This window comes from Methylobacterium nigriterrae (assembly GCF_037106235.1).
GTDB lineage: Bacteria > Pseudomonadota > Alphaproteobacteria > Rhizobiales > Beijerinckiaceae > Methylobacterium > Methylobacterium nigriterrae.
The window spans coordinates 1-99,400 of the sequence record NZ_JBAWTG010000013.1 but is presented as its reverse complement, the minus strand read 5'-3'; the positions used below and the strand labels follow the sequence as shown (position 1 = coordinate 99,400).

Below are 99,400 nucleotides of genomic sequence, written 5' to 3'. Positions count from 1 at the left end.
GAGGGCGCCCCTGTAGGGCTGAGTTGCGAGCGCAGGCTGCCCAATCACAGAGCGTGGGGCAACCTCGGCCGGTCCTGAGGCGAATTCGCCAACAGCGTCCGATCAGTTGCGGGACTTGTCGACGAGCGCCTTCTCGGAGATCCACGGCATCATGCCGCGCAGCTTCGCGCCGACTTCCTCGATCGGGTGGGCGGCGAGCTTGGCGCGGGTGGCCTTGAACGAGGTCTGGCCGACCTTGTTCTCCAGCATCCAGTTGCGGGTGAAGATGCCCGACTGGATGTCGTTGAGGACGCGCTTCATCTCGGCCTTGGTCTCCGGCGTCACGATGCGCGGGCCGGTGACGTACTCGCCGTACTCGGCGGTGTTCGAGATCGAGTAGTTCATGTTGGCGATGCCGCCCTCGTAGATGAGGTCGACGATCAGCTTCACCTCGTGCAGGCACTCGAAATAGGCCATCTCGGGCGCGTAGCCCGCCTCGACGAGCGTCTCGAAGCCGGCCTTGATCAGCTCGACGAGGCCGCCGCAGAGCACGGCCTGCTCGCCGAAGAGATCCGTCTCGCACTCCTCCTTGAAGGTCGTCTCGATGATGCCGGCGCGGCCGCCGCCATTGGCCGAGGCATAGGACAGACCGAGGTCGTGCGCGTTGCCGGACGCGTCCTGCGCGATGGCGATCAGGGTCGGCACGCCGCCGCCCTTGAGATACTCGCCGCGCACGGTGTGGCCCGGGCCCTTCGGGGCGACCATGAGCACGTCGAGATCCTTGCGCGGCTCGATCAGGTTGAAGTGCACGTTGAGGCCGTGCGCGAACAGGAGGGCGGCGCCCTGCTTCATGTTGCCCTCAAGCGAATCCCGGTAGATGTCGCCCTGCAGTTCATCGGGGGTGAGCATCATCACCACGTCGCCCCACTTGGCGGCCTCGGCGACCGACATCACCTTGAAGCCCTCGCCTTGGGCCTTCTTGGCGGTAGCCGAGCCCTCGCGCAGCGCGATGACGATGTCCTTCACGCCCGAATCGCGAAGATTCAGCGCGTGGGCGTGGCCCTGGCTGCCGTAGCCGACGATGACGACCTTCTTACCCTTGATGAGGTTCAGGTCTGCGTCGCGATCGTAATAGACCCGCATGGCGGCTTGTCCCTTTTCCGGTGTCGATGAGTGCGCTCCGGCGCCCTCGTTCGCGCGGCCGTGCGATGGCGGCGCTTTTAGCGAGGCGATCCCCTTGACGAAAGGGGAAATCGCCGCATGGCAGCGCTCCCGCGCCGACACTCCCCGCCCGTCGTCACGCCGGAAGCGGAAGTCCTTCCCGCTCGAAGACCCGCTGCACCGCCGGGCGCTCGGCCATGGCCCGCGCATGCCGCGTCCAGGACGGGAAGCGCCCGGCCATGTCGAACTCCAGCGCCGGGCTGCGCCCCCAGATCCAGAACAGGAGAAGGTAGGGGTCGACGACGCTGTAGCGGCCGCCGACCGCCCAGCCGCCATCGGCGAGACGCACCTCGGTCATCGTGCAGAGGTCGCCGAAGGTGTCGGCCCCCTTGGCGCGGATTCCGGGATAGGCCGCCTCGTCGGCGCTGTAGCGCTCGGCCCTGCGGATATGAGCGTAGGCCGGGTGATGGTTGGTGGAGAGCCAGCCGAGCCACTCGTCGGCGACGGCTTGATCGCGCAGGCTTTCCGGCCAGAGCTTCGCATCGGGGTGCGAGCGGGCGATGTGGCGCAGGAGCGCCGTGTTCTCGGTGAGAACCCAGCCGTCCTCGTAGAGCGCGGGCACCCGGCCGCGCTCGTTGACCGCGAGATATGCGGGCGCGCGCTGGTCCCCGGCCTGCAGGTTGAGGCGGACGGTCTCGAAGGGCGCACCGGTCTCCTCCAGCGCGATGTGCGAGGCGAGCGAGCAGGCGCCGGGTGCGTAGTAGAGCGTGCGGGCGGTCATCCGATCTTCCATTTGCGGCGGCTGGCTTCGGAACACGGTCTACAGCGGCTCCGCCCCGCGTCCCATCGCGGCGATGCCCGTGCGGCAGATCTCGACGAGGCCAATCACCGTCATCAGGCGGATGAAGCGGTCGACCTCCTCGGTCGAGCCGGTGAGCTCGAACACGAAGGAATTGAGCGTCGCGTCGAGGGTCTTGGCGTCGAAGGCGGCCGCGAGCCGCAGGGCTTCGCTGCGGTGATCCCCCTGCCCCACGACCTTCACGAGGCAGATCTCGCGCTCCAGCGAGTTGCCCTGGAGGGTGAGGTCGACGACCCGGTGCACCGGCACGAGGCGGTCGAGCTGCGCCTTGATCTGCTCGATCACCGCGTTGGTGCCGGTCGTCACGATGGTGATGCGGGAGAGGTGCCGGGCCTCCTCGGATTCCGACACCGTGAGGCTCTCGATGTTGTAGCCCCGGCCCGAGAACATCCCGGAGATCCGGGCGAGGACGCCCGGCTCGTTGTCCACGATCACCGCGAGCGTGTGCCGGTTGACGGCCTCGACCCGGACCGGCTCGGGATAATGCGTGTTCATGGCGTTCATGGTCCTGCTCCTCCCCGGCCGCCTCAGACCAGCATCTTGCCTTCCTCGGAGATCACGTCCCCGAGATCGACGCCGGTCTCGCCGAGATAATCGGAGAGCAGCATCTCGTTATGCGCCTTGCCCGACGGGATCATCGGGAAGCAGTTCTCGGTCTTGTCGACGACGCAGTCGAAGATGACCGGCCCGTCATAGTCGAGCATGTCCTTGATCGCGGCGTCGAGATCGCCCGGCTTCTCGCAGCGGATGCCCTTGGCGCCGTAGGCTTCCGCCAGCTTCACGAAGTCCGGCAGGCTCTCCGAGTAGCTCTGCGAGTAACGCGAGCCGTGCAGCAATTCCTGCCACTGGCGAACCATGCCCATGTACTCGTTGTTCAGGATGAAGATCTTGACCGGCAGGCGGTACTGCACGGCCGTCGACAACTCCTGGATATTCATCAGGATCGAGGCCTCGCCCGCGATGTCGATGACGAGCGCGTCCCGGTGGGCGAGCTGAACGCCGATCGCGGCGGGCAGGCCGTAGCCCATCGTGCCGAGGCCCCCGCTTGTCATCCAGCGGTTCGGCTCCTCGAACTTGAAGTACTGGGCCGCCCACATCTGGTGCTGGCCGACCTCCGTGGTGATGTAGGTCTCGCGCGCCTTGCAGGCCTCGTAGAGCCGCTGCACCGCGTGTTGCGGCTTGATGATCGTGCCCGACGGCCAGTAGGCGAGGCACTCGCGCGCGCGCCACGTGGTGATCTTGGCAAGCCATCCCTCCAGGCGGTCCTTGTCGGGCTGGGCCGGCAGCGCGCGCCAAGCGGCCAGCATGTCCTCCAGCACCGCGGCGCAATCGCCGACGATGCCGACATCGACCTTGACGACCTTGTTGATCGAGGAGGCATCGACGTCGACGTGGATCTTCTTCGAGTAGGGCGCGAAGGCGTCGAGCCGGCCGGTGATGCGATCGTCGAAGCGCGCGCCGATGCAGATCATCACGTCGCAATCGTGCATCGCGAGGTTGGCCTCGTAGGTCCCGTGCATGCCGAGCATGCCCAGGAATCTGTCGTCGGAGGCGGGGAAGGCCCCGAGGCCCATCAGGGTCGAGGTGACGGGGAAGCCCGTCTCCGCGACGAGCTCGCGCAGGAGGCGCGAGGCCTCGGGTCCGGAGTTGATGACGCCGCCGCCGGTGTAGAAGACCGGCCGGCGCGCGGAGGCCATCAGCTCGACGGCCGCGCGGATCCTGTCCGGATCGCCCTTGACGGCTGGCCGGTAGGTCTTGTGGCCCTCGAAGGTCGGGCGCTCGTAGAGCCCGCTTGCGAACTGGATGTCCTTCGGCAGGTCGACGACGACCGGGCCAGGGCGCCCGTGGCTCGCGACGTAGAACGCTTCGTGCAGGATGCGCGGCAGGTCGTCGATCGACTTGACGAGGTAATTGTGCTTCGTGCAGTGGCGCGTGATGCCGACCGTGTCGCATTCCTGGAACGCGTCGGTGCCGATCAGGTGCGTCGGGACCTGGCCGGTGATGCAGACGAGCGGGATCGAGTCCATCATCGCGTCGGTGAGGCCCGTGATGATGTTCGTGGCGCCGGGTCCCGAGGTCACGAGGACGCAGCCGACCTTGCCGGAGGAGCGGGCATAGCCTTCCGCCGCGTGGACGGCGCCCTGCTCGTGGCGCACGAGCACATGCTGGATCGCATCCTGGTGGAAGAGCGCATCGTAGATCGGCAGCACCGCGCCGCCGGGATACCCGAACAGCGTATCGACACCCTGATCCTGGAACGCCCGGATGACCATTTCGGCCCCGGTCATGACCTCGCCGCTCATCGCCTTGCTCCTTGAACCCGTTCTCGAACTCCGTTGCGCTTCAACCCGGCCGCGGGCAACAAAAAAGGGCCCCGACTGGGACCCCGCATGCGCCACCGCCCGGATCGCGGCCCCGTCTCAGGGCCGCCCCGTCAGTGGCGCTTCCGTTACGATAAGGATGTGACGCATCGGGGTAACGTCCGGACCTGTCTCGCCCGCCCGAAACAGGCGAGTCGCGAAAAGTGTCGCGTCTCATAGCGGAGAGGTCATCGAGGGTCAACGGGGCTTCGCGGACCGGCGGGCTCGAAACCGTGATGGTGGACGCGATTGCCCCGGGCACGCGCCCGACCTATCAGGGGCCTTCAGCAATTCTCCAGGCAGCAATTCTCCAGGAAGGCAACGTCACCGGTGGTCACCTCCGAGGCGGCACGGGCCGAGACCGCGGCTTTTCTCCTGCTCGACGTGGCGGGGGTGCCCTGCGCGCTGCCCCGCGCGGCGGTGAGCGAGATCCTGCCGCTCCCGACCCTGTTCCGGCCGCCTGCCGTCGGACCGCTCCTGGCCGGATTTCTCAACCTCGGCGGCGCGGCCGTTCCGGTGGTCGACCTCGCGCGCCTGTTCGGCCTGCGCGAGGAGCCGGTGGAGCCGGGACCCTATGCTCATCTCGTTCTCGGCGCCGACCGCACGACCGCCTACCTCGTCGACCGGGTCAGCGACCTCGTCACCGTGGAGGCGCGGGCGATCGGTCCCGTCTCCGGCGCCGAGACCCTGAACGGCTGCGTCGAGGCCGAGATAAGCCTGGGCGAGCGCCTCGTTCATGCCCTCTCGCCGGCCCGAATCCTGACGGCGGAGGAGCGCGGGCGCCTCGATGCCCTCGCCCGCGCCGCGCAGGAGCGCCTGGCCGCCCTGCCGGTCGCCTGACCGGGGCGTCCCGTGGCGAGAACGGTGCGGCAGGGCCCGCACGATGATCCGGGCTACGCAGCGCTGAAGGCGCAGATCATCGCACGCACCGGGCACCACTACTACGTCGACAAGGACGACCTCCTGTTCGACCGTCTCCGCCGCCGCTTCAAGGCCAGCGGCGCGGCGGATGCCGGCGCCTATCAGGCCCTCTTGAATGCCGGCCAGCCTGGCGCCCAGGAATGGGCGGCGCTCGAGGCCGAGATCACCATCGGTGAGACCTTCTTCTTCCGCTACGCCGAGCAGTTCGATGCGCTGCGCGGCACTATCCTGCCCGGCCTGATCGCCGAGCGCGGGAGCGCGCGGACCCTGAAGGTCTGGAGCGCGGGCTGCTCAACGGGAGCCGAGCCCTACTCGGTGGCGATCCTCCTGCACGAGCTCCTCGGCGAGGCGTTGCCCGACTGGCATCTGACCATTCTCGGGACCGACATCAGCATCGCGGCGCTCGCAACGGCCCGGGCCGCCGAGTACGGCCGCTGGGCCCTGCGAACGCTGCCGGCAGAGGAGCGGGCGCGCTACTTCCGGCGCCTGCCCGCGCGGCCCGGGCCCGCCCGCGAGGGCACCTACCTCCTGCGGCCTGAATTCCGCCGCATGGTCCGCTTCGAGCGGGGGAACCTGATGAGCCTCGTCGAGGGGACGGGTTCGGCGCCCGCTCCCGAACACGACCTCATCCTGTGCCGCAACGTGCTCATCTACTTCCACGCCGACACGGTCGCGGCGATCGTGCGGGCGCTGGCGCGACGGCTGCGGCCGGGCGGGTGGCTGCTGATCGGCCATGCTGAGCCGAACCCGGCCTTCGCGGGCTGGCTGACGCCGGTCAATCTCCCGGGCACGGTCGCCTATCGGCGCCCGGAGGACGGCGCGCTCCCGATCCTGCCGGTCCCGGTCGCGTCGGCGCCCGCTGCGCAGGTCGCGTCTGCGCCGCCTCTCGTATTTCCCCCGGCCGCCGCGGCGCGGACAGAGGCGCTGCCGCCGCGCGCGCTGTCCCCCGTCCCGCTGCCGGTTCTGCCGGCGAGCGCCGCCCTCCCGTCCGAGGCGGCGCCCGACCTGCTGCCCGACGAGAGCCTGGCCCGCATCCGGGCGCTCGCCGACGCGGGCGAGACCGCCGCGGCGTGGCGCGGTATCCGCGAGGCCCTTGCTGCGACGCCGACCGATTCGCGTCTTCGCTTCTTCGAGGGGCTGCTGGCGCACAGCCTCGGGCGTGACGCGGAGGCGGAGCGCAGCCTGCGCGCGGCGCTCTACCTCGACCGGGACTTCGTGATGGCCCATTACCATCTCGGCCTTTTACTCGCCGCGACCGGGCGGCGGCCGGCCGCGCGCCGGGCCCTCGACAATGCGGCCCGCTTGGCGCAAGCGCTCAAGCCAGACGCGGCCGTCCCGGAAGGCGACGGGGCGAGCGCCCGGGAGATTGCCGAGAGCGCGCGCCTCGCGCGGACCGGCTTGGGATGAGGATGCCGGTGGGGGGAACGAAGGCGAGAGCGGACGAGGCCGCGCGGACGCGGGGCCTGCGGGAGGCACGGACCATCGCGCTCGCCCGGCGGGGTCGCGAGCGCGCCTCCGGATCCCTTCGCGGCGACCCGGCGGGTTCGGTCCTTGTCTGCGCCTGCGGCTCCGAGCGCTACGGCCTGCCCCTCGCGGCCGTGGCGCAGATCCTGCCGGCCAAGCCCTGCACGTCGATTCCCGAAGCGCCCCCGGCGCTCCTCGGGATCGTGGCGCTGTCCGGCGCCATCGTCAGCGTGCTGAGCCTCGCCCGCGCCCTCGGCCGCGAGGGCGTGAGCCGTGGCGAGGATGGCCATCTCGTTGTTCTGCGCGCCACCGCCGCCCCGATCGCGCTCGCCGTCGACCGGGCTCTCGGCGTCGCTCGCCTGGCGGCTGACGGGGCGGATTCGGCGTCCGCCGATGCCCGGATCCTCGACGGGTTGGGCAGCGAGGCCGTTTCGGGCTATGCCCCGGCTGAACTCGGCGCGGCCGGCGTCGGGGACTTCGTCGTCGTCGACCTGCCGCGCCTCCTGCGGCGCTTCCTGCCGTGACCCTCTGACTGGAATGACGCGGCCCTGCGGGTTTCGATGCCCGTGAGGCTGCCGGTTGCCGGAGCCTGACGCGTGTCGATCTCGATCGGAAAACGGATCCTCCTCGGCTTCGTCGCCGTTACCCTGGTGATCATCGCGCTCGGCATCTACGCGCTGGGCCAGATCGGGACTGTGCGCGACACGACCGACGCCATTATCAGCCGCGACCTCGCGATCGCCCGCAGGCTCGACGACCTCGGCAACCGTTCCCGCGACATGGGCATCCTGCGGCGCAACGCCGTGATCGGCGTCCTCTCGGACCGCCGTCCGGCCACCGATCAGGAAGAGCCAGCCGCGGCGTGGCGGCGCGCCGCCAACGACACCGAATCCGCCCTCTCGGTCCTGGCCCGCACGACGGACGAGTTCCGGGCATCCTCGGTCTCGCCCGAGCGGGCCGCCGTCTGGAAGCGGCTCAGCGACGCGGCCAATGATTCGATGGCGTCGTTCCGTCAGCTGCGCGCATCGAGCGAGGCGCAGCTCGCCGCCGTCGCAGCGAAGGACATGGCGGCGGTCGAGGCCCGCAACGACGAGCTCAACCGCAGTCAGGAATCCTTCCTGCGCGGCATCGACCGGAACCGCGACCTCCTCGACGAGGGCATCGCGGTCGGCCAGCGCCGCGTCCGCGAGGTCTACGAGCAGAGCCGGATCTCGATCATCCTGACGCTCGTCGCCTGCGTGCTGCTGGCGATCCTCGTGACGGTCCTAATCAGCCGGGCTGTCGTGCGCCCTCTGGAGAAGGTCATGGAATTCGCCGAGCGCGTCGGCTCGGGCGACCTGTCCGGCACCCTCGAGGCGCGCAGCGACGACGAGATCGGGCGGCTCGGGCGAACCCTCAACGGCATGGTGGCGGGACTCGCGGACCTCGCCCGCACCAACCGTGCCGCTACCGCCGACCTCAACGCCGCTGCCGCCGAGATCCGCGCCTCGGCTCAGGAGCAGGCGGCCTCCGTCGAGGAGCAGTTCGCCGCCGTCCAGGAGACGGCCGCCACGGTCGACGAGATCACCCATTCGGGCGCCCAGATCACCAAGCGCGCGGGCGAGGTGATCGCTACCGCGCAGGCGACCGCCCAGACCTCGAAGGCCGGCCTGCGCGCCGTGGCCGACACCGCGCGCGCCATGGACGCGATCCGCGAGCAGGCCGAGGCCGTCGCGGGCAATATCGTGACGCTCTCCGAGAAGACGCAGACCATCGGCGAGATCATCACCACGGTGAACGACATCTCGGAGCGCACGCACCTCCTGGCGCTCAACGCCGCCATCGAGGCGGCCGCTGCCGGCGAGGGCGGGCGCAGCTTCGCGGTAGTGGCCGCCGAGATGAAGCTCCTGGCCGATCAGGCCAAGGGCGCGACAGGGCAGGTCCGGGCGATCCTCGGCGAGATCCAACGGGGCATCAACACCTCGGTGATGCTCACCGAGGAGGCCGTGAAGCGCGCCGCCACCGGAAAGGCGCGCTCGGACACCACCCAGAAGACCATCGAGGAGATCACCGCCCGCGTCGAGGAGAGCGTTCAGACCTTCCAGCAGATCGTGGCCTCGACGAACCAACAGCAGCTCGGCATCGAGCAGGTGATGGGGGCCCTCCAGAACATCCGGCAGGCGAGCCAGCAGACGGCGGCGGGGACGCGCGAGGTGGAGGCGGCCTCGGCGAACCTCACCGAGCTCGCCCAGGCGCTGATGACGCTGGCCGAGCGCTACCGGCACTAGGCGCGCCGCACCCGCCCGATGGACATTCGCCAGCAGCTCCTCGCGGCCTTCGAGGTCGAGCATCGCGAGCACATCGACGCGATCCGGGCGGCTTTGGCCGGCGGCCAGGAGGGCCGCCAGCCTGACTGGAACGACATCTTCCGCCGCGCCCACAGTCTGAAGGGGGCGGCACGGGCCGTCGACCTGCCCGCGGTCGAGGCGGTGGCGCATCGCCTTGAGACCCTGTTCGAGCGGATCGTGAGCGGCGACACGGGTCTCGACCGCGAGGCTACGAGCGCGACGCATCTCGCCCTCGACCGGGTCGAGGCGTACGTCGCCGAGCTGAAGGTGGCTGCTGCGCCCGAGATGCCGGACGACGCGCTCGCCGCCCTCGACCATCGCCTCGCTCCGGACTCCGGATCGTCGCCGCGCGAGCCGCCGGCATCTGCCGTGATCGAGGCCCCGGTGCCCGCCGCCCCGCCCGCCGATGCGGCGGTCGATCCCACGCTGGCTCTCCTGCGGGTGCCGGCCGACGCGGTCGAGGCCCTGACGCGGGCGGCCCACGAGCTGACGAGCACGCTCGGAGGCGAGGCGCAGGTCGCCGACGGCCTCGCGCGCCTCGCCCGAGCGGCCGGCGACCTGCGCCGCCGTGCGGAAGTCGCTCGGGGACGCGGATCGCTTCCCGTCCTTGTCCAGATCCTACGCGATCGGGGCGACGAGGAGGCGAACACGGCCCTTGAGGGCATCCGTTCGGATCTGCGCGCCTTCGAGGCGAGTCTCGCGGCGCTCGCCCGCGAGACCATCGAGCTCGCCCGTCGGCAGGCCGGCGTGGCGAGCGCCATCGAGGGCGCCTCGGCTCGCGTCCGTACTCAGGCCGAGCGCCTCGCTCTCGTCCCGGCCGAGACGGTCTTCGGCGGCTTTGCCCGCTCCTTGCGCGAGACGGCCCGCGAGCAGGGCCGCGAGGTCGAGATCAGCGTGCGCGGGCTCGACTTGCCGGTCGACCGGGCCATGCTTCAGGCTCTGAAGGATCCGGTCCTGCACGCGCTGCGCAACGCGCTCAGCCACGGCGCCGAGACCCCCGAGATCCGGCGGCGGGCCGGCAAGCCGCCGGCCCTCGCCATTCACTTCGAGGCCGCCGCGCGCGGCGGGCGCCTCGTCGTCAGCGTGGCGGATGACGGCCGGGGACCGGATCTCGCCGCCATCGAGGCGACGGCCCGGGCGCGCGGCCTGCTGCGGCCCGGAGACCAGCCGGATGCCGAGGCCCTTCTGGGGCTCGTCTTCGAGCCGGGCTTCTCGACTTCGACCGCGGTGGACACCCTCTCGGGCCGCGGTTTCGGGCTCTCGGTGGTGGCCGACGCCGTCCGTTCGCTCCGGGGCAGCGTGCGGCTCCAACCCCGCGACCCCTGGGGCACGGTGCTGACCATGAGCCTGCCCCTCTCGGCCTCCCGACGCAGCGTGCTCCTCGTGGAGTCGGGCGGCACCACCTTCGCGCTCCCGGGTATCGCCGTCGAACGCCTTCTCCGCCTTGACCGGGCGAGCCTCGGCCACGCCCTGGGCCGTCCGGTCGCGCGCATCGAGGGCGCGGACGCGGAGATGAACCTGCCGATCGTTCCTCTCGGCGATCTCGTCGGCCTGCCCGCGCGCGAGGCGGCGCCCGATGCGCCGACGCTCACCGCGCTCCTGCTGCGGGCGGCCGGCCGCCGGTTTCTCCTCGGGGTCGATCGCCTCGTCGACGTGCGCACGCTCCTCGTCCTGCCAGCGCCGCCGATCGGGGCCGATACGCGGGTCGTGTCGGGCACGGTGATCCTGTCCGGCGACGTGCCCGCCCTGGTTCTTGATCCCGAGGGGCTTGTCGCGCGCGTCGGCGAGACCAGATCGGCGGCAGGGCCGGCCAGCGCGTCCGAACAGCGCGGGGACGCGCGCGGAACGATGCCGGAGACGCGACGTTCGACGATTCTTGTCGTCGACGATTCCATCACCACGCGCACACTGGAGAAGGGCATCTTGGAAGCGGCCGGCTACCGCGTAGTCGTCTGCGTCGACGGGCAGGACGCTCTCGATCGTCTGCGCGCGGACATCGAGACGATTGATCTCGTGGTGGCCGACGTGGAGATGCCGCGCCTCGACGGGTTCGGCCTGCTGCGGGCCCTGCGGGCGGAGGAGAGCTTCGCGCGCCTGCCGGTCATCCTGATGACGTCGCGGGGCGATGCCGATGACGTGGCGCGCGGTCTCGATCTCGGTGCGGACGCTTATCTCACCAAGCAGAAATTCGACCAGCGTCAGCTGCTCGACACGATCGGCCAGTTGCTGTGACCGGACGTGTCCGCGTGATGCTCGTCGAGGACAGCCTCGTCGTGCGCCAACTCCTGATGCACATTATCGGGCGCGATCCGCGCCTCGAACTCGTGGCCGCCGTGGCCTCGGGGGAGGAAGCATTGGAGACGATCGCGGCGAACCGTCCCGACGTGGTCTCCATGGACATCAGGCTGCCCGGCATCGACGGCCTCGAAACGACCCGCCGGATCATGGCCGAGCACCCGACGCCGATCGTGGTGGTGGCGGATGCGGTCGAAGATTCCTCGCTGCGCATCTCGATGAATGCCCTGCGGGCGGGCGCCCTCTCGGTGGTTGAGAAGCCCGTCGCCACGACCCATGCCGGCTACGACGCGGTGGCGGGAGAGATCTGCACCCAGCTGCGCATCATGGCGCAGGTGCCGGTGATCCGCCGCCGCCCGATCGGCACGGAATGGGCGGGCCGCGTCAGCGCGGGGGCCCCCGCGCCCGTGCGGGCGCCGGCGCCGTCCGACCAGCCGAGCGTGCTCGCCATCGCCGCCTCGACCGGCGGACCGCCCGCCCTCGCCCGGGTCGTCGGCAGCTTGCCCGAGAACTTCCCGCTGCCGGTCCTCCTGGTCCAGCACATGGGCGCGGCCTTCATGGAGGGCTTCGCCGCCTGGCTGAACGGCGTCGTGCCCCTGCCCGTATCGGTCGCCCGGGACGGCGAGCGCGCCGAGGGGGGACGGGTCTATGTGGCGCCGGGCGACCGGCACCTCGAGCTCGGCACGAACGACGTCCTGCGCATCCTCGATTCCGCACCGGTCGGCGGGCAGCGGCCGGCCGCGACGGTCCTGTTCCGTTCGGTCGCCCGGCAGGCCGGCTCCCGCGGCATCGGTGTGCTTCTGACCGGGATGGGCGAGGACGGGGCACTCGGCCTCCTCGACATGCGCCGGGCTGGCGCGACGACCGTGGCCGAGCACGAGAGCACGGCCGTGGTCTACGGGATGCCCGCAGCGGCGGTGCGCCTCGCGGCCGCCCGCAGCGTCCTGCCGCTCGACAGGATCGCCGGACATGTTCTGCGCAGCATCAATCCGGAACCTGCGCCGTGAGCATGGAAACCACGCGCGCGACCGAGGCCGATAAGGCCCGCATCCTCCTCGTCGAGGATTCGGAGACGCAGGCCCTCGAACTGCGTCTCCTCCTCGAGAGACAGGGCTTCTCCGTCGAGCGCTGCGCCACCGCCGAGGCGGCTCTCGACCACCTGAACACACGCCTGCCCGATCTCGTCGTCGCGGATTACCACCTGCCCGGCATGAACGGCGACGAGTTCACGCGCCAGATGCGACTGTCGCTGCGCACCCGCGCCCTCCCCCTCCTGATGCTCACGGGTGCCCGCGACGGCGAGCGTCAGGGGCTGGAGAGCGGGGCGGACGCCTACGTGGCAAAATCCGCCGACCGCGATCTGCTGATCCTGCGCATCCGCGCGCTCCTGCGCGAGCGCAAGGGCGTGCCCGCCGCGGAGGGGCCGGGCGTCGCCGCGTTCCGGCGCGGACGCGTCCTCGTGGTCGACGGCAGCACCACCTACCGCACCTTCCTTTCGGGGCTCCTCACGCAGGAGGGCCACGCGGTCACGGCCGCGGATGGGCAGGAGGCGGCGCTCGCCGCCCTCGACGCAGCGGGGGCGAGCTTCGACTGCGTGACCGTTGACCTCCTCGGCCCGGCCTATGACGGCCTCGGCCTCTGCCGGGCGATCCACCAGCGCCGCACCGGCGCGGAGGCCGCACCGTTCCAGCTCGTGGGCATCGCGGGCAGCGCCCCAGCGAAGGATTTTCTTGTCGATGCCTTCGCGGCGGGGGCCGACGACGTCGTCTCGAAGGCCGAAGCCGAGATTCTGGTCATGCGGGTACGCGGCCTCGTCCGCCGTCGCCTCCTGGAGGAGGACGATCGCCGCATCGCCGGCGAGTTCGGCGACCGCGAGCGGGCACTGGAGCGGGCGCGCGCCGAGGCCGAGGCCGCCGAGGCCCGCGCCCAGCTCGCGGGCGCCCTGGAGCGGGCGAACCGCGACCTCGCCGACGCCAATCGCAAGCTCACCGAGACTCAGGCCAAGCTCGTCCAGGCCGCCAAGATGGCCTCCCTCGGCGAGCTCGTCGCCGGCATCGCCCACGAGATCAACAACCCGCTGGCCTTCATCCTGGCGCATCAGGGTACCGTCGAGCGTCTGCTCGGCGAGCTGCCTGCAACCCCGAGTGGCGGGCCCGCGCGCGATTTGGAGGCCGAGCGTGCCCTCGCCAAGGCGCGCGCCCGGGTCGGCTCCATGCGCATGGGGCTCACCCGCATCCAGGATCTCGTGCTCAACCTGCGCAAGTTCTCGCGCCTCGACGAGGGCGAGCGCTCCCTCGTCAACGTGCCCGAGGCGATCGAGACCGTGCTGGCGCTGATCCAGCACAAGCTCGGTACCCGGATCACGGTAGAGCGCGACTTCTCCGGACGCGCGGAGATCCATTGCACGCCCGCACTCCTCAATCAGGTGGTGATGAACATTCTCGGCAACGCCGCCGACGCCATGCCGGAGGGCGGCACGATCCGGGTGGTTACCGAGAGCCAGGACGATGTCGACCTGATCCGGATCAGCGATTCCGGCCCCGGCATCCCGGAAGCGCTCCGCGAAAAGATCTTCGAACCGTTCTTCACCACCAAGCCGGTCGGCTCGGGAACCGGGCTCGGGCTCGCGATTGCATACAGCGTCGTTCAGGCGCATAGCGGCTCGCTCACCGTCGAGTCGGCCCCAGGAGGTGGAGCCTGCTTCGTGATCGGCATCCCGCGGCAGGCGGCTTGAGCATGAACAAAGGCACGATCCTGGCCGTCGACGACGAGCCGGATATCCTGATAGCCCTCGAGGATCTGTTCGAGGACGAGTACGGGGTCGTCGCCACGACGAAGCCGGCCGAGGCCCTGTCCATCCTGGCCGCCGATCCCGACATCGCCGTGATCATCTCGGACCAGCGCATGCCCGGCATGACGGGCGACGCGCTTCTGGCCGAGGCGCGGGCCTTCCACGAGGCGCAGGCGATCCTGCTCACGGGCTATGCCGACATAACGGCCGTGATCGCGGCTCTCAATCGGGGCGGGATCACCGGCTATGTCACGAAGCCGTGGGATGCGGTGCTCCTGCGCAGCACCGTGCGCAACGCCTTCGAGCGTCATCGTCTCGGGCGCGATCTCGCCACGGAACGCGCCCTCCTCCTTGGCCTCCTCGATCATTCCGAGGACGCGATCTCGTTCAAGGATGCCGAGGGCCGCTTCATCCGCCTCAACGCCCGCAAGGCGGCGCTGCTCGGCCGGGATGTCGGTGCCTGCCTGGGGCGCAGCGAGGCGGACCTCGTCGGCGCGCGCGCGGCCGCGACGACGCAGGCCGATGCCGCCGCGATCGCCTCGGGCGAGGCCATGAACAGCCTGACGGCCGAAGGGCCGAACGGGGCCGAGCGCTGGAGCCACGTGGTACGGGTGCCGATCCGCGCGCCTTCCGGCGATGTCGCCCATCTCGCCACGATCGAGCGCGACGTGACCGAGCAGCGCAGCCTCGAGGCGCGCCTGCGCCAGTCCGACAAGATGCAGGCGCTCGGCACGCTGGCGGGCGGCATCGCCCACGACTTCAACAATCTCCTGACGGCGATCCTCGGCAGCCTGGAACTCGTCGGCCCGAAGGTGCAGGACCAGCCGCGCGTCCGCCGCCTCATCGAGAACGCGACGGGGGCCGCGCAACGCGGCGCTTCGCTGACGAAACGGCTCCTCAGCTTCAGCCGCTCACACGATCTCCAGGCGCGCGCCACCGACGTGAACGGGCTGATCGACGGGATGGGCGATCTGTTCCAGCGCAGCCTCGGCGGCCTCGTCACCGTCACGACGGCGCTCGCACCGGACCTGCCTCCGGTGCAGGTCGATTCCGACCAGCTCGAGCTCGCGATCCTCAACCTCTGCATCAACGCGCGCGATGCGAGTTCCGAGGGCGGCACGATCACGATCACCACCGCCCCGGAGTGGGTGAGCGACGACCCTGAGCTTGAGCCCGGCGAGTACGTCCGCATCACCGTCGCGGATTCCGGCACCGGCATTCCCCCCGAGATTCTGCAACGGGTCTGCGAGCCGTTCTTCACCACCAAGGCGGTCGGCCAGGGCACGGGCCTCGGCCTCGCGATGGTGTTCGGTCTCGCGCAGCAATCGAAGGGCCGGCTCCGCATCGAGAGCGTGGTCGGTCGCGGCACGCGGGTCGAGCTCGTGCTCCCTCGGACGGAGGCGGCGGTGGATGCCGAGCAACCGGCGATCGCCGAGGCGCCCGTGGCGACGCGCTCGGCCAGTATCCTCGTCGTCGACGACGACGCCGAAGTCCGCCACGTCACCGCATCCTTCCTCAACGATTTCGGCTATCGCGAGACGGAGGCGGCGGACGGTGCTGCGGCGCTGGAGCTTCTCGAGCGCGGCGCCTTCGACCTCGTCGTGGCCGACCTCGCGATGCCGGGCATGTCCGGCGCCGAACTCGCCGCCACCGTGCGTCGGCGCTGGTCGAACCTGCCGGTGCTGATCCTGACGGGGCATGCCGACGCGATGCAGATCCCGGACGATGTCCCGGTCCTGACGAAGCCGTTCGGATCGGCCGAGCTTGCCGCGCGGGTCTCGGCACTCCTGGAAGGGCCAGCGGATTGATGCACCCCTCCCGACGCTCGGTGCGGCGAGCCGACGCTCCAGGAAGCAGGAACGAAAAAAGGCGGCCTCTCGGCCGCCTTTCTCGTCTCCATGCCCTGAGCCGAGCTCAGGCCGCCGCGGTCTCGCCGCCCTGGGCCGGGCCGGAATCCTGGCCGCGGGCATCGACGTCGCGATCCACGAATTCGATGACCGCCATCGGGGCGTTGTCGCCGTAGCGGAAGCCGGCCTTCATGATGCGGCAATAGCCGCCCGGGCGAGCATCGTAGCGCGGGCCCAGCACCGTGAAGAGCTTCTTGACCATCGCCTCGTCGCGCAGCTGCGCCATCGCGAGGCGGCGGGTGTGGACGCTGTCGGTCTTGCCGAGCGTGATCAGCTTCTCGACGACCGGGCGCAGATCCTTGGCCTTCGGCAGGGTGGTGATGATCTGCTCGTGCTTGATCAGCGCGGCGGACATGTTGGCAAACATCGCCTTGCGATGCTCGGTGGTGCGGTTGAAGCGGCGACCGCGGAAACCGTGACGCATGATCGGCTGTCCTTCATTCTATGGCCGCCGTGCCACGGTACGGCCAAGCGCCTCAGGATCGAGGCTTCTCATTCCGCTTGACCCCGCGGCGGGTTTCTCCCGGATCCGGCTAAGATGCGCCGGGTCCGGATCGGTCGGAACGGGCCGCGAGTCCCGGCCCGGTCCCGGCCGACGCGCCCTCAGTAATGCTCCTCGAAGCGCTTGGCGAGATCCTCGATGTTCTCCGGCGGCCAGCCGGGAACGTCCATGCCGAGGTGCAGGCCCATGCCGGCGAGGACTTCCTTGATCTCGTTGAGCGACTTGCGACCGAAGTTCGGCGTGCGCAGCATCTCGCCCTCTGACTTCTGGATGAGGTCGCCGATATAGACGATGTTGTCGTTCTTCAGGCAGTTCGCCGAACGGACCGAGAGCTCCAGCTCGTCCACCTTCTTGAGGAGTGCCGGGTTGAAGGGGAGCTGCGGCGCGAGCGGCGCGGCCTCTTCCTTGCGGGGCTCCTCGAAGTTGACGAAGACCTGCAGCTGGTCCTGGATGATGCGGGCCGCGTAGGCCAGGGCATCCTCCGGCGAGACCGCGCCGTTGGTCTCGATCGTCATGGTCAGCTTGTCCTTGTCGAGATCCTGGCCCTCGCGGGTGTTCTCGACGCGGTAGGAGACCTTGGTGACGGGCGAGAACAGGGCGTCGACCGGGATCAGGCCGATCGGGGCATCCTCGGGGCGGTTGCGCTCGGCCGGGACATAGCCCTTCCCGGTGGCGACCGTGAACTCCATCCGGATCTCGGCGCCGTCGTCGAGGGTGCAGATCACGAGATCTGGGTTGAGGATCTGGATGTCTCCGACCGCGCCGATATCGCCGGCGGTGACGAGACCAGGACCAGTCTTGCGCAGGGTCATGCGCTTGGGCTGATCCGTCTGCGAGCGGATCGCGATGGTCTTGATGTTCAGGACGATGTCGGTGACGTCCTCGCGCACGCCCGGAATCGACGAGAACTCATGCAGCACGCCGTCGATCTGGATCGAGGTAACGGCCGCACCCTGCAGCGACGACAGGAGCACGCGGCGCAGCGAATTGCCGAGCGTGGTGCCGAAGCCGCGCTCCAGGGGCTCGGCCACGACGGTGGCGACGCGCTTCGGGTCGTCCCCGGTCGTCACCTGCAGCTTGTTCGGCTTGATGAGCTCTTGCCAGTTCTTCTGAATGACCACGGTCCTACCTCTCGCAATACGGGCGCGGGCCGTACTCCTGATCCGCGCCGGATGCCGCGCCGCCTCGCTCCCAAGCGCCGGCCGGCCTCCGAATGGTTCGTTACTGTGCCGCGACCCAGAGTTCGGGCACGAAGCTGTAGCCGGCGCCGTCGCGCACGACGAAGCCGAGGGCCGGAAATTCGAGATGCGAGCCCGCGACGAAGCTGCGCTCGCTCGCCACCTCGTCGAGGACGCGCTTGCGGGTTGCGCGCGCCTGATCCCCGTCGACGTCGAAGACGAGTCCCGCCTCCGGCTGCTTGAACTGGATCGCCGGCAGGTGCACCACGTCGGTCCACATCATCAGCGACTTCGCGCCCGAGACGATGCGAAACCCGGTGTGCCCCGGCGTGTGCCCCGGCAGCGGAACCGCCGTCACGCCCGGCAAGACTTCGCCGCCCCTGATCGTGCGGATGCGGTCCCTGTAGGGAGCGACCGCCTTCCGAGCGCCCTCGAAATAGGGCTTGGCCTCCTCAGGCGCCCGTGTGAGGGCCTCGTCGCCGAGCCAGTGCGCCGCCTCGTCGGCGTGCAGGAGGATCTCTGCGTTCGGATAGGCCGCCCTGCCCGCATCCGCGAGCAGGCCACCCGCATGGTCCGGATGGAGATGCGTCAGGAGGATCGTCTCGATCTCCTCGGGCCGCACCCCGGTGAGTGCCAGTGCCGCCGGCACCCGGCCGAGCGTCTCGCCGCCGAACCCGCCCATCCCGGTATCGATCAGGACCGGCTTGCGGCCCGGCCCGGTGATCAGGAAGGCGTTGAGCGTGATGCGGGGCGCCTCAGCACGAAAGCCGGCAGCCTGAAGCTTGCCGGCCTCTGCCTTCGGAATGCCCGTCACCAGGTCGAGGGACCCCTGCAGGTAGCCGTCATTGAGAACCGTGACCGTGAGGTCACCCAAGCTCCAACGCAATGCCCCCGGGAGTGCCTTCGAACCTTCCGCCACGCATACCTCCGTGTCTCGTTCGTCCGCCGGTGAGATGCCTCCGCTTCAGACGCGGCGGCGCTTCCGCGGGCGGCAGCCGTTGTGCGGGATCGAGGTCACGTCGCGGATCGAGGTCACGGTGAAGCCCGCAGCCTGCAATGCGCGCAGGGCCGATTCGCGGCCTGACCCGGGACCCGACACCTCGACCTCAAGGGTGCGCATGCCGTGCTCGGCGGCCTTGCGGCCCGCATCCTCGGCCGCGACCTGGGCGGCGTAGGGCGTCGACTTGCGCGAGCCCTTGAAGCCCATCGCCCCGGCGGACGACCACGAGATCGTGTTGCCCTGCGCGTCGGTGATGGTGATCATCGTGTTGTTGAACGACGCGTTCACGTGCGCGACGCCCGAGACGATGTTCTTGCGTTCGCGCCGGCGGACGCGGGTCGGTTCCTTGGCCATTTGTCTCGCTCTCTTCCTTCAGGCACGCCCGTAACTCCAGGCGCTCGGGATTTTCTGGGACTTGGCGGCGCTGCCGTGCAGGAGCGTTCCGCTTCGACTGCCGATGCCGATGGGCACCCGGCGCGACGGGACGAAGGCTGCGCGAAGCACGGCCTCCGATGCGAAAATACTACTTCTTCTTGCCTGCGATCGGCTTCGCCTTGCCCTTGCGCGTACGGGCATTGGTGTGGGTGCGCTGGCCGCGGACCGGCAGGTTGCGGCGATGACGCAGACCGCGGTAGCAGCCGAGATCCATCAGGCGCTTGATGTTCATCGAAACTTCGCGCCGCAGGTCGCCCTCGACGAGATAGTCGCGGTCGATCGTCTCGCGGATCTGCAGCACCTCGGCGTCGGTGAGCTGGTTCACGCGGCGCTCGGCCGGGATGCCGACCTTGGAGGTGATCTCCTCGGCCTTCTTCGAGCCGATGCCGTGGATGTACTGGAGCGCGATGACGACGCGCTTGTTCGTCGGGATGTTGACGCCTGCGATACGGGCCAAGGTCTTGCTCCATGTGGCACGCGGGCGCTCCCGGCCCGGGCCTGCTTCTCGTTACACGCGCGTCCGGTGGAGGCCGGCCCCTGCGCGCCGCCCTAACGACAAATCGGCCCGCGGCCGCCCCTAACGAGGCGCCCCGGACCAACTTCCGTCTGGACGAAGACCGGCCTGCTAGCGCGGGGCCGGCGCGATGTCAACTCCCTGCGCCTGTCAGGAATGCGCCGCCTCGGCATGGGGCTCCAGCACCGACATCACCTCCAGCGTCACCGCGTCGATGGGCTTCATCCCGTCGACCGTCCGCAGCATGCCGGTCTTCTCGTAATAGGCGGAGAGCGGAGCTGTCTGCCGCCGATAGGCGGCCAGGCGCGTCTTGAAGACCTCCGGCGTATCGTCCTTGCGCACGGCCTGACCGCGAGCCGCCGTCTCCTCGGCGCGCTTGGCGATACGGCCGACGAGGGCGTCTTCGTCCACCTTGAACTCGACCACCGTCGAGAGCGACAGGCCTTTCTCGGTGAGCATTCTATCGAGGGCGATCGCCTGATCGACCGTGCGAGGGAAGCCGTCGAGGATGAAGCCGCGCTTGGCGTCCGGCTCCTCGATGCGGTCCGCGACGATGCCCACCACGACCGCGTCGGGCACGAGGCCGCCGCTCTCCATCACGGATTTCGCCTGCAGGCCCACGGGCGTGCCAGCCGCGACCGCCGCGCGGAGCATGTCGCCGGTGGAGAGCTGTGGGATCCTGAACCGCTCGACAATCCGCTCGGACTGGGTGCCCTTACCAGCTCCGGGTGGTCCGAGCAGAATGATCCGCATGGCGTCTGTCCTCGTCCGTTGCCCGTCTTCGGGCTTGAAGGGCGTCGGCGACGCCTCCCTGGCGTCACTGCGTCGCAAGTCGTTCTACCGATTTTCCGCCCGTGGGCGAGTCGGAGAAAAGACCAACTCTATCCTGTCCGGGCGATTTGTTGCGGAGATGCCGCGAGGCCGCCCCGCCAGCGGATCAGCGGCGACGCGCCGTCGTCGAGGCGCCGCGCAGCTTGGCCTTCTTGACGAGGCCCTCGTACTGATGCGCCATCAGGTGCCCATGGATCTGCGCCACGGTATCCATCGTGACGGAAACGACGATGAGGAGCGAGGTGCCGCCGAAGCCCAGGCTCGCCGAGGCGTAGGAGGCCAAGATCTCGGGCACCAGACAGACGAACGTGAGATAGAGCGCTCCGATCAAGGTGATGCGGGTCAGAACCCTATCGATGAAGGCGGCGGTGCGCTCGCCGGGGCGGATGCCCGGGATGAAGCCGCCATGCTTCTTCAGGTTGTCCGCTGTCTCCTGCGGGTTGAACACCACCGCTGTGTAGAAGAAGGCGAAGAAGATGATCAGTGCCGCGTAGAGCGCCATGTAGAGCGGCCGGCCATGGCCGAGGTAGGTGGTGATGGTGGCGAGGACCCCGGTGCCGCCCTGGTTCGCCGAGAAGCTCGCGACGGTGGCCGGGAGGAGCAGGAGCGAGGAGGCGAAGATCGGCGGGATGACGCCCGAAGTGTTGAGCTTCAGAGGCAGAAACGAGGTCTGGCCCTCGTACATGCGGTTGCCGACCTGCCGCTTCGGATAGTTGATGAGGAGGCGGCGCTGGGCCCGCTCCATGAACACGATGAAGTAGACCAGCGCGATCGCCGCGACGCCGACGCCAAGGATGACGGCCGAGGAAAGAGCGCCCGTGCGGCCGAGCTCCAGCGCACCCACGATGGCGGTCGGGAGGTGGGCCACGATGCCCGCGAAGATGATGAGCGATGAGCCGTTGCCGATCCCGCGCGAGGTGATCTGCTCGCCGATCCACATCAGGAACAGCGTGCCGCCGGTCAAGGTGATCACGGTCGAGAGCAGGAAGAACGGGCCCGGATCGATCGCGGCGCTCGAGCTCTGCAGGCCGACGGCGATGCCCCAGGACTGCACGAGCGCGAGCAGCACCGTGAGGTAGCGGGTATACTGGTTGATGACCTTGCGGCCGGACTCACCCTCCTTCTTCAGCGCCTCCAGGCTCGGGATCACCGAGGTCAGGAGCTGGATGATGATGGAGGCCGAGATGTAGGGCATGATGTTGAGCGCGAAGATCGCCATGCGCTCCACCGCCCCGCCCGAGAACATGTTGAACAGGCCGAGCACGCCGCCCGCCTGTTGCTGGAAGTTCCGGGCGAACTGCTCCGGGTCGATGCCGGGGATCGGAATGTAGGTCCCGAGGCGGAACACCACGAGAGCGCCCAGCGTGAACCAGATGCGCTTCTTCAGCTCATCGGCCTTGGCGATCGCCCCGAAATTGAGGTTGGCGGCAAGCTGCTCGGCGGCTGAGGCCATGGCCTGGATTCCTGAGAAGGATGGTGCGGGGCCTCGAAGGCACCCGTGTAAAACGAAGCGGCGGCCACGCGCGAGGTCGCACGGGCCGCCGCTCAGCGCTTCGACTTAAGGGCTGCGAGAACCCTGCGCAACCGCGTTACGCGGTCGCCTCGGCCGTACCGCGGGTCGACACGCCGGAGGCGTAGACGACGTTGACGGTGCCACCGGCCTTCTCGACAGCCTCGACCGCCGACTTCGAGGCGCGCGTCACCTCGAAGGTGAGCTTCGTGCTGAATTCGCCGACGCCGAGCAGCTTCACGCCGTCGCGGGCGCGGCTGATGATGCCAGCGGCGACGAGCGCGTCGACCGTCACGGTCGCGCCCTTGTCGAGCTTGCCCGCCTCGATCGCTTCCTGCACGCGGCCGAGATTGACTTCGTTGAGGTCGGCAGCGTGGATGTTGTTGAAGCCGCGCTTCGGCAGGCGACGATGCAGCGGCATCTGGCCGCCTTCGAAGCCCTTGATGGACACGCCGGTCCGGGCCTTCTGACCCTTCACGCCGCGGCCCGCGGTCTTACCCTTGCCGGAGCCGATGCCCCGTCCGACGCGCATCCGGTTCTTGGTCGCGCCTTCGTTGTCGCGGATCTCGTTGAGCTTCATGATGCCCTCCTCAAGCCGCGCCGTCGATGACGCGCACGAGGTGCCGCACCTTGTTGATCATGCCGCGCACGGAGGGCGTATCCTCCAGCTCGGCGACCCGGTGCAGCTTGTTGAGCTTGAGGCCGATCAGCGTCGCGCGCTGGGAGGCCTCGCGGCGGATCGGCGAGCCGATCTGCTCGACGCGAAGTGTCTTGGTAGCCGTCTTTGCCATCTCGCCACCCTCCCCTTACGCCACGGCCGCTTCGGACGTGTCGGACGGGTCGGCGTCGCGGCGGCGGGCCTGCAGGCTCGACACCTTGAGGCCGCGGCGGGCCGCGACGGCGCGGGGGCTGTCCTCGTTCTTGAGCGCCTCGAAGGTGGCGCGCACGAGGTTGTAGGGGTTCGACGAGCCGAGCGACTTCGCCACCACGTCCTGCATGCCGAGCGTCTCGAAGACGGCGCGCATCGGGCCGCCCGCGATGATGCCGGTGCCCTGGGGCGCGGCGCGCAGGATGACCTTGCCGGCGCCGTGACGGCCCTGCACGTCGTGGTGCAGTGTCCGGCCCTCGCGGAGCGAGACGCGCACGAGGCCGCGCTTGGCCGCTTCCGTCGCCTTGCGGATCGCCTCTGGGACCTCGCGGGCCTTGCCGTGGCCGAAGCCGACGCGGCCCTTCTGGTCGCCGACGACGACGAGGGCCGCGAAGCCGAAGCGACGGCCGCCCTTCACCACCTTGGCGACGCGATTGATGTGGACGAGCTTGTCCACGAACTCGCTGTCGCGCTCTTCGCGCTCCTCGCGGCGGCCGCGGCCTCCGCCTTCCCGTTCACGTGCCATCTGTACCTTATCCGTCTCACTGACGCGGGCGGCGGGCCCGCTCGCTTGATGTTGTCGTCTCAGAGGCGGCGCACCGCCCCTTGCCGCCGATCAGAAATCGAGACCACCCTCGCGGGCGGCATCCGCGAGCGCCTTGACGCGCCCGTGATAGAGGTAACCCGAGCGATCGAAGATCACCTGGGTGACCCCGGCCGCCTTGGCGCGCTCGGCCACGAGCTTGCCGACGGCGGTCGCCGCAGCGACATCCGCGCCGGTCTTCAGGCTGCCCTTGAGATCCTTCTCCAGGGAAGAGGCCGCGGCCAGGGTGCGGCCCTGCGCGTCGTCGATGACCTGGACGTAGATCTGCTTCGACGAGCGGAACACCGAGAGCCGGGGCCGCCCGTTGGCCGCCGCCCGCAGCGCGCGGCGCACACGCGCCTTGCGGCGGTCGAGTGCTTCGTTCTTGCGTGACATGTCGGCCGGTCCTTACTTCTTCTTGCCTTCCTTGCGGAAGATGAACTCGCCCGCGTACTTCACGCCCTTGCCCTTGTAGGGCTCGGGACCGCGGTAGTCGCGGATCTCGGCGGCGACCTGACCGACGCGCTGGCGGTCGATGCCCGCGACCACGATCTCCGTGGGCTTGGGCGTCGTGATCGTGATGCCGGCCGGGATCTCGTACTCGATGTCGTGGCTGTAGCCGAGCGACAGCTTGAGCGCCTTGCCGGCCATGGCGGCGCGATAGCCGACGCCGGTGATCTCGAGGCGCTTCTCGAACCCCTTCGAGACGCCCTCGACGAGGTTGGCGACCTGCGCCCGCGAGGTCCCCCACAGCGAGCGGGCCTCCTTCGACTGATTCTTCGGCTCGACCGTGATCGCGCCGTTATCCAGGGCGACGTTGACGAGGCTCGGCACGACGAACTGCAGCTCGCCCTTCGAACCCTTCATCTTGACCGTCTGGCCGTTCACCGTGGCCGTCACGCCGGACGGGACGGAAACGGGCTTCTTGCCTACGCGAGACATAGCCTTCTCCTCTCGCCTGCGATCAGAACACCTTGCAGAGCACTTCGCCGCCGACGTTGCGCTCGCGCGCCTCGTGGTCGGCCATAACGCCCTGCGGGGTGGACACGATGGTGATGCCGAGACCGTCGGCGACGCGCGGCAGCTCGCCCACCGACGAGTAGACCCGGCGGCCCGGCTTCGAGACGCGCTGGATCGAGCGGATGACGGGCTTTCCGTCATAGTACTTCAGCTCGATCGCGAACTCGGTCCGGCCATTGCCGTGATCGGTCGTGGCGTAGTCGCGGATGTAGCCCTCGGACTTGAGGACGTCGAGCACGCTGGCGCGCAGGCGCGAGCCCGGCGTCTGCACGACGTTGCGGCGGCGCTGCTGACCGTTGCGGATGCGGGTGAGCATATCACCCACGGGATCGTTGACCATGGTGATTGCCTCCTTACCAGCTCGACTTGACGAGACCCGGGATCATGCCCCGGTTGCCGAGCTCGCGCAGCGCGACGCGCGAGATGCCCATCTTGCGATAGTAGGCGCGCGGGCGCCCCGTGATCTCGCACCGGTTGCGGATGCGGGTCGCCGAGGAGTTGCGGGGCAGTTCCGCGAGCTTGAGGCGCGCCTCGAAGCGCTCCTCCATCTCGAGGGACTCGTTGTTCGCGACCGCGAGCAGCGCCTTGCGCTTCTCGGCGTACCGCTTCACCAGGTCCTTGCGGTGATTGTTCTTCTCGACTGAGCTTTTCTTAGCCATGTCTCTTCTCTCCAGTGTCCGCGTCTAAGAGCGAGCTCTTACTGCCGGAACGGGAAACGGAAATGCTTGAGGAGCGCGCGGGCCTCCTCGTCGGTCTTGGCCGTCGTGGCGACCACGATGTCCATGCCCCACATCTGCTCGGCCTTGTCGTACGAGATCTCGGGGAACACGAGGTGCTCCTTGAGGCCGAGCGCGTAGTTGCCGCGCCCGTCGAAGGATTTCGGATTCAGGCCGCGGAAGTCACGCACGCGCGGAAGCGCGATGGTGATCAGGCGGTCCATGAACTCGTACATGCGCTGCTTGCGCAGGGTGACCTTGCAGCCGATCGGCATGCCTTCGCGAACCTTGAAGGTCGCGATGGCCTTGCGCGCCCGGGTGATCACCGGCTTCTGCCCGGCGATCAGCGCGAGGTCGGCCGCCGCCACGGACGCCTTCTTCGAGTCCGCAGTGGACTCGCCGACACCCATGTTGATGACGATCTTCTCGATCTGCGGAACCTGCATGGGGTTCTTGTAGCCGAATTCCTCGATCAGCTTCTGCCGCACCACCTCGTCGTAGTGCTTGCGGAGCCGCGGCGTGTAGCCGTCCGTCTTTGCCTCAGCCATCGATCAGATCCCCCGAGCGCTTGGCGAACCGAACCTTGCGGCCGTCCTCGAGAATGCGGAAACCCACGCGCGTCGCCTTGCCGTCTTTCGGGTCGGCGATCGCAATGTTGGACAGGTGAATGGCGGCCTCCTTGGAGATGATGCCGCCTTCCTGGCTCTGCGTCTGGCGCTGGTGGCGCTTGACGAGGTTGATGCCGCGCACGAGCGCCCGGCTCTCCTTCGGCAGGACCTGGATGACCTCGCCGGAACGACCCGCGTCGCGGCCGGTGAGAACGACGACGGTGTCGCCCTTCTTGATCTTGGCAGCCATCACAGCACCTCAGGCGCGAGCGAGATGATCTTCATGTGGTTCCGAGCGCGGAGTTCGCGCGGCACGGGCCCGAAGATACGGGTGCCGATCGGCTCCTTCTGATTGTTGATCAGGACCGCGGCGTTCTTGTCGAAGCGGATGACCGAGCCGTCCGGACGCTTCACGTCCTTGGCCGTGCGCACGACGATCGCCTTCATGACGTCGCCCTTCTTCACGCGTCCGCGCGGGATCGCCTCCTTGACGGAGACCACGATGATGTCGCCGACGCCGGCATACTTGCGCTTCGACCCGCCGAGCACCTTGATGCACATCACGCGGCGCGCACCAGAATTGTCGGCGACGTCCAGATTCGTCTGCATCTGGATCACGGGAGTGACCTTTCCTTGTTTCAGGCGGGTTTCCGCACGCGGGCGGTATTGCCCGGCGGACGACGCCTGATGGGGATCTGATGTCCCCGGCTCATGTAACAGACCGCGCTATCGGCGCTTCACAGCGCCGGCGCGGTCACCGCAATCGATCGAGGACGGCCAGCGCCCCCGCTGAACTTTCGCGAAGGCCGGTCGCTTACACCGCGCCGGCGATTCGCGCAAGGGTATGAGAGCGAGCGCGGCCTACGCGCTCGCCGCGACCTCGGCCCCGCCCTCGACGAGCTTCCAGGTCTTGGTCTTCGAGAAGGGGCGGCACTCCTCGATGAACACCGTCTGCCCGACCTTGGCGACGTTCGCCTCGTCGTGAGCATGGTAGTTCTTCGAGCGGCGGACGGTCTTCTTCATCACCGGGTGGGTGAAGCGGCGCTCCACCTTCACGACGATGGTCTTCTCGCCCTTGTCGCTGACGACGACGCCCTGCAATACGCGCTTCGGCATGGTTGACTCCTCAGGCCTGCGTCGCCTGCAGCGTCTTCTGACGCTGCAGGGTGCGGACGCGGGCGATGTCGCGCCGGACCTCACGGACGCGGGCGACGTTCTCGAGCTGGCCGGTGGCCCCCTGGAAGCGCAGGTTGAACTGCTCCTTCTTGAGGTTCAGCAACTCGTCGTTCAGCTGATCCGCCGACAGGGCCTTCAGATCAGACAGTCTCTGGGACGACTTCATGATCTCCCTCCTCAGTCTGCGATGCGGGCGACGATACGGGTGCGCACGGGGAGCTTCGCCGCGCCGAGGCGAAGGGCCTCGCGGGCGATGTCCTCGGCGACGCCGTCGACCTCGAACATGATGCGGCCGGGATGGATGCGCGCGGCCCAGTAATCCGGAGCACCCTTACCGGAGCCCATGCGGACCTCGGTCGGCTTGGCGGAGACCGGGACGTCCGGGAACACGCGGATCCACACGCGGCCCTGGCGCTTCATCTCGCGCGTGATCGCGCGGCGGGCCGCCTCGATCTGCCGCGCCGTGATGCGCTCAGGCTCGACGGCCTTCAGGCCGAACTGTCCGAAGTTCAGGTCGAAACCGCCCTTCGCCGTACCGTGGATACGGCCCTTGAACTGCTTGCGGAACTTCGTCTTCTTGGGTTGCAGCATGGCAGCCTCTCAATGCCTCTCGCGGCCTCAGGCGTGCAAGGGCTCGCGGCGACCGCGCTCGCGGCCACCCTCGCCATCCCGCTCGCGACGACCGCCCGAACGGCCACCCTCTTCCTGCGCGCGCTTGTCCTGCGCCATCGGGTCGTGTTCCAGGATCTCGCCCTTGAACACCCACACCTTGATCCCGCACGTCCCGTAGGTCGTGAACGCGGTGGCCGTGCCGTAATCGACGTCGGCGCGCAGCGTGTGCAGCGGAACGCGGCCCTCGCGATACCACTCGGTCCGGGCGATCTCGGCGCCGCCGAGGCGGCCCGAGCAGGTGATCCGGATGCCCTCCGCACCGAGACGCATGGCCGACTGCACCGCGCGCTTCATGGCGCGACGGAAGGCGACCCGGCGCTCGAGCTGCTGGGCGATCGAGTCGGCCACGAGGGTGGCGTCGATCTCCGGCTTGCGCACCTCGACGATGTTGATCGTCACGTCGGCCTTGGTCATCGTGCCGACGAGCTTGCGCAGCTTCTCGATATCCGCGCCCTTCTTGCCGATCACCACGCCCGGGCGGCCCGAGTGGATGGTGACGCGGCACTTCCGGTGCGGACGCTCGATGACGATCTTCGAGACCGCGGCCTGCTTGAGCTGCTTCATGAGCGCGGCCCGGATCGCCACGTCCTCATGCATCAGCTTGGCGTACTCGCCCTTGCCGGCGAACCAGCGGGAGTCCCAGGTCCGGTTGATGCCGAGCCGCAGACCGATCGGATTGACTTTCTGGCCCATCAGATCCTCCTCACGCCGCTTCGGCGGACGGGACTTCGCGAACCACGATGGTCAGGTTCGAGAAGGGCTTCAGGATACGGGCGCCGCGGCCACGCGCGCGGGCGTGGAACCGCTTCAGCACGAGCGCCTTGCCGACGAAGGCCTGGGAGACGACGAGGTCGTCGACGTCCAGGTCGTGGTTGTTCTCGGCATTGGCGATCGCGCTCTCGAGGCACTTCTTGACCTCGCGGGCGATCCGCTTGCGGGAGAATTCGAGATCGGCAAGGGCGGTCTCGACCTTCTTGCCGCGAATGAGCGCCGCAACGAGATTGAGCTTCTGGGGGCTGACGCGCAGCATGCGCGCCACCGCCTTGGCCTCGTTCTCGGGGAGCGCGCGGGGGGTTGCGGGCTTGCCCATGATCAGCGCCTCTTCGCCTTCTTGTCGGCCGCGTGACCGTGGAAGGTGCGGGTCGGCGAGAACTCGCCGAACTTGTGACCGACCATCTCCTCGGACACGTAGACCGGGATGTGCTTCTGCCCGTTGTGCACACCGAAGGTGAGCCCGACGAACTGCGGCAGGATCGTGGAGCGGCGGCTCCAGATCTTGATGACTTCGTTGCGGCTGGACCCGCGCGCGGTGTCAGCCTTCTTGAGGAGGTAGCCGTCGACGAACGGCCCCTTCCAGAGGGAGCGTGCCATGGTGATTACTTCTTGCGGTTGTGGCGGCTGGACAGGATGAAGACGTCGGTCCGCTTGTTAGAGCGGGTCTTCTTCCCCTTCGTGGGCACGCCCCAAGGAGTGACCGGGTTACGGCCGCCCGAGGTGCGACCCTCGCCACCGCCGTGCGGGTGATCGACCGGGTTCATCGCGACGCCGCGGTTATGCGGGCGCTTGCCGAGCCAGCGGTTGCGGCCGGCCTTGCCGAGCGAGATGTTCATGTGGTCGGGGTTGGAGACCGCGCCCACGCTCGCGAAGCACTGGCCGTGCACGAGCCGCTGCTCGCCGGAGTTGAGGCGCAGCGTCACGTAGCCCTGGTCGCGACCGACGATCTGGGCGTAGTTGCCCGCCGAGCGGGCGAGCGCGCCGCCCTTGCCGATCTTGAGCTCGACATTGTGCACGATGGTGCCCACCGGCATGTTGCCGATCGGACCGGCATTGCCCGGCTTGATGTCGACCTGCTCGGCCGCCACGACCTTGTCCCCGGCCTGCAGGCGCTGGGGAGCGAGGATGTAGCTCTGCTTGCCGTCCGGGTAGTTGATCAGCGCGATGAACGCCGTGCGGTTCGGATCGTACTCGATCCGCTCCACGGTCGCCGCGACGCCGAGCTGCTCGCGGCGCTTGAAGTCGACGTTGCGCAGCGTGCGCTTGTGTCCGCCGCCGCGGAACCGGACGGTCACGCGGCCGAGATTGTTGCGGCCGCCCGTCGAGGACTTGCCCTCGGTCAGCGCCTTCACCGGCTTGCCCTTGTAGAGCTCACGGCGGTCAACCAGCACGAGCTGGCGCAGGCTCGGCGTGACCGGTTTGAATGTCTTCAAGGCCATCGGCTTGTATCCCTACCCGGTCTGCTGTCAGAGGCCGGTCGTGACGTCGATCGTATGACCCTCGGCGAGGGTGACGATCGCTTTCTTCACGTCCGAACGCTGTCCGCGGAGGCCGCGGAAGATCTTCTTCTTTCCCTTGGTCACGAGGGTGTTTACCGCCGTGACCTTGACGTCGAAGAGCTTCTCCACCGCTTCCTTGATCTGCGGCTTCGTCGCCTTCGGGGCAACGCGGAACACGACCTTGTTCTGCTCGGTCAGGTTCGTCGCCTTCTCGGTGATGACCGGAGAGACGATCACGTCGTAATGGCGCGGATCGGCACTCATTTGAAACGCGCCTCCAGCGCATCGACGGCCGCGCGGGTGAGAACGAGCTTCTCGCGACGCAGGATGTCGTAGACGTTGATGCCCTGCACCGGCAGGACGTCGATCTGCGGCAGGTTGCGGGCGGCGCGACCGAAGTTCACGTCCACCTCCTCACCGCCGATGATGAGGGCGCTCGACAGGCCGAGCTTGCCGAAGCGCTCAGCGAGCGCCTTGGTCTTGCCGTCGGCGAGCTTCACGTCGTCGACCACGATCAGGGTCGAGGACTTCGCCTTCGACGAGAGGGCGTGCTTGAGGGCCAGCGCGCGGACCTTCTTGGGAAGGTCGTGGCTGTGGTCGCGCACCACCGGTCCGAAGGCCCGGCCGCCGCCGCGGAACTGCGGAGCGGAGGCGGCGCCGTGGCGAGCGTTGCCGGTGCCCTTCTGCTTGTAGAGCTTCTTGCGCGTCCGATTCACGTCCGAGCGGTTCTGCACGGCATGTGTGCCGGCGCGGCGCTTGGCGAGCTGCCAGCGGACCATGCGCTGCAGCAGGTCGGCGCGGGGCTCCAGGCCGAAGATGGCCTCGTCGAGCTCAACCGAACCGGCGCCGTCGCCGTCGAGCGTGGTGATATCGAGCTTCATCACGCGTTCTCCCCAGAAGCGGCTTCCTGAGCGGGAGCCTCGGGAGCCGGAGCAGCGGCACCGTTCTCACGGAACTTGCCCGGCAGCGGAACATCGGCGGGAAGCTTGCGCTTCACCGCATCGCGGATCTGGATCCAGCCACCAGCGACGCCGGGGACCGCACCCTCAACGAGAATGAGGCCGCGCTCCGGATCGGTGCGCACGACGCGCAGGTTCTGGGTGGTCACGCGCTCGACGCCGAGGTGACCCGGCATCTTCTTGTTCTTGAAAGTCTTGCCCGGGTCCTGGCGGCCGCCGGTCGAGCCGATCGAGCGGTGCGAGATCGACACGCCGTGGGTGGCGCGCAGGCCGCCGAAGTTCCAGCGCTTGATGCCGCCCGCGAAGCCCTTACCCGTGGTGGTGCCGGTCACGTCCACGAACTGGCCCGGGATGAAGTGGTCGGCCGTGATCTCGGCGCCGACCGGGATCAGCGAATCCTCGGAGACGCGGAACTCGGCGAGCTTGCGCTTCGGCTCGACCTTGGCGACCGCGAAGCGGCCACGCTCGGCGGCGGACACGTTCTTGACCTTGGCCTTGCCGACGCCGACCTGCAGCGCGACATAGCCGTTCTTCTCGACGGTGCGGTGGGCCACCACCTGGCATTGATCGATCTTGAGCACGGTGACGGGGACATGCTCCCCCGCATCCGTGAAGATGCGGGTCATGCCGACCTTCTGTGCAATGACGCCTGAGCGCATAGGTGTCTCCCCTCGCGCGATGAAACGGTAAGCTCTAGGCCCGGCGGGCTTAGAGCTTGATCTCCACGTCCACGCCAGCGGCGAGGTCGAGCTTCATCAGCGCGTCCACGGTCTGGGGGGTCGGATCGACGATATCGAGCACCCGCTTGTGCGTGCGCATCTCGAACTGCTCGCGCGACTTCTTGTCGATGTGCGGCGAGCGGTTGACGGTGAAGCGCTCGATGTGGGTCGGAAGCGGGATCGGGCCGCGGATCTGGGCACCGGTGCGCTTGGCGGTGGAGACGATCTCGCGGGTCGACGCATCCAGGATGCGGTGATCGAACGCCTTGAGGCGGATGCGGATATTCTGACCGTTCATGACCTGAAAACCTCGGGCGGAAAGTGAAGGGCGGGCACGAGGGCCCGCCCCTCAATCGTCCCTCTCGAATGCGAGCGAGCGTTCTTACTCGTTGATGGCTGCGACGACGCCGGCGCCGACGGTGCGTCCGCCCTCGCGGATGGCGAAGCGCAGCTTCTCCTCCATGGCGACCGGCACGATCAGCGCCACGTCCATGGTGACGTTGTCGCCCGGCATCACCATCTCGGTGCCCTCCGGCAGCGTGCAGACGCCGGTCACGTCGGTGGTGCGGAAGTAGAATTGCGGCCGGTAGTTGGTGAAGAACGGCGTGTGGCGGCCGCCCTCCTCCTTGGTCAGGATGTAGGCCTCGGCCTTGAACTTGGTGTGCGGCTTGACCGAGCCGGGCTTGCACACGACCTGGCCGCGCTCCACGTCCTCGCGCTTGGTGCCGCGCAGGAGCACGCCGACATTGTCGCCGGCCTGGCCCTGATCGAGCAGCTTGCGGAACATCTCCACACCCGTCACCGTCGTCTTGGTGGTCGGGCGGATGCCCACGATCTCGACTTCCTCGCCCACCTTGATGATGCCGCGCTCAACCCGCCCCGTCACCACCGTGCCGCGCCCCGAGATCGAGAACACGTCCTCGATCGGCATCAGGAACGGCATGTCGATCGGACGCTCCGGCTGCGGGATGTAGCTGTCGACCGTCGCCATCAGCGCCAGCACCGCCTCCTTGCCGATCTTGGGCTCCTTGTCCTCGAGCGCCATCAGGGCCGAGCCCTTGGTGATCGGGATGTCGTCGCCCGGGAAGTCGTACTTCGACAAGAGCTCGCGCACCTCGAGCTCGACCAGCTCCAGAAGCTCCTCGTCGTCGACCATGTCGACCTTGTTGAGGAACACCACCAGCGCCGGCACGCCGACCTGGCGGGCCAGCAGGATGTGCTCGCGCGTCTGCGGCATCGGCCCGTCGGCCGCCGACACCACCAGGATGGCCCCGTCCATCTGGGCCGCACCCGTGATCATGTTCTTCACGTAATCGGCGTGGCCGGGGCAGTCCACGTGCGCGTAGTGCCGGTTGCTGGTCTCGTACTCGACATGCGCCGTCGAGATCGTGATGCCGCGCGCCTTCTCCTCCGGCGCCTTGTCGATCTGGTCATAGGCCGTGAAGGTCGCACCCCCCGACTCCGCCAGAACCTTCGTGATCGCCGCCGTCAGAGACGTCTTGCCATGGTCGACGTGGCCGATCGTCCCAATGTTGCAGTGCGGCTTCGTGCGCGAAAACTTCTCTTTGGCCATGGTAGCCTCCGGTTCAGCTGGTGTCTCGGGAGCGGCCCGCGGTTAGGCCGGCTCCCCGAATTGATGATCTGCGAGATGCCTCGAGCGGCTGGGCTCAGGCGTACTTGGCGATGACCTTGTCCGCCTCGCCGCGCGGCACCTCTTCGTAGTGGTCGAACTGCATCGTGAAGTTCGCGCGCCCCTGGGACATCGAGCGCAGGTTGTTCACGTAGCCGAACATGTTGGCGAGCGGCACCATCGCGTTGATGACGTTGGCGTTGCCGCGCATGTCCTGGCCCTGGATCTGGCCGCGGCGAGAGTTCAGGTCGCCAATGACCGAGCCGGTATAATCTTCGGGCGACACGACCTCGACCTTCATCACCGGCTCGAGCAGGACCGAGCCGCCCTTCTGCAGCGCTTCGCGCAGCGCGGCGCGGGAGGCGATTTCGAAGGCGAGCGCCGATGAATCGACGTCGTGGAAGGCGCCGTCGATTAGCTCGACCTTGATGTCGACCACCGGGAAGCCCGCCAGGATGCCGGCGCCCAGGACCGAGTTGAGGCCCTTCTCGACGCCCGGGATGTACTCCTTGGGCACCGCGCCGCCGACGATCTTCGACTCGAACTCGAAGCCCTTCCCAGGCTCGTTCGGCTCGACCACGAACTTGACGCGGGCGAACTGACCGGTGCCGCCGGTCTGTTTCTTGTGGGTGTAGTCCACCTCGGTGCGCCGCGTCAGCTTCTCGCGGTAGGCCACTTGCGGCTGGCCGATATTCGCGTCGACCTTGTAGGTCCGACGCAGGATGTCGACCTTGATATCGAGGTGGAGCTCGCCCATGCCGCGCAGGATGGTCTGGCCCGATTCCTGATCCGTCGAGACCCGGAAAGACGGGTCCTCGGCGGCGAGCTTCGACAGCGCGATGCCGAGCTTCTCCTGGTCGGCCTTCGACTTCGGCTCGACCGCGATCTCGATGACGGGCTCCGGGAACTCCATCTTCTCAAGGATGACGGCCTTGACGGGATCGCACAGCGTGTCGCCGGTGCGGGTGTCCTTGAGGCCGGCGAGCGCCACGATGTCGCCCGCGAAAGCTTCCTTGATGTCCTCGCGGTTGTTGGCGTGCATCAGGAGCATGCGGCCGACACGCTCCTTCTTGTCGCGCGTCGAGTTGATGACGTTGGCGCCCGAATCGACCTTGCCCGAGTAGACGCGGCAGAACGTGATCGTGCCGACGTGGGGATCGTCCATGATCTTGAAGGCGAGCATGGAGAAGGGGTCGGTGTCGGTCGGGTGGCGGACGACCTCTTCCTCGGTCTTGTAGTCGATGCCCTTGATCTCGCCGCGGTCGGCGGGAGACGGCAGGTAGTCGACGACGGCGTCGAGGAGGGGCTGCACGCCCTTGTTCTTGAAGGCCGAGCCGCACAGCACCGGATGGAAGGCGCGAAGCTGCACGGCCTTGCGCACCAGGGTGCGCATGGTGGCCTCGTCCGGCTCGTTGCCGTCGAGGTAGGCCGCCATGGCGTCGTCGTCGAGCTCGACGCAGGCCTCGACGAGCTTCGTCCGGTATTCCACCGCTTGGTCCTGCAGATCGGCCGGAATCTCGGTCTCCGAGAAGTTGGCGCCGAGCGCCTCGCCCGACCAGACGATCGCCTTCATCTTGATGAGGTCGACGACGCCCTGGAAGCTCGACTCAGCCCCGATCGGGAGCTGCAGGCAGACGGGCTTGCCGGCCACGCGGTCGATGATGTCGGCAACGCACTTGAAGAAATCGGCGCCGATCTTGTCCATCTTGTTGACGAACACGACCCGCGGCACGTCGTACTTGTCGGCCTGCCGCCACACCGTCTCGGTCTGGGGCTCCACCCCCTGGTTGCCGTCGAGCACGCAGACCGCGCCGTCGAGCACGCGCAACGAACGCTCCACCTCGATGGTGAAGTCGACGTGCCCGGGGGTGTCGATGATGTTCAGGCGCTTCTCGCGCCAGAAGCAGGTCGTCGCGGCGGACGTGATCGTGATGCCACGCTCCTGCTCCTGCTCCATCCAGTCCATCGTCGCGGCGCCCTCATGGACTTCGCCGATCTTATGGGACTTTCCGGTGTAGTAGAGGATCCGCTCGGTCGTCGTGGTCTTGCCGGCATCGATGTGGGCCATGATGCCGAAGTTGCGGTAGTCCTCGATCGCGTGCGTGCGGGGCATCGGGGTGCTCCTGAAAAGGGGGCGGACCGCTTACCAGCGGTAATGCGAGAAGGCGCGGTTGGCTTCGGCCATCCGGTGCGTGTCTTCCCGCTTCTTGACGGCGTTGCCGCGGTTGTTGGCGGCGTCGAGGAGTTCGGCAGAGAGGCGCTCGACCATGGTGCGGTCGTTGCGGCCGCGGGCGGCCTGGATCAGCCAGCGGATGGCCAGAGCCTGACGGCGCTCGGTACGCACCTCGACGGGGACCTGATAGGTCGCGCCGCCGACGCGGCGGGAGCGGACCTCGATCGCCGGCGCGACGTTGTCGAGCGCGGCGCGGAACACCTCGATCGGGTTCGCGCGGGCGCGGCTCTCGACGATGTCGAAGGCGCCGTAGACGATCCGCTCGGCGACCGACTTCTTGCCCTCGTACATGATCGAATTCATGAACTTGGTCAGGACGACGTCGCCGTACTTGGCGTCGGGGATGATCTCACGCTTCTCGGCACTGTGGCGGCGGGACATGCGCGCGCTCCGTTCGGTCTTCTCAATGCATCAAACCATCCCGCGCAGGCCGCCTTGAGCTCCCTCGGGAAGCCGGCGACATCCTTACGGGATGCGCGAAACTCTTATTTCGGCCGCTTCGCGCCGTACTTGGACCGGCGCTGCTTACGGTTCTTCACACCCTGCGTGTCGAGGACGCCGCGCAGAATGTGGTAGCGCACGCCCGGAAGGTCCTTCACGCGGCCGCCGCGGATCATCACCACGGAGTGTTCCTGGAGGTTGTGGCCCTCGCCCGGGATGTAGCCGATGACCTCGAAGCCGTTGGTCAGGCGCACCTTGGCGACCTTGCGGAGCGCCGAGTTCGGCTTCTTCGGGGTCGTCGTGTAGACGCGGGTGCAGACGCCGCGCTTCTGCGGGCAGGCATCGAGAGCCGGCACCTTGTTGCGGGCCTTCTGCGCCTTACGCGGCTGGGCGATCAGCTGGTTGATCGTCGGCATTCTCTGCCCTCTTCCTCCGGATCGCGGGAGCCCCACGATCACGCGTTCGAAGTCACTGGCGTCCCTCGCGGGACCGGGAGCGGGCATCCGGGGATGTTCCGCAAAACGAATATGCGCCAGGGGTCGGTCAGGACCCGTGGCGCGCTGTCGGCAGAGGAGCACCCCCGTATGCAGGCGCGCTCATACCTACTGATCTGACACGAACGTCAGGCGATGTGAGCCCCGATGCCGACTCGGCGACGGCCTGTGAGGCGATTGCCTCGTCCCGTCAGCGGCTTGCGATCCACCGGAGTGGCGCGCTTCTACGCGCCCTCCGGCGCGACGTCAATGCTTCGCGGCGATAATCTTCGGCTCCGGGCGGCCTTAACGTTTCCTTGCCGCCGCGCATTTCGGCGCGGTGTCCGATACGAAGAAGGGCGGCCGGCAGGCCGCCCTTCGTGGTGTTTGCCCGGTGCCGGACCGGTTATTCGGCGGCCGGCGGCAATTCCTCGAGCGAGTGGGCGCCGCTCTCGGCCGCCTTCTGCTGCAGGATGAGGTTGTCGCGACGCCGCGCCACCGCGCGGATGTCGGCCGCCATCGAGCCCGTGCCGGCCGGGATGAGCGAGCCGACGATGACGTTCTCCTTGAGGCCCTCGAGCAGGTCGACCTTGCCGTTGACGGCGGCCTCGGTGAGCACGCGGGTCGTTTCCTGGAACGAGGCCGCCGAGATGAACGACTTCGTCTGCAGAGACGCCTTGGTGATGCCGAGCAGCACCGGCACGCCCTCGACCGGCTTCTTGCCCTCAGCGATCAGCTTCTCGTTGATCTCCGTCAACTCGGTGCGGTCGATCTGGTCGCCCGTGAGGATCTCCGAATCGCCGCCGTCGGTGATCTCGACCTTCTGCAGCATCTGCCGGACGATGACCTCGATGTGCTTGTCGTTGATCGACACGCCCTGGAGCCTGTAGACCTCCTGGATCTCGTTGACGAGGTAGGCTGCCAGCTCCTCCACGCCCTTGATCGCCAGGATGTCGTGCGGCGCCGGGTTGCCGTCGACGATGTAGTCGCCGAGCTCCACCACGTCGCCGTCCTGCAGGTGGATGTGCTTGCCCTTCGGGATCAGGTACTCGACCGGCTCCGTCCCGTCATGCGGGGTCAGCGTCAGACGGCGCTTGTTCTTGTAGTCACGCCCGAACGCGATCGTCCCCGACTTCTCGGCGATGATCGCCGCGTCCTTCGGACGACGCGCCTCGAACAGCTCCGCCACCCGCGGCAGACCGCCGGTGATGTCGCGGGTCTTGGCCGAGTCCGTCGAGACGCGGGCCAGAATGTCGCCGGCCTTGACCTTCGCGCCCGGATCGAAGCCGATGATGGCGTCGACGGGCAGGAAGTAGCGGGCCTCGGAGCCGCGCGGCAGCTTCAGCGGCTTTCCGGTCTCGTCGTGGATCACCATCGCGGGCTTGAGATCGGCCGTGCGGGCCGAGCCGCGCCAGTCGATGACGACGCGCTTGGCAATGCCGGTCGACTCGTCGGTGGTCTCCGTGATGGACTGGCCGTCGTAGAGGTCCTCGTAGGCCACCACGCCGTCCGCTTCCGTGAGGATCGGGCGGGTGTAGGGGTCCCACTCCGCGATGCGCTGGCCGCGCTTGACCTTGTCACCCTCGTCGACCCGCACCTTGGCGCCGTATTGCAGCCGGTGCACGGCGCGCTCGGTCCCGTCGGCGCCGACGATCACCACGGCCACGTTGCGGCCGGTGGCGATGAGGTCGCCGTCCGAGTTCCGGGCGAGCGCCCGGTTGCGGATCTTGATGGTGCCCTCGAAGCTCGACTCGATGAAGGACGAGTCGGCGATCTGGGCGGCACCACCGATGTGGAAGGTGCGCATGGTGAGCTGGGTGCCCGGCTCGCCGATCGACTGCGCCGCGATGACGCCGACGGCCTCGCCCATGTTGACGGGCGTGCCGCGGGCGAGATCGCGCCCGTAGCAGGTGGCGCAGACGCCGCTCTTCGTCTCGCAGACGAGCACGGAGCGGATCTTCACCTCCTGGATGCCGGCGGCCTGGATGGCCGGCAGGTGCTTCTCCTCGATGGTCTCGCCGGTGGCGACGATCACGCTGCCATCGGCGGCCACGAGATCCTCGGCCGTGGCGCGGCCGAGGATGCGGGTGGCCAGCGTGGCCACGACCTGTCCGGCATCGATGATCGCCCGCATGCGGATCCCGTTCTGGGTCCCGCAATCGGTCTCACGGATGACGGCGTCCTGGGCGACGTCGACGAGGCGGCGGGTCAGGTAGCCGGAGTTCGCGGTCTTCAGCGCCGTGTCCGCGAGGCCCTTGCGGGCGCCGTGGGTGGAGTTGAAGTACTCGAGAACGTCGAGGCCTTCCTTGAAGTTCGAGATGATCGGGGTCTCGATGATCTCACCGCTCGGCTTGGCCATCAGGCCGCGCATGGCCGCGAGCTGCTTCATCTGCGCCGGCGAGCCGCGGGCGCCCGAGTGGCTCATCATGTAGATCGAGTTGACCTGGCGGTCGGCGCCCTTCTCGTCCTTCTGGACGGAGGAGATCCGGCCCATCATCTCGGCCGCGAGCTTGTCCGAGCACTTTGCCCAGGCATCGACGACCTTGTTGTACTTCTCGCCCTGGGTGATCAGGCCGTCATTGTACTGCTGCTCGTAATCCTTCACGAGCGCGCGGGTGTCGTCGACGATCGACCACTTGTTGTCCGGCACCACCATGTCGTCCTTGCCGAACGAGATGCCGGCCTTGAACGCGTGGCTGAAGCCGAGCGCCATGATGCGGTCGCAGAAGATCACCGACTCCTTCTGACCGCAGTGGCGGTAGACGGTGTCGATCATCGCGGAGATCTCCTTCTTCGTCATCAGCTTGTTGACGATGTCGAAGGGGACCTTCGGGTGCTGCGGCAGCACGCCGGAGAGGATCACGCGGCCGGGCGTGGTGTCGTAGGTCTTGGTCATGGGCTCGCCGTCGGGACCGATGCCCTTCCAGCGCCACTTGATCCGGGAGTGCAGCGAGACGGCCTTGGCCGCCAGCGCGTGCTCCAGCTCGCCGATATTGCCGTAGACGCCCTGCATCGGGTTCTCGCGGTTGCCCGACTTGAACTCGCCCGGCGCGCCCTCGGCAACGATCGACAGATAGTAGAGGCCGAGAACGATGTCCTGGCTCGGCACGATGATCGGCTGACCATTGGCCGGGTGCAGGATGTTGTTCGTCGACATCATGAGGACGCGCGCCTCGAGCTGCGCCTCGAGCGACAGCGGCACGTGCACGGCCATCTGGTCGCCGTCGAAGTCGGCGTTGAACGCCGCGCAGACGAGCGGGTGCAGCTGGATCGCCTTGCCCTCGATCAGCTTCGGCTCGAAGGCCTGGATGCCCAGCCGGTGGAGCGTCGGCGCCCGGTTGAGCATGACGGGATGCTCGCGGATGACCTCGTCCAGGATGTCCCAGACCTCGGGTTTTTCCTTTTCTACCAGCTTCTTGGCTTGCTTGACCGTCGCGGAAAAACCCTTGGCGTCGAGCCGCGCGTAGATGAAGGGCTTGAACAGCTCCAGCGCCATCTTCTTCGGCAGGCCGCACTGGTGCAGCTTCAGCTCGGGGCCGACCACGATGACCGAGCGGCCCGAATAGTCGACGCGCTTGCCGAGCAGGTTCTGCCGGAAGCGGCCCTGCTTGCCCTTCAGCATGTCGGCGAGCGACTTCAGCGGGCGCTTGTTGGCGCCCGTGATGACGCGGCCGCGCCGGCCGTTGTCGAACAGCGCGTCCACCGCCTCCTGAAGCATGCGCTTCTCGTTGCGGATGATGATGTCGGGCGCGCGCAGCTCGATCAGCCGCTTGAGGCGGTTGTTGCGGTTGATGACGCGACGGTAGAGGTCGTTGAGGTCTGACGTGGCGAAGCGGCCGCCGTCGAGGGGGACGAGCGGGCGCAGGTCCGGCGGGATCACCGGCACGACCGTGAGGATCATCCACTCGGGCTTGTTGCCCGACATCTGGAAGGCCTCGATGATCTTGAGGCGCTTCAGAAGCTTCTTGGGCTTCAGCTCAGAGGTGGTGGTCGCGATCTCCTCGCGCAGGTCCGCCGCGATCTTCTCGAGATCGAGCTCCTGCAGGATGCGCCGGATCGCCTCCGCGCCGATCATGGCGGTGAACGAGTCCTCGCCGTACTCCTCCTGCGCGCGCAGGTATTCCTCCTCGGAGAGGAGCTGGCGCTCCTTGAGGGGGGTGAGCCCCGGCTCGATGACGCAGTACGACTCGAAGTACAGGATCCGCTCGAGGTCCTTGAGCGCCATGTCGAGCAAGAGGCCGATGCGGCTCGGCAGCGACTTCAGGAACCAGATGTGAGCGACGGGCGCGGCCAGCTCGATATGGCCCATGCGGTCGCGCCGAACGCGCGCGAGGGTGACCTCGACGCCGCACTTCTCGCAGATGACGCCCTTGTACTTCATGCGCTTGTACTTGCCGCACAAGCACTCGTAGTCCTTGATCGGCCCGAAGATGCGCGCGCAGAACAGGCCGTCGCGTTCCGGCTTGAACGTCCGATAGTTGATCGTCTCGGGCTTCTTGATCTCGCCGTAGGACCAGGACAGGATTTTCTCAGGGCTCGAGATCGAGATCTTGATCTGGTCGAAGCTCTGCGGCTGGGCCTGCTGGTTGAAAAGATTCATGACCTCTTGGTTCATGATCTGCTCCTTGATGAGCGGGCCGCCCCGCGCCTGGGCACCGCGCTATGATCGATCGGCGCAGCGCCCTGCCGGAGCGCCGCTGGCCGTGGAAACCGTCGGGAGGCCCCGCCCCTCCCCGCTCGAACCGTGCCGGCGGATCGCGCCGGCACGGGAGGTGTCGTCCGGCCTTACTCGGCCGCGTCCGCCGGCGGCTCGATCTGGTCGTTGGCCGCCTTCTTCGAGGAGGTGAGCTCGACGTTGAGGCCGAGCGAGCGCATCTCCTTGACGAGAACGTTGAACGATTCGGGGATGCCCGCCTCGAAGGTGTCGTCGCCGCGCACGATCGCCTCGTAGACCTTGGTGCGGCCGGCCACGTCGTCCGACTTGACGGTCAGCATCTCCTGCAGCGTGTAGGCCGCGCCGTAGGCCTCCAGCGCCCAGACCTCCATCTCGCCGAAGCGCTGGCCGCCGAACTGCGCCTTGCCGCCGAGCGGCTGCTGGGTGACCAGCGAGTAGGGGCCGATCGAGCGGGCGTGGATCTTGTCGTCCACGAGGTGGTGCAGCTTCAGCATGTAGATGTAGCCCATCGTCACCTTGCGGTCGAAAGGCTCACCGGTGCGCCCGTCATAGAGGGTCGACTGGCCCGAGCGGTCGAGGCCGGCCATCTCCAGCATCGCCTCGATGTCGGCCTCCTTGGCGCCGTTGAAGACCGGGGTTGCCATCGGCACGCCGCGCCGGAGGTTGTTGCCGACCTCCGCCAGATCCTCGTCGGACAGGCCGTCGAGCTCGGCCGGCGAGTAGATGCTCCTCATCTCCTCGCGCAGCGGCGCGATGTCCTGGCTCTTGAGGTAGGCGTCGACCGCCCGCGACACCTTGCGGCCGAGGCCCGCGGCGGCCCAGCCGAGATGCGTCTCCAGGATCTGGCCGACATTCATGCGGCTCGGCACGCCGAGCGGGTTCAGAACGATGTCGGCATGCGTCCCGTCCTCGAGGAAGGGCATGTCCTCGATCGGCACGATGCGCGACACGACGCCCTTGTTGCCGTGGCGGCCCGCCATCTTGTCGCCGGGCTGGATCTTGCGCTTCACCGCCACGAAGACCTTGACCATCTTCATGACGCCGGGCGGAAGCTCGTCGCCGCGCTGCAGCTTCTCGACCTTGTCGAGGAAGCGCTGCTCGAGGCGCTTCTTCGACTCGTCGTACTGCTTCTGCATCGCCTCCATCTCGGTCATGAGACGGTCGTCGACGACGGCGAACTGCCACCATTGCGAGCGCGGATAGTCGGCGAGCCCCTCGCGGGTCAGCGTGGTGTCCTTCTTGAAGCCCTTCGGGCCCGCGATCGGCGACTGACCGATCAGGACGTCCGCCAGGCGTGCATAGGTGTTGCGGTCGAGGATAGCCTGCTCGTCGTCCCGGTCCTTGGCGAGGCGCTCGATCTCCTCGCGTTCGATGGCCTGGGCGCGCTCGTCCTTGTCGACGCCGTGCCGGTTGAACACGCGAACTTCCACGATGGTCCCGGTGACCCCGGGGGGCACCCGCAAGCTGGTGTCGCGCACGTCGGACGCCTTCTCGCCGAAGATGGCGCGGAGCAGCTTCTCCTCCGGCGTCATCGGGCTCTCGCCCTTCGGCGTGATCTTGCCGACCAGGATGTCGCCCGCGTGGACCTCGGCGCCGATATAGACGATGCCGGCCTCGTCGAGGTTCTTGAGCGCCTCCTCCGAGACGTTCGGGATGTCGCGGGTGATTTCCTCCGGCCCGAGCTTGGTGTCGCGGGCCATCACCTCGAATTCCTCGATGTGAATCGAGGTGAACACGTCATCCTTCACGATCCGCTCGGAGAGCAGGATCGAGTCCTCGAAGTTGTAGCCGTTCCACGGCATGAACGCGACGAGCACGTTCCGGCCGAGCGCCAGTTCGCCGAACTCGGTCGAGGGCCCGTCGGCGATGATCTCGCCCTTCTTCACGGGCTCGCCGACCCGCACCAGCGGCTTCTGCGTGATGCAGGTCGACTGGTTGGAGCGCTGGAACTTCTGCAGCCGGTAGATGTCGACGCCGGGCTTGGTCGCGTCGGCTTCCTCGGTCGCCCGGATGACGATGCGGGTGGCGTCCACCTGATCGACGATGCCGGTGCGGCGGGCCGCGATGGCCGCGCCCGAATCGCGCGCGACGACCGCCTCCATGCCGGTCCCGACGAACGGCGCGTCGGCGCGAACGAGCGGGACCGCCTGGCGCTGCATGTTCGAGCCCATCAGGGCGCGGTTGGCGTCGTCGTTCTCGAGGAACGGGATCAGCGCCGCCGCGACCGAGACGAGCTGCTTCGGGCTGACGTCCATGAGGTCGACGCGCTCGGGCCCGACCACGATCACCTCTCCGGCGCGACGGCAGACCACGAGGTCCTCCGTCAGCTTCCGGTTCTCGTCCATGACAGCGTTCGCCTGGGCGACGTAGTACTTCGCCTCCTCCATGGCCGACAGGTAGGCGACTTCGTCCGTGACCACGCCGTCCTTCACGCGACGGAACGGGGTCTCGATGAAGCCGTACTTGTTCACGCGCGCGAAGGTCGCGAGCGAGTTGATGAGGCCGATATTCGGGCCTTCCGGCGTCTCGATCGGGCAGATGCGGCCATAGTGCGTCGGGTGCACGTCGCGCACCTCGAAGCCCGCGCGCTCGCGGGTCAGACCGCCCGGGCCGAGCGCCGACAGGCGGCGCTTGTGGGTGACCTCGGAGAGCGGGTTCGTCTGGTCCATGAACTGCGAGAGCTGGCTCGAGCCGAAGAACTCGCGCACGGCGGCAGCTGCGGGCTTCGCGTTGATCAGGTCCTGCGGCATCACGGTGTCGATGTCGACGGACGACATCCGCTCCTTGATGGCGCGCTCCATGCGCAGCAGGCCGAGGCGGTACTGGTTCTCCATGAGCTCGCCGACCGAGCGCACCCGGCGATTGCCGAGATGGTCGATGTCGTCGATCTCGCCCTTGCCGTCGCGCAGGTCCACGAGCGCCTTGACGACCGCGAGCATGTCCTCCTTGCGCAGCGTGCGCACGGTGTCGGCGGCGTCGAGGTCGAGGCGCATGTTCATCTTCACGCGGCCGACCGCGGAGAGGTCATAGCGCTCGGCGTCAAAGAACAGCGAGTGGAACATCGCCTCGGCGGTGTCGAGCGTCGGCGGCTCGCCGGGGCGCATCACCCGGTAGATATCGAACAGCGCGCCCTCGCGGCCGGAGTTCTTGTCCACCGCCAACGTGTTGCGAATGTAGGGGCCGACATTGACGTGATCGATGTCCAGGACCGGCAGTTCCGTGACGCCGACCTCCTCCAGGCTCTTCAGGAGCTTGTCGGAGATCTCGTCGCCGGCCTCGGCCCAGATCTCGCCCGTCTGCGCGTTGACGAGGTCCTCGGCGATGTACTGGCCGATCAGATCCTCGTCCGTCGCCTTGAGGAACTTCGTCCCCTTCTCGGCGATCTGCCGGGCGTTGCGCGCGTTGAGCTTCTTGCCGGCCTCCAGCACCACCTCGCCGGAATCGGCGTCGACGAGGTCGACGGACGCCTTGAAGCCCTTCAGGCGCTCGGCATCGTAGGGCACGCGCCAATCCGCGCCGTCGCGGTCGTACACCACGCGGTTGTAGAAGGTCGACAGGATCTCCTCGCCGTCGAGGCCCAGCGCGAACAGCAGCGACGTGACCGGCAGCTTGCGCTTCCGGTCGATGCGCACGTGCACGATGTCCTTGGCGTCGAACTCGACGTCGAGCCAGGAGCCCCGGTAGGGGATGATGCGGGCGGCGAACAGGAGCTTGCCGGAGGAGTGGGTCTTGCCCTTGTCGTGGTCGAAGAACACGCCCGGGGAGCGGTGCATCTGGGAGACGATGACGCGCTCGGTGCCGTTGACGATGAAGGTGCCGTTCTCCGTCATGAGCGGCATGTCGCCCATGTAGACGTCCTGCTCCTTGATGTCCTTGACGGACTTCGCGCCGGTGTCGGGATCCACATCGAACACGATGAGGCGCAGCGTCACCTTGAGGGGGGCCGCGAAGGTGATGCCGCGCTGGCGGCACTCATCGACGTCGTATTTCGGCGGCTCGAAGGTGTAGCGGACGAATTCGAGCAGCGCGGTCGAGGAGAAGTCCGAGATCGGGAAAACGGACTTGAAGACGCTCTGCAGGCCCTCGTCGGCCCGGCCGCCCTCCGGCTCGTCAACCATCAGGAACTGGTCGTAGGACGCCTTCTGAACCTCGATGAGATTCGGCATCTCGGCGACTTCCCGGATCTTGCCGAAGAACTTGCGAATGCGCTTGCGACCGACCAGCGTGTTGGCCATGTGACCTCGCTCCACCATCCCGCGTCCTGGTTGCCCGGGGAAAGCGGCCTTCCCGCACCGGGCCGTGGAACGCGTCCCGCCGGACCGCCCCACCCGAAACTGAACTCGTCTCGCGGACCCGGATCCGGGTCCAGCGGCCGCCCGAAGCGGCCTTAGCCCGCGGGTGAGAACACCCGCGGGCTCCGGTCGCGGAAGGCCGGATCTCCGGCCCTCCGCGCTATGACGGGCCGGCGAGGGCCCATCGGTGTCTTACTTGAGCTCGACCTTGGCGCCGGCCTTCTCAAGCTGGGCCTTGAGCTTCTCGGCCTCGTCCTTGGCGACCGATTCCTTGACCGGCTTCGGAGCGCCCTCGACGAGGTCCTTGGCCTCCTTGAGGCCGAGGCCGGTGATCGCGCGGACCTCCTTGATGACCTCGATCTTCTTGTCGCCAGCGGAGGCGAGCACGACCGTGAACTCGGTCTGCTCCTCGACAGCGGCGGCAGCGCCACCGCCGGCGGCCGGGCCGGCAGCCACGGCGACCGCGGCGGCGGCCGAGACGCCCCACTTCTCTTCGAGCATCTTGGCGAGGTCGGCAGCCTCGAGGACGGTCAGCGACGAGAGGTCGTCGACGAGCTTGGCAAGATCAGCCATGGTTGTGTTCCTCTGGATATCGGTTTGAACGGATGGTTTTGAAAGGGGGTGAACCGGCCCTCAGGCCGCTTCGTCCTTCTTGGCATAGGCCCCGAACACGCGGGCGAGCTTGGCCGCCGGCGCGTTGACGACCTGGGCGATCTTGGTCGCGGGAGCCTGCACGAGGCCCACGATCTTGGCGCGCAGTTCGTCGAGGGACGGCAGCGAGGCCAGAGCCTTCACGCCGTCCGGGTTCAGGGCGGTCGTTCCCATGGCGCCGCCGAGGATCACGAGCTTTTCGTTGGCCTTGGCGAAATCCACCGCCACCTTCGCGGCCGCGACCGGATCGCTCGAGTAGGCGAGCAGGGTCGGGCCCTTCAGGAGGGGCTTGATGGAGGCGACGTCCGTGCCATCGAGAGCGATGTTGGCGAGGCGGTTCTTGGCGACCTTCACGGTTGCGCCGGCCTGCTTCATCTGCGAGCGCAGCTTCTGCATGTCGGCGACCGTGAGGCCCTTGTAGTGGGCCACGACGACGACGGCCGTGTTCGCGAACACGCCGTTGAGCGTCGAGACGAGATCAGCTTTAGCTGTCCTGTCCACTGGGCTCTCTCCGGTTGGCGGAACCCGGTCTCGGGTCCGCCGGTTGCACATGCCGCCCGGGACGGATCTCGGCCTCGAAGCCGGAACGTCCTGAGCGACGCTTCACGGCCCTGTCCCCTGGCGCCCGACCGGACGACATGGGTGAGAAGGTTCAAACCGATGCCTTCCCGCCCCGCGGATGCGGGCCGGCAAGGATTGTGAATTCGGTCTTCCCCGTCTGTGCAGGCTGGGGGATTAAGCCGGTCGCCCGGCGCCTGCAGTCTCGGACAGGACATGGCCGGACACGGCCCTGTGAGGCTTCCGCCTCACAGGTCCTTCCGGCCACCGCCGCCCGGTTGCCCAGGCGACATCTCAATCGGAACGCGGCCGATCGGCCGGCCCCTAACCTCAAAGTGAATTCGTGGAGCGCGGTGTATAGAGCCTAGCAAGCCGCCTGCCAAGACCCGGCGCGCGACATTTCCGTCGCAGGCAAGCGCTGCCTGCGGATGCTGCCCGCGGATCCTGCATGCCGGCCGCTCCCCGCCTCAGGTCGGCAGGAAGCGCCGCGCCGCCGCCTGCCACCAGGGTCGGTTGCGCTCGTGCTCGCGCTGCTCAGCCTTGGCGGCGTAGAAGGAGGCGTTGTGCTCGCCCCGCAGGGCTTCGCGGGTGAAGCGGATCAGGTGATGGGCGACGAAGCCCATGTTGAACACCGCCTCGATCTGCCCGCGCCGCAGCGCGTGGCCGGCCGCACGCCAGAACGGCCCGCGGTAATCCGACAGGATGCCGACCCGCAGGATGATGTTGAATCCGAGGATGAGGCCGCGGCGCAGGTTGGTGCGCGTCAGCTTGCCCTTCACCGGCGTGATGATCCGGTGCGGGTAGGTGGTGTCCACCTGATGCCGGAAGCGCTCGAAGATCCGCTCAGGACCGTAGGCATGGGCGATCGCCCGGCGCCAGCTCGCCACCACGTCGTCGTGCGGACGCTTGAACAGCACGTTCGATTCCAGCGCCGCGTCGTGCACGAGCCGGCCCTCGCGGGTGAGCCGGTCCCAGAGCGGGGTCTTGGGCAGAGCCTGCAGCAGGTTGATGGTCAGGACGGGGATCGCCGAGCGATCGATGAAGGCGATCAGGTTGTCCTCGGATTGGTCGGTGTCGGTGTCGAGCCCGAGGATGATGCCGGAGGTGACCTCGAGGCCGTAGCTGTTGAGCGTCTCGATCGCCTCGTACATCGGCACTGCGGCGTTGTGCTTCTTGTCGATCCCCGCGAGCGCGTCCTCTTCCGGCGTCTCGATACCGACGAACACGGTGATGAAGTTGGCCTCGCGCATCAGCGCGAGGATCTCCGGCTGCTTGGCCATGTTCAGCGTCGCCTCGCAGGCGAACTGGAGCGGGTAGTCGTTCCGCTTCTGCCAGGCCACGAGATGGGGCAGCATGTCCCGCGTCGCCTTGCGGTTGCCGATGAAGTTGTCGTCGACGAAGTAGACGACCGCCGGATGGCCGGGCTGGCTGACGATCGCGTCGAGCTCGGCGCACATCTGCTCCGGGCTCTTCAGCCGGGGCTGACGGCCGTAGAGTTGCGGGATGTCGCAGAACTCGCAGCGGTAGGGGCAGCCGGAGGAGAATTGCAGCGAGCCGATCAGGTAGCGCTTGAGCGGGGCGGCCTCGTAGGCGGGCGCGGGAAAGTCCGAGAGCGCCAGACGCTCCGCCGTCTCGAGCCGGACCTGGGCCGGGGGCCGCGCCACCTCCGCGTCGAGGATCGCGACGAGCCGGTCCGTGGCGTCGCCGATCTCGCCGAGATGCAGGTAGTCGAAGCCGGGATACTGCTCGGGCGAGCCGGAAACCGAGGGGCCGCCGAGCACCGTCACCTTGCCGGCCGCGTGCGCGCGGGCGTTGATGCCGTGGATCTGCGGCGCCTGGATGTGCATGCCCGACACGAACACCGCGTCGGCCCAGGCGAACTCCTCGGAGGTCGCCCGGCGGATGTTCTCGTCTATGAAGCGGCACTCCCAGGCCTCCGGCATGTAGGCCGCGATCAGCAGGAGCCCCTGAGGCGGCATGAACGCCTTGACGCCTCCCATCAGCGGATAGGCGTGCGAGAAGGTGCCGAAGGAGGGCGTGTAGGCGGGAAAGACGCAGAGGATGCGTCGGCGGGACGAGACCGGAAGGGAGCATCGCATGCCAGCGTATCTAGCACAGCGAAGGCGAATGGCGCCCCTCCTCGCGCCGATGTGCAAGGCGTTTCTTCACGGACGCGGTGCCGCTGCCGACGCGGAAACGCGAAGCGCCCGGCCGTTGCCGGCCGGGCGCTCCACGATGCCGATGAGGCGATGCCGGCTCAGGCCGTGAGCACGCTCGACGGCTCGACCTTCACGCCCGGCCCCATCGTCGAGGTAACGGCGATGCGCTGGATGTAGGTGCCCTTGGCGCCCGCGGGCTTGGCCTTGGCGACCGCGTCCGCGAAGGCCTTGATGTTCTCGACGAGCTTGGCCACGTCGAACGACACCTTGCCGACGCCGGCATGCACGATGCCGGCCTTCTCGACCCGGAACTCGACCGAGCCGCCCTTGGCGCCCGCGACGGCGCCCTTCACGTCCATGGTGACGGTTCCGACCTTCGGGTTCGGCATCAGGCCGCGCGGGCCCAGCACCTTACCGAGGCGGCCGACGAGCGGCATCATGTCGGGGGTGGCGATGCAGCGATCGAACTCGATCTTGCCGCCCTGGACGATCTCCAGGAGATCCTCCGCGCCGACGATGTCGGCGCCGGCCGCGCGGGCATCATCCGCCTTGGCGCCGCGGGCGAAGACCGCCACGCGGACGGTTCGTCCCGAGCCGTTCGGAAGATTGCAGACGCCGCGGACCATCTGGTCGGCGTGGCGCGGGTCGACCCCGAGGTTCATCGAGACCTCGACGGTCTCGTCGAACTTGGCGTTCGCCTTCGCCTTCACGAGTTCGACCGCCTCGTCGATCGCGTAGAGCTTCAGCGGCTCGATGCCCTCGCGGGCCGCGCGGATGCGCTTACCTTCACGTGCCATGGTGCCCTCCCCTTACGCGACGACGTCGAGGCCCATGGCCCGCGCGGAGCCACGGATCATCGCGACGGCCGCATCGACCGAATCGCAGTTGAGGTCGGGCATCTTCCTCTCGGCGATCTCGCGGAGCTGCGCCTCGGTGACCTTGCCGACCTTCGGGCCTTTGCCCGGGGTCTTGGAGCCGGAGGCCGGCTTCTTGCCGAGCTTCAGGCCCGCCGCCTTCTTGAGGAAGAAGGTGACCGGAGGCTGCTTCATCTCGAAGGTGAACGAGCGATCCTGATAGGCGGTGATGATCACCGGGATCGGGGTGCCCTTCTCCATCTGCGCGGTCTTCGCGTTGAAGGCCTTGCAGAATTCCATGATGTTGAGGCCGCGCTGACCGAGCGCGGGGCCGATCGGCGGCGACGGATTGGCGGCGCCGGCCGGGACCTGAAGCTTCACGTAGCCCGTGATCTTCTTCGCCATGGGACTGCTCCCAGATATTGCCCGCCGCCGGGCTGCCTAGGGCTCCGGCGGGACGGACGGTTGCAGGTCGCGGTGCGGCCCGTGGACCCCGGCGGCGAACCGGGCGGACCTCCCGCGGGTTTCCGCGAATGGGGAGTAGCGAATGGCAAATCGGAGGCGCCGTGAGAAACACCGGCGGTCGTGCCGGGCTCGGCAGCCCTACTCGCTATTCGCTGCTCCCCATCCGCTTCTACGATCAGGCCTTCTCGACCTGAGCGTATTCGAGTTCCACCGGAGTGGCACGGCCGAAGATCGAGACCGCGACCTTGAGGCGGGAGCGGCTCTCGTCGATCTCCTCGACGGTGCCGTTGAAGCTCGCGAAGGGACCGTCCGCGACGCGGACCGTCTCGCCGATCTCGAACGAGATCGAGGGCTTCGGGCGGTCGACACCCTCGGCCACCTGGCCCTTGATGCGCTCGGCCTCGGCATCCGGGATCGGCACCGGCTTCGACTTGTCGGCCCCGAGGAAGCCGGTGACCTTGGGAGTGTTCTTGATGAGGTGGTAGACTTCGTCCGTCAGGTCGCACTTCACCAGAACGTAGCCGGGGAAGAACTTGCGCTCGGCATCGACCTTGCGGCCGCGGCGCACCTCGGTGACCTTCTCGGTCGGTACCATGACCTCGTCGAAGAGGTCCAAAAGTCCGCGCTGGGCCGCCTGATCCTTGATGGACTGAGCGACCTTGTTCTCGAAGTTCGAGTAGGCGTGGACGATGTACCAGCGCTTCGACACGGTTGCGATCAACTCCAGACGTCCGGCGCGCCGCTCGGGCGGGCCGGAGAAATTCTCAGACCCCGAGGACCAGGCCGACGAGGTAGCGCAGGGCCTGGTCCACCACGGTGAAGAACAGGCTCGCCAGCACCACCATGATGAACACCATGATGGTGGTCACGGTGGTCTCCTTGCGGGTGGGCCACGTGACCTTGCGGCCCTCGTCGCGCACCTGGTTCAGGAACTCGATCGGACCGGTGCGCTTCGGCGCGGGCCGGGCCGGTGGGGTCTGGCGCGGCGGCGTCGGCGTCGACGGACCGCGCGGGGTGCCGCGCGTCAGATCCATTTTCTTCGTCGCTTCGTTCGATGCCATGACGTCAGAACCGGGGAACCATTGTCCGAGAATGGGGAAGCCGCGGCGCCGGGGCTCTCGCGAAGCCCGCACCGACGGCCATCATCGATCTCGGAGTGCGCCCGCTCTAGCGCAAGTCCGATCGCTTGTCGACAGGGCTCGAAACGCGCGGGGCGAAGACTGGCAGGAGTGAAGACTGGCAGGAGTGGAGGGACTCGAACCCGCAACCTCCGGTTTTGGAGACCGGCGCTCTGACCAGTTGAGCTACACTCCTAGGCGCCACGCTCCATGCCTCATCGCGCCGCGAGGCGCAAGGGGGCGCAAGCGTTGTGGCTGCGTGGGGAGGGGGCCGTGGATCGACGCGTCGTCAGCGGCCGTGGTCCACCAGTTCCCGCGCGTCGAGGGGCCGCAAGCCAGCCTTGTCGAAGCGGAAGAGTTCGTCACTGCGCGCGTACGGACCGCGGCGAAGCTGGTCGCTGGCAGCCTTGGCGAGGACGGCGCGCATCTTCGTATCGGCGGCCCACGCCATGAGAAGGTCCCGAACGGGCACGGCTGCCACAATGGCGGGCGAGCCTAGCGCATCGCAGATCCCCTCCATAAAGCGCGGCAGCAGCAGCCGGGCGGCGTCGTAGCCATCACCCGTCTCGACGGTCGCGAAGTGCCGCTGGCCCGTCTCCGTGGTGGCGACCTGGAGCGGGATATCCTTGGAAGCCGATTCCAGGTTCTCGACGGCTGGCCCTTCGAGGGCGGCCGCATCGATGCCCCAGGCCGTGAGCATCGGCATTGTCACCAGCTGGTAGCGGTTTGGCTCGTCGAGGGCATAGGCGACCCGCAGCCGCTTCGAGAAAGGCCGGCTGACGATGTCAGGAGACTGGATTGTGTAATCGGGCGGGACGAGCTGGATGCGAAGCCGGACCCGCGATTTCTCGAATGGCTCCATGCGGGAGGGCGGTGGCGCCTCCTTCGGATAGGGGCCCCTGGGCATCGTCCCCGTCAGGAACGCCAGGATGCGGCGCCGCCGCTCGGCTCCAGTCGCGCCGCGTAGATCGGCGTGAAGATTGCTGAGATAAATTGTGTAGGTCTCGACGTGCACCTGCTCCAGGTCATGATCGACCGAGATCTTCGCCCTGGGATACAGGCCACGCAGGATCGTGACGACCTCATCGCGGAAGCGCCCATCCTTCAGGTCGTCGGCGCGGGATGGGGAGGGGCAGGCGAGCAGGACCCCGTATCCCAGCAGGGTTCGGCGCGTCGGCTGCATCGGATGGCCTCGTCATGGGCGAAGTCGATCCGGAAGACGATTTCGCCCGGCCACCGTCAAGGTGATGGCCGGGCTAAACTTGTTGACTCACGACCTTGTCAGGTCATGGGCCGATGTTTCTTGCGGGCAGATCAACTGTTGCTTGTAGGATGAGGTGATCGGCCGCCTTTAAGATTTACTCGTTGATGGCTGCGACGACGCCGGCGCCGACGGTGCGTCCGCCCTCGCGGATGGCGAAGCGCAGCTTCTCCTCCATGGCGACCGGCACGATCAGCGCCACGTCCATGGTGACGTTGTCGCCCGGCATCACCATCTCGGTGCCCTCCGGCAGCGTGCAGACGCCGGTCACGTCGGTGGTGCGGAAGTAGAATTGCGGCCGGTAGTTGGTGAAGAACGGCGTGTGGCGGCCGCCCTCCTCCTTGGTCAGGATGTAGGCCTCGGCCTTGAACTTGGTGTGCGGCTTGACCGAGCCGGGCTTGCACACGACCTGGCCGCGCTCCACGTCCTCGCGCTTGGTGCCGCGCAGGAGCACGCCGACATTGTCGCCGGCCTGGCCCTGATCGAGCAGCTTGCGGAACATCTCCACACCCGTCACCGTCGTCTTGGTGGTCGGGCGGATGCCCACGATCTCGACTTCCTCGCCCACCTTGATGATGCCGCGCTCAACCCGCCCCGTCACCACCGTGCCGCGCCCCGAGATCGAGAACACGTCCTCGATCGGCATCAGGAACGGCATGTCGATCGGACGCTCCGGCTGCGGGATGTAGCTGTCGACCGTCGCCATCAGCGCCAGCACCGCCTCCTTGCCGATCTTGGGCTCCTTGTCCTCGAGCGCCATCAGGGCCGAGCCCTTGGTGATCGGGATGTCGTCGCCCGGGAAGTCGTACTTCGACAAGAGCTCGCGCACCTCGAGCTCGACCAGCTCCAGAAGCTCCTCGTCGTCGACCATGTCGACCTTGTTGAGGAACACCACCAGCGCCGGCACGCCGACCTGGCGGGCCAGCAGGATGTGCTCGCGCGTCTGCGGCATCGGCCCGTCGGCCGCCGACACCACCAGGATGGCCCCGTCCATCTGGGCCGCACCCGTGATCATGTTCTTCACGTAATCGGCGTGGCCGGGGCAGTCCACGTGCGCGTAGTGCCGGTTGCTGGTCTCGTACTCGACATGCGCCGTCGAGATCGTGATGCCGCGCGCCTTCTCCTCCGGCGCCTTGTCGATCTGGTCATAGGCCGTGAAGGTCGCACCCCCCGACTCCGCCAGAACCTTCGTGATCGCCGCCGTCAGAGACGTCTTGCCATGGTCGACGTGGCCGATCGTCCCAATGTTGCAGTGCGGCTTCGTGCGCGAAAACTTCTCTTTGGCCATCGTCTCTTTCCTGCGGCAAGGCCCGCGCTGGCGCGGGCCTGAACGGTCGCCCTCAAGTCTCGGAGCCGGGCGAAAGGCGCGGACCGCTTAGAGGCAAGCCGAAATTTGATCAAGTGCCGCGCTTCCGCCGGGCCGCGGCCCGATCGCCGCCCTCGGGGAATCGGTCATTCGGCCGCCTCCCCGTAGGCCTCCGGCGGCGGGCAGGAGCACATCAGGTTGCGGTCCCCGTAGGCGTTGTCGACGCGGTTGACGGGCGGCCAGTACTTGTCGATCCCGAGCGTACCGGCCGGGAAGCAGGCGGCCTCGCGAGAATAGGGCCGCTCCCAGGCGCCGATCAGGTCCTGCACCGTGTGAGGCGCGTTCTTGAGCGGGTTGTTCTGGCGGTCGATCCGGCCCTCCTCGATCGCCCGGATCTCCTCGCGGATCGCCAGCATCGCGTCGCAGAAGCGGTCGATCTCGGCCTTCGTCTCGGATTCGGTCGGCTCGATCATCAGGGTGCCGGCCACCGGCCAGCTCATGGTCGGCGGATGGAAGCCGCAATCGATCAGGCGCTTGGCGATGTCGTCGACGCTGATGCCGGCGCTCTTCTGGAAGGGCCGCACATCGACGATGCACTCGTGCGCCACCCGCCCGTTCTTGCCCGTGTAGAGGATCGGGTAGGCCTTGCCGAGGCGCTCGGCGATGTAGTTGGCGCTGAGGATGGCGATGCGGGTCGCCTGGGTCAGGCCGCGGCCGCCCATCAGCAGGCAGTAGCTCCACGAGATCGGCAGGATCGAGGCCGAGCCGAACGGGGCGGCCGAGACGGCGCCCTCCTCGCCGGTGCGCGGGTCGGACGGCAGGTGCGGGATCAGGTGAGCCTTGACGCCGATCGGCCCCATGCCGGGGCCCCCGCCCCCGTGCGGGATGCAGAACGTCTTGTGCAGGTTGAGGTGACTGACATCAGCACCGATATCGCCCGGCCGCGCGAGGCCGACCAGCGCGTTGAGGTTCGCACCGTCGAGGTAGACCTGCCCACCATGGGCGTGGACGATGTCGCAGATCTCCCGCACCCGCTCCTCGAACACGCCGTGTGTGGATGGATAGGTGATCATGCAGGCCGCGAGGTTCGCCCCGTGCTGCTCGGCCTTCGACCGGAACTCGTCGAGGTCGATGTTGCCGTCGCGATCGGCGCCCACCACCACGACGGTCATGCCGCACATCTGGGCCGAGGCCGGGTTGGTGCCGTGGGCCGAGGACGGGATCAGGCAGACGGTGCGGTGCGCCTCGCCGCGCGCGAGATGGTAGCCGCGGATCGCGAGCAGCCCCGCATATTCCCCCTGCGCGCCCGAGTTCGGCTGCATCGAGATCGCGTCGTAGCCCGTGATGGCGCAGAGCTTCTCGGACAGGTCGTCGATGAGCTGCCGGTAGCCCCGGGCCTGGTCCGCCGGCACGAACGGGTGGATCTCCGAGAATTCCGGCCACGAGATCGGCAGCATCTCGGCGGTGGCGTTGAGCTTCATGGTGCAGGAGCCGAGCGGGATCATGGCCCGGTCGAGGGCGAGGTCCCGGTCGGCGAGGCGGCGCATGTAGCGCGTCATCTCGCTCTCGGCCCGGTTCATGTGGAAGATCGGGTGCGTCAGGTACTCGGAGGTGCGCGACAGCTCGCGCGGCAGGCGGGTCTCGGGCCACGCCTCGTCGTAGGCGAGGTGCGCGCCGCCGAAGGCGCGCCAGACCGCCTGGATGATGTCGGGTCGGGTGCGCTCGTCCACGGTGATGCCGATGCGGTCGGTGCCCACCCTGCGCAGGTTGACCCCGTTCTCGACGGCGTTCTCCAGGATCACGCCCTGAAAGGGGCCGACCTCGACCGTGACGGTGTCGAAGAAGTGACGGGGCTGCACCGTGAAGCCGAGGCCGATCAGCCCCTCGGCGAGCCGCACCGCGTCGCGATGCACCCGCTCGGCGATGGCCTTGAGGCCGCGCGGCCCGTGATAGACCGCGTACATCGAGGCGATGACGGCGAGCAGCACCTGGCTCGTGCAGATGTTCGAGGTCGCCTTCTCGCGCCGGATATGCTGCTCGCGGGTCTGGAGCGCGAGGCGGTAGGCGCGGTTGCCCTTGGCGTCGACGGATACGCCGACGATGCGGCCCGGCAGCGAGCGCTTGTGCGCGTCGCGGGTCGCCATGTAGGCCGCGTGCGGGCCGCCGTAGCCCACCGGCACGCCGTAGCGCTGCATGGAGCCGACCGCGATGTCGGCGCCCATCTCGCCGGGCGGCTTCAGCAGGGTCAGCGCCAGCGGGTCGGCGGCCACCGCCGCGACGGCGCCGGCCGCGTGGAGCGCTGCGATCGGCTCGGAGAAATCGTGGATCTCGCCGCAGACGCCCGGATACTGGAAGAGCGCGCCGAAGACGGAGCCGGGATCGAGTTCCGCGAAGGGATCGCCCACGACGATGCGCCAGCCGAGTGGCGCCGCCCGGGTCCTCAGCACCGCGATGGTCTGGGGCAGGCAGTTCGCGTCGACGAAGAAGGTGTCGGCCTCCGTCTTGGCCAAGCGCCGCGCCATGCCCATGGCCTCGGCCGCCGCCGTCGCCTCGTCGAGGAGCGAGGCGTTGGCGACGTCGAGTCCGGTCAGGTCGCAGACGAGGGTCTGGAAGTTCAGCAGCGCCTCGAGCCGGCCCTGGCTGATCTCGGGCTGGTAGGGCGAGTAGGCGGTGTACCAGGCAGGATTCTCGAAGATGTTGCGCTGGATCGCCGGCGGCATCGTGGTGCCGTGGTAGCCCTGCCCGATCAGCGAGACGAGGAGCCGGTTCCTGTCGGCCGTCGCCCGCATGTGCTCGATCACCCGGCGCTCGGTGAGCGAGCGCCCGAAATCGATCCGCTCCGCCTGCCGGATGTCGGCCGGCAGGGTCTCGTCGATGAGCGCGTGGAGGTCGGGCGATCCGACCAGGGCGAGCATCTCGGCGATCTCGCCGCGGGTCGGGCCGATATGCCGCCGGTTGGCGAAATCATAGGGGTCGTACTTGTCCGCGCTCATGGCATGTTCCGGGCTCGACGATCGGGATGGGCGGGGATAGCGCTGCCGGGCGGGCTGCCTGCCACCCTACTTGGCGAAGGCCGCGTAGGCCGCCTCGTCCATGAGGCCGTCCATGGCGGACGGGTCCGCGAGCCGGATCCTGTAGAGCCAACCCTCACCCTGCGGATCGCTGCCGACGGTCGCCGGGTCGTCCACGGCCGCCGCGTTGACCTCCGTGACCTCGCCGGTCAGCGGCGCGTAGACGTCCGAGGCCGCCTTGACGGACTCGACCACGGCCGCAGCCTCGCCCTTGGTCAGCTTCGCGCCGACCTTCGGCAACTCGATGAAGACGAGATCGCCCAGTTGCTCGGCGGCGTGCGCTGTGATCCCCACGGTCGCGATGTCGCCCTCGAGTTTCAGCCACTCGTGCTCGTCGGTGAATCTCAGCATGATGTGCTCCTCGGGAATGCGTGGGATCAGCCGCGCTTGAAGCCGGCCGGAACGAAGGGAAGCCGGGTCACGCTCAGGGGCAGGCGCTGGCCCCGCACGTCGGCGTAGACTTGGGTGCCGGGTTTCGACAGCGCGACGGGCAGGTAGCCCATGGCGACCGGAGCCTGCAGGCTCGGCCCGAAGCCGCCCGACGTGACGATGCCGACGGGCTCGGCCTCGCCTGTGCCGGCATAGAGGGCCGCGCCCGCGCGCACGGGCGCGCGGCCCTCCGGCCGCAGGCCGACGCGCAGCCGCGCGGGACCCTCGTCGATCGCCCGCAGGATCCGGTCCGAGCCCGGAAATCCGCCCGCGCGGCTGCCTCCGCTGCGGCGAGCCGGGGAGACGGCCCAGGTCAGCCCGGCTTCGACCGGATCCGTGCCCGGATCAATGTCGGCGCCGTGCAGGCACAGGCCTGCCTCGAGGCGCAGGGAGTCGCGCGCGCCGAGTCCGACCGGCAGAATGTCCGCATGGTCGAGCAGCGCCGCGGCGACAGCCTCGGCGCTCTCGCTCGGCAGCGAGATCTCGAACCCGTCCTCGCCCGTGTAGCCGGAGCGCGTGACGAGGGCAGGCGTACCCAGGATCGCGACCTCGCACGCATCCATGAAGCGCATCGCCGCGACCTCCGGCGCGAGCGCCGCCAGGGCGGCCTCCGCCCGCGGCCCCTGCAGGGCGATCAGCGCGCGCGGCAGCATCGCCAGGTCGATCGAATCGGGAAGGTGCGCGCGCAGATGCGCCTCGTCCGCGGCCTTGCGAGCCGCATTCACCACGAAGACGAACCGATCGCCGAGCCGGGCGACCATCAGGTCGTCGAGGATGCCGCCGCCCTCGTCGGTGAGGAGCCCGTAGCGCTGGCGGCCGGGCTTCAGCCCGACGATGTCGGCCGGGACCAAGCTTTCGAGTGCGCGGGCCGCCTCGGCGAGGTCGCCAGAGCGGGCGCGGACCGCGATCTGACCCATATGCGAGACGTCGAACAGTCCCGCGGCGGCCCGCGTGTGGAGATGCTCCTTCAGCACGCCCGCAGGGTACTGGAGCGGCATCTCGTAGCCCGCGAAGGGCACCATCCGGGCGCCCAGGCGCAGATGGAGCGCGTGCAGCGGCGTGCGCTCAGGCGCGGCATCCAGGCCGGTCCCGGGACGGTTCTGGGCGACGGGCGTGCCGGACTCTGGACACATCAGGCTTCTCCACGACAGTCAGCATCGGCAAAGCCCGGTCGAGCCTTGCCCTGCCCCCATCTGTCGCGGTTACCTGAGAGCTTCTCTCACCCGCTCAGGCGGGATGAGATTTCTCCTTCGGTGGACGCCGTCCGGCGCCTCTCTCCAGATTGTCCAACGGTGCGGTGATTGTGCCTGAGAGTTTCCGGGGGTGGTTGCTCCGTCGGCGCCATGGCCGCCGTTCGTCGGCCTGGGCTCTCCCGCATCGTCCTTTCGGACTTATCGAACCTGTCATGTTGCGGCGCATCGTGCAAGCCGTCTCCGGAGAGCCGTGCCGATGCTCACGGCGATTTGTCAGTGCCAGGAACGGCGCTGTCGCGGGGCAGCGGAGCCTTCAGCCGAGCCTTGGGGCCGCGCGCGATCTTCGTACGTAAACGTGCCGAAGTTCTGGATTTCCCTGAGCGAAGGCCCAGCGCGCATGGCCGCAAGGCGCCTTTACGGCGGCTTTTCTGCTCATCCGACGCAGTTTGGGCCGAATGTGTGTCTGCGGGGACATAGGGAGAAGGCCGTGCTCAAGCTTAGAGTCTCGGTCATCGCCCTCCGGCCCTCGGACATCGGAACCATGATCAGGACCCTTCTTCTGGCGAGCGCCGCCTCCGCTCTCGTTGCCGGTGCGGTTCAGGCCGCCGACCTGCCACGCCGCGAAGCGCCTCCGCCAGTCTTCACGCCGATCCCGGTCTTCACGTGGACCGGCTTCTATGCGGGCGTCGAGACGGTCTACACCTTCACGGACCGCCAGCGCATCACGACGATCGGCAACGCTCCGGGCAACATCGCGAACGTGGCCGCCGGGCGCCGCCCCGCCGTGACGTTCACGGAGACTGACGGGATCGGCAAGCTCGGCGGCGGCTTCGGCTACAACTACCAGTTTACGCCGGGCTCCGGGTTCGTGGCGGGCGTCGGCGCGAATTTCGACTGGACGGACATCCACAAGAACCGCTTCGTGCTCGGCGCGCCCAATGCCGGCGGCGTGCTGCCCAACCCGAGCGCCTACTTCCAGAGCCTCGAATGGCTCGGCACGGTCACCGGCAAGGTCGGCTACGCCTTCGACCGGGTCCTCGTCTATGGGACCGGCGGCCTCGCCTTCGGCGACATCGAGTACCACGCGAACTTCTACACGCCGGGCCTCGCCCCGCAGTTCGCAGGCTATTCCAAGCGGTTCGAGACCGGCTTCGCCTATGGCGGCGGCATCGAATACGCGATCCCGCAGGACAGCTTCCTGAACTACTTCTCGCTCGGCCGCTACATCGGCCTGAAGTCGGAGGCCGTGACGCTCAAGGCCGAGTACCTGCACTACGATCTTGGCAGCCGCAACGTTCTCGTGAACTCGATCCCGGGCGTGGGCGCGGGATCCTACACCTCGCGCTTCCGCACCGAGGGCAGCCTCGTCCGCGCGGGCTTCAACTACAAGTTCAGCGCCTACTGAGAATCGCTCCCGGCTCGGCCGGGACGGGGCGGCTGCCTGAGAGGGCGGTCGCCCTTTTTGTTGGGTCGAGGGCGCAACCCTGGGCAGCAAAACGCCCGGCATCCCGCACGATCACGGGGGCCGCGAAGCGACGTCTCCGGTCAGACTATCGGAAGAGGATTGGAGCGGGTGAAGGGAATCGAACCCTCGTATTCAGCTTGGAAGGCTGCTGCTCTACCATTGAGCTACACCCGCGCGAGGGGCCCGATAGCACGGCCCCGCCGCCTTGAGAAGGCGTGAGGAGACCCTCCCGAACGACAAAAGGCGGCCCCGCGGCCGCCTCGTCATCGGAACAAACCATGTAAGACCGTCATGGCGAACGTTTGGTGGGGGAAGTAGGACTCGAACCTACGAAGCTTACGCAGCGGATTTACAGTCCGCCCCCTTTGCCGCTCGGGACATTCCCCCAAACTTCGGCCCGCCGGGCCGCGCGTCGTTCTTATGGTGAGGGGGGAGGCGGGTGTCAACCGGCTCGGCGCCGGATCAATCGCTGGGTGCGAGATCGCAGATTCGGACCTGCGCGCGCTCGGCTCCGCGCCAGCGGTCGCAGGACAGGGTCCCGGCCACGTGGAACTCGCGGCCGACGCCGTTGAGGACCGCCTGGCCGAGCGGGCCGTGGGCCGCGCGGAAGGTGATGGCGCCGATCGCCTGCCCGTCGCGGCTACGCAGCCGCGCCCGGACATGGCCGTGGCCGACGATGCCGGCATCGACGATGCGGTGGCGCGGCAGGGCGAAGACGGGCTCGGGCGCGCCCTGGCCGAAGGGCCCTGCCCGCTGGATCAGCCGCACCGTCTCGGCAGTGGCGCCGCCCGCGCTCACGGTGCCGTCGAGGAGGAGCGCCTCGACGGCGCGCGCCGCCTGCACGGCGGAGCCCAGCGCCTCGGCGAGATGGGCCTGGAAGCGGGCGAGGTCGCCGCTCGCCAGCGTCGCGCCCGCCGCCATGGCGTGGCCGCCCCCTTTGAGCGCGAGGCCGGCCTCGACGCCCGCCCGCACCGCGAGGCCGAGATCGGCGCCGAGGATCGAGCGGCCCGAGCCCACCGCCGTGCCGTCCGGCCGGAGCGCGAAGGCAAAGGCCGGGCGGCCGAAGCGCTCCTTGAGACGGGCCGCGATCAGCCCGACGATGCCGGGATGCCAGTCGGCCGAGCCCGCCACCAGCACGGGCCGGTCCGGGTCGAGGCCGAGCGCCCGGTCCATCTCGGCCTCGGCCGCCTGCACCGCCTCCGCCTCGATCGCCTGCCGCTCCCGGTTGAGCCGGTCGAGCTCGGCGGCGATGCGGGCGGCCTCGGCCGGATCGTCCGTGGTGAGGAGCCGCGCCCCGAGCGAGGCGTCGCCGATGCGCCCGCCCGCGTTGATGCGGGGCCCGACGAGGTAGCCGAGGTGCCAGGCCTCCGGCGGCCCGTCGAGGGAGGCGGCGTCGAAGAGGGCCGCGAGTCCCCGGCGGCCGCGCCCGCGCATCACGGTGAGCCCCTGCGCCACGAAGGCCCGGTTGAGGCCGGTCAGCGGCACCACGTCCGCGACGGTCGCGAGCGCCACGAGGTCGAGGGCGTCGGTCAGGGCCGGCTCGGGGGATCGAGGTCCGAACAGGCCGTCGCGCCGCAAGCGGCGGTTGAGCGCGACCAGTGTGAGGAAGACCACCCCCGCCGCGCAGAGATGGCCGAGGCCCGAGAGGTCGTCGAGCCGGTTCGGGTTCACGATCGCCCGGGCCGGCGGCAGAATCTCCTGCGCCCCGTGATGGTCGAGCACGATCACGTCGAGGCCGATCTCGCGCGCGACCTCGAGCGGCCCGTGGCCGGCCGTGCCGCAATCGACCGTGACGAGGAGGCTCGCCCCCTCCCCCGCCAGCGCCCGCACGGCGGCCTCGTTCGGGCCGTACCCTTCCGTGATCCGGTCGGGGATGTGGATGCGGGTCGGGACGCCGAGCGCCCGCAGGTAGCCGGCGACGAGCGCCGCGCTCGCGGCGCCGTCCACGTCGTAATCGCCGAACACCGCGACCGTCTCGGCCCCGTGCACCGCCCGCGCGAGCCGGTCGGCCGCCGCCTCCATGTCGAGGAGGCAGGCGGGATCGGGCAGGAGGTCGCGCAGGCGCGGGCTGAGATAGGCCTCGGCCTGCGCCGGCAGCACGCCGCGCCCGGCGAGGACCCGGGCCAGCAGGTCCGGCAGCCCGTAGGCCTGCACCATATGCGCCGCGCTGGCCTGGAGCGCGGCCTCGCCGCAGCGGTCGCGCCAAGGCCGCCCCAGGATCGAGGCGGTGACGTCGAGGAAGGCGCGCGGTTCGGCGAGGGCGGAGGCGGCTGACACGGGGCGGATGATAGCGCGCCCGCGCCGCCCGCGCTGCCGCCCGGATGTGACAGGGGGCGGATCGCGTCTCGCCCGCCCCTCGTGCGGCCGAGCCCGGGATCGATGTCTCCGCGTCGCGGGGGTGCCGGAGCAGTCCCGGCGCCCGATCCTGCGCCGCCCCTGTCCAGCTCCGGTAGGGAGGGGGAAGGTGCCGCTCTATGCTGGCCACGGCTCGCCATGATTCCCGCGATCGGGACCCGCGATGCCTACGATCGAGCGCGGGTCCCCTCTCCCGTGCGGGAGAGGGTTAGGGTGAGGGGCGCGACCTTTCCGGAGACGGCGAACCCCTCACCCGGTCCGCGTTCCGCGGACTCGACCTCTCCCGAACGGGAGAGGTGAGGCGGCGCGCGCTGACTCCGCCGGTATACACGAAGGCGTCGGTTCAGGGCTCGATGGTTCCCAAGGCCGGGCGCGGGTCCCCTCTCCCGTGCGGGAGAGGGACAGGGTGAGGGGTAGGACCTCTCCGGACAGGGCGAACCCCTCACCCGGTCCGCTTTCGCGGACTCGACCTCTCCCGCACGGGAGAGGTGATCCGCGGCCGATTCCGTTGCGCGAATCCGGAAGCCTGACGGGCGACCCGGCGCGGCGGGGGCCGGGACGGCGGCGTCACGGGACGGGGTCGGCGTCGATGCGGATGCGCAGGATCGCGTAGGGCGGCTGCTGCAGGTCCTCGCCGCGGTTGTATTCGGGCCGGCGGTTGACCTGCGCGGCCGAGACGTAGAGCCAGCGGTCCGGCGTGATCCAGAAGGTGTCGGCCCAGATCAGGCGCTCGTCCGAGGCGATCACGGTGATGGTGCCGTCCGGGTCGCGGCGGCCGACCGCGTTCTGTTCCTGCAGCGACAGGTAGATCCGGTCCTGCGCGTCCGCGATCAGGCCACCCGTCATGCCCTTCTCGCCGAGATCCTCGACGCTCGCCGCCACCTCCGCGTCGGAGGCGTCCGGGTCGAGGAGCGCGGCTGCGTCGACGCTGTAGAGGTGCCGCCCGATCAGCGGCGCGTAGTAGAGGCGCCGGCCGTCCGGGCTGAGCGCGATGCCGTTGGCGCCGCCCTTGACGGGCTTCGGCGGGCCGCTGCCCTCCCGCCGCATCACCGGGCGGTGCTCGACGAACTTGACGAGGTCCTTCTGCGACTTGGTGCTGGCATGACCCTCAAGGCGGCGCACCACGCGTCCGCTCGTCAGGTCGACGGCGAGGATCGCCCCCTCCTCGCCCTGGCCTTGGTCGGTGATGTAGGCGCGCGCCCTCCCCTCCCGGATGTCGACCCGCAGATCGTTGAGCGAGGAGACCGGGGTGATGCCGGATTCGAGCGGGACCACCCGGCGGATGCGGTTCCCGGCAAGGTCCACCTGCACGAGCTTGGCGCCGCCCGGCACCGGCGGCCCCTTGCCCTCGGGCAGCCCGGCATCGAGCAGCCAGAGGGTGTCGTCGCGGTCGATCACGCCGTTCGGGACGTGGAACAGGCTGGCCTGCGGCGTCTTCGGGTCGGGGCGGTTGGCCTCCTCGCTCGGATAGGGCCGGACCGCGCCGTCCGTAATCACCTCGCCGACCGTGATCGGCACCCGGGCGTCGAAGCGGGGCATCATGACGAAGACGCGGCCGCCGCGGGAGATCGTCAGGCCGGTCGGGGTCGAGGGAGCGTCGGCGGCGAGCGCCAGCTCCATCGCGCCCGCCGGCCGGCTCGTGGCCACGCGCCCGTCGCCGGGTCCGGAGCGCGAGGCGGATGAGGCGGGTTGCGCGGCGGCCCGGCCGAGGCCGAGCGCGGCCCCGGCCGTGAAAATGCGGGTGAGCAGGCTGCGTCTGGCGATCGGCATGAGACTCCTCGAAGGGCCTGGCGGGGTATCGCGGTGGCTCGTGTCAGCCGGCCGAGGCGGCACCCCGTACCTTGATGTCGATCGCGTGGATCGCCCCGCCCGCCGCGACGAAGAGGCGGCGCCCGGCCGTGCCGCCGAAGGCGAGGTTCGTGGCGGCCCTCGGGGTGGCGATGCGCCCGAGCCAGGTCCCGTCGGGATCGTAGACGCGCACGCCGTCCTGGCAGGCGGCCCAGAGGCGTCCCGCGGCATCGACCGCGAGCCCGTCCGGGGCCCCGGCCTCGAGCTCCGCGAAGGGCCGCGCGGGCCCGAGGCGCCGGTCAGGGCCGACGGCGAAGACCAGGATGACACGTGCGCCCTCCGGATTCAGCGCGGCGCCCGCGTCGCTGATGTAGAGCGTGCGGCCGTCGGGCGCGAAGGCGAGCCCGTTCGGCTGCCCCACCGCGTCCGTCATCGCCTCGACCTCGCCCGAGGCCGCGATCCGGTAGACGCGCCGCGCGCTCTGGGCAGGCTCGGCCATCACTCCCTCGTCCGGCAGCCGGATGCCGAAGACGGGGTCGGTGAACCAGATCAGGCCGTCGGGTCCGAGCCGGGCGTCGTTCGGGGAATTCAGCGGTTTGCCCGAGAAGTCGTCGGCGAGGACCGTGATCGCCCCGTCGCGCTCCCGGCGCACGACGCGGCGGCCGCGGTGCTCGCAGGTGACGAGCCGGCCTCCGCATCGAGGGTGTTGCCGTTGGCATTGCCGGACGGGTCGCACAGCGTACGAACCCGGCCGTCGGCGCCGAGCACGGAGATCCGGTTCGCCTTGACGTCGCTGAAGACGAGGCCGCCGAGATCGGGCGCGTGGCAGAGCCCCTCGCACCAGCGCCCGCCCGCGTAGACGGTCTCGAGCCGGGCGGCTTGGTCGATGACGGCGGCGAAGCGCGGATCGAGGCTCCGCACCACGGGCGCGGCCCGCGCCGGTCCCGCCGCGAGAGCGGCCGCGGCGAGCCCGGCGAGCATGTCCCGTCGTCTCAAGGCTGGCATCGGGCTCCTGCGGCCGGGCGGCGAACGCCGCGATCTCCGCGGGGCAACGCCGGCGGCCCCGCGATGATCCGCAAGGCGCCCCGAAACGCGAACGGGGCGGGCGCTCGCCGCGCCCGCCCCGCTCTCCTGCCGTCCGGTCAGGTGCCCGGCGCCGTCAGAGGTTCTTGAGGATCGAGTCCACGACCTTCTTGGCGTCGCCGAACAGCATCATGGTGTTGTCGCGGAAGAAGACCTCGTTCTCGACGCCGGCGTAGCCCGAGCCCATGCCGCGCTTGATGAACAGCACCGTCTTGGCCTTCTCGACGTCCAGGATCGGCATGCCGTAGATCGGCGAGGCCTTGTCGGTCTTGGCGGCCGGGTTGGTGACGTCGTTGGCGCCGATGACGAAGGCGACGTCGGCCTGCGGGAACTCGCCGTTGATGTCCTCGAGCTCGAACACCTCGTCGTAGGGCACGTTGGCCTCGGCGAGCAGCACGTTCATGTGGCCGGGCATGCGGCCCGCGACCGGGTGGATGGCGTACTTGACGTCGACGCCCTCCTTCTTGAGCAGGTCCGCCATCTCGCGCAAGGAGTGCTGGGCCTGCGCCACCGCCATGCCGTAGCCGGGGACGATGATCACCTTCTCGGCGTTCTTCATGATGTAGGCCGCGTCGTCGGCCGAGCCCTGCTTGACCGGGCGCGTCTCGACCTGGCCGCCTCCGGCCGCCACGGTCTCGCCGCCGAAGCCGCCGAGGATGACCGAGATGAACGAGCGGTTCATCGCGTGGCACATGATGTAGGACAGGATCGCGCCCGAGGAGCCCACGAGCGAGCCCGTGATGATGAGCGCCAGGTTGCCCAGCGTGAAGCCGATGCCGGCCGCCGCCCAGCCCGAGTAGGAGTTCAGCATCGAGACGACGACGGGCATGTCGGCGCCGCCGATCGGGATGATGATCAGGCCGCCGAGCACCAGCGAGGCGATCACGATCAGCCAGAACACCACCTTGCTCTCGGTGCCGATGAAGATGGCGAGCAGCGCAACGAGCGCGATGGCGAGTGCGATGTTGATGGCGTGGCGCTGGGGCAGGATGATCGGCTTGCCGGACATGCGGCCGTCGAGCTTGGCGAAGGCGATGACCGAGCCCGTGAAGGTGATGGCGCCGATGGCGACGCCGAGCCCCATCTCGAAGAGCGACTGCCCGTGGATGTGGCCCCCCTCGACGATGCCGAAGGCCTGCGGCGCGTAGAGGGCGCCGGCCGCCACCGCGACGGCCGCGAGGCCGACGAGCGAGTGGAAGGCGGCCACGAGCTGCGGCATCGCCGTCATCGGCACGCGCTTGGCGATGACCGCGCCGGCGCCGCCGCCGATGGCGAGGCCGAGGATCACGAGGGCCCAGGCGCCCGCGCCCGCCGGCGGATGGCCGACCAGCGTCGTCAGGATGGCCAGCCCCATGCCGACCATGCCGTAGAGGTTGCCCTGGCGCGAGGTGGTGGGGTGCGAGAGCCCCCGCAGCGCCATGATGAACAGGACGCCGGAGACGATGTAGAGGAGGGACGAGACGTTCTCGGACATCGCCTCAACCCTTCTTCTTGTACATGCCCAGCATGCGCTGGGTGACCAGGAACCCGCCGAAGATGTTCACGCTGGCGAGGATGATGGCAATGAAGCCGAAGAACCGGGCGAAGCCCGTGCCGTGCTCGACGAGCGGCACGCCGGCGGCCAGGATCGCGCCCACGATGATCACGGACGAGATCGCGTTGGTGACCGACATCAGCGGCGTGTGCAGCGCCGGGGTGACCGACCAGACCACGTAGTAGCCGACGAAGATCGCCAGCACGAAGATGGCGAGGCGGAAGACGGTGGGGTCGACCGCGCCATGCGTCATGGCGGCGGCGCCGTGGCCGAGGCCGTCGGCGATGGAGGCCGCCTGGTCGGCGGCGCGGCGGGCGGCCTCGGCGGCGGCGCGGGCGGTGTCGGCGAGCACGCGGGTCTGATCGACCGCCTGGTCGGGGGGAAGGTTGGCCATCGGGAGTCTCTCCGGCGGGATCAGGCTGCGTTGGGCTGGAAGGAGGCGTGGACCACCTCGCCGTCGCGCGTGAGGTTGGTGGCCTTCACGAGCTCGTCGTCCCACTTGATCGCGAGCGCCTTGGCGTCCTTGTCGATCAGGGTCTCCAGAAAGGCGTAGAGGTTGCGCGCGTAGAGGCTCGAGGCCGTGGCGGCGAGGCGCCCCGGCACGTTGAGGTGGCCGACGATCTTCACGCCCTTGTCGGTGGTGACGATCTCGCCGGCCTTCGCGCCGGCGACGTTGCCGCCGCGCTCGACCGCGAGGTCGACGAGGACCGAGCCCGGCTTCATCGAGGCGACCATCTCGTCGGAGACGAGCTTCGGGGCTGGCCGGCCCGGGATCAGGGCCGTCGTGATGACGATGTCCTGCTTGGCGATGTGGCCCTTGACCAGCTCCGCCTGCTTCGCCTGGTAGGCCGCCGACATCTCCTTGGCGTAGCCGCCCGCGGTCTCGGCCTGCTTGAACTCGTCGTCCTCCACCGCCACGAACTTGGCGCCGAGCGACTCCACCTGCTCCTTGGTGGCGGGCCGCACGTCGGTCGCCGTCACCACGGCGCCGAGGCGGCGGGCGGTGGCGATGGCCTGGAGGCCCGCGACGCCGACCCCCATCACGAAGACACGCGCGGCCGGGACGGTGCCGGCGGCCGTCATCATCATGGGCATCGAGCGGCCGTACTCGGAGGCGCCGTCGACCACCGCGCGGTAGCCCGCGAGGTTCGCCTGGGAGGAGAGCACGTCCATCACCTGGGCGCGGGTGATGCGGGGCATCAGCTCCATCGCGAAGGTGGAGAGGCCGGCCTCCGCCATGCCCTTCAGCTCGGACTCGTTGCCGTAGGGGTCCATGATGGCGACGACGACCGTGCCGCGCTTGAACAGCCCGAGCTCCTCGGGCTTCGGACGGCGCACCTTGAGGACGAGGTCGGCCCCGCCGGCGGCGGCCTCGGCGCTCGGCGCGATCTCGGCGCCGGCCGCCTCGTACTCGCCGTCGGGCACGCCCGCCCTGAGGCCGGCGCCGGCCTGCACGACCATGTCGGCGCCGAGAGCCTTGAACTTCTTGACCGTCTCCGGCACCGCCGCGACCCGCGGCTCCGCGGAATCCGCCTCCGACAGCACAGCGATGCGCATTCAGGAATTCCCCTTCGATTGACCGCCTCGGACTGCGCGATTCCTCGCGACTTTTCGAGGTGGGTGACCCGGTTGATCTGATGGAAACGCGCCGTTTGTAACGAAGGACCGCCCGTCACCTCGATGAGGGCAGCCGGTTCATCAGGCAAACGCCAGATAAAGAGCAAGGAGCACGCCGATGACGGCGGGCGCCTTCCAGCCGATGGCGGGAGCGAAGGCGCCGACCGCGCCGGCCACACCCGACAATACGACTCCGAGAATCGCCGTCAGCCAGGCCTCGCGGATGCCGCCGACCGCGAGCGCCAGGACCCAGCAGATCACCACGCCGGTCGCGATCTCGACGAAGCGAACGAAGCCGCGGTAGGTCTGCTCGTGAGTTTCTCCGTCCATTGCCGGGCTGTATGCCACCCCGGATACGGTCTTCGTATCGGCCATTGCGCGCTCGTTCCCTTGACGTCGTCTTGCTTGGTCCCGAGCGGATTTAGCGCAAGCCTCGACGGCTCGCAATCAGCAGTCTCAGTGCCGATTTCGTATGGCCCAGTTTCTGGTATACCAGACGCGTTGTCCAGGGGGTGGGCGGATTTTTTGAGCGTCCGGATCCGCCTTTCTCGCCCTAGCTCGGCCGCGGGAGGCCGGCGTCGGCGAGTGCCTCCGCCTGGCGGTCGGCGAGCGCGTCGAGGGAGAAGTGCTCGATCTCCGCCTCGAACAGGCGATGATAGTTCAGCTCCGAGCGCAGGTGGAGGAAGACGGCGCCGAGCCCGACCGCGGCGCGGTCCATGAAGACGAATTCCTGCGGCACGGTCACGGGGCCGCGCTCCTTGAGGGCCTGATGCACCGCAAAGGCCTGGCGGCGCCCGTACTCGCCGGGCTTCACTCCGTCCGCCACCGTACGGGTGCGGTCCTCGAGCAGCGGCCCGTAGATGAAGCGAGCCCAGATGTTGAGGATGTCGATCAATTCGCGGTTGAGATTCTTGAACCCCCAGACCTCGTAGGCGTGGACGATTCGAGGCTCGTCGCCGGTGAGGAGCCCGCGATAGAGGTCGACCACGCCGCCGACGAATCGGGGATGGAAGATGCGCACGCAGCCGTAATCGAGCAGGTTGATGCCCTGCGGCTCGCCGCCTTCAGAGAACACCGTGTAATTGCCGAGATGCGGGTCGCCGTGGATGACGGCGGCGCGGCTGAACGGGTGCCACCACGCCTTGAACATCGACTGGGCGATGCGGTTGCGGATCTCGACCGGCGCCTGCGCGAAGGTGAGGATGCGCTCGCCGTCGAGCCAGCCGAGCGTCAGGAGCCGGCGCGTCGAGAGGTCGGGATGCACGTCCGGCACCCGCACGGCGCCGATATCCCGCAGCACGCCGCCGTAGAGCGCGGCGTGCTTGGCCTCGCGGGCATAGTCGAGCTCCTCGCGCACGCGCGCGCCGATCTCCTTGGCGATCTCGCGGGTGTCGAGCCAGGAATTCATGCGCCGGTGCAGCGCGAAGGCGACTTCGAGCTGCTTCAGGTCCGCCTCGACGGCCGATTGCATGTCCGGATACTGGAGCTTGCAGGCGAGCGGCGTGCCGTCGCGCGCCGTCGCCCGGTGAACCTGGCCGAGGGAGGCCGCCGCCGCGGGCTTCAGGTCGAAGCGGCCGAAGCGGGACTGCCAATCGGCCCCGAGCTCGGCCATCATCCGGCGCTTGACGAAGGCCGCGCCCATGGGCGGCGCGTCGGCCTGGAGCTTCTGCAACTCGGCCGCGTATTCGGGCGGCAGCAGGTCCGGCACGGTGGCCAGGAGCTGCGCCACCTTCATGATCGGCCCCTTCAGGCCGCCGAGCGCCTGCGCCAGGGCGGCGGCGTTCGTCGTCCCCTCCCGGCCGAACAGGCGCGCGCCCGCCATCCGGGCGGCGACGCCGCCGACATTGGCGCCGACGCGGGCATAGCGGCTCGCGCGGGCGGTGAAGCGGTTGGCTTCCGGGTCGGTCTCGGCCATGGGCGGTCGGGGTGTTCTCGGGGCATCGGGACTGGGGTGCTGGTCCCGAGATAAGCCGCCGTCGCCCCGGCGCCAGGGCGCTGGGGCGCCGCGCCGCGGGGCGGCCCGCGCCTCAGCCGGCCGGCCAGTTGTCGCGGATCCAGCGGGTGAGGCCGGATTCATCGACGTCACCCGCGGCGAGGCCGAGGATCGTCACGACGGCTTCCGCTCCGTCGACCACGAAATCGATATCGTTAAGCCCGAGGAACATCACGAGCGCGAGCAGGGCCGCGCGCTTGCGGCCTCATGCTCCGGTCACGGCGTCCCCTCAGCCCTGCCCCTCCATCGCCTCCAGCTCCGCGATCATGCCCTCGATCATGCCGAGGCCGATCTGCCAGAAGGACGGGTCGCTCGCGTCGAGCCCGAAGGGCTTCAGAAGCTCGCCGTAGGGCTTCGAGCCGCCGGCCGAGAGCAGCGCGAAGTAGCGCTCGACGAAGCCCTCCTCGGCCTCGGCGTAGACGCCGTAGAGCGAGTTCACGAGGCAATCGCCGAAGGCGTAGGCGTAGACGTAGAAGGGCGAGTGGATGAAGTGCGGGATGTAGGCCCAGAACGGCTCGTAGCCCCCGTCCAGCGCGATGGCGGGCCCAAGCGATTCGGCCTGAACCGAGATCCAGAGCGCGTTGATCTGCTCGGCGGTCAGCTCGCCCTGCTGGCGGGCGAGATGGACCTTCCGCTCGAAGGCGTAGAAGGCGATCTGGCGCACCACCGTGTTGATCATGTCCTCGACCTTGGCGGCGAGCATGGCGCGCCGCTGGGTGGCGTCGCGCGTCGCCGAAAGCAGCCGCCGGAAGGTCAGCATCTCGCCGAACACGCTCGCGGTCTCGGCGAGCGTCAGGGGCGTCGGCGCCATCAAGGCGCCGTTCGGGCCGGCGAGCACCTGATGCACCCCGTGGCCGAGCTCGTGCGCGAGCGTCATCACGTCCCGCGGCTTGCCCTGGTAGTTGACGAGCACGTAGGGGTGCACCGAGGGCACGGTCGGGTGCGCGAAGGCGCCCGGCGCCTTGCCGGGCCGGGTCGGCGCGTCGATCCAGCGGCGCTCGAAGAAGTCCCGGGCGATGCCCGCCATCCGCGGCGAGAAGGCGTGGTAGGCGTCGAGCACGGTGTCGCGCGCCTCCGCCCAGGGAATGGTGCGCTGCTCGACCCGCGGCAGCGGCGCGTTGCGGTCCCAGTAGGGAAGCGACTCGACGCCGAACCACTTGGCCTTCAGCCGGTAGTAGCGGTGCGACAGGCGCGGATAGGCGGCCTGCACCGCCTCGACGAGGGCCGCCACCACCTCGGGCTCGACGCGGTTGGCGAGGTGGCGGGCATCGGCCACGTCCTTGAAGCCGCGCCAGCGGTCCGAGATCTCCTTGTCCTTGGCGAGCGTGTTGGTGATCAGCGTGAAGACGCGCAGGTTCGCCCGGAGCACCTCGCTGAGCGCTCCCGCCGCGTCCTTGCGCACCGCGCCGTCCGGGTCCTGCAGCTTGTTGAGGGTCGGCTCCAGCGTCAGCTGCTCGCCCTGGACGGGGAAGCGGAGCGCCGCGATCGTCTCGTTGAACAGGCGGTCCCAGGCGGCGTTCGCCGTGACGGACTTCTCCAGGAACAGCTTCTCGATGCGGTCCTCGAGCTGGAACGGCTTCTCCCGGCGCAAATCCTCGATCCAGGGGGCGTAGTGCGCGAGCGGACCCTCCGCCATGGCGGCGTCCATCACGGCGTCGTCCACGCGGTTGAGCTCGAGGGCGAAGAACAGGAGGTCGCCCGAGGCGTTGGTCAGGCGCTCGCGGGTGTCGCCGTAGAACTTGGCGCGGCGCTCGTCCGTGGTGTCGCCCGAATAGACGAGGCCCGCGTAGGACATCAGCTTGCCGAGAAGCTCCTCGATCGCCTCGTAGGACCGCACAACCTCCGCGAGTCGGGCCGATGCGCCGGACCCGGCCGCGATCTCCGCGACCTTTCCGGCGTAGCGCTGCGCGAAGCTCCGGCAATCCGCCTCGGCCCGGGCGAGATCGTCCCGGAAATCGGGGGCGTCGATGCCGGAATAGAGGTCGCTCAGGTCCCATTCGGGCAGCGTCCCGAGATCGGCCGCGAGCTCCGCCGCGCGCGCGGCCGCCCTCGCCGCATGGGTCCCGTCCGGGTGCCGCAACGGTTCCGGCAGCAGGTCAGGCGCGACGGATCGGCTCGGCATTGTATCTCGGTTCCTTCACGCGCGGCGCGACGGCGCCCCGCCCGGGGAGAGATATCGAGCGCAATCGTCGCGCGATCAACCGATGCGGCGTTCGGCCCTCCGCCGCTCGGCGGGCTCGCGGAGCGTGCGTTCGCTGACCCACGGCGGAAACTGCGATCGTCGTTAAGCGGGGCTTTACGCTCTTCGGCGACCCTGCGGCTCGAAACGAAACAACCGCGGGCTCGCCCCGGCACCGGAGCCCGGCGCTCCGGGCACCGGCCCGGCCTCGCGGCAAAGCCTCAGGGGATGCCCGCATGTCGACAACGGTCCTCATCGTCGACGACGATCCCGTGCAGCGCCGCCTGACCGAGGCCGCGGTGCGCCGGTTCGGCTTCGAGGCGCGGACCGCCGAGAACGGTGCCGAGGGCCTCGCCGCCTTGCGGGCCGGGGAGCCCGTCGACGTGGTGCTGCTCGACCTCGTCATGCCGGGCGGCCTCGACGGGCTCGGCGTGCTGGCGGAGATGCGCAAGGGCGGCCTCGACACCCCCGTCATCGTGCAGACCTCGAACGGCTCGATCGACACGGTCGTCAACGCCATGCGGGCCGGCGCAGTCGATTTCGTGGTGAAGCCCGCGGGCGCCGAGCGCCTGCAGGTCTCGATCAAGAACGCCCTCAAGGTCGATCAGCTCGAGGAGGAGGTCCGGCGCATGCGCCGCCGCGCCTCCGGCTCGCTGAGCTTCAAGGACCTCGCCTCGCGCAGCCCCGACATGGACCGGGTCATCCGCCTCGCCGAGCGGAGCGCGAAATCGAACATCCCGGTGCTGATCGAGGGCGAATCGGGCGTCGGCAAGGAGGTGCTGGCCCGCGCCATCCAGGGCTCGGGGGAGCGCCGCGGCAAGCCCTTCGTCACCGTCAATTGCGGGGCGATCCCCGACAACCTCGTCGAATCGACCCTGTTCGGGCACGAGAAGGGGGCGTTCACAGGCGCCACCGAGCGGCATGTCGGCAAGTTCGTCGAGGCGTCCGGCGGCACGCTCTTCCTCGACGAGATCGGCGAGTTGCCCCTCGACGCGCAGGTGAAGCTCCTGCGCGCCCTGCAGGAGGGCGAGGTCGACCCGGTTGGGGCCAAGCGCAGCGTGCGCGTCGACATCCGCCTCGTCTCGGCGACGAACCGCTCGCTCCTCGACCTGGTGAAGCAGGGCCGCTTCCGCGAGGACCTCTATTACCGCCTCAACGTCTTCCCGATGACGCTGCCGCCCCTGCGCGCGCGCCGCGAGGACATCCCGGATCTCGTGCGCTCCTTCTGCGCGCGGTTCGCGGCCGAGGAAGGCAAGCGCGTCCGCTCGGTGACGCCGGAGGCGATGGCGCTTCTCACCCGCTACGGCTGGCCCGGCAACGTGCGCCAGCTCGAGAACGCCCTGTTCCGCGCCGTGGTGCTGGCGGATGGCGACGAGCTGACGGTGGCGGAATTCCCCCAGATCGCCGCGCAGGTCGAGGGCTTCGACGTGCGCATCCCGCCGGCCCCGAGCCAGCCGATCCTGCCGGCCGGCGCGCCCGAGCCCGTGCGCGAGATCGTGCGCGTCGAGGTGCGCGATCCCCACGCCATGTCGCTCGTGGTCGAGGATACGGGCGAGATGAAGCCGATGGACGCCCTCGAGGCCGAGATCATCCGCTTCGCGCTGCAATTCTACCGCGGCCGGATGTCCGAAGTCTCGCGCCGCCTCGGAATCGGCCGATCCACCCTCTATCGCAAGCTCAAGGACCTCGGCCTCGACGGGGACGACAAGTCCGAGAACGCGGCGGCCTGAGCCGTCTGCGTCGCCGATTCGCGCCGCCTCGCGGCTGCTGTGCGATTGCGCACGGCTGCGCTTGAGACGATAATCATACGAACGGGTTGGCCCCGATCGGGCCTTTCCCGGGAGAGACAGACATATGGGCGTCTCGCGCTCCGCCACCGTCGCCCTGGCCGCTCTGCTGGCCGGATCCGTCGCCCATGCGACGCTCGTGCACGCGCAGGCCGGGCCGACCGATCTGCCGGTCACCGAGGCGGGGGCCGGCGGGACGCGGGTGCCCGACGAACCCGCCCCGCACGCGGCGGGGATCGGACAGGACGCGCCGCGGGCGGCCGGAGCTGAGGATAACGCGACGGCGGCCGCCGATCCCGAGACGGTCGGCGCCACCGATCCCGCTGGGCCGGCGGCCGGGCTGCCGGCGGACGCGGCGCCGGCGGACGAGGCGTCGAAGCCTGCCGCCGAGCCCGCGAGGTCCGGAGCCGTCGAAGCCGATCCGGCAAAGCCCGACGCCGACGGGTCGGAGCCCGCGACGGCCGAATTGCCGGCACCCGACGCGCCGACCGCGCAGGCACCCACCGTGCAGGCGCCCGCCTCCGAGGCCGCGCCCGTGGCGGAGGCGCCCGCCCCGGTCCCGGCCGATCCGCTGGCGGCGGCCGTGGCGGCGCGGCTCTCGGCCGCGATCCCGCTCCTCCCCCGCCTGACCACGCGGGAGCGCGAGGCGATCCAGGCCTTCTACGCGCTCGGCGCGTTCCGGCCCGTCTGGATCGTCGACGGCCGCTTCACGCCCGCCGCGCGGGCGGTCGCCGCCCGCCTCGGCAGGGCCGGCGAGGACGGGCTCGATCCCGCCGCCTACCCGGTCCCGGTCCTCGGCGTGCTGAGCCGGCCCGACAGCGAGGCCGAGATCGCCGAGGCCGACGTCAAGCTCTCGGCGGCGGCGGCGCTCTACGCACGCGACGCCCGCGGCGGGCGCATCAACCTCGCGGGCCTGTCCAGGCTGATCACGCCGGCCCTCGACCTGCCGCCCCCCGAGACCGTGCTCGGCCCGCTCGCCGCGGCCGGGGCGGAGGCCGGCGACCTGCTGCAGCGCTACAACCCGCAGGAAGGGGGCTACCAGGCCCTGAAGGCGCGCCTCGCAGCCCTCCGCGAGCGGCGGCCCGCGTCGGCACCGGCCGCGGTCGGCGGCGACGAGGCGCTCCTCCTCGTCAACATGGAGCGCTGGCGCTGGCTGCCGCGGGAGCTCGGGCGCGACTACGTGATGGTCAACATCCCGGAATTCCGCCTGCGCGTCCTGCGCGGGGGGAGCGTGCGCGACGAGACCCGGGTGATCGTCGGCAAGCCCGAATCGCCGACGCCGCTCTTCTCGGGCCTGATGGAATACGCGGTGGTGAACCCGTCCTGGAACGTGCCGCCCTCGATCCTCAAGAACGAGTTCCTCCCCGGGCTGGCGCGCGACCCGAACTACGCGGCGCGGCGCGGCTACCAGGTGGTCCGCCACGGCAACACCATCTCGGTGCGCCAGCCGCCGGGGGAGCGCAACGCGCTCGGCTTCATCAAGTTCATGTTCCCGAACAACCACGCGGTCTACCTGCACGACACGCCGAACCGCACCCTGTTCGCCTCCGCGCGCCGGGCGCTGAGCCACGGCTGCGTGCGCGTCGACGACCCGTTCCGCTTCGCCGATTCGGTGCTGCCCGATGCGTGGTCGAGCGAGCGGCTGAAGGGGCTGATCGGCAAGGGCGAGCGCACCATCCGGCTCACCGAGAAGCTGCCGGTGCATCTGGCCTACTTCACGGCCTATATCGACGATCACGGCGCCTACCGCACCCTGCCGGACCTCTACGGCTACGACGCGCGCATGCGCGCGGCGCTCGGGCTTCCGGGCGGCGCGCCGGCGGTGGCGCACGCGCCGAGCGAGCCGAAGCGCAAGGTCGCCGAGATGCCGCGGGCCCAGAAGCCCGTCGCGGTCCACCGCCAGGCCCGCCGCACCGTGCGGGCAGCCGGCGTCGGGCCGGCCGAGTTCGGAGAGCCCGGCCTCTGGACGCCGCGCCCGCCCTCGGCCTCCCGCGGCTGGTGGTAGGCAAGGCCGCGCCCGTACGCTTCCTGGCGAAACCGTGGCCGCGCCCGTGCGGCGGCGTGCGTCTGCGCTCTTGCGGGCCATTTTTCGCCACGGTTGCGCCTTAGCCGTTCTCGCGCGGCGGTGTTCAGCCTGAGGACCCGATAACCCGGCTTTTACGGTTTTCGGCAACCTTGCGTTCACCATGACGCCCGCGTCGCGCGCGGGTTGTGGCAGAGGGTGAGGACCATCGTGCGTAGGCTGCTGCGAGACGGGCCGGGACCGGCCCACCCCTATCTCCGCGCCGTCCGCGACCGCCTCCGACCGCTCACCGCCCGCCGCCTCGGCCTCGCCCTGCCGGCCGTCGCCCTGGCGCTGATGGCAGGCACCACGGGCACGCAGGACGCGGTCGCCAACGGCGACACCCGCTCGCTGACGATCTTCCACACCCACACCAAGGAAAGCGCCACGGTCACCTTCCGGCGCGACGGGCGCTACGACCGCTCCGCCCTGGAGCAGCTGAACCGGCTCCTGCGCGACTGGCGCACCGACGAGCCGACCAAGATGGATCCCCGCCTGTTCGACACGGTTTGGGAGGCCTACAGGCAGCTCGGCTCCTCCGAGGCGATCCACATCGTCTCCGCCTATCGCAGCCCCGGCACCAACGCGATGCTGCGCCGCCGCTCCCGGGCGGTCGCCGAGTTCAGCCAGCACATGCTCGGCAAGGCGATGGACTTCTACCTGCCCGACGTCTCGATCGACCAGATCCGGGCGGTCGGCATGCGGCTGCAGCGGGGCGGCGTCGGCTGGTACCCGCATTCGGGCTCGCCCTTCGTGCATCTCGACGTCGGCTCGGTCCGCTCCTGGCCGCGCATGACCCACGACCAGCTCGCGCGTCTCTTCCCCGACGGCAAGACCGTGCACCTGCCCTCCGACAACCGGCCGCTCGCCCGCTACGAGGAGGCGCGCGCCGAGGTGCTCGCCCGCGGCGGCACGGTGCAGGGCTACACGGCGGTGGCGCAGGCCGACGAGGATGACGGCCCGAGCCTCAAGAACTTCTTCGCGGGCCTGTTCGGCGGCGGCGCGCGCGAGGTCCCGGCCGCCGCTCCGGCGCCCGCCAGGGCCAAGCCCGTCGTCGCGGTGGCCAGCGCCGATCCCGAGGACACGATCGGCACGCAGCGGGCGCTCGCCTACGCCGCGCCGGCCGCCGACCAGGCCCTGCGCGGCTCGCTCCTGCGCCAGAACGGGCGCGACGCCCAGAGCCTCCTCACCGCCGAGGCGCCCGCCAAGGCGGAGGCGAAGCCCGACGCCGCCGCTCCGCTGCCGCCGCGCCGTCCGGCCGAGTTCGCCGCGGTCGCGGCCGCCCTCGCCATGCCGCTGCCGCCGCCGCGCCCGGTTCAGCTCGCCGGTCTCGGCGGGGTCGGCATGGCGAACGCCGCTTTGTCCGAGCCCGGGCGCGCGCCGGCGCCGGGGAATGCCCCGCCGAGGACGGCCGCCCTCATCCCGGCCGATGCCGATTCCAAGGCGCAGCTGCGCGCCCTGTTCGATGCGGTCTCGGACAATCCCGGCGCGGCGCCGGCGAGCCGCGCGGCTCCGGTCCGCGTCTCGCTCGCCCGGCCCCAGCCGGACGCGGCGCCGGACGCGCTCGTCGCGCAGCCGGCCGGCACGGTCGCGACGCGCTTCACCCGCCACAGCCCCGGCGACGAGCTCGGCGCCTCGCGCTTCTCCGGCTCGGCAACGCGGCCGGTCCCCGGGCTGCGCTGAGATCGGGGCTAGTAGGCCTTGCGGCCGTGCTGGGCGGCGAAGGCCGAGACCAGCGTGCCGATGTAGGAGCTTCCGCTCGACCGCGCGCCCGCGATCCGCTCAGCCTCGGAGCTGCTCTGGGTCGCCACCGCGAAGACCAGGAGAGCGGCCGTCGCGGCGCCGCCGAATCCGGCAAGCACCCAGAGATAGGCCTTCACGAAGGCCCGCGGGATCGGGACGGCGACGGGGCTTTCACCGATGTAGAGGGGGGTCGGGCTCGGGTCGTTCATGGCCGGCGTTCCCGCGAGTGACAGACGCCCGGACGGACCGGGCCGCGCGCCTCGCGCATTGGTCCGCCACTAGCACCTAACGTGCCGCCGTGACACTGGTTCGACGTTCCGCGGGAATTTTCCGAACGGTCTTTTTCACTCTGGTTCACGGAGTGTTGACGGCGGTCCGGGCGGGTGCCGGGACGGGCGCGACGGGCTCTCCCGTGCGGGCGAGCTGAAGCGCCCGTTGAGGCCCCCTCAGCCCTCGCCGGCCGCCTTCGCGCCGAGGGCCGCCTGGGCGGCGGCGAGGCGGGCGATCGGCACGCGGTAGGGCGAGCAGGAGACGTAATCGAGCCCGACCTCCTGGCAGAAGCCGATCGAGGCCGGGTCGCCGCCGTGCTCGCCGCAGATGCCGAGCTTGAGGTCCGAGCGCACGCTGCGCCCGCGCTCGGCGCCGATGCGCACGAGCTCGCCCACGCCCTCCTGATCGATGGTGACGAAGGGGTCGGCCGCCAGGATGCCCTTCTGGGTGTAGGCGCCGAGGAACGTGCCGGCATCGTCGCGGGAGATGCCGAGCGCGGTCTGCGTGAGGTCGTTGGTGCCGAAGGAGAAGAACTCCGCGGTCTCGGCGATCTCGTTGGCGCGGAGCGCCGCGCGCGGCAGCTCGATCATCGTGCCCACCTGATAGGCAACGGTGGCGCCGGTCTCATCGGAGACCGCCTTCGCCATGGCATCGATGCGCGCCTTGACGATGTCGAACTCGGCCTTCGTGAAGACGAGCGGCACCATCACCTCGGGGGTCACGGGCTCGCCCGTGTCCTTGGCGGCCTGCACGGCGGCCTCGAAGATCGCGCGGGCCTGCATCTCGGCGATCTCCGGGAAGGCGATGGCGAGGCGGCAGCCGCGGAAGCCCAGCATCGGGTTGAACTCGCTGAGCTCCCGCATGCGGTGGCGCAGCTTGTCCTCGCTCACGCCCGTGCCGGCCGCCACCTCCGCCACCTCCGCGTCGGTGTGGGGCAGGAATTCGTGCAGCGGCGGGTCGAGCAGGCGGATCGTGACCGGCAGGCCCGACATGATCGTGAACAGCTCCAGGAAGTCCTGGCGCTGGTAGGGCAGGATCTTGGCGAGCGCGTGCCGGCGGCCCTCCGCGTCGTCCGAGAGGATCATCTCCCGCACCGCCACGATGCGGTCGCCCTCGAAGAACATGTGCTCGGTGCGGCAGAGCCCGATCCCCTCGGCGCCGAAGTTGCGGGCGGTGCGCGCGTCGGTCGGGGTGTCGGCGTTGGTGCGCACCTTCATGGTGCGGACCGTGTCGGCCCATTCCATCAGCGTCGCGAAGTCGCCCGACAGCTCCGGCTCCAGCATCTTCACCTCGCCCTGGAGCACCTGCCCCGTCGAGCCGTCGACGGTGATGCGGTCGCCGGCCTTGAGCGTGACGCCGCCGACCGAGAGGGTCCTGGCCTTGTAGTCGATGCGGATCGAGCCGACGCCGGACACGCAGGGCTTTCCCATGCCGCGGGCCACCACGGCCGCGTGGCTCGTCATCCCGCCGCGCGTGGTGAGGATGCCCTCGGCGGCGTGCATGCCGTGGATGTCCTCAGGCGACGTCTCGATGCGCACGAGGATGCACCGGCGCTCGGCCTTCTTGCAGGCTTCGGCATCCTCGGAGTTGAATACGATCTCGCCGGTGGCGGCGCCGGGCGAGGCGGGCAGGCCCGAGGCGATCACCTTGCGGTCGGCCTTGGGGTCGATGGTCGGGTGCAGCAGCTGGTCGAGGGCCGCGGGCTCGACGCGCCCCACCGCCTCCTCGTGGGTGATGAGACCCTCGCTCGCGAGGTCGACCGCGATCTTCAGCGCGGCCTTGGCGGTGCGCTTGCCGTTGCGGGTCTGGAGCATCCAGAGCTTCCCGCTCTCGATGGTGAACTCCATGTCCTGCATGTCGCGGTAATGGTTCTCGAGGATCCCGTAGATCCGCGTCAGCTCGGCGAAGCTCTCGGGCATCGCCCGCTCCATCGAGGGCTTCTCGCTCTTGGCCTCGAGCCGGGCCTTCTCGGTGATGTCCTGCGGCGTGCGGATGCCCGCCACGACGTCCTCGCCCTGGGCGTTGATCAGGAACTCGCCGTAGAGGGCCTTCTCGCCGGTGGACGGGTTGCGGGTGAAGGCGACGCCGGTGGCCGACGTGTCGCCCATATTGCCGAACACCATCGCCTGCACGTTGACGGCGGTGCCCCAGCTTTCCGGAATACTGTTCAATTCGCGGTACTTTTTGGCGCGCGGGATCATCCACGAGTTGAATACGGCGCCGATCGCGCCCCAGAGCTGGTCCTCGGGCTTCTGCGGGAAGTCCGAGCCGTGCTCGGCGCGCACGATCTCCTTGTAGGTCGCGACGAGCTGCTTCCAGTCGCCGGCCCCGAGATCGGTGTCGAGGGTGAGGCCCTTCTGCTCCTTGTAGTGCTCCAGCGCCTCCTCGAAGGCATGGTGCTCCACGCCCAGCACCACGTTCGAGTACATGGTGATGAAGCGGCGATAGGAATCGTAGGCGAAGCGCGGGTCGCCGGCGCCGCGGGCGAGCGCCTCGACGGTCTCGTCGTTGAGGCCGAGGTTGAGCACCGTGTCCATCATGCCGGGCATCGAGGCGCGGGCGCCCGAGCGCACCGAGACGAGGAGCGGGCTCTCGGCGTCGCCGAAGGTCTTGCCCGTCAGCCTACCGACCTGGGCAAGCGCCGCCTGGACCTGATCCTTCAACTCAGGCGGGTATTGCTTGCCGTGGTCGTAATAATAGGTGCAGACTTCGGTGGTGATGGTGAAGCCGGGCGGCACGGGGAGCCCGAGGTTGGACATCTCGGCGAGGTTCGCGCCCTTGCCACCGAGCAAGTTGCGCATCTGGGACTTGCCCTCGGCCTTGCCGTCGCCGAAGGAGTAGACCCACTTCGTCGTGCCGTCGGTCGCCATATCGATTCCGTCCACTTCGCAGGTTTGTGACAGCCCCGAGTTCGTGGCGGCGGGGTGGACCATCTCTTGCCGCAACGCAAGATGAACGGCACCGCTGCGCGCTGCGCGGAAAGTGACGCTCCCCGCATCCTGTCACCGCCGGGCCGGCGGCGTCCGGCCGCGAGGCGGCCCGGTATCGTCAAGATAGAGCGCGGAAGACGCCGAGGCCAATCAACCCGACGAGGATCAGGTAGGCGGCAACGATATAGTGAAGGAGCTGCGGGCGAAGCAGGATCAGGATCCCCGCCGCGATGGCGAGGATCGGCTGCAGCTTGGCGATCGTGATGGTCATGGCGAGGGCTCCGGGGAGCGGGGCGGGCCGGCGCGCCGGCCGCCCTCACGCGGGATCACGCCCGGTAACGGCCGTTGCGCTTCACCAGCACGGTGGCGCCGACCGGCACGCGCTCGTAGAGGTCCACGATGTCCTCGTTGAGCATGCGGATGCAGCCCGAGGACATCTGCTCGCCGATGCTCCAGGGCTCGTTGGTGCCGTGGATGCGGAACAGGATGTCGCGGTTGCCCTGGTATAGGTAGAGGGCCCGCGCCCCGAGCGGGTTGTCGAGGCCGCCCTTGCGGGTCCGCGGCAGGTCCGGGTTGAGCGAGACCATCGTGGTGGTCGGGCTCCAGTCGGGCCAGACGCCCTTGCGGCCGACGCGGGCCTCGCCCTTCCAGGAGAAGCCGAGCTTGCCCACGCCGACGCCGTACTGCACGGCCGTGCCGCCCTCCTGCACCAGGGCGAGCTGGCGCTGGTCGATGTCGACCACGATAGTGCCCGGGCGCTCCGGGCCGGCATAGGCCACGGTCCGGCGCCGGTACTTCGGGTCGAGCCGCGACGTGTCGACGAGCGGCACGTCGTAGGGCTTGTCCGGCATGGTGCCGATGTACCAGGCCGAATCATCGTCGGCGGCCACGTTGATCGGCCCGCGCTGGTTGCAGGCGGCGAGCGGTGCGATCAGCATCGCGGCGATCAGGATCCGGCGGATCGTCATGGTTCCTCACCATTCTCCGGTTCGTCTCGATTGCCGCCCTGACTACCCGCTCGGCGCCGGTTTCTGTGTGACTTTTGCGCCGCAGCAGGGCCGGAAGCGCTCTCGCCCCCGCGGCGCTTCGCGAAGGTGAGATGATTTTGCTCTCGGGCGCCTCGCCGGATCGGGGCATGATCCGGGGCTTTCGGCATCGAACGAGGGGCCCATGGCCGATACCCAGACCTTGCCGGTGGAGGCCGCGGAGGGCCCCGGGCCGGTGCTCCGCCCGGCGATCCACCTCGACCATTGCGTCATCCACGTCTCGGACTGGGAGCGCTCGACGGCCTTCTACCGCGACGTGCTCGGCGCCGAGGCGATCCCGTTCAAGCGCGGCTACGTCTACCGCTTCGGCGGCGTGCAGCTGAACGTGCACGGGCCGGATCAGGTCGGCGAGCCCCGCGCCGCCGTCCCGGTGATGCCGGGCGGCAGCGACCTGTGCTTCCGCTGGTCGGGCACGATCGAGGAGGCGATGACGCACCTCGCCCTGCACGGCGTGCCGGTCGAGCGCGGGCCCGTGCAGCGCCACGGCGCGGCGGGCGAGGGCGTGAGCGTCTATTTCCGCGATCCCGACGGCTCGCTCATGGAGTTCATCACCTACCCGTCCGCCTGAGCGCGGGTCAGGCCCGGCTCTGGGCGAGGGCCTGGTTCGTCTGCTCGAGACGCAGGGCGAGCTCGCGCATGACCGCGATGCTGATCTGCGGGAACTGCGCCAGCAATTCGAGGAACACCCCGCGGTCGATGCGCAGGGCGGTCGTGGCGCTCTCGGCGGTCACGGTGGCCGAGCGCGGCTGATCGGCCAGGATGCCCATCTCGCCGACGAGCGCGTTGGCCGTCAGGAGCGCCAGGCGGAACGGTCCCTGCGCGCCCTCGATCGATACGGAGGCGCTGCCCTCCAGGATCAGGTAGGCCGCGTCCGCCACGTCGCCGCGCGCGAAGAAGCGCTGGCCCGGCTCGAAATGGACGCGCTCGCTCGTGAAGGCCAGGAGCTTGAGCCGCGACGGTTCGACCTCGCGAAACAGCGGCACCTGCCGTAAGGACGAGACCTCGGTATCGAGGGTCATGGATGGGCTCCGAAACACGCGGCACCGCGGCAGGCGCCGGCCCCGACGGGGTCGCTCGCGTGAGCATGCGGGTCTCGCGCGCCTTGTCCAGCCTCGTCGCGGGCCCAGGCCCGCGTTCGGGCGCGCGGCTCGCCTGCGCCGCTCTCGTCTCGGCCTGCCTCTGGGCGAGCCCGGCCGCCGCCCGCCTGAACCCGCACGAACTCGCGGCCGCGGCGCTGACGCCCGCGCCCGGCGCGCGGGCACCCCTCGACGCGGCGTTCGAGGATGCGGGCTCGGGCCGGAGCGTCGCGCTCGCCGAGGCGATCGGCGGCCGCCCGACCCTGCTTCTGCCGGTGGACTATACCTGCGGCAACGTCTGCGACCCGATGCTCGCGATGGCGGGCGCGGCGCTCGCGGCGACGGGCCTCGCGGCGGGGCGGGATTACAGCCTCGTCCTCGTCGGGATCGACCCGCGCGACGACGCGGCGGCCGCCCGCCGCATGCTCGAGCGGGAGCTCGGGGTTCCGGCGCTCGCCGCGGGGACGCGGGCGCTCGTCGGCGACGAGGGCGCGGTGACGCGGCTGACCCGGGCGCTCGGCTACGGCTTCGCCTACGACCGCGACACCGACAGCTTCGCGCATCCCGCCGCCGCGCTGCTGCTGACGCCGGAGGGACGCGTCGCGCGCGTGCTCTCGCCGCTGGCGCTCACCGGGCGCGACCTGCGCCTCGCCCTCGTCGAGGCGGGCGAGGGCCGCACCGGCGGTCTCGGCGACCGGATCGCCCTCCTGTGCTACGGCTTCGACGCCGCCCGCGGCATCTACACGCCGCTGATCCGGCGCATCCTCGCCGCGGCCGCCCTGCTGACGGTGCTGGCCATCGCGCTCGGCATCGTCCTGCTCGGCCGGCAGGGGCACCGGGCCTGAGGCTCGCGCCTCACGTGCGCTCGGTGCCGAGGCCGGGCCGGCGCGCGTCCGGCGGGGCGCGCTTGGCGCTGGCATTGGGCTGCGGCGAGTCGATCGGCTCGCGGTCGGTGGTCGGCGTCGGACTGTCCTCGGGGGCCGGCATCGGCGGCAGCGGCGTCGTGTTCGGCCGCGGCGCCTCCGCTCGTCCCGCCTCGACCGCACCTTTGGCCATCTCGCGGTTCGTCATGGTGCCTCGTTCTCCGGCGCAGCGCGATCACACTATCCGGATCGCTCGACTGCCCGCTCAACGCGTCGTCGGGGGCGAGGTTGCCCGGATCCACGACGCCGGCTGAGCAGAGGAACCATCGGTTATTGGTGAAGGTTGTTCCGGGTGTGAGACAAAGCCTGAGGAGGCGCTGATGGCATCTGGAAATTCGACCTCGAAGCGAGGTTTCGCGTCCATGGATCTCGAACGCCAGCGGGAAATCGCTAGCAAGGGCGGACGCAGCGTCCCGGCCGAGAAGCGCTCCTTCTCGCAGGATCGCGAACTCGCATCCTCCGCGGGCCGCAAGGGCGGCCAGTCCACCGGAACGGGGCGCGGCGGGGCTGAGTAGGACCGGGTCGGTGGCGCTGCCTGCCAGTCGGGCACGCGTCACCACCGCGGACGGGCCGATGGCCCAACAAGAAAGCCCTCCCGCGCCTGCAGGAGGGCTTTCTTGTTGGGCCTAGCGCCCGCGCGACGGCTCAGGAGATGCAGCGTCCCGGCACCATGCGGCGCGCTTCCGGGCCGACCAGGGAGCTGAGGGCGCCCTCGCAGCCCTCGCGCATGGTGCGGCGGGGCTTGAGGGCCGGCTTCTCGCCGAGCTCGGACGAGGGCTGGTTGGCGACCGCGGCCGGGCGCTCGGACGGGCGCGACACGGTGGCAACACGGGTCGGGCTCAGGGCGATCGAGACGGGCCGCATGCCCGGCAGGGGCGCCGGCGCCGGCAGCGAGGCCGCGGGAAGCGTCAGGACGGCGGGGCTCGTCCACACGTCGGCAGTGTGGCGGACCATCGGTTGGACGAGAAGGGCGAGGATCGCAGCCGGTCCACTCATGCCGAGGATCAAGCCAGACCGAAGCATCTTCGCGATCTCCCATGGGAGCTTGACAGGATGTCGGAACAACGCCCGGAGCGGGATAACGGTTCCTTACTGCCTCGCTTGCGCTCAGAACTGTATTCGGGCGTGCAGTTGCGCACGCTCGCCGGCGCCGTCCACGGCCATCCACACCTCGGAGTGTGACACGAAAGACGCAAAGCCAGGAAAAAGCGAGGCGCGGCGGAACTGCGGGGGGCGCCGCCCGTTAGCATGACACCCGGCCACCTGGTCCTCCCCGCATTCCCCTTGTGCATTGGCCGGAACCTTCGAACGGGTCGGAACCCATCCGGCCCGTTTTTTCTTGTCCGCGCCGCGCTGGCCGCGCCGAAAACGGGAAGGGCCCCGGCGCTGCCGCCGGGGCCCTTCCCGTTTCGAAGTACCGCCGCGCGGCGGTCTCTGGCTCAGGCCGTCCTCAAGCCGTCTTGGCCTCACGGCGACGCGCGCTCTGCTGGAAGAACAGCGCCTGGCTGATCACCGCCGAGACGTTGGCGGGCTGGAAGGGCTTGGCGATCAGGAAGGCGGGCTCGGGCCGCTCGCCGGTGAGGAAGCGCTCGGGATAGGCGGTGATGAAGATCACCGGCACTTCGAAGGTCTTGAGGAGGTCGTTGACGGCGTCGAGGCCCGACGACCCGTCGGCGAGCTGGATGTCGGCCAGGATAAGGCCCGGGCGCTTGCCCTCCGAGGCGATCTTGATGGCCTCGGTGCGAGTGCGGGCGACGCCGATGACGTTGTGGCCGAGCCCCTCGACGAGCGCCTCGAGATCCATCGCGATCAGCGGCTCGTCCTCGATGATGAGGATGTCGGTCGCCATGTCGGCGGCGAGCTCGCGGCCGGCCTCGTCCACGAGGTCGCGGACTTCCGACACGTCGACATCGAGGATGATGGCCGCATCCTCCTCCGAGAAGCCTTCGAGGCAGGAGAGCAGGAAGGCCTGGCGCGGCAGCGGCGTGATCTGGCCGAGGCGCACCTCCGCCGGCAGGTCGTGCTGCACCTGCTCGCTCTGGCCGTTGACCGACAGGGAATTCCAGATGCTCGTGAAGACCCGGAACAGGTCGGCCTTCACGTTGGAGCTGCGTCCGAGCGTCTCGGGCTCGTTCACCAGAGTCTCGAGCGTCGCAGCCACATAAGCGTCGCCGGCCACCTGGCTGCCCGTCAGCGCGCGCGCGTAGCGGCGCAGATACGGCAGGTGCTGCACGACGAGTTGAGATGTCGACATAAGATCCCCTCGGCCTTGCCGTTCTTCTGGTAGCTTCCGCCCCAACGCGGTTCGCCCGACTCCGTTCCGGAAGCGGCGGAACCGTTTCTGTGGCACGGCGTTGCTGCAGCAGCCATGACGTATGTCAAGCCGCAAAACAATCGCGGTGATGCCGACGGCCGGCATCAGGGGACCTTTGGATGACGAACGATGGGAAGGCCGGCGACCTCCGCCCGGGAGGCGCGTCTCGGGCTGCGCTCAGGCGGGATCGGGGTGAGCCGTCCGCGAACGAGGACATCCGGGGCGACGACGAGGCGGCGCCGGTCGGCCGGCGCACCCTGAGCGAGCAGACGCAGCGGCGCCTCGGCACGCATCTGCGCGCCATGTACGACTCGATCGTGCAGCAGCCCGTGCCGGACCGCTTCCGCGATCTGATCGCGCGGCTCGATACCGGCGGACCCGACAAAGCCTGACGCCCCACGCCCGCCGCATCCGGCGAAGGCCGCCCCGCCGATCGGCGTGGCGGCCTTTCACCGTCGGGGCCACCGGCGATCCTCGCGCGGGCCCGGGTTCATCCGAGACTAGAGCGTCGGCGAGCGGCCGCGCATCAGGCCGATCACGGCCGAGATCGCGAAGAGCACGATGGCGACGAAGAACACGAGCTTCGCGGCTTCCATCGCGGTGCCGGCGATGCCGCCGAAGCCCAGGAGAGCAGCCACGAGGGCCACCACAAGAAACGTTACGGCCCAACCGAGCATTTGCGTGATCCTTCCAGAAGTGCGGTGCGGGCTAAGCCGTCACCTTCTGAAGGCAATAACGTCAAGGTTTCGGTTCGGTTCCTCTGCAGCTGTTCCTGTGTTCGCGGGACCGTACGCTTCACGGGCGCCTGCCCGGGGCCTGCCTGGCGCGTCCCGGGATTCCGGCCGAGGCCGCGGGCGGCCCCGTGTCCTGTTCCGCGCCGCGCCCCTCCCCGCACGGGACCTCCCTGCACGGGGCCTCTCCACACGGGGCCTCTCCACACGGGCCTTGGCGAACCGCGCCCGACCGAGACCCGCCCCCCGAACCCTGTGCGACCGTCTTGCGGGCCCACGAGCCGGTGCTGCGACCCATCGACCGCGCCCCTGACGATGCGCCGGCCCGCATCCCATCTGCAGGGTGACCCTCGATCCGCCGGAACGTTCGGGCCCGGCTCGGCGTTCGTTGGCATCCCCTGAACGCGAGTTCCGTGATGAGAGACAAAGCCGCCGCGACCGCCAAGCGCTTCACCGTTGCCAAGCGTCTCGTTGCCAAGGGTTTCGTGGCCAAGGGTTTCGTGGCCAAGGGTTTCACCGGCGCCGCCGAGGCGGCGATCGGAGGCATCGGCCGGCTTTTCGAGAACCTGCTCCCGGTGCCGCGACCGCAGCCGGTGCCGATCCCGGTCCGGGCGCGCCGCCAGCCGCAATCCGGCCGCCGCTGACCGGCGGAACGGCCCCGCCCGGCGTCACGCCCGGGATCAGCCCTGCGAGCCGCCCGCCCGGGCGGCTTTTTCATGGCTGCAGACTGATCATCCGGTCGTTCGAGAGCGCGACGGGGCCAGTATCGATCGGTGCGTCGGCGCGAAGACGCGACGAGATCCGGTCACAACTAGAATATCCGTTGTCTTCCGCAATTGTCCGCGCCGATCGGCCTTGCTTAGGTCGCCCGCGCCCAGCCTCGTCCGATGGGCAGTTCGTGAATGTCCGGCGGGACGAAGCCCGATTGCGGGGGAATGGATGGCTTTCAGCGCGCACTGGCGCCGGCTCGTCGCATTGGGCGGGACCCGCCGGCAGATGATCGGCACGGCGCTGGCCGGCCTCATCCTCGGCATGGGCAGCGTCACGATCGGCACGAGCCTCGTCCACGCCTCCGAGCGCAACGGCCTGTTCGGCTTCCTCGAAGACCTGTTCCGGCCGCCACCCCCGCCCGCGACCGTACCGCCTCCGCGCCGGCCCGCGCATTACGCGAACCTGCCCGATGCGCGGCGGGCGGGCCTGCCCCGGGCCATTCCCCACACGCCGCGCCGCCTCGTCGATCTCGCGGCCCCGTCGCCGCTGCGGCGCCGTGTGGCAAGGCGCCGTGCTCCGGCGGCGACGGTCGCTTCCCTCGGCCCCCGCACGGTCTGCGTGCGCAGCTGCGACGGATACCTGTTCCCGCTCGGGACTCTCGGGGCGCGGGCCGACATCCCGGTCCACCGGGCGGCCTGCGCGGCGGCCTGCCCCGGCGCCGCCACCAGCCTCTACTCCCTGCCCGCCGGCGAGACCGAGCTCGAGCGCGCCGTGAGCCTCGAGGGGCACCCCTACCGGGCCGCCGCCTTCGCCAACGTCTATCGGCAGCGCCGGGTGGCCGATTGCTCCTGCCAGCCGCCCGGCGGTGCCCCGCCGCTCCCGATCGTCCAGGACCTCACCCTGCGCCGGGGCGACGTCGTGGCGACGCAGGACAGCGCCGAGGTGGTCACCCGCATCCGCCCCGGCTCGGTTGCCCTGACCGATTACCGCGCGGTCGGCGCCCTGCCGCGGGCGCGGAGCGGCGCCATCGAGGAGCGGGTCGGCGCCCTGCGGCGCGAGGCGGAGGTCCGGGCCTTCCGCCGGGCGATGCGGGCGGCAGATCGGGGCGGCATCGTCCGGGTCGCCGCGGCGGGTCCGGGCTTCGCGGGGCTCGGGCGGACCGGCACGGCGGGCTTCGCGCCGGTGCGGATCGTGGCGCCCTCGCCCTATCTGCGCTGAGCGCGGCAGGCTGGCGCCGGCGCCCGCGTTGTCGGCACGGCGGCGATGTCGTAGGCCGGCCCTGCCGTTCGGCCGCCGCGCCGGGCCGGCGCGTGGGGGAGCCGGGACCGCCGTCATGAACGCCGACACGAACGAGCCCGATGCCGGGACCGAGCCCGATTTCGAGCCCGCCATGCCTGCGCCGGGCGCGATCGAGAGCCTGACTCCGCTGATCCGTCGCCGGATCGCGCCGAACCCGAGCCCGTTCACGGCGAGCGGCACCTGCAGCTACGTGGTCGGGCGCGGCCGCGTCGCCGTGATCGACCCGGGACCGGAGGATGCCGGCCATGTCGAGGCGCTGCTCGCCGATCTCGACGGCGAGACGGTCGAGGCGATCGTAGTCACCCACACCCACCGCGACCACTCGCCGGGCGCGCGTCTGCTGGCGGCGCGGACGGGGGCCCCGATCCTCGGCTGCGGCCCGCACCGGGCGGCCCGCTCGCTCGCCGCGGGCGAGCTGCCGATCCTCGATGCGAGCGCCGACCGCGCGCACGCGCCCGACCGCGAGCTGCGCGAGGGCGACGCGCTCGCGGGGCCTGGCTGGACGCTCGTCGCGGTCGAGACTCCCGGCCACACCATGAACCATCTCGCCTTCGCGCTGCCTGAGGAGGAGGCGCTATTCTCGGGCGATCACGTGATGGCGTGGTCTACCAGCATCGTCGCGCCGCCCGACGGCTCGATGCGCGCCTACCTGGATTCCCTCGAGAAGCTGCGCGACCGGCCGGAGACGATCTACTGGCCGGGCCATGGCGGGCCGGTGCGCGAACCCCGCCGCTTCGTGCGCGGGCTCGCGGCCCATCGCCGCCAGCGCGAGACCGCGATCCGCGCCCGGGTCTCGGCGGGCGACGCGGACATCCGGGGCATCGTCGAGGCGATCTATCAGGGCTTGAACCCGGTCCTGATGGGGGCGGCGGCGCTGTCGGTCTTCGCGCATCTCGAGGACCTCGTGGAGCGCGGGCTCGTGCTGACCGACGGTCCGGCCCGGCTCGACGGCCGCTACCGGCCCGGCATCGCCGCCTAGCGCGCTTTCCGCCGAAGTGGCTGCCGGTTTGGCGATCAGAGCGCGCGCCGATCCTGCCTGGGCCGCGTTGCCTCGCGCCGGGCCGGCGGCCATGGCGGCGGACCCAAGCGTCCGGCCGCGCCGCTCACTTCACCGCGATGGCGAGATTGGCGACCTCGTCGAGGTAGGAGCGGATGCGGTCGGCGTTGGTTCCGAAGTCGCGGGTGCCGAGCCGCGAGGCCGAGCGCACGTCGATGCGGGCGCCGTCGGCGCGGGGGCGCACCCGCACGGTGACGTCGTCGGGCAGGTTCAGGACGAGGCTGCGGGCCACCGCCTCGATCCGGCCGTTGCCGATGCGCCCGCCCGGGCGGATCGCCTCCACGATCTGCCAGCGCCGGTTCACGGCCGCCTTGCGGGCGAGCTCGAAGGCCTGGTCGGTATCGATGTCGAGGGTCAGCGGCGCGATCTGCGGGTAGGCGCCGCGCTGCTTCTCGCGGGCGGCCGGGCCCGGATCGGGCGGATAGCGCCCGTTCCGGGCCGCGAAGGCCACCCGCGAGCGCGAGAAGGCGGGCGGGTTGTCCACATCCGTGGTGACGTCGGCGATGGCCGGCAGCCGCAGGCCCCGCAGGCCCGCATAGGCCGGATAGGCCAGCACCACGAGGGCGAGGAACAGGCCACCGAGCGCCGCGCCGAGCCCGCGCGCGCCCTCCCGCCAGACCCGCACGAAGGCGAAGCCCGCGAGCATGAGCGCCAGCACCGCGATGACGAGGCCCGCTCCCAGGGTCGCGAGCGCCGGCCCGGCCTCCGCCCGCGGATCGCGCACGAGCAGGAGGGCGATGCCCGTGACGAGGGCGGAGAACCAGGCAAAGCGGCGCGAGAGGGCGCCGGCGCGGGTGACGGGTTCCTCGATGAGCAGGCGACGCATGATGCGATGATCGGTCCGGGAACGCGGTCGCGGCAGGGAAAGCCGACAAGCTGTACAGCCCGGCGCCGCCGGACGCCACCTTGCGCGGCTCGACCCACAGTTGCATGTCCCGGACCCGCTGCCCGAGGGCCGCCAGTCTGCTATAGGCTCGCTCCACGATGTCGCGTCCGCAAGCCATCACCCCGCCGCCGAGCTCCGAGCCGGAACCCGTCGACCCGCTGCGGGTCTGGTTCCGGTTCATCCGGCTGAACCGCTGGGTCTCGGCCGCGGTCGGCGCGGAGCTGCGCGAGGTCGGCCTCTCGATCCCGCAATTCGACGTGCTCTCGACGCTGACCGAGCGGGAGGGCCTGACCCAGCAGGAACTCGCCGCCCGGCTCTACGTCACCAAGGGCAACGTCTCCGGCCTGATCGACCGGCTCGTCGAGGCCGGGCTCGTGGAGCGGCGCGCGATTCCGGGCGACCGGCGCTCGCACGCCCTGCACCTGACCCCGGCCGGCGCCGCCCTCGCCTCCCGGGGCATCGCCGCGCAGGAGGCCTACGTGGCCCGCACCCTCGGCCGCCTCGATCCCGGCGACATCGCCGCCTTCGAGCGCCTCGTCCTGAAATGGCGGGCGCTGGCGCGCGAGGATGCCGGCTTGCAGCGGGGCTGAGGCCGCGCGCACCCGGATGCGCGCCGGCGCGGGCCGGCGTTCCCTCGGCGGGACGCGCGCTACGCCATCCCGAGCGCCTGCATGTAGAGCTCGAGGATCGCCTCCTCCTCCTGGCGCTCGGCGTGATCCTTCTTGCGCAGCGAGATGATCTTGCGCAGGGCCTTGGTGTCGAATCCGGTTCCCTTCGCCTCGGCGTAGACGTCCTTGATGTCGCCCGCGAGGCCGGCCTTCTCCTCCTCTAGGCGCTCGATGCGCTCGATGAAGCTCTTGAGCTGGTCGGCCGCGACCGAGGACGGGTCGACGGCGGGGGCGGCGGAGGCAGCCATGGTGCGATTCCCTTGATTGGCGCGGCGCATCGCGATGCGCCCTGGCGCGGTTCGTAATCCAGCAACCTTACCGGGAGATTGACCCGGCCAGGCGGCCCGAGGGGGCCTCGGCCAAGGGCCTCGGCCAAGGGCCTCGGCCAAGGGCCTCGGCCAAGCGGCCGGCCGCGCCTCAGTGCGGCTCGGCCTGCGCCTTGGCGAAGGCGGCCCGCTGCTCGGGGCTCGCCTCCTCCTGGTGCTTCGCCTTCCACTCCGAATAGGGCATGCCGTAGATCTGCTCGCGGCTCTCGTCCTTGCCGAGAGGCAGCCCGCGCTCGTCGGCGGCGTCCTTCAGCCAGTTCGACAGGCAGTTTCGGCAGAAGCCCGCGAGATTCATCAGGTCGATGTTCTGCACGTCGGTGCGGCTGCGCAGATGGGCGACGAGGCGGCGGAAGACGGCGGCCTCGAGCTCGGTCTGCGTCCTGGGATCGATCGCGTTCATGGAAAGTTCCTTCTGAAGAGCCGTCCCGCTGAGGTCGGCGGCCGGACGCCCCGCGTCAAGCGGGGGTCCCGAGCAGGGGTCGCAGCAGCCGCGCGAAGCGCGAGGCCCACTCGATCTGGCCGCCCTCCCCGGCGATCAGATCCTGCCGGATCTCGACGAGGGCGTTCGGAAGGTCACGGGCGGTGGCGTGCCGGTCGATCGTGTCGCCGGGCAGGCCTCCGCCGTAGGGCTCGTTGTCGCCGACCGTCAGCCCGGCCGGGTCGGCGCGCAGGCCCGCGATCAGCGGCACGCTGAGGCGGTCGTCGCGATCGTACAGGATGCCGACCTGCCAGGGTCGGGCGACCCCGCGCCAGTAGGGCGTGAAGCTGTGGATCGTCACGATGGCGGGCGCCGCCCCCGCCGCTTCGGCCGCCGCGACGGCGTCGTCGATCGCCCGGTCGAAGGGGTCGTAGAAGCGGGCGATGCGTTCCGCCCGGCCGGCCTCGTCGATGCGGGCGTTGCCCGGCACCACGGCCCCGTCCGAGAGGCGCATCACCAGAGTCGGGTCGGCACGGCCACGGTTCGGGTCGATGATGAGCCGCGAGAAGCGGGTCAGGATCGCGGGCGCGCCGAGTTCCTGCGCGAGACGGCGCGTCACGCCCGCCGCCCCGATGTCGTAGGCGATGTGTCGGGCGAATTCCGCCTCCGGCACGCCGAGATCGAGATCCTCCGGCACGTGGTTCGAGGCGTGGTCGCACAGGATCAGCACGCCGCAGGCGGGATCGCCGGGAACCGTCTCGACGGGATGGGGCGGTGGCGAGACGGGCATGCGGGGTCCGGTTCGTTTCAAGCTTGCCGATCAGTCGAGGCTCGGGCAGAGCACGTATCAAGGATCGTGCGCTCACGGCAACAATCCGGCCCGTCGCCCTCCCCTCGCTAACGCGGGCGCGAGGGCGAGGACGCACGAGACACAGGATAGAACGTCCGAGGAAGCACCCCATGAGCGCCCCCAGCGCCCCCAGCGCCCCCCCGCCCGTCACCGTGCCGGACGCGCAGGCCAACGACCTTCGCCGGCTGCTCAGCGGCTTCCTCGACGAGGCCATCGCGGCGGCCCATCCGGTGAAGTGCCTGCCCGCCCACCTGCCGCCGCCCGCGCCGGGGCGTCTCATCATCCTGGGCGCCGGCAAGGCCGGCGGGAGCATGGCGGCGGTGGCGAGCCGCTTCTACCGCGAGGAGCACGGTCTCGGCGCGGACCGCATCGTCGGACTCGCGGTCGCCCGCCACGGCTACGGCGAGGAGGCGCCGCTGATCCGCATGGTCGAGGCCGGACATCCCGTGCCGGACGCCGCCGGCATCGAGGCCACCAAGGAGACGCTGCGCATCGCCGGGCAGGCGGGCCCGGAGGACGAGGTGCTGGTGCTGCTCTCGGGCGGCGGCTCGGCCAACTGGATCGCGCCCGCGGGCGACTTGACCCTGCCCGAGAAGCAGGCGATCACCAAAGCTTTGCTGCGCTCGGGTGCGCCGATCGGCGAGATCAACACCGTGCGCAAGCACATCTCGCGCATCAAGGGCGGCCGGCTTGCCGTGGCGGCCAGGAACGCCCGCTCGCTCCTGACGCTGGCGATCTCGGACGTGCCCTTCGACGATCCGGCCGTGATCGCCTCCGGCCCGACCGTGCCCGACCCCTCGACCCTGGCCGACGCCCGGGCGATCTGCGAGCGGCGCGGCATCCAGCTCCCGGACGCCGCCCGCGTCCTTCTGAACAACCCCGCCAACGAGACCCCCAAGGCGGGCGACCCGGCCTTCGCGCGGGCCGAGTATCGCATCATCGCCCGGCCGGTCGACGCGCTGGAGGCCGCGGCGACGGCGGCCCGCCAGGCGGGCTACGAGGTCATCCTGCTCGGCTCGGACCTCGAGGGCGAGGCCCGCGAGGTGGCCGCCGAGCACGCGCGGCTCGCCCGCGAGATGAAGGCGGCCGGCCGCAAGGTGGCGCTGATCTCGGGGGGCGAGCTCACCGTCACCATCCGAGGCGAGGGCAACGGCGGTCCGAACCAGGAATACGCGCTCGCGCTCGCCATCGCGCTCGACGGCGAGACCGGCATCGCCGGCATCGCGGCCGACACCGACGGCACCGACGGAGGCCGCGGCGAGGCGACCGACCCGGCCGGCGGCCTCGTCGACCCGACGACCCTGGCGCGCGCCCGCGCGGCCGGCCTCGATCCGGCCGCGATGCTCGCCGACAACGACTCGACCCGCTTCTTCCAGACGATCGGCGACCTCGTCCAGCCCGGTCCCACTCGCACCAATGTCAACGATTGCCGCATCATCCTGGTGGGCTAGGGCCCTGTCGGCGACGCGCCTGAGCACCGCCCTGGCCGGCGGCATCGTGCTTGCCGGCCTGGCCGCCGGGCCGGCCCGTGCGGACCTGCGCATGTGCAACCTGACGGCCAGCAAGGTCGGAATCGCGCTCGGCTACCGCGACCCGCAGGGCTGGGTCACGGAGGGCTGGTGGGACCTGACGCCGAAAGCCTGCGAGACTCTGCTCAGGGGGGCGCTGGCGGCCCGCTTCTACTACGTCTTCGCGGTGGACTACACGCGCGGGGGCGAGTGGAGCGGGCGCTCGCTGATGTGCACCAAGGATTCGGAGTTCACCATCCGGGGCGTCGAGGATTGTCTCGCCCGCGGCTACGACCGCAACGGCTTCTTCGAGGTCGATACCGGCGAGCAGAAGAGCTGGACGATCCAGCTCACCGATCCGAGCCAGCCAACCGCCCCGCAGCCATGATCGGGGCCGGCCGGTCGTCGCACCGGCCCGGCGCAAGTGCGCAGCTCGGGGCAAATGTGCAGCTCACTTCGCCCGTGCTGCGGGCTAGGCGTTTCGCGGAGGTCGTCCGTGCAGGATTCGGGACGCGTCTCGGCCGGGCCAACGTCGCGCCCTGCGCAGGCGTCGATGCGTGGATCGGCAGGCCCGAACGGGAGAGGGGCCCGCCCCGGAGTCCCCGCGCCCGGCGCACACCTACCCCGCGAAAGCGTGGCCGCGCGCGCTGCCTGCTTGACGGGGCGCCCCCACCGGTGCTTGTGGCCGCTCGCCCTCAAGCCGGACACCGATCAATTCGGCGGGCTTCTCGCAGCCTGATGGAGGCCGGATTGAAACGCTCACGCCGCACGAAGATCGTCGCAACCCTCGGGCCGGCCTCCGACACGCCGGAGATGATCGCGAAGCTGTTTCATGCGGGCGCCGACGTCTTCCGCCTCAACATGAGCCACCTGCCGAGGGAGCGGCTGCCCGAGAAGATCGAGGTGATCCGCACGATCGAGCGCGAGGCGCGCCGCCCGATCTCGATCCTGGTCGACCTGCAGGGCCCGAAGCTGCGCGTCGGCGCCTTCCAGGAGGGCAGCGCCATGCTGGCGAACGGCGCGACCTTCGTGCTCGACAGCGATCAGGCACCGGGCGACGTCAACCGGGTCTATCTGCCCCATCCCGAGATCCTGTCCGCTCTCGAGCCCGGCCATTCCGTGATCATCGACGACGGCAAGCTGCGCCTCACCGTGACGGAGGTGGGCGAGGGCCGCGCCGCGACCCGCGTCGAGGTCGGCGGCCGCATCTCGAACCGCAAGGGCGTCTCGCTGCCCGACACCGTGATCCCGGTGCCGGCCATGACCGAGAAGGACCGCTCGGACCTCGACGCGGCGCTCAATGCCGGCGCCGACTGGATCGCCGTGTCCTTCGTGCAGCGGCCCGAGGATATGGCCGAGGTCAAGAAGATCGCGGCCGGGCGCGCTCTCGTGATGGCCAAGATCGAGAAGCCGCAGGCGCTCACGCGCCTCGACGAGATCATGGAGGTCTCGGACGGGCTGATGGTCGCCCGCGGCGATCTCGGCGTGGAGATGCCGCTCGAGCAGGTTCCGGGTGTCCAGAAGCGCATCACCCGCGGGGCGCGCCGCCTCGGCAAGCCCGTGGTCGTCGCGACCCAGATGCTCGAATCGATGATCACTGCGCCGGTCCCGACCCGCGCCGAGGTCTCCGACGTTGCGACTGCCGTCTACGAGGGCGCGGACGCCGTGATGCTCTCGGCGGAGAGCGCGTCCGGCGCCTTCCCGGTCGAGGCGATCTCGATGATGAGCCGCATCGCCGAGCAGGTCGAGAAGGACGCGCTCTACTGGACCATCCTGACGGCCCAGCGCTCCGATCCCGAATCGACCGCCGCGGACGCGATCGCGGCGGCGGCCCACCAGATGGTCGACGCGCTCGGCCTCAACGCGATCATGGCCTGGACGCATTCCGGCTCGACGGCCCTGCGCCTCGCGCGCTCGCGCCCCAACGCCAGCGTCATCGCGCTGACGCCGAAGCGCGAGACGGCGCGCCGCCTCGCCATCGCCTGGGGCATCCATCCGATCGTCACGAACGATGCCAGCGACGTCGACGACATGGCGTTCCGGGCGGCGAAGTTCGCGGTGCGCGAGCGCTTCGCGGAGGTCGGCGACCGCGTGATCGTGGTGGCGGGCGTTCCCTTCGGCACGCCCGGCGCGACGAATCTCGTGCGGATCGCCTTCGTCACGCGCGAGCACGCCGCCAAGGCATGACGGTCCCATCCCGGGGCGCCGATCGTCAGGGCGTCGGCGCGGCCTCGGCGCCCGCCGGCTGCGCCCGGAGCGGTGCCGCGAGGCGGTCGGCGAGGCGCGCCATCTCCGCCGCGAGTTCCGCCGCCGCCACGTAGTGCACCATGTGGCCGATCCCGGGCAGCGCCACCAGCCGGGCGCCGGGGATCGCTTCCGCCAGCGGCCGGGCCTGGAAGTCCGTGCGCACGATCGGGTCGGCCTCGCCGGCCACGATCACGGCGGGCACGCGGAGCGAGGCGTAGCGGGGGCTCTGCTCGGCGAGGGCCGCTGGCAATCCGACGAGGTCCTGCACGTTCGCGAGCAAGGTCGCGGGCCGCAGCACGAGCGCGGCGCGGCTGCGCTCCAGGTAGCCCGCGCTCACGGGCTGGGGCGCGAACACCGTGCGGGCGGCGCGGTCGAGATAGGCGAGCCCGACCGGCGGCCCGAGGGTCCGGCTCAGGAGCCAGGCGACCGGCGGCTGGAGCGCGAGGCGCAGGTACCAGGGCGCCTCGCCCCGCGGCGGGAACGGCCGGGCGACCGGGGAGACCAGCACGAGGCCGGCGACCCGCTCGGGGTGGTCGAGGGCGATGCGGAGCGCCAGCGCGCCCGCCCAGGAATGCCCGAGAACGATCGCGGGGCCGATGCCGAGCCGTTCGAGCGCCTGCGCGATCGCCTCACCCTGAAGGGCGGGCGCCGCGGCCTCGGCGCCGCCGAGCCGGTCGCTCCAGCCGAAGCCCGGCCGGTCGAAGGCGATCACCCGGAAGCCCCGCGCGGCTAGGGTTCGCCCGACGCCCTCCATCGGGTCGGACGCGTTGGCCGACGCCCCGTGCAGCAGCACGACCGTTGCGCGCGCGCCCTGGTGCGGGCCGGCCTCGATTGTCGCGAGGCGCCCGCCCGCGACCTCCGCGAAGGGACCGGCCGGCGGGTATTCGGCCTCGACCCGAAGGGCGATCACGAGCGTCGCGAGCGCGCCGGCCCCCAGCACCGCCCCGACGAGCGCCGCCGCGACGCCGACCAGCGCTGCGAGCCCGGTCAGGACAGGCATCAGAGATCGCGGCCGTCGACGTCGGGCGCGAGGCGATCGATCGAATCCTGCAGCTTCTCCATCTTGGGATAGAGCGCGGCGGCGCGGCGGAAGGCGTCGAGCGCCCGCCGCTTGTCCTCGAGGGACAGATAGATCTTGCCGAGCGCGGCCCAGGCCTCGAAGTGGCGCGGCTCCAGCACCAGGGCACGCTGCAGGTCGGCGATGGCGGCGGCCTTGTCCGACAGGAGCCAGAAGATCGTGGCGCGGCGGTTCCAGCCCTCGGACCAGCCCGGCTCCAGCGCGGTCACCCGGTCCATCAGCTCGGCGGCGAGGGGAAAGTCCTTGCCCGCCATGGCCTGCCGGGCCCGCTCGGTCAGAAGGTCCGCGGTGGCGCTGCCGGAACGGTCGAGGCGCCGCTCGATCAGCTTGGAGATGCCCTTCGCCTCGGCGGCATCGTCCGCGTCGCGCAGGCGTTGGTAGAGTTCGTCGAGGCTTGCCGGCGGAGCGGGCTTGGCCGGCGGCGTCTCGCCCTGGGGGGCCCGTGAGAGCGTGCCGGGCGGCGCGGCCTCGGCGGGGATCGTCGCGGCGAGGAGCGCCCCCGCGACCGGGAGGAATGCGAAGCGCAGCATGCGACGAGATTGTGCGCCCCGGGCACAGCCGTCAACGCGCTCGCTTGCCGCGCTCCGAAAGCAGCGAGCCCGCCGGAGGCGGGCTCGGGAGCGTCAGCCCTGGCGGGCCTTGAAGCGCTTCTGGGTCTTGTTGATGACGTAGACCCGGCCCTTGCGGCGCACGAGCTGGTTGTCACGGTGCCGGCCGCGGAGCGACTTCAGCGAGTTGCGAATCTTCATCGGTCTGACTCGGCGCGGTGCAGCCCGGCCGCCCATAAGTTTCAGTATCGGGAACGGGGGCACCTCGCGGTATCCCCGGCGATGGCAGCGGACGCATCGCGGAAAGGCGGGTCCCTTATCAGGATTCGCCCCGGCAAGGCAAGGTCCGCGCCGGGGCGCGATGCCGCGAATCCTATTTTTCGCGCCATGCTTTTGCGATTTGGTCGGTGAGGGGTTTTGTGAGGTAGCTGAGGACGGAGCGCTCGCCGAGCTGCAGGAAGGCCTCGACCG

Annotated in this window: 99 protein-coding genes, 3 tRNA genes, 1 pseudogene and 1 riboswitch; of the genes and pseudogenes, 23 read left to right on the top strand and 80 right to left on the bottom strand. The window is 69.7% G+C overall.

Annotated features, from left to right (window positions below; translation table 11 throughout):
• Window positions 1-102 precede the first annotated feature (102 nt).
• The 4 genes from ilvC to WDW90_RS10100 all read right to left on the bottom strand — a co-directional run bounded on the left by ilvC (window position 103) and on the right by WDW90_RS10100 (window position 4,302).
• Window positions 103-1,122 (bottom strand): ketol-acid reductoisomerase, encoded by a 1,020-nt coding sequence (ilvC, locus tag WDW90_RS10115; RefSeq protein ID WP_336487248.1) that lies wholly within the window; start codon window positions 1,120-1,122, stop codon window positions 103-105.
• Window positions 1,123-1,276: 154 nt separating this feature from the next.
• The gene (locus WDW90_RS10110) at window positions 1,277-1,921 is read right to left on the bottom strand and encodes a glutathione S-transferase family protein (protein WP_336487247.1); all 645 of its coding nucleotides are present in this window, start codon (window positions 1,919-1,921) and stop codon (window positions 1,277-1,279) included.
• A 39-nt stretch (window positions 1,922-1,960) separates the two neighbouring features.
• Window positions 1,961-2,503, bottom strand: a complete 543-nt coding sequence (gene ilvN, locus WDW90_RS10105) for an acetolactate synthase small subunit (RefSeq protein WP_336487246.1) — start codon at window positions 2,501-2,503, stop codon at window positions 1,961-1,963.
• 23 nt (window positions 2,504-2,526) lie between these two features.
• The gene (locus tag WDW90_RS10100) at window positions 2,527-4,302 is read right to left on the bottom strand and encodes an acetolactate synthase 3 large subunit (RefSeq protein ID WP_336487245.1); all 1,776 of its coding nucleotides are present in this window, start codon (window positions 4,300-4,302) and stop codon (window positions 2,527-2,529) included.
• A 387-nt stretch (window positions 4,303-4,689) separates the two neighbouring features.
• Here WDW90_RS10100 and WDW90_RS10095 point away from each other — a divergent pair, with 387 nt between their 5' ends.
• The 8 genes from WDW90_RS10095 to WDW90_RS10060 all read left to right on the top strand — a co-directional run bounded on the left by WDW90_RS10095 (window position 4,690) and on the right by WDW90_RS10060 (window position 15,965).
• Window positions 4,690-5,199 (top strand): chemotaxis protein CheW, encoded by a 510-nt coding sequence (locus WDW90_RS10095; RefSeq protein ID WP_336487244.1) that lies wholly within the window; start codon window positions 4,690-4,692, stop codon window positions 5,197-5,199.
• 12 nt (window positions 5,200-5,211) lie between these two features.
• Window positions 5,212-6,687 (top strand): CheR family methyltransferase, encoded by a 1,476-nt coding sequence (locus WDW90_RS10090; protein WP_336487243.1) that lies wholly within the window; start codon window positions 5,212-5,214, stop codon window positions 6,685-6,687.
• 2 nt (window positions 6,688-6,689) lie between these two features.
• Window positions 6,690-7,268 carry a chemotaxis protein CheW gene (locus WDW90_RS10085; protein WP_336487256.1) on the top strand — a complete coding sequence of 193 codons (579 nt, stop codon included), beginning with the start codon at window positions 6,690-6,692 and terminating at the stop codon, window positions 7,266-7,268.
• A gap of 72 nt (window positions 7,269-7,340) precedes the next feature.
• Window positions 7,341-9,011, top strand: a complete 1,671-nt coding sequence (locus tag WDW90_RS10080; RefSeq protein WP_336487242.1) for a methyl-accepting chemotaxis protein — start codon at window positions 7,341-7,343, stop codon at window positions 9,009-9,011.
• Window positions 9,012-9,029: 18 nt separating this feature from the next.
• Window positions 9,030-11,303 carry a hybrid sensor histidine kinase/response regulator gene (locus WDW90_RS10075; RefSeq protein ID WP_336487241.1) on the top strand — a complete coding sequence of 758 codons (2,274 nt, stop codon included), beginning with the start codon at window positions 9,030-9,032 and terminating at the stop codon, window positions 11,301-11,303.
• A 17-nt stretch (window positions 11,304-11,320) separates the two neighbouring features.
• Entirely contained in the window at window positions 11,321-12,373 is a 1,053-nt protein-coding gene (gene cheB, locus WDW90_RS10070; protein WP_336487255.1) for a chemotaxis-specific protein-glutamate methyltransferase CheB, read from the top strand.
• Window positions 12,374-12,375: 2 nt separating this feature from the next.
• Entirely contained in the window at window positions 12,376-14,100 is a 1,725-nt protein-coding gene (locus tag WDW90_RS10065; RefSeq protein ID WP_336487254.1) for a response regulator, read from the top strand.
• 2 nt (window positions 14,101-14,102) lie between these two features.
• Entirely contained in the window at window positions 14,103-15,965 is a 1,863-nt protein-coding gene (locus WDW90_RS10060) for a response regulator (protein ID WP_336487240.1), read from the top strand.
• A 106-nt stretch (window positions 15,966-16,071) separates the two neighbouring features.
• On the opposite strand, the gene rplQ is transcribed toward WDW90_RS10060, so the two are convergent.
• From rplQ to gcvT, 47 genes are all read right to left on the bottom strand, one after another.
• The gene (gene rplQ, locus WDW90_RS10055; protein WP_336487239.1) at window positions 16,072-16,488 is read right to left on the bottom strand and encodes a 50S ribosomal protein L17; all 417 of its coding nucleotides are present in this window, start codon (window positions 16,486-16,488) and stop codon (window positions 16,072-16,074) included.
• Between the two features lie 179 nt (window positions 16,489-16,667).
• Window positions 16,668-17,705 (bottom strand): DNA-directed RNA polymerase subunit alpha, encoded by a 1,038-nt coding sequence (locus WDW90_RS10050; protein ID WP_336487253.1) that lies wholly within the window; start codon window positions 17,703-17,705, stop codon window positions 16,668-16,670.
• 82 nt (window positions 17,706-17,787) lie between these two features.
• Complete coding sequence (locus WDW90_RS10045) at window positions 17,788-18,663, bottom strand: MBL fold metallo-hydrolase (RefSeq protein WP_336487238.1); 876 nt, start codon at window positions 18,661-18,663, stop codon at window positions 17,788-17,790.
• A gap of 45 nt (window positions 18,664-18,708) precedes the next feature.
• A complete protein-coding gene (gene rpsK, locus WDW90_RS10040) occupies window positions 18,709-19,098 on the bottom strand; it encodes a 30S ribosomal protein S11 (RefSeq protein WP_009866710.1) in 390 nt (129 codons plus the stop codon).
• A gap of 169 nt (window positions 19,099-19,267) precedes the next feature.
• Window positions 19,268-19,636, bottom strand: a complete 369-nt coding sequence (gene rpsM, locus WDW90_RS10035) for a 30S ribosomal protein S13 (protein ID WP_336487237.1) — start codon at window positions 19,634-19,636, stop codon at window positions 19,268-19,270.
• 207 nt (window positions 19,637-19,843) lie between these two features.
• On the bottom strand, window positions 19,844-20,446 hold the full coding sequence (locus tag WDW90_RS10030) for an adenylate kinase (RefSeq protein ID WP_336487236.1): 603 nt from the start codon (window positions 20,444-20,446) through the stop codon (window positions 19,844-19,846).
• 184 nt (window positions 20,447-20,630) lie between these two features.
• Window positions 20,631-21,977, bottom strand: a complete 1,347-nt coding sequence (gene secY, locus WDW90_RS10025) for a preprotein translocase subunit SecY (RefSeq protein WP_336487235.1) — start codon at window positions 21,975-21,977, stop codon at window positions 20,631-20,633.
• Between the two features lie 136 nt (window positions 21,978-22,113).
• Window positions 22,114-22,614 carry a 50S ribosomal protein L15 gene (gene rplO / locus WDW90_RS10020; protein ID WP_336487234.1) on the bottom strand — a complete coding sequence of 167 codons (501 nt, stop codon included), beginning with the start codon at window positions 22,612-22,614 and terminating at the stop codon, window positions 22,114-22,116.
• A gap of 10 nt (window positions 22,615-22,624) precedes the next feature.
• Window positions 22,625-22,825 (bottom strand): 50S ribosomal protein L30, encoded by a 201-nt coding sequence (gene rpmD, locus WDW90_RS10015; protein ID WP_336487233.1) that lies wholly within the window; start codon window positions 22,823-22,825, stop codon window positions 22,625-22,627.
• Window positions 22,826-22,840: 15 nt separating this feature from the next.
• Window positions 22,841-23,428: a 30S ribosomal protein S5 gene (gene rpsE, locus WDW90_RS10010; protein WP_336487232.1), complete on the bottom strand. Its 588-nt coding sequence runs from the start codon at window positions 23,426-23,428 to the stop codon at window positions 22,841-22,843.
• A gap of 90 nt (window positions 23,429-23,518) precedes the next feature.
• The gene (rplR, locus tag WDW90_RS10005) at window positions 23,519-23,881 is read right to left on the bottom strand and encodes a 50S ribosomal protein L18 (protein ID WP_336487231.1); all 363 of its coding nucleotides are present in this window, start codon (window positions 23,879-23,881) and stop codon (window positions 23,519-23,521) included.
• A gap of 12 nt (window positions 23,882-23,893) precedes the next feature.
• Window positions 23,894-24,427 carry a 50S ribosomal protein L6 gene (gene rplF / locus WDW90_RS10000; protein WP_336487230.1) on the bottom strand — a complete coding sequence of 178 codons (534 nt, stop codon included), beginning with the start codon at window positions 24,425-24,427 and terminating at the stop codon, window positions 23,894-23,896.
• Window positions 24,428-24,449: 22 nt separating this feature from the next.
• Window positions 24,450-24,845 carry a 30S ribosomal protein S8 gene (rpsH, locus tag WDW90_RS09995; protein ID WP_151004803.1) on the bottom strand — a complete coding sequence of 132 codons (396 nt, stop codon included), beginning with the start codon at window positions 24,843-24,845 and terminating at the stop codon, window positions 24,450-24,452.
• A gap of 13 nt (window positions 24,846-24,858) precedes the next feature.
• The gene (gene rpsN / locus WDW90_RS09990) at window positions 24,859-25,164 is read right to left on the bottom strand and encodes a 30S ribosomal protein S14 (protein WP_336487229.1); all 306 of its coding nucleotides are present in this window, start codon (window positions 25,162-25,164) and stop codon (window positions 24,859-24,861) included.
• 38 nt (window positions 25,165-25,202) lie between these two features.
• Window positions 25,203-25,769, bottom strand: coding sequence for a 50S ribosomal protein L5 (rplE, locus tag WDW90_RS09985; protein ID WP_336487228.1), 567 nt, complete (start codon window positions 25,767-25,769; stop codon window positions 25,203-25,205).
• On the bottom strand, window positions 25,762-26,079 hold the full coding sequence (gene rplX / locus WDW90_RS09980) for a 50S ribosomal protein L24 (protein WP_336487227.1): 318 nt from the start codon (window positions 26,077-26,079) through the stop codon (window positions 25,762-25,764). Before rplX ends, rplE begins: the two co-directional genes overlap by 8 nt.
• On the bottom strand, window positions 26,079-26,447 hold the full coding sequence (rplN, locus tag WDW90_RS09975) for a 50S ribosomal protein L14 (RefSeq protein WP_336487226.1): 369 nt from the start codon (window positions 26,445-26,447) through the stop codon (window positions 26,079-26,081). The genes rplX and rplN overlap by 1 nt, the downstream gene beginning before the upstream one ends.
• A 243-nt stretch (window positions 26,448-26,690) precedes the next feature.
• Window positions 26,691-26,945, bottom strand: a complete 255-nt coding sequence (rpsQ, locus tag WDW90_RS09970) for a 30S ribosomal protein S17 (RefSeq protein WP_336487225.1) — start codon at window positions 26,943-26,945, stop codon at window positions 26,691-26,693.
• A gap of 10 nt (window positions 26,946-26,955) precedes the next feature.
• Window positions 26,956-27,171, bottom strand: coding sequence for a 50S ribosomal protein L29 (gene rpmC, locus WDW90_RS09965; RefSeq protein ID WP_336487224.1), 216 nt, complete (start codon window positions 27,169-27,171; stop codon window positions 26,956-26,958).
• Window positions 27,172-27,182: 11 nt separating this feature from the next.
• Complete coding sequence (gene rplP, locus WDW90_RS09960; RefSeq protein ID WP_336487223.1) at window positions 27,183-27,596, bottom strand: 50S ribosomal protein L16; 414 nt, start codon at window positions 27,594-27,596, stop codon at window positions 27,183-27,185.
• Window positions 27,597-27,623: 27 nt separating this feature from the next.
• A complete protein-coding gene (gene rpsC / locus WDW90_RS09955; protein ID WP_336487222.1) occupies window positions 27,624-28,370 on the bottom strand; it encodes a 30S ribosomal protein S3 in 747 nt (248 codons plus the stop codon).
• Window positions 28,371-28,380: 10 nt separating this feature from the next.
• A complete protein-coding gene (gene rplV / locus WDW90_RS09950; RefSeq protein WP_336487221.1) occupies window positions 28,381-28,767 on the bottom strand; it encodes a 50S ribosomal protein L22 in 387 nt (128 codons plus the stop codon).
• Between the two features lie 2 nt (window positions 28,768-28,769).
• Window positions 28,770-29,048, bottom strand: coding sequence for a 30S ribosomal protein S19 (gene rpsS, locus WDW90_RS09945; protein WP_150965287.1), 279 nt, complete (start codon window positions 29,046-29,048; stop codon window positions 28,770-28,772).
• Between the two features lie 5 nt (window positions 29,049-29,053).
• Window positions 29,054-29,890, bottom strand: a complete 837-nt coding sequence (rplB, locus tag WDW90_RS09940; RefSeq protein ID WP_336487220.1) for a 50S ribosomal protein L2 — start codon at window positions 29,888-29,890, stop codon at window positions 29,054-29,056.
• A gap of 27 nt (window positions 29,891-29,917) precedes the next feature.
• On the bottom strand, window positions 29,918-30,214 hold the full coding sequence (locus WDW90_RS09935; RefSeq protein ID WP_336487219.1) for a 50S ribosomal protein L23: 297 nt from the start codon (window positions 30,212-30,214) through the stop codon (window positions 29,918-29,920).
• Window positions 30,211-30,831, bottom strand: a complete 621-nt coding sequence (gene rplD / locus WDW90_RS09930) for a 50S ribosomal protein L4 (RefSeq protein WP_336487218.1) — start codon at window positions 30,829-30,831, stop codon at window positions 30,211-30,213. Before rplD ends, WDW90_RS09935 begins: the two co-directional genes overlap by 4 nt.
• Entirely contained in the window at window positions 30,831-31,568 is a 738-nt protein-coding gene (gene rplC / locus WDW90_RS09925; RefSeq protein ID WP_336487217.1) for a 50S ribosomal protein L3, read from the bottom strand. The genes rplD and rplC overlap by 1 nt, the downstream gene beginning before the upstream one ends.
• 49 nt (window positions 31,569-31,617) lie before the next feature.
• Window positions 31,618-31,926, bottom strand: coding sequence for a 30S ribosomal protein S10 (gene rpsJ / locus WDW90_RS09920; RefSeq protein ID WP_066927377.1), 309 nt, complete (start codon window positions 31,924-31,926; stop codon window positions 31,618-31,620).
• Window positions 31,927-32,010: 84 nt separating this feature from the next.
• A complete protein-coding gene (gene tuf, locus WDW90_RS09915; RefSeq protein WP_336487206.1) occupies window positions 32,011-33,201 on the bottom strand; it encodes an elongation factor Tu in 1,191 nt (396 codons plus the stop codon).
• 94 nt (window positions 33,202-33,295) lie between these two features.
• Window positions 33,296-35,371, bottom strand: coding sequence for an elongation factor G (gene fusA / locus WDW90_RS09910; RefSeq protein WP_336487216.1), 2,076 nt, complete (start codon window positions 35,369-35,371; stop codon window positions 33,296-33,298).
• A 30-nt stretch (window positions 35,372-35,401) separates the two neighbouring features.
• Window positions 35,402-35,872, bottom strand: a complete 471-nt coding sequence (rpsG, locus tag WDW90_RS09905) for a 30S ribosomal protein S7 (protein WP_336487215.1) — start codon at window positions 35,870-35,872, stop codon at window positions 35,402-35,404.
• A gap of 104 nt (window positions 35,873-35,976) precedes the next feature.
• Window positions 35,977-36,348 carry a 30S ribosomal protein S12 gene (rpsL, locus tag WDW90_RS09900; protein ID WP_109895591.1) on the bottom strand — a complete coding sequence of 124 codons (372 nt, stop codon included), beginning with the start codon at window positions 36,346-36,348 and terminating at the stop codon, window positions 35,977-35,979.
• 463 nt (window positions 36,349-36,811) lie between these two features.
• Entirely contained in the window at window positions 36,812-41,020 is a 4,209-nt protein-coding gene (gene rpoC / locus WDW90_RS09895) for a DNA-directed RNA polymerase subunit beta' (protein ID WP_336487214.1), read from the bottom strand.
• Between the two features lie 170 nt (window positions 41,021-41,190).
• A complete protein-coding gene (gene rpoB / locus WDW90_RS09890) occupies window positions 41,191-45,315 on the bottom strand; it encodes a DNA-directed RNA polymerase subunit beta (protein ID WP_336487213.1) in 4,125 nt (1,374 codons plus the stop codon).
• Window positions 45,316-45,564: 249 nt separating this feature from the next.
• A complete protein-coding gene (gene rplL / locus WDW90_RS09885; protein WP_336487212.1) occupies window positions 45,565-45,945 on the bottom strand; it encodes a 50S ribosomal protein L7/L12 in 381 nt (126 codons plus the stop codon).
• A 60-nt stretch (window positions 45,946-46,005) separates the two neighbouring features.
• Window positions 46,006-46,524 (bottom strand): 50S ribosomal protein L10, encoded by a 519-nt coding sequence (gene rplJ, locus WDW90_RS09880; protein ID WP_336487211.1) that lies wholly within the window; start codon window positions 46,522-46,524, stop codon window positions 46,006-46,008.
• A gap of 524 nt (window positions 46,525-47,048) precedes the next feature.
• Window positions 47,049-48,680 (bottom strand): B12-binding domain-containing radical SAM protein, encoded by a 1,632-nt coding sequence (locus WDW90_RS09875; protein WP_336487210.1) that lies wholly within the window; start codon window positions 48,678-48,680, stop codon window positions 47,049-47,051.
• Window positions 48,681-48,838: 158 nt separating this feature from the next.
• A complete protein-coding gene (gene rplA / locus WDW90_RS09870) occupies window positions 48,839-49,537 on the bottom strand; it encodes a 50S ribosomal protein L1 (protein WP_336487209.1) in 699 nt (232 codons plus the stop codon).
• A 12-nt stretch (window positions 49,538-49,549) separates the two neighbouring features.
• Entirely contained in the window at window positions 49,550-49,999 is a 450-nt protein-coding gene (rplK, locus tag WDW90_RS09865) for a 50S ribosomal protein L11 (protein WP_109895603.1), read from the bottom strand.
• 235 nt (window positions 50,000-50,234) lie between these two features.
• Window positions 50,235-50,768, bottom strand: a complete 534-nt coding sequence (gene nusG, locus WDW90_RS09860; protein WP_336487252.1) for a transcription termination/antitermination protein NusG — start codon at window positions 50,766-50,768, stop codon at window positions 50,235-50,237.
• A gap of 55 nt (window positions 50,769-50,823) precedes the next feature.
• A complete protein-coding gene (secE, locus tag WDW90_RS09855; RefSeq protein ID WP_336487208.1) occupies window positions 50,824-51,120 on the bottom strand; it encodes a preprotein translocase subunit SecE in 297 nt (98 codons plus the stop codon).
• A 176-nt stretch (window positions 51,121-51,296) separates the two neighbouring features.
• Window positions 51,297-51,373 (bottom strand) — tRNA-Trp (locus WDW90_RS09850).
• A 93-nt stretch (window positions 51,374-51,466) separates the two neighbouring features.
• Entirely contained in the window at window positions 51,467-52,360 is an 894-nt protein-coding gene (locus tag WDW90_RS09845) for a DUF1444 family protein (protein ID WP_336487207.1), read from the bottom strand.
• A gap of 175 nt (window positions 52,361-52,535) precedes the next feature.
• The gene (tuf, locus tag WDW90_RS09840; RefSeq protein WP_336487206.1) at window positions 52,536-53,726 is read right to left on the bottom strand and encodes an elongation factor Tu; all 1,191 of its coding nucleotides are present in this window, start codon (window positions 53,724-53,726) and stop codon (window positions 52,536-52,538) included.
• Between the two features lie 164 nt (window positions 53,727-53,890).
• Window positions 53,891-56,737 (bottom strand): aminomethyl-transferring glycine dehydrogenase, encoded by a 2,847-nt coding sequence (gcvP, locus tag WDW90_RS09835; protein ID WP_336487205.1) that lies wholly within the window; start codon window positions 56,735-56,737, stop codon window positions 53,891-53,893.
• Window positions 56,738-56,803: 66 nt separating this feature from the next.
• Window positions 56,804-57,166, bottom strand: coding sequence for a glycine cleavage system protein GcvH (gene gcvH / locus WDW90_RS09830; RefSeq protein ID WP_336487204.1), 363 nt, complete (start codon window positions 57,164-57,166; stop codon window positions 56,804-56,806).
• A 26-nt stretch (window positions 57,167-57,192) separates the two neighbouring features.
• Window positions 57,193-58,377: a glycine cleavage system aminomethyltransferase GcvT gene (gene gcvT / locus WDW90_RS09825; RefSeq protein ID WP_336487203.1), complete on the bottom strand. Its 1,185-nt coding sequence runs from the start codon at window positions 58,375-58,377 to the stop codon at window positions 57,193-57,195.
• A gap of 50 nt (window positions 58,378-58,427) precedes the next feature.
• Window positions 58,428-58,535, bottom strand: a riboswitch (glycine riboswitch).
• 443 nt (window positions 58,536-58,978) lie between these two features.
• Between gcvT and WDW90_RS09820 the strand changes: the two genes are divergently transcribed.
• The gene (locus tag WDW90_RS09820; RefSeq protein ID WP_336487251.1) at window positions 58,979-59,842 is read left to right on the top strand and encodes an outer membrane protein; all 864 of its coding nucleotides are present in this window, start codon (window positions 58,979-58,981) and stop codon (window positions 59,840-59,842) included.
• Between the two features lie 160 nt (window positions 59,843-60,002).
• On the opposite strand, the gene WDW90_RS09815 is transcribed toward WDW90_RS09820, so the two are convergent.
• The 13 genes and pseudogenes from WDW90_RS09815 to WDW90_RS09755 all read right to left on the bottom strand — a co-directional run bounded on the left by WDW90_RS09815 (window position 60,003) and on the right by WDW90_RS09755 (window position 72,394).
• A tRNA-Gly gene (locus tag WDW90_RS09815) sits at window positions 60,003-60,076 on the bottom strand.
• Between the two features lie 129 nt (window positions 60,077-60,205).
• Window positions 60,206-60,289 (bottom strand) — tRNA-Tyr (locus WDW90_RS09810).
• Between the two features lie 75 nt (window positions 60,290-60,364).
• The gene (recJ, locus tag WDW90_RS09805; protein WP_336487202.1) at window positions 60,365-62,179 is read right to left on the bottom strand and encodes a single-stranded-DNA-specific exonuclease RecJ; all 1,815 of its coding nucleotides are present in this window, start codon (window positions 62,177-62,179) and stop codon (window positions 60,365-60,367) included.
• A gap of 645 nt (window positions 62,180-62,824) precedes the next feature.
• On the bottom strand, window positions 62,825-64,027 hold the full coding sequence (locus WDW90_RS09800) for an SMP-30/gluconolactonase/LRE family protein (RefSeq protein WP_336487201.1): 1,203 nt from the start codon (window positions 64,025-64,027) through the stop codon (window positions 62,825-62,827).
• A 43-nt stretch (window positions 64,028-64,070) separates the two neighbouring features.
• Window positions 64,071-64,697, bottom strand: a complete 627-nt coding sequence (locus WDW90_RS09795) for an SMP-30/gluconolactonase/LRE family protein (RefSeq protein ID WP_336487200.1) — start codon at window positions 64,695-64,697, stop codon at window positions 64,071-64,073.
• Window positions 64,634-65,041: an SMP-30/gluconolactonase/LRE family protein gene (locus tag WDW90_RS09790; RefSeq protein ID WP_336487199.1), complete on the bottom strand. Its 408-nt coding sequence runs from the start codon at window positions 65,039-65,041 to the stop codon at window positions 64,634-64,636. Before WDW90_RS09790 ends, WDW90_RS09795 begins: the two co-directional genes overlap by 64 nt.
• A 163-nt stretch (window positions 65,042-65,204) precedes the next feature.
• Window positions 65,205-66,602 carry an NAD(P)(+) transhydrogenase (Re/Si-specific) subunit beta gene (locus WDW90_RS09785; protein WP_336487198.1) on the bottom strand — a complete coding sequence of 466 codons (1,398 nt, stop codon included), beginning with the start codon at window positions 66,600-66,602 and terminating at the stop codon, window positions 65,205-65,207.
• A 4-nt stretch (window positions 66,603-66,606) separates the two neighbouring features.
• A complete protein-coding gene (locus WDW90_RS09780; RefSeq protein ID WP_336487197.1) occupies window positions 66,607-67,056 on the bottom strand; it encodes a proton-translocating transhydrogenase family protein in 450 nt (149 codons plus the stop codon).
• Between the two features lie 20 nt (window positions 67,057-67,076).
• Window positions 67,077-68,219, bottom strand: coding sequence for a Re/Si-specific NAD(P)(+) transhydrogenase subunit alpha (locus WDW90_RS09775; protein WP_336487196.1), 1,143 nt, complete (start codon window positions 68,217-68,219; stop codon window positions 67,077-67,079).
• Between the two features lie 141 nt (window positions 68,220-68,360).
• Window positions 68,361-68,654 carry an aa3-type cytochrome c oxidase subunit IV gene (locus tag WDW90_RS09770; protein ID WP_336487195.1) on the bottom strand — a complete coding sequence of 98 codons (294 nt, stop codon included), beginning with the start codon at window positions 68,652-68,654 and terminating at the stop codon, window positions 68,361-68,363.
• A 178-nt stretch (window positions 68,655-68,832) separates the two neighbouring features.
• The gene (locus WDW90_RS09765; RefSeq protein ID WP_336487194.1) at window positions 68,833-70,194 is read right to left on the bottom strand and encodes an ABC1 kinase family protein; all 1,362 of its coding nucleotides are present in this window, start codon (window positions 70,192-70,194) and stop codon (window positions 68,833-68,835) included.
• A 112-nt stretch (window positions 70,195-70,306) separates the two neighbouring features.
• A pseudogene (locus WDW90_RS09760) lies at window positions 70,307-70,477 on the bottom strand (type II toxin-antitoxin system death-on-curing family toxin); the annotation flags it as partial.
• A 24-nt stretch (window positions 70,478-70,501) separates the two neighbouring features.
• On the bottom strand, window positions 70,502-72,394 hold the full coding sequence (locus tag WDW90_RS09755) for a M3 family oligoendopeptidase (protein WP_336487193.1): 1,893 nt from the start codon (window positions 72,392-72,394) through the stop codon (window positions 70,502-70,504).
• A 293-nt stretch (window positions 72,395-72,687) separates the two neighbouring features.
• On the opposite strand from WDW90_RS09755, the gene WDW90_RS09750 reads away from it, so the two are divergent.
• The 3 genes from WDW90_RS09750 (at window position 72,688) to WDW90_RS09740 (ending at window position 77,983) form a co-directional block, all read left to right on the top strand.
• The gene (locus WDW90_RS09750; protein ID WP_336487192.1) at window positions 72,688-74,181 is read left to right on the top strand and encodes a sigma-54-dependent transcriptional regulator; all 1,494 of its coding nucleotides are present in this window, start codon (window positions 72,688-72,690) and stop codon (window positions 74,179-74,181) included.
• A gap of 124 nt (window positions 74,182-74,305) precedes the next feature.
• Window positions 74,306-76,243: a L,D-transpeptidase family protein gene (locus WDW90_RS09745; RefSeq protein WP_336487191.1), complete on the top strand. Its 1,938-nt coding sequence runs from the start codon at window positions 74,306-74,308 to the stop codon at window positions 76,241-76,243.
• Window positions 76,244-76,471: 228 nt separating this feature from the next.
• Complete coding sequence (locus WDW90_RS09740) at window positions 76,472-77,983, top strand: peptidoglycan L,D-endopeptidase MepK (RefSeq protein WP_431311009.1); 1,512 nt, start codon at window positions 76,472-76,474, stop codon at window positions 77,981-77,983.
• Window positions 77,984-77,991: 8 nt separating this feature from the next.
• Here WDW90_RS09740 and WDW90_RS09735 read toward each other — a convergent pair whose 3' ends face one another.
• The 4 genes from WDW90_RS09735 to WDW90_RS09720 form a co-directional block, all read right to left on the bottom strand.
• On the bottom strand, window positions 77,992-78,252 hold the full coding sequence (locus WDW90_RS09735; RefSeq protein ID WP_336487190.1) for a hypothetical protein: 261 nt from the start codon (window positions 78,250-78,252) through the stop codon (window positions 77,992-77,994).
• 237 nt (window positions 78,253-78,489) lie between these two features.
• Window positions 78,490-81,183 (bottom strand): pyruvate, phosphate dikinase, encoded by a 2,694-nt coding sequence (gene ppdK, locus WDW90_RS09730; RefSeq protein WP_336487189.1) that lies wholly within the window; start codon window positions 81,181-81,183, stop codon window positions 78,490-78,492.
• A gap of 178 nt (window positions 81,184-81,361) precedes the next feature.
• On the bottom strand, window positions 81,362-81,514 hold the full coding sequence (locus WDW90_RS09725) for a DUF3096 domain-containing protein (RefSeq protein ID WP_336487188.1): 153 nt from the start codon (window positions 81,512-81,514) through the stop codon (window positions 81,362-81,364).
• A 55-nt stretch (window positions 81,515-81,569) separates the two neighbouring features.
• Window positions 81,570-82,211 (bottom strand): L,D-transpeptidase, encoded by a 642-nt coding sequence (locus tag WDW90_RS09720; protein WP_336487187.1) that lies wholly within the window; start codon window positions 82,209-82,211, stop codon window positions 81,570-81,572.
• Between the two features lie 202 nt (window positions 82,212-82,413).
• Here WDW90_RS09720 and WDW90_RS09715 point away from each other — a divergent pair, with 202 nt between their 5' ends.
• Window positions 82,414-82,857: a VOC family protein gene (locus WDW90_RS09715; protein WP_336487186.1), complete on the top strand. Its 444-nt coding sequence runs from the start codon at window positions 82,414-82,416 to the stop codon at window positions 82,855-82,857.
• Between the two features lie 7 nt (window positions 82,858-82,864).
• On the opposite strand, the gene WDW90_RS09710 is transcribed toward WDW90_RS09715, so the two are convergent.
• Window positions 82,865-83,308, bottom strand: coding sequence for a Crp/Fnr family transcriptional regulator (locus tag WDW90_RS09710; protein WP_336487185.1), 444 nt, complete (start codon window positions 83,306-83,308; stop codon window positions 82,865-82,867).
• 2 nt (window positions 83,309-83,310) lie between these two features.
• On the opposite strand from WDW90_RS09710, the gene WDW90_RS09705 reads away from it, so the two are divergent.
• Window positions 83,311-84,210 (top strand): SCO family protein, encoded by a 900-nt coding sequence (locus WDW90_RS09705; protein ID WP_336487184.1) that lies wholly within the window; start codon window positions 83,311-83,313, stop codon window positions 84,208-84,210.
• 10 nt (window positions 84,211-84,220) lie between these two features.
• Here WDW90_RS09705 and WDW90_RS09700 read toward each other — a convergent pair whose 3' ends face one another.
• Entirely contained in the window at window positions 84,221-84,436 is a 216-nt protein-coding gene (locus WDW90_RS09700) for a hypothetical protein (RefSeq protein WP_336487183.1), read from the bottom strand.
• A 172-nt stretch (window positions 84,437-84,608) separates the two neighbouring features.
• On the opposite strand from WDW90_RS09700, the gene WDW90_RS09695 reads away from it, so the two are divergent.
• Window positions 84,609-84,803, top strand: coding sequence for a con-10 family general stress protein (locus tag WDW90_RS09695; protein ID WP_147027425.1), 195 nt, complete (start codon window positions 84,609-84,611; stop codon window positions 84,801-84,803).
• A gap of 130 nt (window positions 84,804-84,933) precedes the next feature.
• Here WDW90_RS09695 and WDW90_RS09690 read toward each other — a convergent pair whose 3' ends face one another.
• Both WDW90_RS09690 and WDW90_RS09685 read right to left on the bottom strand, forming a co-directional pair.
• Window positions 84,934-85,284 (bottom strand): hypothetical protein, encoded by a 351-nt coding sequence (locus tag WDW90_RS09690; RefSeq protein ID WP_336487182.1) that lies wholly within the window; start codon window positions 85,282-85,284, stop codon window positions 84,934-84,936.
• Between the two features lie 454 nt (window positions 85,285-85,738).
• Window positions 85,739-86,542 (bottom strand): response regulator, encoded by an 804-nt coding sequence (locus WDW90_RS09685; protein WP_336487181.1) that lies wholly within the window; start codon window positions 86,540-86,542, stop codon window positions 85,739-85,741.
• A gap of 179 nt (window positions 86,543-86,721) precedes the next feature.
• Here WDW90_RS09685 and WDW90_RS09680 point away from each other — a divergent pair, with 179 nt between their 5' ends.
• The gene (locus WDW90_RS09680) at window positions 86,722-86,994 is read left to right on the top strand and encodes a NepR family anti-sigma factor (protein WP_336487180.1); all 273 of its coding nucleotides are present in this window, start codon (window positions 86,722-86,724) and stop codon (window positions 86,992-86,994) included.
• Window positions 86,995-87,102: 108 nt separating this feature from the next.
• Here the strand turns inward: WDW90_RS09680 and WDW90_RS09675 are convergent, their stop codons facing one another.
• On the bottom strand, window positions 87,103-87,279 hold the full coding sequence (locus WDW90_RS09675; protein WP_003599466.1) for a DUF1328 domain-containing protein: 177 nt from the start codon (window positions 87,277-87,279) through the stop codon (window positions 87,103-87,105).
• Window positions 87,280-87,749: 470 nt separating this feature from the next.
• On the opposite strand from WDW90_RS09675, the gene WDW90_RS09670 reads away from it, so the two are divergent.
• The 3 genes from WDW90_RS09670 to WDW90_RS09660 all read left to right on the top strand — a co-directional run bounded on the left by WDW90_RS09670 (window position 87,750) and on the right by WDW90_RS09660 (window position 90,322).
• Window positions 87,750-87,977 carry a hypothetical protein gene (locus WDW90_RS09670; protein WP_336487179.1) on the top strand — a complete coding sequence of 76 codons (228 nt, stop codon included), beginning with the start codon at window positions 87,750-87,752 and terminating at the stop codon, window positions 87,975-87,977.
• A gap of 295 nt (window positions 87,978-88,272) precedes the next feature.
• Window positions 88,273-89,262 carry a DUF2865 domain-containing protein gene (locus WDW90_RS09665; RefSeq protein WP_336487178.1) on the top strand — a complete coding sequence of 330 codons (990 nt, stop codon included), beginning with the start codon at window positions 88,273-88,275 and terminating at the stop codon, window positions 89,260-89,262.
• 115 nt (window positions 89,263-89,377) lie between these two features.
• Window positions 89,378-90,322, top strand: a complete 945-nt coding sequence (locus tag WDW90_RS09660) for an MBL fold metallo-hydrolase (RefSeq protein WP_431311008.1) — start codon at window positions 89,378-89,380, stop codon at window positions 90,320-90,322.
• A 124-nt stretch (window positions 90,323-90,446) separates the two neighbouring features.
• On the opposite strand, the gene WDW90_RS09655 is transcribed toward WDW90_RS09660, so the two are convergent.
• Entirely contained in the window at window positions 90,447-91,226 is a 780-nt protein-coding gene (locus WDW90_RS09655; protein ID WP_336487177.1) for a DUF1499 domain-containing protein, read from the bottom strand.
• 158 nt (window positions 91,227-91,384) lie between these two features.
• On the opposite strand from WDW90_RS09655, the gene WDW90_RS09650 reads away from it, so the two are divergent.
• Window positions 91,385-91,876, top strand: coding sequence for a MarR family winged helix-turn-helix transcriptional regulator (locus WDW90_RS09650; protein ID WP_336487176.1), 492 nt, complete (start codon window positions 91,385-91,387; stop codon window positions 91,874-91,876).
• Between the two features lie 59 nt (window positions 91,877-91,935).
• Here the strand turns inward: WDW90_RS09650 and WDW90_RS09645 are convergent, their stop codons facing one another.
• The 3 genes from WDW90_RS09645 to WDW90_RS09635 form a co-directional block, all read right to left on the bottom strand.
• Window positions 91,936-92,202, bottom strand: coding sequence for a DUF2312 domain-containing protein (locus WDW90_RS09645; RefSeq protein WP_336487175.1), 267 nt, complete (start codon window positions 92,200-92,202; stop codon window positions 91,936-91,938).
• A gap of 169 nt (window positions 92,203-92,371) precedes the next feature.
• The gene (locus WDW90_RS09640) at window positions 92,372-92,680 is read right to left on the bottom strand and encodes a DUF1244 domain-containing protein (RefSeq protein ID WP_336487174.1); all 309 of its coding nucleotides are present in this window, start codon (window positions 92,678-92,680) and stop codon (window positions 92,372-92,374) included.
• Between the two features lie 55 nt (window positions 92,681-92,735).
• Window positions 92,736-93,488, bottom strand: a complete 753-nt coding sequence (locus WDW90_RS09635; protein ID WP_336487173.1) for an N-formylglutamate amidohydrolase — start codon at window positions 93,486-93,488, stop codon at window positions 92,736-92,738.
• A gap of 170 nt (window positions 93,489-93,658) precedes the next feature.
• On the opposite strand from WDW90_RS09635, the gene WDW90_RS09630 reads away from it, so the two are divergent.
• The 3 genes from WDW90_RS09630 (at window position 93,659) to pyk (ending at window position 97,243) form a co-directional block, all read left to right on the top strand.
• Window positions 93,659-94,999 (top strand): glycerate kinase type-2 family protein, encoded by a 1,341-nt coding sequence (locus tag WDW90_RS09630; protein ID WP_336487172.1) that lies wholly within the window; start codon window positions 93,659-93,661, stop codon window positions 94,997-94,999.
• Window positions 94,965-95,444: a DUF1036 domain-containing protein gene (locus tag WDW90_RS09625; protein WP_336487171.1), complete on the top strand. Its 480-nt coding sequence runs from the start codon at window positions 94,965-94,967 to the stop codon at window positions 95,442-95,444. The genes WDW90_RS09630 and WDW90_RS09625 overlap by 35 nt, the downstream gene beginning before the upstream one ends.
• 362 nt (window positions 95,445-95,806) lie before the next feature.
• Complete coding sequence (pyk, locus tag WDW90_RS09620; RefSeq protein WP_336487170.1) at window positions 95,807-97,243, top strand: pyruvate kinase; 1,437 nt, start codon at window positions 95,807-95,809, stop codon at window positions 97,241-97,243.
• Window positions 97,244-97,268: 25 nt separating this feature from the next.
• Here pyk and WDW90_RS09615 read toward each other — a convergent pair whose 3' ends face one another.
• The 3 genes from WDW90_RS09615 to ykgO all read right to left on the bottom strand — a co-directional run bounded on the left by WDW90_RS09615 (window position 97,269) and on the right by ykgO (window position 99,130).
• Window positions 97,269-98,303 carry an alpha/beta hydrolase gene (locus WDW90_RS09615; protein WP_336487169.1) on the bottom strand — a complete coding sequence of 345 codons (1,035 nt, stop codon included), beginning with the start codon at window positions 98,301-98,303 and terminating at the stop codon, window positions 97,269-97,271.
• Window positions 98,303-98,911: a tetratricopeptide repeat protein gene (locus tag WDW90_RS09610; protein WP_336487168.1), complete on the bottom strand. Its 609-nt coding sequence runs from the start codon at window positions 98,909-98,911 to the stop codon at window positions 98,303-98,305. The genes WDW90_RS09615 and WDW90_RS09610 overlap by 1 nt, the downstream gene beginning before the upstream one ends.
• A 93-nt stretch (window positions 98,912-99,004) precedes the next feature.
• Window positions 99,005-99,130, bottom strand: coding sequence for a type B 50S ribosomal protein L36 (gene ykgO, locus WDW90_RS09605; RefSeq protein WP_003601867.1), 126 nt, complete (start codon window positions 99,128-99,130; stop codon window positions 99,005-99,007).
• Window positions 99,131-99,400: the final 270 nt, after the last annotated feature.

Bases quoted from the DNA above. Each gene is read 5' to 3' on its own strand.
- ilvC (WP_336487248.1), bottom strand. From the start codon at position 1,122: ATGCGGGTCTATTACGATCGCGACGCAGACCTGAACCTCATCAAGGGT.
- WDW90_RS10110 (WP_336487247.1), bottom strand. From the start codon at position 1,921: ATGACCGCCCGCACGCTCTACTACGCACCCGGCGCCTGCTCGCTCGCC.
- ilvN (WP_336487246.1), bottom strand. From the start codon at position 2,503: ATGAACGCCATGAACACGCATTATCCCGAGCCGGTCCGGGTCGAGGCC.
- WDW90_RS10100 (WP_336487245.1), bottom strand. From the start codon at position 4,302: ATGAGCGGCGAGGTCATGACCGGGGCCGAAATGGTCATCCGGGCGTTC.
- WDW90_RS10085 (WP_336487256.1), top strand. From the start codon at position 6,690: ATGCCGGTGGGGGGAACGAAGGCGAGAGCGGACGAGGCCGCGCGGACG.
- WDW90_RS10075 (WP_336487241.1), top strand. From the start codon at position 9,030: ATGGACATTCGCCAGCAGCTCCTCGCGGCCTTCGAGGTCGAGCATCGC.
- cheB (WP_336487255.1), top strand. From the start codon at position 11,321: ATGCTCGTCGAGGACAGCCTCGTCGTGCGCCAACTCCTGATGCACATT.
- WDW90_RS10065 (WP_336487254.1), top strand. From the start codon at position 12,376: ATGGAAACCACGCGCGCGACCGAGGCCGATAAGGCCCGCATCCTCCTC.
- WDW90_RS10060 (WP_336487240.1), top strand. From the start codon at position 14,103: ATGAACAAAGGCACGATCCTGGCCGTCGACGACGAGCCGGATATCCTG.
- rplQ (WP_336487239.1), bottom strand. From the start codon at position 16,488: ATGCGTCACGGTTTCCGCGGTCGCCGCTTCAACCGCACCACCGAGCAT.
- rpsK (WP_009866710.1), bottom strand. From the start codon at position 19,098: ATGGCCAAGGAACCGACCCGCGTCCGCCGGCGCGAACGCAAGAACATC.
- WDW90_RS10030 (WP_336487236.1), bottom strand. From the start codon at position 20,446: ATGCGGATCATTCTGCTCGGACCACCCGGAGCTGGTAAGGGCACCCAG.
- secY (WP_336487235.1), bottom strand. From the start codon at position 21,977: ATGGCCTCAGCCGCCGAGCAGCTTGCCGCCAACCTCAATTTCGGGGCG.
- rplO (WP_336487234.1), bottom strand. From the start codon at position 22,614: ATGAAGCTCAACGAGATCCGCGACAACGAAGGCGCGACCAAGAACCGG.
- rpmD (WP_336487233.1), bottom strand. From the start codon at position 22,825: ATGGCAAAGACGGCTACCAAGACACTTCGCGTCGAGCAGATCGGCTCG.
- rpsE (WP_336487232.1), bottom strand. From the start codon at position 23,428: ATGGCACGTGAACGGGAAGGCGGAGGCCGCGGCCGCCGCGAGGAGCGC.
- rplR (WP_336487231.1), bottom strand. From the start codon at position 23,881: ATGTCACGCAAGAACGAAGCACTCGACCGCCGCAAGGCGCGTGTGCGC.
- rplF (WP_336487230.1), bottom strand. From the start codon at position 24,427: ATGTCTCGCGTAGGCAAGAAGCCCGTTTCCGTCCCGTCCGGCGTGACG.
- rpsH (WP_151004803.1), bottom strand. From the start codon at position 24,845: ATGGTCAACGATCCCGTGGGTGATATGCTCACCCGCATCCGCAACGGT.
- rpsN (WP_336487229.1), bottom strand. From the start codon at position 25,164: ATGGCTAAGAAAAGCTCAGTCGAGAAGAACAATCACCGCAAGGACCTG.
- rplE (WP_336487228.1), bottom strand. From the start codon at position 25,769: ATGGCTGAGGCAAAGACGGACGGCTACACGCCGCGGCTCCGCAAGCAC.
- rplX (WP_336487227.1), bottom strand. From the start codon at position 26,079: ATGGCTGCCAAGATCAAGAAGGGCGACACCGTCGTCGTTCTCACCGGC.
- rpsQ (WP_336487225.1), bottom strand. From the start codon at position 26,945: ATGCCGAAGCGCGTATTGCAGGGCGTCGTCGTCAGCGACAAGGGCGAG.
- rpmC (WP_336487224.1), bottom strand. From the start codon at position 27,171: ATGAAGTCGTCCCAGAGACTGTCTGATCTGAAGGCCCTGTCGGCGGAT.
- rplP (WP_336487223.1), bottom strand. From the start codon at position 27,596: ATGCTGCAACCCAAGAAGACGAAGTTCCGCAAGCAGTTCAAGGGCCGT.
- rpsC (WP_336487222.1), bottom strand. From the start codon at position 28,370: ATGGGCCAGAAAGTCAATCCGATCGGTCTGCGGCTCGGCATCAACCGG.
- rplV (WP_336487221.1), bottom strand. From the start codon at position 28,767: ATGGGCAAGCCCGCAACCCCCCGCGCGCTCCCCGAGAACGAGGCCAAG.
- rpsS (WP_150965287.1), bottom strand. From the start codon at position 29,048: ATGGCACGCTCCCTCTGGAAGGGGCCGTTCGTCGACGGCTACCTCCTC.
- rplB (WP_336487220.1), bottom strand. From the start codon at position 29,890: ATGGCCTTGAAGACATTCAAACCGGTCACGCCGAGCCTGCGCCAGCTC.
- WDW90_RS09935 (WP_336487219.1), bottom strand. From the start codon at position 30,214: ATGAGTGCCGATCCGCGCCATTACGACGTGATCGTCTCTCCGGTCATC.
- rplD (WP_336487218.1), bottom strand. From the start codon at position 30,831: ATGAAGCTCGATATCACCACGCTCGACGGCGACGGCGCCGGTTCGGTT.
- rplC (WP_336487217.1), bottom strand. From the start codon at position 31,568: ATGCGCTCAGGCGTCATTGCACAGAAGGTCGGCATGACCCGCATCTTC.
- rpsJ (WP_066927377.1), bottom strand. From the start codon at position 31,926: ATGAACGGTCAGAATATCCGCATCCGCCTCAAGGCGTTCGATCACCGC.
- tuf (WP_336487206.1), bottom strand. From the start codon at position 33,201: ATGGCCAAAGAGAAGTTTTCGCGCACGAAGCCGCACTGCAACATTGGG.
- fusA (WP_336487216.1), bottom strand. From the start codon at position 35,371: ATGCCCCGCACGCACGCGATCGAGGACTACCGCAACTTCGGCATCATG.
- rpsG (WP_336487215.1), bottom strand. From the start codon at position 35,872: ATGTCCCGCCGCCACAGTGCCGAGAAGCGTGAGATCATCCCCGACGCC.
- rpsL (WP_109895591.1), bottom strand. From the start codon at position 36,348: ATGCCGACGATCAACCAGCTGATCGCCCAGCCGCGTAAGGCGCAGAAG.
- rpoC (WP_336487214.1), bottom strand. From the start codon at position 41,020: ATGAACCAAGAGGTCATGAATCTTTTCAACCAGCAGGCCCAGCCGCAG.
- rpoB (WP_336487213.1), bottom strand. From the start codon at position 45,315: ATGGCCAACACGCTGGTCGGTCGCAAGCGCATTCGCAAGTTCTTCGGC.
- rplL (WP_336487212.1), bottom strand. From the start codon at position 45,945: ATGGCTGATCTTGCCAAGCTCGTCGACGACCTCTCGTCGCTGACCGTC.
- WDW90_RS09875 (WP_336487210.1), bottom strand. From the start codon at position 48,680: ATGCGATGCTCCCTTCCGGTCTCGTCCCGCCGACGCATCCTCTGCGTC.
- rplA (WP_336487209.1), bottom strand. From the start codon at position 49,537: ATGGCACGTGAAGGTAAGCGCATCCGCGCGGCCCGCGAGGGCATCGAG.
- rplK (WP_109895603.1), bottom strand. From the start codon at position 49,999: ATGGCGAAGAAGATCACGGGCTACGTGAAGCTTCAGGTCCCGGCCGGC.
- secE (WP_336487208.1), bottom strand. From the start codon at position 51,120: ATGGCATCGAACGAAGCGACGAAGAAAATGGATCTGACGCGCGGCACC.
- WDW90_RS09845 (WP_336487207.1), bottom strand. From the start codon at position 52,360: ATGCAGCCGACGCGCCGAACCCTGCTGGGATACGGGGTCCTGCTCGCC.
- tuf (WP_336487206.1), bottom strand. From the start codon at position 53,726: ATGGCCAAAGAGAAGTTTTCGCGCACGAAGCCGCACTGCAACATTGGG.
- gcvP (WP_336487205.1), bottom strand. From the start codon at position 56,737: ATGAGCGCGGACAAGTACGACCCCTATGATTTCGCCAACCGGCGGCAT.
- gcvH (WP_336487204.1), bottom strand. From the start codon at position 57,166: ATGCTGAGATTCACCGACGAGCACGAGTGGCTGAAACTCGAGGGCGAC.
- gcvT (WP_336487203.1), bottom strand. From the start codon at position 58,377: ATGTGTCCAGAGTCCGGCACGCCCGTCGCCCAGAACCGTCCCGGGACC.
- WDW90_RS09820 (WP_336487251.1), top strand. From the start codon at position 58,979: ATGATCAGGACCCTTCTTCTGGCGAGCGCCGCCTCCGCTCTCGTTGCC.
- WDW90_RS09800 (WP_336487201.1), bottom strand. From the start codon at position 64,027: ATGCCGATCGCCAGACGCAGCCTGCTCACCCGCATTTTCACGGCCGGG.
- WDW90_RS09785 (WP_336487198.1), bottom strand. From the start codon at position 66,602: ATGTCCGAGAACGTCTCGTCCCTCCTCTACATCGTCTCCGGCGTCCTG.
- WDW90_RS09780 (WP_336487197.1), bottom strand. From the start codon at position 67,056: ATGGCCAACCTTCCCCCCGACCAGGCGGTCGATCAGACCCGCGTGCTC.
- WDW90_RS09775 (WP_336487196.1), bottom strand. From the start codon at position 68,219: ATGCGCATCGCTGTGCTGTCGGAGGCGGATTCCGCGGAGCCGCGGGTC.
- WDW90_RS09770 (WP_336487195.1), bottom strand. From the start codon at position 68,654: ATGGCCGATACGAAGACCGTATCCGGGGTGGCATACAGCCCGGCAATG.
- WDW90_RS09765 (WP_336487194.1), bottom strand. From the start codon at position 70,194: ATGGCCGAGACCGACCCGGAAGCCAACCGCTTCACCGCCCGCGCGAGC.
- WDW90_RS09755 (WP_336487193.1), bottom strand. From the start codon at position 72,394: ATGCCGAGCCGATCCGTCGCGCCTGACCTGCTGCCGGAACCGTTGCGG.
- WDW90_RS09750 (WP_336487192.1), top strand. From the start codon at position 72,688: ATGTCGACAACGGTCCTCATCGTCGACGACGATCCCGTGCAGCGCCGC.
- WDW90_RS09745 (WP_336487191.1), top strand. From the start codon at position 74,306: ATGGGCGTCTCGCGCTCCGCCACCGTCGCCCTGGCCGCTCTGCTGGCC.
- WDW90_RS09735 (WP_336487190.1), bottom strand. From the start codon at position 78,252: ATGAACGACCCGAGCCCGACCCCCCTCTACATCGGTGAAAGCCCCGTC.
- ppdK (WP_336487189.1), bottom strand. From the start codon at position 81,183: ATGGCGACCGACGGCACGACGAAGTGGGTCTACTCCTTCGGCGACGGC.
- WDW90_RS09725 (WP_336487188.1), bottom strand. From the start codon at position 81,514: ATGACCATCACGATCGCCAAGCTGCAGCCGATCCTCGCCATCGCGGCG.
- WDW90_RS09720 (WP_336487187.1), bottom strand. From the start codon at position 82,211: ATGACGATCCGCCGGATCCTGATCGCCGCGATGCTGATCGCACCGCTC.
- WDW90_RS09715 (WP_336487186.1), top strand. From the start codon at position 82,414: ATGGCCGATACCCAGACCTTGCCGGTGGAGGCCGCGGAGGGCCCCGGG.
- WDW90_RS09710 (WP_336487185.1), bottom strand. From the start codon at position 83,308: ATGACCCTCGATACCGAGGTCTCGTCCTTACGGCAGGTGCCGCTGTTT.
- WDW90_RS09705 (WP_336487184.1), top strand. From the start codon at position 83,311: ATGGGCTCCGAAACACGCGGCACCGCGGCAGGCGCCGGCCCCGACGGG.
- WDW90_RS09700 (WP_336487183.1), bottom strand. From the start codon at position 84,436: ATGACGAACCGCGAGATGGCCAAAGGTGCGGTCGAGGCGGGACGAGCG.
- WDW90_RS09695 (WP_147027425.1), top strand. From the start codon at position 84,609: ATGGCATCTGGAAATTCGACCTCGAAGCGAGGTTTCGCGTCCATGGAT.
- WDW90_RS09690 (WP_336487182.1), bottom strand. From the start codon at position 85,284: ATGAGTGGACCGGCTGCGATCCTCGCCCTTCTCGTCCAACCGATGGTC.
- WDW90_RS09685 (WP_336487181.1), bottom strand. From the start codon at position 86,542: ATGTCGACATCTCAACTCGTCGTGCAGCACCTGCCGTATCTGCGCCGC.
- WDW90_RS09680 (WP_336487180.1), top strand. From the start codon at position 86,722: ATGACGAACGATGGGAAGGCCGGCGACCTCCGCCCGGGAGGCGCGTCT.
- WDW90_RS09675 (WP_003599466.1), bottom strand. From the start codon at position 87,279: ATGCTCGGTTGGGCCGTAACGTTTCTTGTGGTGGCCCTCGTGGCTGCT.
- WDW90_RS09670 (WP_336487179.1), top strand. From the start codon at position 87,750: ATGAGAGACAAAGCCGCCGCGACCGCCAAGCGCTTCACCGTTGCCAAG.
- WDW90_RS09665 (WP_336487178.1), top strand. From the start codon at position 88,273: ATGGCTTTCAGCGCGCACTGGCGCCGGCTCGTCGCATTGGGCGGGACC.
- WDW90_RS09660 (WP_431311008.1), top strand. From the start codon at position 89,378: ATGAACGCCGACACGAACGAGCCCGATGCCGGGACCGAGCCCGATTTC.
- WDW90_RS09655 (WP_336487177.1), bottom strand. From the start codon at position 91,226: ATGCGTCGCCTGCTCATCGAGGAACCCGTCACCCGCGCCGGCGCCCTC.
- WDW90_RS09650 (WP_336487176.1), top strand. From the start codon at position 91,385: ATGTCGCGTCCGCAAGCCATCACCCCGCCGCCGAGCTCCGAGCCGGAA.
- WDW90_RS09645 (WP_336487175.1), bottom strand. From the start codon at position 92,202: ATGGCTGCCTCCGCCGCCCCCGCCGTCGACCCGTCCTCGGTCGCGGCC.
- WDW90_RS09640 (WP_336487174.1), bottom strand. From the start codon at position 92,680: ATGAACGCGATCGATCCCAGGACGCAGACCGAGCTCGAGGCCGCCGTC.
- WDW90_RS09635 (WP_336487173.1), bottom strand. From the start codon at position 93,488: ATGCCCGTCTCGCCACCGCCCCATCCCGTCGAGACGGTTCCCGGCGAT.
- WDW90_RS09630 (WP_336487172.1), top strand. From the start codon at position 93,659: ATGAGCGCCCCCAGCGCCCCCAGCGCCCCCCCGCCCGTCACCGTGCCG.
- WDW90_RS09625 (WP_336487171.1), top strand. From the start codon at position 94,965: ATGTCAACGATTGCCGCATCATCCTGGTGGGCTAGGGCCCTGTCGGCG.
- WDW90_RS09615 (WP_336487169.1), bottom strand. From the start codon at position 98,303: ATGCCTGTCCTGACCGGGCTCGCAGCGCTGGTCGGCGTCGCGGCGGCG.
- WDW90_RS09610 (WP_336487168.1), bottom strand. From the start codon at position 98,911: ATGCTGCGCTTCGCATTCCTCCCGGTCGCGGGGGCGCTCCTCGCCGCG.
- ykgO (WP_003601867.1), bottom strand. From the start codon at position 99,130: ATGAAGATTCGCAACTCGCTGAAGTCGCTCCGCGGCCGGCACCGTGAC.